Annotated in this window: 102 protein-coding genes (2 of these 102 cut by a window edge); 81 read left to right on the forward strand and 21 right to left on the reverse strand. The window is 31.2% G+C overall.

Annotated elements, in window-relative coordinates; translation table 11 throughout:
* A protein-coding gene (locus OCU55_RS16855) for a spore germination protein (protein WP_261853462.1) crosses the window boundary here: on the reverse strand, window positions 1-804 show its 5' portion. The gene continues 768 nt to the left of window position 1, outside the view; only the first 804 of its 1,572 coding nucleotides appear in the window; the start codon lies at window positions 802-804; its stop codon lies off the left edge, out of view.
* Window positions 805-1,038: 234 nt separating this feature from the next.
* Between OCU55_RS16855 and OCU55_RS16860 the strand changes: the two genes are divergently transcribed.
* From OCU55_RS16860 to OCU55_RS16880, 5 genes are all read left to right on the forward strand, one after another.
* A complete protein-coding gene (locus OCU55_RS16860; RefSeq protein WP_261853463.1) occupies window positions 1,039-1,674 on the forward strand; it encodes an accessory gene regulator B family protein in 636 nt (211 codons plus the stop codon).
* Window positions 1,646-1,801, forward strand: coding sequence for a cyclic lactone autoinducer peptide (locus tag OCU55_RS16865; protein ID WP_261853464.1), 156 nt, complete (start codon window positions 1,646-1,648; stop codon window positions 1,799-1,801). The genes OCU55_RS16860 and OCU55_RS16865 overlap by 29 nt, the downstream gene beginning before the upstream one ends.
* Window positions 1,802-1,982: 181 nt before the next feature.
* A complete protein-coding gene (locus OCU55_RS16870; protein WP_261853465.1) occupies window positions 1,983-3,287 on the forward strand; it encodes a sensor histidine kinase in 1,305 nt (434 codons plus the stop codon).
* A gap of 239 nt (window positions 3,288-3,526) precedes the next feature.
* On the forward strand, window positions 3,527-4,249 hold the full coding sequence (locus OCU55_RS16875; protein ID WP_261853466.1) for a LytR/AlgR family response regulator transcription factor: 723 nt from the start codon (window positions 3,527-3,529) through the stop codon (window positions 4,247-4,249).
* Between the two features lie 454 nt (window positions 4,250-4,703).
* A complete protein-coding gene (locus OCU55_RS16880; protein ID WP_261853467.1) occupies window positions 4,704-5,174 on the forward strand; it encodes a hypothetical protein in 471 nt (156 codons plus the stop codon).
* A 152-nt stretch (window positions 5,175-5,326) separates the two neighbouring features.
* Here the strand turns inward: OCU55_RS16880 and OCU55_RS16885 are convergent, their stop codons facing one another.
* The 3 genes from OCU55_RS16885 to OCU55_RS16895 all read right to left on the reverse strand — a co-directional run bounded on the left by OCU55_RS16885 (window position 5,327) and on the right by OCU55_RS16895 (window position 7,166).
* Entirely contained in the window at window positions 5,327-5,971 is a 645-nt protein-coding gene (locus tag OCU55_RS16885; RefSeq protein WP_261853468.1) for a DUF4829 domain-containing protein, read from the reverse strand.
* Between the two features lie 56 nt (window positions 5,972-6,027).
* Window positions 6,028-6,867, reverse strand: coding sequence for a sensor histidine kinase (locus OCU55_RS16890; protein ID WP_261853469.1), 840 nt, complete (start codon window positions 6,865-6,867; stop codon window positions 6,028-6,030).
* Between the two features lie 134 nt (window positions 6,868-7,001).
* Window positions 7,002-7,166, reverse strand: a complete 165-nt coding sequence (locus OCU55_RS16895; RefSeq protein WP_261853470.1) for a response regulator — start codon at window positions 7,164-7,166, stop codon at window positions 7,002-7,004.
* A gap of 401 nt (window positions 7,167-7,567) precedes the next feature.
* On the opposite strand from OCU55_RS16895, the gene OCU55_RS16900 reads away from it, so the two are divergent.
* The 12 genes from OCU55_RS16900 (at window position 7,568) to OCU55_RS16955 (ending at window position 20,457) form a co-directional block, all read left to right on the forward strand.
* Window positions 7,568-8,287 carry an SDR family oxidoreductase gene (locus tag OCU55_RS16900; protein ID WP_261853471.1) on the forward strand — a complete coding sequence of 240 codons (720 nt, stop codon included), beginning with the start codon at window positions 7,568-7,570 and terminating at the stop codon, window positions 8,285-8,287.
* 16 nt (window positions 8,288-8,303) lie between these two features.
* Entirely contained in the window at window positions 8,304-8,945 is a 642-nt protein-coding gene (locus OCU55_RS16905) for a ThuA domain-containing protein (protein ID WP_261853472.1), read from the forward strand.
* Between the two features lie 544 nt (window positions 8,946-9,489).
* Complete coding sequence (locus tag OCU55_RS16910; protein WP_261853473.1) at window positions 9,490-10,122, forward strand: nitroreductase family protein; 633 nt, start codon at window positions 9,490-9,492, stop codon at window positions 10,120-10,122.
* 565 nt (window positions 10,123-10,687) lie between these two features.
* The gene (locus tag OCU55_RS16915; protein ID WP_261853474.1) at window positions 10,688-13,453 is read left to right on the forward strand and encodes a sigma-54-dependent transcriptional regulator; all 2,766 of its coding nucleotides are present in this window, start codon (window positions 10,688-10,690) and stop codon (window positions 13,451-13,453) included.
* A gap of 642 nt (window positions 13,454-14,095) precedes the next feature.
* A complete protein-coding gene (locus tag OCU55_RS16920) occupies window positions 14,096-14,512 on the forward strand; it encodes a PTS sugar transporter subunit IIA (RefSeq protein WP_261853475.1) in 417 nt (138 codons plus the stop codon).
* Between the two features lies 1 nt (window position 14,513).
* Window positions 14,514-15,005, forward strand: coding sequence for a mannose/fructose/sorbose PTS transporter subunit IIB (locus OCU55_RS16925; protein WP_261853476.1), 492 nt, complete (start codon window positions 14,514-14,516; stop codon window positions 15,003-15,005).
* A 22-nt stretch (window positions 15,006-15,027) separates the two neighbouring features.
* On the forward strand, window positions 15,028-15,798 hold the full coding sequence (locus OCU55_RS16930; RefSeq protein ID WP_261853477.1) for a PTS mannose/fructose/sorbose transporter subunit IIC: 771 nt from the start codon (window positions 15,028-15,030) through the stop codon (window positions 15,796-15,798).
* 12 nt (window positions 15,799-15,810) lie between these two features.
* On the forward strand, window positions 15,811-16,632 hold the full coding sequence (gene manZ / locus OCU55_RS16935) for a PTS mannose transporter subunit IID (RefSeq protein WP_261853478.1): 822 nt from the start codon (window positions 15,811-15,813) through the stop codon (window positions 16,630-16,632).
* 638 nt (window positions 16,633-17,270) lie between these two features.
* A complete protein-coding gene (locus OCU55_RS16940; protein WP_261853479.1) occupies window positions 17,271-17,975 on the forward strand; it encodes a GDSL-type esterase/lipase family protein in 705 nt (234 codons plus the stop codon).
* 49 nt (window positions 17,976-18,024) lie between these two features.
* Window positions 18,025-18,558, forward strand: a complete 534-nt coding sequence (locus tag OCU55_RS16945) for a hypothetical protein (protein ID WP_261853480.1) — start codon at window positions 18,025-18,027, stop codon at window positions 18,556-18,558.
* Between the two features lie 107 nt (window positions 18,559-18,665).
* On the forward strand, window positions 18,666-20,111 hold the full coding sequence (locus OCU55_RS16950) for a leucine-rich repeat domain-containing protein (protein ID WP_261853481.1): 1,446 nt from the start codon (window positions 18,666-18,668) through the stop codon (window positions 20,109-20,111).
* 187 nt (window positions 20,112-20,298) lie between these two features.
* Window positions 20,299-20,457, forward strand: a complete 159-nt coding sequence (locus tag OCU55_RS16955; protein ID WP_261853482.1) for a hypothetical protein — start codon at window positions 20,299-20,301, stop codon at window positions 20,455-20,457.
* A gap of 268 nt (window positions 20,458-20,725) precedes the next feature.
* Here the strand turns inward: OCU55_RS16955 and OCU55_RS16960 are convergent, their stop codons facing one another.
* Window positions 20,726-21,367: an oxygen-binding di-iron domain-containing protein gene (locus OCU55_RS16960; protein ID WP_261853483.1), complete on the reverse strand. Its 642-nt coding sequence runs from the start codon at window positions 21,365-21,367 to the stop codon at window positions 20,726-20,728.
* A 333-nt stretch (window positions 21,368-21,700) separates the two neighbouring features.
* Here OCU55_RS16960 and OCU55_RS16965 point away from each other — a divergent pair, with 333 nt between their 5' ends.
* Together OCU55_RS16965 and OCU55_RS16970 are read left to right on the forward strand one after the other, a co-directional pair.
* Window positions 21,701-22,273 carry a methyltransferase family protein gene (locus OCU55_RS16965; RefSeq protein WP_261853484.1) on the forward strand — a complete coding sequence of 191 codons (573 nt, stop codon included), beginning with the start codon at window positions 21,701-21,703 and terminating at the stop codon, window positions 22,271-22,273.
* Between the two features lie 116 nt (window positions 22,274-22,389).
* Window positions 22,390-22,731, forward strand: coding sequence for a hypothetical protein (locus OCU55_RS16970; protein ID WP_261853485.1), 342 nt, complete (start codon window positions 22,390-22,392; stop codon window positions 22,729-22,731).
* 172 nt (window positions 22,732-22,903) lie between these two features.
* On the opposite strand, the gene OCU55_RS16975 is transcribed toward OCU55_RS16970, so the two are convergent.
* The gene (locus OCU55_RS16975) at window positions 22,904-23,569 is read right to left on the reverse strand and encodes a hypothetical protein (RefSeq protein ID WP_261853486.1); all 666 of its coding nucleotides are present in this window, start codon (window positions 23,567-23,569) and stop codon (window positions 22,904-22,906) included.
* Between the two features lie 138 nt (window positions 23,570-23,707).
* Window positions 23,708-24,133, reverse strand: coding sequence for a deoxycytidylate deaminase (locus OCU55_RS16980; protein ID WP_261853487.1), 426 nt, complete (start codon window positions 24,131-24,133; stop codon window positions 23,708-23,710).
* Window positions 24,134-24,770: 637 nt separating this feature from the next.
* Between OCU55_RS16980 and OCU55_RS16985 the strand changes: the two genes are divergently transcribed.
* From OCU55_RS16985 to OCU55_RS17020, 8 genes are all read left to right on the forward strand, one after another.
* Window positions 24,771-27,062: a formate C-acetyltransferase gene (locus OCU55_RS16985; protein ID WP_261853488.1), complete on the forward strand. Its 2,292-nt coding sequence runs from the start codon at window positions 24,771-24,773 to the stop codon at window positions 27,060-27,062.
* 11 nt (window positions 27,063-27,073) lie between these two features.
* Entirely contained in the window at window positions 27,074-27,916 is an 843-nt protein-coding gene (locus tag OCU55_RS16990) for a [formate-C-acetyltransferase]-activating enzyme (RefSeq protein WP_261853489.1), read from the forward strand.
* Between the two features lie 178 nt (window positions 27,917-28,094).
* The gene (locus OCU55_RS16995; protein WP_261853490.1) at window positions 28,095-28,961 is read left to right on the forward strand and encodes an SDR family oxidoreductase; all 867 of its coding nucleotides are present in this window, start codon (window positions 28,095-28,097) and stop codon (window positions 28,959-28,961) included.
* A gap of 244 nt (window positions 28,962-29,205) precedes the next feature.
* Window positions 29,206-29,544 carry a hypothetical protein gene (locus OCU55_RS17000; RefSeq protein ID WP_183276198.1) on the forward strand — a complete coding sequence of 113 codons (339 nt, stop codon included), beginning with the start codon at window positions 29,206-29,208 and terminating at the stop codon, window positions 29,542-29,544.
* Window positions 29,545-29,646: 102 nt separating this feature from the next.
* On the forward strand, window positions 29,647-29,964 hold the full coding sequence (locus OCU55_RS17005; protein WP_183276199.1) for a hypothetical protein: 318 nt from the start codon (window positions 29,647-29,649) through the stop codon (window positions 29,962-29,964).
* A gap of 123 nt (window positions 29,965-30,087) precedes the next feature.
* Window positions 30,088-30,354 (forward strand): hypothetical protein, encoded by a 267-nt coding sequence (locus tag OCU55_RS17010; RefSeq protein WP_261853491.1) that lies wholly within the window; start codon window positions 30,088-30,090, stop codon window positions 30,352-30,354.
* 15 nt (window positions 30,355-30,369) lie between these two features.
* Window positions 30,370-30,921: a sigma-70 family RNA polymerase sigma factor gene (locus OCU55_RS17015; protein WP_261853492.1), complete on the forward strand. Its 552-nt coding sequence runs from the start codon at window positions 30,370-30,372 to the stop codon at window positions 30,919-30,921.
* Window positions 30,922-30,923: 2 nt separating this feature from the next.
* On the forward strand, window positions 30,924-32,279 hold the full coding sequence (locus OCU55_RS17020; protein ID WP_261853493.1) for a DUF4179 domain-containing protein: 1,356 nt from the start codon (window positions 30,924-30,926) through the stop codon (window positions 32,277-32,279).
* A 180-nt stretch (window positions 32,280-32,459) separates the two neighbouring features.
* Here the strand turns inward: OCU55_RS17020 and OCU55_RS17025 are convergent, their stop codons facing one another.
* Window positions 32,460-33,707: a helix-turn-helix domain-containing protein gene (locus OCU55_RS17025; protein WP_261853494.1), complete on the reverse strand. Its 1,248-nt coding sequence runs from the start codon at window positions 33,705-33,707 to the stop codon at window positions 32,460-32,462.
* Window positions 33,708-33,873: 166 nt separating this feature from the next.
* Here OCU55_RS17025 and OCU55_RS17030 point away from each other — a divergent pair, with 166 nt between their 5' ends.
* The 5 genes from OCU55_RS17030 to OCU55_RS17050 all read left to right on the forward strand — a co-directional run bounded on the left by OCU55_RS17030 (window position 33,874) and on the right by OCU55_RS17050 (window position 41,221).
* Complete coding sequence (locus OCU55_RS17030) at window positions 33,874-34,713, forward strand: HAD family hydrolase (protein ID WP_261853495.1); 840 nt, start codon at window positions 33,874-33,876, stop codon at window positions 34,711-34,713.
* Between the two features lie 32 nt (window positions 34,714-34,745).
* A complete protein-coding gene (locus OCU55_RS17035; RefSeq protein WP_261853496.1) occupies window positions 34,746-36,449 on the forward strand; it encodes a glycoside hydrolase family 3 protein in 1,704 nt (567 codons plus the stop codon).
* A gap of 207 nt (window positions 36,450-36,656) precedes the next feature.
* Window positions 36,657-38,036 carry an MFS transporter gene (locus OCU55_RS17040; protein ID WP_261853497.1) on the forward strand — a complete coding sequence of 460 codons (1,380 nt, stop codon included), beginning with the start codon at window positions 36,657-36,659 and terminating at the stop codon, window positions 38,034-38,036.
* A gap of 263 nt (window positions 38,037-38,299) precedes the next feature.
* On the forward strand, window positions 38,300-38,752 hold the full coding sequence (locus tag OCU55_RS17045) for a NanQ anomerase/TabA/YiaL family protein (RefSeq protein WP_261853498.1): 453 nt from the start codon (window positions 38,300-38,302) through the stop codon (window positions 38,750-38,752).
* 471 nt (window positions 38,753-39,223) lie between these two features.
* Window positions 39,224-41,221: a fructose-1,6-bisphosphatase gene (locus OCU55_RS17050; RefSeq protein ID WP_261853499.1), complete on the forward strand. Its 1,998-nt coding sequence runs from the start codon at window positions 39,224-39,226 to the stop codon at window positions 41,219-41,221.
* 150 nt (window positions 41,222-41,371) lie between these two features.
* Here the strand turns inward: OCU55_RS17050 and OCU55_RS17055 are convergent, their stop codons facing one another.
* Genes OCU55_RS17055 through uxaC form a run of 4 tightly spaced genes read right to left on the reverse strand, consistent with a single transcriptional unit; the run spans window position 41,372 to window position 45,328 of the window.
* Window positions 41,372-42,013, reverse strand: coding sequence for a bifunctional 4-hydroxy-2-oxoglutarate aldolase/2-dehydro-3-deoxy-phosphogluconate aldolase (locus OCU55_RS17055; protein WP_261853500.1), 642 nt, complete (start codon window positions 42,011-42,013; stop codon window positions 41,372-41,374).
* Window position 42,014: 1 nt separating this feature from the next.
* A complete protein-coding gene (locus tag OCU55_RS17060; RefSeq protein WP_261853501.1) occupies window positions 42,015-42,872 on the reverse strand; it encodes an SDR family oxidoreductase in 858 nt (285 codons plus the stop codon).
* Window position 42,873: 1 nt separating this feature from the next.
* Entirely contained in the window at window positions 42,874-43,929 is a 1,056-nt protein-coding gene (gene uxuA / locus OCU55_RS17065; protein ID WP_261853502.1) for a mannonate dehydratase, read from the reverse strand.
* A gap of 4 nt (window positions 43,930-43,933) precedes the next feature.
* Window positions 43,934-45,328 (reverse strand): glucuronate isomerase, encoded by a 1,395-nt coding sequence (gene uxaC, locus OCU55_RS17070; RefSeq protein WP_261853503.1) that lies wholly within the window; start codon window positions 45,326-45,328, stop codon window positions 43,934-43,936.
* Between the two features lie 662 nt (window positions 45,329-45,990).
* On the opposite strand from uxaC, the gene OCU55_RS17075 reads away from it, so the two are divergent.
* The 7 genes from OCU55_RS17075 (at window position 45,991) to OCU55_RS17105 (ending at window position 55,209) form a co-directional block, all read left to right on the forward strand.
* Window positions 45,991-46,851, forward strand: a complete 861-nt coding sequence (locus OCU55_RS17075; RefSeq protein WP_261853504.1) for an AraC family transcriptional regulator — start codon at window positions 45,991-45,993, stop codon at window positions 46,849-46,851.
* Between the two features lie 24 nt (window positions 46,852-46,875).
* Window positions 46,876-49,566, forward strand: a complete 2,691-nt coding sequence (locus OCU55_RS17080) for a sigma-54-dependent transcriptional regulator (RefSeq protein ID WP_261853505.1) — start codon at window positions 46,876-46,878, stop codon at window positions 49,564-49,566.
* Between the two features lie 210 nt (window positions 49,567-49,776).
* On the forward strand, window positions 49,777-50,094 hold the full coding sequence (locus tag OCU55_RS17085) for a PTS sugar transporter subunit IIA (protein ID WP_183276214.1): 318 nt from the start codon (window positions 49,777-49,779) through the stop codon (window positions 50,092-50,094).
* An 87-nt stretch (window positions 50,095-50,181) separates the two neighbouring features.
* A complete protein-coding gene (locus tag OCU55_RS17090; RefSeq protein WP_183276215.1) occupies window positions 50,182-50,487 on the forward strand; it encodes a PTS sugar transporter subunit IIB in 306 nt (101 codons plus the stop codon).
* A gap of 48 nt (window positions 50,488-50,535) precedes the next feature.
* On the forward strand, window positions 50,536-51,825 hold the full coding sequence (locus OCU55_RS17095) for a PTS sugar transporter subunit IIC (protein ID WP_261853506.1): 1,290 nt from the start codon (window positions 50,536-50,538) through the stop codon (window positions 51,823-51,825).
* Window positions 51,826-51,897: 72 nt separating this feature from the next.
* Window positions 51,898-54,183, forward strand: a complete 2,286-nt coding sequence (locus OCU55_RS17100) for a glycoside hydrolase family 2 protein (protein WP_261853507.1) — start codon at window positions 51,898-51,900, stop codon at window positions 54,181-54,183.
* 306 nt (window positions 54,184-54,489) lie between these two features.
* The gene (locus OCU55_RS17105) at window positions 54,490-55,209 is read left to right on the forward strand and encodes an MBL fold metallo-hydrolase (RefSeq protein ID WP_261853508.1); all 720 of its coding nucleotides are present in this window, start codon (window positions 54,490-54,492) and stop codon (window positions 55,207-55,209) included.
* A gap of 113 nt (window positions 55,210-55,322) precedes the next feature.
* Here the strand turns inward: OCU55_RS17105 and OCU55_RS17110 are convergent, their stop codons facing one another.
* Both OCU55_RS17110 and OCU55_RS17115 read right to left on the reverse strand, forming a co-directional pair.
* Window positions 55,323-57,986 carry a carboxylesterase family protein gene (locus OCU55_RS17110; protein ID WP_261853509.1) on the reverse strand — a complete coding sequence of 888 codons (2,664 nt, stop codon included), beginning with the start codon at window positions 57,984-57,986 and terminating at the stop codon, window positions 55,323-55,325.
* Between the two features lie 550 nt (window positions 57,987-58,536).
* Entirely contained in the window at window positions 58,537-59,886 is a 1,350-nt protein-coding gene (locus tag OCU55_RS17115) for a sigma-54 interaction domain-containing protein (RefSeq protein ID WP_261853510.1), read from the reverse strand.
* Window positions 59,887-60,471: 585 nt separating this feature from the next.
* Here OCU55_RS17115 and OCU55_RS17120 point away from each other — a divergent pair.
* From OCU55_RS17120 to OCU55_RS17245, 26 genes are all read left to right on the forward strand, one after another.
* A complete protein-coding gene (locus OCU55_RS17120) occupies window positions 60,472-63,153 on the forward strand; it encodes a sigma-54-dependent transcriptional regulator (protein WP_261853511.1) in 2,682 nt (893 codons plus the stop codon).
* 131 nt (window positions 63,154-63,284) lie between these two features.
* Complete coding sequence (locus OCU55_RS17125) at window positions 63,285-63,602, forward strand: PTS sugar transporter subunit IIA (protein ID WP_183276222.1); 318 nt, start codon at window positions 63,285-63,287, stop codon at window positions 63,600-63,602.
* Window positions 63,603-63,763: 161 nt separating this feature from the next.
* Window positions 63,764-64,072 carry a PTS sugar transporter subunit IIB gene (locus OCU55_RS17130; protein ID WP_261853512.1) on the forward strand — a complete coding sequence of 103 codons (309 nt, stop codon included), beginning with the start codon at window positions 63,764-63,766 and terminating at the stop codon, window positions 64,070-64,072.
* Window positions 64,073-64,105: 33 nt separating this feature from the next.
* The gene (locus OCU55_RS17135; RefSeq protein WP_261853513.1) at window positions 64,106-65,383 is read left to right on the forward strand and encodes a PTS sugar transporter subunit IIC; all 1,278 of its coding nucleotides are present in this window, start codon (window positions 64,106-64,108) and stop codon (window positions 65,381-65,383) included.
* A gap of 79 nt (window positions 65,384-65,462) precedes the next feature.
* Window positions 65,463-67,667: a beta-glucosidase BglX gene (gene bglX, locus OCU55_RS17140; protein ID WP_261853514.1), complete on the forward strand. Its 2,205-nt coding sequence runs from the start codon at window positions 65,463-65,465 to the stop codon at window positions 67,665-67,667.
* A gap of 42 nt (window positions 67,668-67,709) precedes the next feature.
* Window positions 67,710-69,233: a glycoside hydrolase family 43 protein gene (locus OCU55_RS17145; RefSeq protein ID WP_261853515.1), complete on the forward strand. Its 1,524-nt coding sequence runs from the start codon at window positions 67,710-67,712 to the stop codon at window positions 69,231-69,233.
* A gap of 86 nt (window positions 69,234-69,319) precedes the next feature.
* Window positions 69,320-70,753: a 6-phospho-beta-glucosidase gene (locus OCU55_RS17150; protein ID WP_261853623.1), complete on the forward strand. Its 1,434-nt coding sequence runs from the start codon at window positions 69,320-69,322 to the stop codon at window positions 70,751-70,753.
* A gap of 277 nt (window positions 70,754-71,030) precedes the next feature.
* Window positions 71,031-71,864 (forward strand): alpha/beta hydrolase, encoded by an 834-nt coding sequence (locus tag OCU55_RS17155; protein WP_261853516.1) that lies wholly within the window; start codon window positions 71,031-71,033, stop codon window positions 71,862-71,864.
* A 482-nt stretch (window positions 71,865-72,346) separates the two neighbouring features.
* Window positions 72,347-73,312 (forward strand): alpha/beta fold hydrolase, encoded by a 966-nt coding sequence (locus tag OCU55_RS17160; protein ID WP_261853517.1) that lies wholly within the window; start codon window positions 72,347-72,349, stop codon window positions 73,310-73,312.
* Between the two features lie 558 nt (window positions 73,313-73,870).
* Entirely contained in the window at window positions 73,871-74,986 is a 1,116-nt protein-coding gene (locus tag OCU55_RS17165) for an alpha/beta hydrolase (protein ID WP_261853518.1), read from the forward strand.
* Between the two features lie 280 nt (window positions 74,987-75,266).
* On the forward strand, window positions 75,267-76,418 hold the full coding sequence (locus OCU55_RS17170; protein ID WP_261853519.1) for an AI-2E family transporter: 1,152 nt from the start codon (window positions 75,267-75,269) through the stop codon (window positions 76,416-76,418).
* Between the two features lie 28 nt (window positions 76,419-76,446).
* Window positions 76,447-77,937 (forward strand): BglG family transcription antiterminator, encoded by a 1,491-nt coding sequence (locus tag OCU55_RS17175; RefSeq protein WP_261853520.1) that lies wholly within the window; start codon window positions 76,447-76,449, stop codon window positions 77,935-77,937.
* Between the two features lie 398 nt (window positions 77,938-78,335).
* Window positions 78,336-79,352, forward strand: coding sequence for an oxidoreductase (locus OCU55_RS17180; RefSeq protein WP_261853521.1), 1,017 nt, complete (start codon window positions 78,336-78,338; stop codon window positions 79,350-79,352).
* A 5-nt stretch (window positions 79,353-79,357) separates the two neighbouring features.
* Window positions 79,358-80,047, forward strand: coding sequence for a ribose 5-phosphate isomerase A (gene rpiA, locus OCU55_RS17185; protein WP_261853522.1), 690 nt, complete (start codon window positions 79,358-79,360; stop codon window positions 80,045-80,047).
* A gap of 50 nt (window positions 80,048-80,097) precedes the next feature.
* The gene (locus tag OCU55_RS17190) at window positions 80,098-81,084 is read left to right on the forward strand and encodes a Gfo/Idh/MocA family protein (protein WP_261853523.1); all 987 of its coding nucleotides are present in this window, start codon (window positions 80,098-80,100) and stop codon (window positions 81,082-81,084) included.
* Between the two features lie 154 nt (window positions 81,085-81,238).
* A complete protein-coding gene (locus OCU55_RS17195) occupies window positions 81,239-81,928 on the forward strand; it encodes a PHP domain-containing protein (RefSeq protein ID WP_261853524.1) in 690 nt (229 codons plus the stop codon).
* A 322-nt stretch (window positions 81,929-82,250) separates the two neighbouring features.
* The gene (locus tag OCU55_RS17200) at window positions 82,251-82,502 is read left to right on the forward strand and encodes an acyl carrier protein (RefSeq protein ID WP_261853525.1); all 252 of its coding nucleotides are present in this window, start codon (window positions 82,251-82,253) and stop codon (window positions 82,500-82,502) included.
* A complete protein-coding gene (locus OCU55_RS17205; protein WP_261853526.1) occupies window positions 82,495-83,832 on the forward strand; it encodes a hypothetical protein in 1,338 nt (445 codons plus the stop codon). The genes OCU55_RS17200 and OCU55_RS17205 overlap by 8 nt, the downstream gene beginning before the upstream one ends.
* Window positions 83,833-83,866: 34 nt before the next feature.
* Window positions 83,867-84,979, forward strand: coding sequence for a glycosyltransferase family protein (locus OCU55_RS17210; RefSeq protein WP_261853527.1), 1,113 nt, complete (start codon window positions 83,867-83,869; stop codon window positions 84,977-84,979).
* A 4-nt stretch (window positions 84,980-84,983) separates the two neighbouring features.
* On the forward strand, window positions 84,984-86,150 hold the full coding sequence (locus tag OCU55_RS17215; protein WP_261853528.1) for a radical SAM protein: 1,167 nt from the start codon (window positions 84,984-84,986) through the stop codon (window positions 86,148-86,150).
* A 12-nt stretch (window positions 86,151-86,162) separates the two neighbouring features.
* On the forward strand, window positions 86,163-87,179 hold the full coding sequence (locus OCU55_RS17220) for a Gfo/Idh/MocA family protein (RefSeq protein WP_261853529.1): 1,017 nt from the start codon (window positions 86,163-86,165) through the stop codon (window positions 87,177-87,179).
* Window positions 87,172-88,158 (forward strand): hypothetical protein, encoded by a 987-nt coding sequence (locus OCU55_RS17225; RefSeq protein ID WP_261853530.1) that lies wholly within the window; start codon window positions 87,172-87,174, stop codon window positions 88,156-88,158. The genes OCU55_RS17220 and OCU55_RS17225 overlap by 8 nt, the downstream gene beginning before the upstream one ends.
* Window positions 88,159-88,963: 805 nt before the next feature.
* On the forward strand, window positions 88,964-89,701 hold the full coding sequence (chbG, locus tag OCU55_RS17230) for a chitin disaccharide deacetylase (protein WP_261853531.1): 738 nt from the start codon (window positions 88,964-88,966) through the stop codon (window positions 89,699-89,701).
* 73 nt (window positions 89,702-89,774) lie between these two features.
* The gene (locus tag OCU55_RS17235; protein WP_261853532.1) at window positions 89,775-90,566 is read left to right on the forward strand and encodes an HAD family hydrolase; all 792 of its coding nucleotides are present in this window, start codon (window positions 89,775-89,777) and stop codon (window positions 90,564-90,566) included.
* A gap of 294 nt (window positions 90,567-90,860) precedes the next feature.
* Window positions 90,861-92,132: an alpha/beta hydrolase-fold protein gene (locus OCU55_RS17240; protein WP_261853533.1), complete on the forward strand. Its 1,272-nt coding sequence runs from the start codon at window positions 90,861-90,863 to the stop codon at window positions 92,130-92,132.
* A gap of 275 nt (window positions 92,133-92,407) precedes the next feature.
* Window positions 92,408-93,232, forward strand: a complete 825-nt coding sequence (locus tag OCU55_RS17245; protein WP_261853534.1) for a helix-turn-helix domain-containing protein — start codon at window positions 92,408-92,410, stop codon at window positions 93,230-93,232.
* Window positions 93,233-93,239: 7 nt separating this feature from the next.
* On the opposite strand, the gene OCU55_RS17250 is transcribed toward OCU55_RS17245, so the two are convergent.
* From OCU55_RS17250 to OCU55_RS17260, 3 genes are all read right to left on the reverse strand, one after another.
* A complete protein-coding gene (locus OCU55_RS17250) occupies window positions 93,240-93,653 on the reverse strand; it encodes a hypothetical protein (protein WP_261853535.1) in 414 nt (137 codons plus the stop codon).
* 198 nt (window positions 93,654-93,851) lie between these two features.
* A complete protein-coding gene (locus OCU55_RS17255) occupies window positions 93,852-94,547 on the reverse strand; it encodes a permease prefix domain 1-containing protein (protein ID WP_261853536.1) in 696 nt (231 codons plus the stop codon).
* Window positions 94,535-94,870: a PadR family transcriptional regulator gene (locus OCU55_RS17260; protein WP_261853537.1), complete on the reverse strand. Its 336-nt coding sequence runs from the start codon at window positions 94,868-94,870 to the stop codon at window positions 94,535-94,537. The genes OCU55_RS17255 and OCU55_RS17260 overlap by 13 nt, the downstream gene beginning before the upstream one ends.
* A gap of 367 nt (window positions 94,871-95,237) precedes the next feature.
* Here OCU55_RS17260 and OCU55_RS17265 point away from each other — a divergent pair, with 367 nt between their 5' ends.
* Together OCU55_RS17265 and OCU55_RS17270 are read left to right on the forward strand one after the other, a co-directional pair.
* Entirely contained in the window at window positions 95,238-96,224 is a 987-nt protein-coding gene (locus OCU55_RS17265; RefSeq protein ID WP_261853538.1) for a MerR family transcriptional regulator, read from the forward strand.
* 21 nt (window positions 96,225-96,245) lie between these two features.
* Entirely contained in the window at window positions 96,246-96,803 is a 558-nt protein-coding gene (locus tag OCU55_RS17270) for a D-glycero-alpha-D-manno-heptose-1,7-bisphosphate 7-phosphatase (protein WP_261853539.1), read from the forward strand.
* A gap of 106 nt (window positions 96,804-96,909) precedes the next feature.
* Here OCU55_RS17270 and pcp read toward each other — a convergent pair whose 3' ends face one another.
* A complete protein-coding gene (pcp, locus tag OCU55_RS17275) occupies window positions 96,910-97,551 on the reverse strand; it encodes a pyroglutamyl-peptidase I (RefSeq protein WP_261853540.1) in 642 nt (213 codons plus the stop codon).
* A 435-nt stretch (window positions 97,552-97,986) separates the two neighbouring features.
* Between pcp and OCU55_RS17280 the strand changes: the two genes are divergently transcribed.
* From OCU55_RS17280 to OCU55_RS17290, 3 genes are read left to right on the forward strand one after another with little or no spacing between them, the layout of a single operon-like run.
* Window positions 97,987-98,319 carry a PadR family transcriptional regulator gene (locus tag OCU55_RS17280; RefSeq protein ID WP_261853541.1) on the forward strand — a complete coding sequence of 111 codons (333 nt, stop codon included), beginning with the start codon at window positions 97,987-97,989 and terminating at the stop codon, window positions 98,317-98,319.
* The gene (locus OCU55_RS17285) at window positions 98,312-99,511 is read left to right on the forward strand and encodes a DUF2812 domain-containing protein (RefSeq protein WP_261853542.1); all 1,200 of its coding nucleotides are present in this window, start codon (window positions 98,312-98,314) and stop codon (window positions 99,509-99,511) included. Before OCU55_RS17280 ends, OCU55_RS17285 begins: the two co-directional genes overlap by 8 nt.
* A complete protein-coding gene (locus OCU55_RS17290; protein WP_261853543.1) occupies window positions 99,508-99,693 on the forward strand; it encodes a transcription initiation factor TFIIIB in 186 nt (61 codons plus the stop codon). Before OCU55_RS17285 ends, OCU55_RS17290 begins: the two co-directional genes overlap by 4 nt.
* A 124-nt stretch (window positions 99,694-99,817) precedes the next feature.
* Here the strand turns inward: OCU55_RS17290 and OCU55_RS17295 are convergent, their stop codons facing one another.
* Both OCU55_RS17295 and OCU55_RS17300 read right to left on the reverse strand, forming a co-directional pair.
* Window positions 99,818-101,431 carry an alpha-amylase family glycosyl hydrolase gene (locus tag OCU55_RS17295; RefSeq protein ID WP_261853544.1) on the reverse strand — a complete coding sequence of 538 codons (1,614 nt, stop codon included), beginning with the start codon at window positions 101,429-101,431 and terminating at the stop codon, window positions 99,818-99,820.
* A 180-nt stretch (window positions 101,432-101,611) separates the two neighbouring features.
* The gene (locus tag OCU55_RS17300) at window positions 101,612-102,508 is read right to left on the reverse strand and encodes an AraC family transcriptional regulator (protein ID WP_261853545.1); all 897 of its coding nucleotides are present in this window, start codon (window positions 102,506-102,508) and stop codon (window positions 101,612-101,614) included.
* Between the two features lie 146 nt (window positions 102,509-102,654).
* Here OCU55_RS17300 and OCU55_RS17305 point away from each other — a divergent pair, with 146 nt between their 5' ends.
* From OCU55_RS17305 to OCU55_RS17355, 11 genes are all read left to right on the forward strand, one after another.
* The gene (locus OCU55_RS17305; RefSeq protein ID WP_261853546.1) at window positions 102,655-103,920 is read left to right on the forward strand and encodes a glycoside hydrolase family 27 protein; all 1,266 of its coding nucleotides are present in this window, start codon (window positions 102,655-102,657) and stop codon (window positions 103,918-103,920) included.
* A 343-nt stretch (window positions 103,921-104,263) separates the two neighbouring features.
* Window positions 104,264-105,211 carry an ABC transporter substrate-binding protein gene (locus OCU55_RS17310; RefSeq protein ID WP_261853547.1) on the forward strand — a complete coding sequence of 316 codons (948 nt, stop codon included), beginning with the start codon at window positions 104,264-104,266 and terminating at the stop codon, window positions 105,209-105,211.
* 524 nt (window positions 105,212-105,735) lie between these two features.
* Complete coding sequence (locus OCU55_RS17315; RefSeq protein ID WP_261853624.1) at window positions 105,736-106,746, forward strand: FecCD family ABC transporter permease; 1,011 nt, start codon at window positions 105,736-105,738, stop codon at window positions 106,744-106,746.
* The gene (locus OCU55_RS17320; RefSeq protein ID WP_261853625.1) at window positions 106,746-107,762 is read left to right on the forward strand and encodes a FecCD family ABC transporter permease; all 1,017 of its coding nucleotides are present in this window, start codon (window positions 106,746-106,748) and stop codon (window positions 107,760-107,762) included. The genes OCU55_RS17315 and OCU55_RS17320 overlap by 1 nt, the downstream gene beginning before the upstream one ends.
* A 185-nt stretch (window positions 107,763-107,947) precedes the next feature.
* Window positions 107,948-108,730 carry an ABC transporter ATP-binding protein gene (locus OCU55_RS17325; RefSeq protein ID WP_261853626.1) on the forward strand — a complete coding sequence of 261 codons (783 nt, stop codon included), beginning with the start codon at window positions 107,948-107,950 and terminating at the stop codon, window positions 108,728-108,730.
* Window positions 108,731-108,981: 251 nt separating this feature from the next.
* On the forward strand, window positions 108,982-109,419 hold the full coding sequence (locus OCU55_RS17330) for a LytTR family DNA-binding domain-containing protein (protein ID WP_261853548.1): 438 nt from the start codon (window positions 108,982-108,984) through the stop codon (window positions 109,417-109,419).
* Between the two features lie 12 nt (window positions 109,420-109,431).
* A complete protein-coding gene (locus OCU55_RS17335; RefSeq protein ID WP_261853549.1) occupies window positions 109,432-109,875 on the forward strand; it encodes a DUF3021 domain-containing protein in 444 nt (147 codons plus the stop codon).
* Window positions 109,876-110,247: 372 nt separating this feature from the next.
* A complete protein-coding gene (locus OCU55_RS17340) occupies window positions 110,248-111,048 on the forward strand; it encodes an SDR family NAD(P)-dependent oxidoreductase (protein WP_261853550.1) in 801 nt (266 codons plus the stop codon).
* A gap of 223 nt (window positions 111,049-111,271) precedes the next feature.
* Window positions 111,272-112,477 carry a sensor histidine kinase gene (locus OCU55_RS17345; protein ID WP_261853627.1) on the forward strand — a complete coding sequence of 402 codons (1,206 nt, stop codon included), beginning with the start codon at window positions 111,272-111,274 and terminating at the stop codon, window positions 112,475-112,477.
* Complete coding sequence (locus OCU55_RS17350) at window positions 112,464-113,117, forward strand: response regulator transcription factor (protein WP_280923808.1); 654 nt, start codon at window positions 112,464-112,466, stop codon at window positions 113,115-113,117. Before OCU55_RS17345 ends, OCU55_RS17350 begins: the two co-directional genes overlap by 14 nt.
* 349 nt (window positions 113,118-113,466) lie before the next feature.
* Window positions 113,467-114,291, forward strand: coding sequence for an SDR family oxidoreductase (locus OCU55_RS17355; RefSeq protein WP_261853551.1), 825 nt, complete (start codon window positions 113,467-113,469; stop codon window positions 114,289-114,291).
* Between the two features lie 525 nt (window positions 114,292-114,816).
* Here the strand turns inward: OCU55_RS17355 and OCU55_RS17360 are convergent.
* On the reverse strand, window positions 114,817-115,343 hold the 3' portion of the coding sequence (locus OCU55_RS17360; RefSeq protein ID WP_345795599.1) for a carboxylesterase family protein. The gene runs 460 nt beyond the window's last position; 527 of the gene's 987 nt are visible here — the last part of the coding sequence; its start codon lies off the right edge, out of view — the gene reads right to left on this strand; it ends in the stop codon at window positions 114,817-114,819.

Below are 115,343 nucleotides of genomic sequence, written 5' to 3' on the forward strand. Positions count from 1 at the left end.
TTCAGTGTATCCAAACTCAGAAAAAACTGAAAATTTGCTGGATTGAAGTAGTTCCTCTATATACCCGCTTTCTAGTATTGCGTCTATTTCAATTTTAGAGAGTTTGTTCATGATGTCATCAACTAAGGATTTCTCTGCAATTCCATCTAAATAGGTGATAGCAGTATCGGTTTGAGATAATCTGCCAATCTTAATATTTTTCACTTTTAATTTTGGCGTCTTTAGCCTTCTTCTGATCAAGGTAATGTTTGTTTCTATGTCTTCGGTGAAACCATCTCTAGGTCCTCTAATAACTGGTTCAATGACTGATTCAGCAATACCTCTCTTTGGAATATTTCTTAATTCTATCAATAGAGATTTTGATAAACCATCTATTATTAATGCAACTTTACCTGAAAGTATAGAATTTATTACTATATTCAATAAATCACTTTCTTCAATAGAAGGTAGAAAGATATTAGTTTTTATATAGTCATGTATATTTTCAATTCTAATGTTGTTAGCTGGAAGTTGATTTTTGTTAAGACGTATTAACGGCCTTATCAAATCTTCACTCACAAGTTCTTTATCAACAAAATTATTCAGAAATATTAAGGTAACTTCAATAGAATTATTTATCTTTAATTCTTTATAAGTTATATCTGATATATCTGAAAATGTATCTTTTATTAAAGTTAGATTTATCTTTAAACTGGTTGAAAGTTTATCATTGTTGGTAGTTGAATAAGCCTTATTATCTGAAGAAACATTAGAACTTTTACTTGTTGATTCAAATTTATCTAATAATCTTTTCCAAATATTCATAGTACAAAACTTCCCATATAATTATAGATTTATAACTATAGTGTCAACACTAAAGGATAAAATATTCTATTTTATAACGATATTAGGATTAAAAATACGGTTGTGGAAAAATATATAACGTATAATGCTGAAATTTGTTTTTGTTTATACGGTTATAGCTAAAAAACTACATTTTATGCTGCAAAATATTAAATTACTTGCAGTTTGTTATAATTTATGTAGAGGTGGTTGAAGATGGAAGAGAATCTACCTAACAATATGACCATACTGGAAAAGCTAGCTCATAATATTGCAATGAAAATTAATAAAGTAATTCAGAAGGACGGCATTGAATTACAAAAAGTTAAGTTAGGTATTGAAATATTTTTAATTAATATATCTAAGTTCATATTGATACTTTTGATTTCCATAAAGCTTCATTTGGTTATAGAAACAACAATAATTACCATAGCTTTAGGGGCCATACGTAGTAAGGCTTTTGGATTGCACGCAAAGAACAGTATTGTTTGCACAATAACTTCTTTGATGCTATATGTAATTGGTGGTTACGCAAGTAATTTAATACAACCTACTAAGTATATTATTTTCTGCATATTTATCATTATAAATATTGCATTATACATGTATGCACCAGCAGATACAGAATACCATCCTTTGATGGGACAAACTTTAAGGCAAAGTCTTAAGAAAAAAGCTGTTATTACAGGGATGATATTGATGACGTTGGCTTTAATAAGCACTAATTATGTTATAACTAATTTGATAACTTTAGCTTCGATTTTTGAGGTTTTAAGCATATTACCCATAACTTATAAAGTTTTAAACAGGAGGTATAATAATTATGAACAATATGAAAAATCAAATATTTGAAAAGTTAGCTAAGACAGTAGGAGAGGCATCAATAAAGATAAGTGATAAAGCTACTGGGAAATGCATGATAGGATACTTTTATGAACCCAAAGCTATGCTTGAAATAATAAAAGATAAAAATAAATAATACATAATAAACAATAGGACAGGCTTTTTTACAAGTATAAGTAAAAAGGCCTGTTTTTTTATTGTTACATTAAACAAAATATCAGGCTGATTTGAATTTAATTACAAAATTATACCTAATAAATGTAAGAAGTAAAAAATGTGATATAATTGGATATGATTATTTTTAAGGGGAGGAGTTTATGACAAATTTTTTAGATGTTTTAATAACCATTTTCTTGTTGTTCATAGCTATAATGAATCTAGCAACCGTAAAGTTTACTAAAAAAGAAATTGTTACTATAAGCATTGCGACTTTAATTATAGCAGTTCCTGTTGGGCTTTTTCTAAGTTATTTAAGCATAATCCCTATAGATGTTGCATTTATGTTTTTCATTTATAAAAAGCAAGGAAAAATAATTGTAAGTATTCTTCTTCCGCTATTGGCTACCATAATAAGTGTGGTATCAGATTATATAGTTAGCTGTTTTAATATTTATGTTTTTAAGATAGATATTAATAACTCCTATAATAACATAACATACATATTTTCTCTTATTGCAACTGTGATTGTTATATTGATTATCAGCAGAGTTGTAAGATGTTTTATAGATAAAAAGTTAAGAGCCATTAATTTTGAGTTAACAAAAAAGTTTAGTCTTATAATAATATTGAGTCTTATAGTGACCTTGGTGATATTTTACATAAACATAATATTAGGTGGAAAGTTAGGTTTTACAAATGAAATACTAAAATTAAATGGTATTATATTTTTTATCTATTGTATTTTCTTTTGTATTATAATGTATGTGCTTTTCAAGAGTATAACAAAAGAAATGGAGATTCAAAACAAGCAAGCGCATTTTGAAAGTCTACAGAAGTATACTGAGAATTTGGAAAATCTATATAGTGAAATGAGAGTATTTAAGCATGATTATGTAAATATAATATCCTCAATGATAGGGTACATGGATGATAATGATATGGAAGGTTTAAAAAATCACTTTACCAAAAATATAGTACCATTAAGTAATGAAATTGGAAGAAGTAAATCAAAAATAGATCTTCTTAAAAACATAAAGATTCCTGAGATAAAAGGGATTCTATCATCAAAATTGATAAGAGCGCAAGAAATAGGTATTGATGTTGATATAGATGTGGCAGAACCAATATTAAAAGTATCAATGGGGATTATAGATATAGTAAGAGCTTTGGGTATATTGTTGGATAATGCTATTGAGGCTGCTGAAAAGTGTCCAAGTCCTATGATAAAGGTGGGATTCATAAAAAAAGAATATTCTTTAGAAGTAATAATAATTAATAGCTGTTTAGATGATGTTCCTCCAATATACAAATTAAATAAAAAAGGATATTCAACTAAGGGAGAAAATAGAGGAGTAGGTTTAAGTAATTTAAAGTTAATTTTAGACAAGTACGACAATATCTTTTTAGATACAATAGTTGAGAATAATACATTCTTACAGAGAATGAATATAGAAAATATTTAATATATGTTTCAATTTTTAGAAGAAGATGCTGTTAAAGGTCTTGGGGGAAATTAAGTGGTTAGCAATCTGATGCATTACTTCATAACCAATTAATTTCAACAATACTCTTAAAAATAACCTGAAAATAAAAAAAAGGTTACTAATATATTTTTTTGGTGTTAATTTATGTATTTGTGATATAATTAGTGGTGACAACCTGTGCGTACATGAGTGGTGTTTATGGATCTGGGGGGATAGAGATGCTTAAGGTTTTTATTTGTGAAGATAATGATAAACAGAGGCAATATTATAAAAAAATAGTTGAAAATACCATAATTATTGAAAATCTTGATATGGAAATAGCTGTAGTTACCAACAAATCTAAGGAACTACTTGATTATATAAGTGGCAATGATGTATCAGGATTATATTTTCTAGATGTAGATTTAAAAGAAGAGGCTAGTGGAATTGCACTTGCTGCGGAAATTAGAAAAATAGATTCCAAAGGTTTTATAGTATTTGTTACCACTCATAGTGAGATGAGTTATTTAACTTTTACATATAAGATAGAAGCTATGGATTACATAATTAAAGATAAATATAATGAAGTGGAAAAAAGAATAAAAGACTGTATCTTAGAGGCTAATAACAGATATAGTAGTAAGAAAAATGATGATGAAATCTTTAGTGTTAAGTTGAACGAAAGAATAATAAATTTGGAATTAGATAAAATACTTTTTTTTGAAACATCTAAAACTGTTAGAAAAGTGATTGTCCATGCTACTGATAGACAAATAGAGTTTAATGGAAAGATTAGTGATATAGAAGAAAAGCTAGATTCTAGATTTTATAGATGTCATAAATCATATATTATAAATAAGAACAATATTAAAGAATTAGATATAAAGAACAGAATAGCATATATGATTAATGGAGAAGAGTGTATAATATCTAGTCGTTGTGCTAAAGGTCTTGTGAAATAGTTTTTATAGGGAGCTTTTAAGCTTCCTTATTTGCTATATAAAAAGCTATAAAATTTTTATGATTACTGAACCTAGAGGGTTCAAAGGTTTTACAAGCTTTTTATGAATATGCAATAAAAACAAATCTTGTTGGCTTGTAAGTTTCCCATATGAATTCGGAAAGGCAAATGTGTAAAAAAACTAACATAAATGAAACAAATTAAATTTAGAAGGATACGGTCATGATAAAAAATTAACAACTTACGTATAAGTTGATAAAAACTCATGTTTTAGTGATAGATTAGTAGTATAGAAACATATGTTGTTTAAAGAACTTGGCTTTATACTTTATTTTGTAAGTCAGGAAATTTGCTTTAGACTAACATAAATGAGATTTTAAAATTTATCATTAGAAAGGAGAAAGACAAATTTAGGTTATAAAACTATAGGAATAAAAAGGTTTGTCGTAAGAAACATGAGGAGTATAAATGTATATAAAGAAATAGTATTTAGCAATTTGATAAAGGTTTCATTAAAGGGATGCAAAGATGATATAATTCCAGAAGTTAAAAGTTTTTATAGCTGCCTTAAAGAAAAGGGCATAGATACCTATCCGCAAATAGCAACAAACAAGATGGTAAAGAATATAAATAACGTGAATGTGGAAGAAAGCGAAATTTATGTTATCTCATCTGAAGATGGTTTAAAGAAAGTGGAAGGTTTGTACAAAACATACGAAGAAATAATGTGGGAGAATGTTGTCATGCTAGAGTATAACGGAGTGCTTCTAGAGTTTCAAAATGCTGTTAAAGATTTAAAACAATATATAGAGAAAAATAATATGAAAACTAGTTCGGGTTTTTATACCTATATACCGCATGAAATAAAAGGTTCGGATATATTTTCAAGAAGAATTGATATGAATTGTTTTGTGAAAATTGAATAAGAGTAAGTATATAAAGATAAGTGTAAGTATTATAGATATAAGATTATTCTTAGACTATAAAATACTTGCACTTATTTTTTATTGTATACTTTATTTAATCAATAAAAATGCTTAGTGTAAATTAAGTTAACTACAGTCATAGGTTTAATACATTATTTGAGATTGCTCGTAAAGTCAAAATAAAAATCAAGTATCTTCCAAGAACTAGTGGAATTTTCTTTTATTAAGACATAAAAGTTCGTGTAGGATCCAGTGCCATATTGGGCTATTTTATCGTACTCAGGTGTAAGTTTTTTATAGCTTTCTACAGCAATTACCTTAACCTCTTTGTGTGGAGTATCATTTATTCTTTCAGGATAAAAGTAAAAGTAGGGATTCATATTGTATAAATTACCATCTGATAGTTTAACCATTTTTGGCTCTCTCCACTGTGCTTCAAGTAATTGCCACATCTTTAGAATCGTTAATTCTTCTGTTACATTTTCAAAATTTGTTCCGTTATCGTTAAAGTTACTTTCATTATGTGGTGCTGGATAAAAGATATCTTTTAGCTTTTTCCGATTCCCATTTGTCTCAGCAACTATATAAGATTCAATAAGTTTTTCTTCTTCAGTTTTGGCTTCTTGCTTAAAGGTAAGTTTAGTTTGAATTATTTTCTTCATATCTACATTTTTTTGGTTCAGTGCTGAATCCTTCATTACGTTTTCTGAAATGGTTATCTTTGATTCTAGGGGCGAAGAGCCACAACCTTGTAAAAGTATTAATGACGAACATAGTAAAATAATAAGTTTTTTCATATCCTAATCTCCTTTTCTTTGATTTAATAATAAGCTTTAGATATTTCAAAGTTATTTCAAAGACAAGGGATTTTTATATTTACTTCAAAGGTGTTTAAAGTATTATTAATTATAAGATTTCCGTTAAGCTTAGCTACTATGCTATCTACTATAAAAAGTCCAATGCCATTTCCGCTGCTAGTAGAAACATTGTTATTGGTTTTTGAGTTTTTAATATTTATATTACATAAGCTATCTTTTTCAAATATAGAGAGATAGACATTACTTTCATGTAAACTGTATTTAATAGAGTTATCTATTATATTTATAAGAAGTTGAACAATATGATTGGTATAGGCTCTTACATGAATGTCTGAAATATCATAAACAATCTTTATATTCTTTGCTGATGCTATAAGGCGCATATCGGCTACTATTGTTTCGGCAATAGGTTTTATATTTATTTCATTTAGATCTTCTTGAGATTCAGATAGCTTTCCTTTTGATACTTCAAGTAAATTTTCAACTAGAGAATATAATCTATTGCTTTCATTTTTAATTCTATCTGCAGCAGTAATAACTAGGTCAGTATCGTTATAGTTTTGCTCTAATAATTCAGAATAAAGCTTTATACCAGTAAGAGGTGTCTTTAGTTCATGAGTTACATTGTTAAAAAAGTCTCGTCTATAAAGTTCTAAGTTTTTTATTGTATCAAGGTTTTCTTTTATGTTATCTTGCATAACTTTAAATTTATCTGCCAGTATTCCAACCTCATCATTGCTTTCTATTTTAATTTCAGTATCGTAGGAACCTTTTGAGATTCGCTCAACAATGTTTATAAGCCTATATAAAGGGTTAGTAATCCTAGTTGTTAGATAAAATGTTATGACAGTAAATAATATAAATATAATGAGCATTATAACATTTAGATTGAAAATAATTTTATTTTTCTCCTCAAATAAATAGCTGTAATCAGTCTTAAAATTGATTATAGCTATGAGGTTATCGTTGAAATATAGTCCGTAGGAAAAGGAGGAGATATATTTATTGTTTATTTTGGTGATGGTAGTTGTTGCGTTATTATTCTGTTTGACACTTTTTCTAAAAAGTTATCTCCATCATAAAATCTATGACAGCCATATCCTTTCTTCTTTAACGCATAATTTATACCTTCTGATATAGTAATGTCATCTTCAACTAAGGCTATATTAAACAACGATAATCACCTCATAATAAATTTTGATTACAGAGTTTCACAAAGTAAACTATAGCATAATTATACATATATTTCTATTTTGATAATTGAAGATAGATATATAACTTTGTAATAAATTTTAAATGAAGATACTTACATTTATTTTTTTATTTAGTGAGATGTCAATTTGTTGCTCAAACTTCCTAAAAATAATCACCTAAATCTAAATAATGAGTACCTTACATAAATTATGATAAGTGTTACTATTAATATGAAGAGATAAGATGAAACACTTCAATTCTTACACTCTAAATAAAGATTTTGATGGTTCTACTAATCTTTATTTAGATAAGCTTCGATAGAAGTAGTTTATCTGTATAAATAAGAATACATCATAATTATGGGCATTGGGAGGAAATGAGATGAGTAGATTTGCGTTAGTTACAGGTGCAGACAGGGGACTTGGGTTAGAGCTGGTTAAGAAACTTTTAAGTAATGGGTATAATGTTTTTGCTGGTAGATACTTAACAAACTATAAAGAGTTAGGTAATTTAAAACAAGAAAATACTGATAACTTACATATTATAGATTTAGATATTTCAAACATTGAGAGTGTGAAGCAGGCTAGAAGTGTTGTAGAAAATGTAACAAATAAATTAGATTTGATTGTGAATAATGGAGCTATACTAGGAGATATTGAGAAAACCATAGAAGATGAACTGGATTTTGAGGAAATCGAGAAGGTTATAAGTGTAAATGCAGTGGGGCCGTTAAAGGTGATAAATGTATTTATGAAATTACTTACTAATGGTGATAAAAAGTTAATTGTAAATATATCCTCAGAAGCTGGTAGTATAAGCAATTCCAATAGAACAGGATGGTTTGCATATTGCATGTCAAAGGCTGCACTTAATATGGAATCAACTATAATAAATAATAGCTTTAAAGAAAAAGGTGGCCAGGTTTTAGCTATTCATCCTGGTTGGATGAGAACTTATATGAGGGATAAGCTTGATAGTGAAGCACCTTTAACTCCTGAATATTCAGCTGATCATATTTGTAACATAATACTTAATAGTGATAAATTTAAATCTGATAAAGCTGTATATATGGATTATGAAGAGAATTTAATGGAATGGTAATCGAGAGGTAATAATTATGAATCAACATAAAAAGATATTAATAATTGGAGAATATGAAAATGCAATGTATCATCCTCTTAGAGATGTTGAAAAAGAGCTTAGGAGCATAATAGGAGATGAGTTTCAAGTCATAGCTACCGACTATTTCAATAAGCTTAGTTATGAGGATATCAAGGAGTATAATCTAATAATATCTTATACGGATTGCTGGCAAGCTGAAGAAAATAAAAATCTTGCCTCAGCTATAGTAACTTTTGTTGCTCAAGGTGGTGCTTTTGTAGTAATTCATAATGGAATTTCACTACAAAATAATTATGAATTAGCAATGCTAATTGGAGCTAAGTTTACGATGCATCCAGAGGCAACTATGTTAGCTTACAAAAATTTTAATATAAATCATCCTATAATGGATGGATGTATAGAATTTCAAATGCACGAAGAACCCTATCAATTTGTATTCGATAATCTAGCTGATAAAGAAGTACTTTTTTATTATGAATACAATAACACTCTTTATGAAGCTGCTTGGTCATTAGAATACGGAAAAGGCAGAGTAGTATATTTATCACCAGGACACAGCAAAGAAAGCTTTGAAGTTGAAGGTTATAGAAATATAATAAAGAGAAGCATTTATTGGTCAATGAGAGAAGGATTATAGAAAAAATATAGCCTCCATGAATAAATTTATATATAGATATACCTCTTTGAGTTACAATTTAATTATCTGTAAAGATTATTTAAATTCACCTCCAAAGAGGTATATTTTTTACGGTATAGAAAAGTATATAATTTTATGCCTCCTAAGTCCAAGTGTTTTGATGACTTTAGAAGTTTTTTATAACTATACAGTAAAAAATAAAACTTATTTATATGTAAGTTTTCTCATATGAATTTTGAAAGGCAGATGTGCAAAAAAACTCATTGAAAAAGGTCATTTCAGCGAGAGGTTTATAAGTAGATGAAAAAATTTCTAAAAAATAGCTTGCATTGAAGAGTTACTTATTGTATTATACTTACATAAAGTAAGTTTGTTTAAATTTATGATTTAAGACTCATTAGTTGGACAGCTTTAGATATATAAATTCCCCGTTTATATAGAATAATTGTTTAAGTAAATAAAAAAGCAACAATTACTAGAAGATAAGATTGATACTTTGTGAATAGGATAATTGCTAGTAAGTGATAGAAGATTGAGGTGTAAAATGACTGATTTAAAAACATTAATTGAACAAAGACACTCTGCTAATAATTTTATAGAAGGAGTGAAAATACCTAAGGAAGATTTTGAGGCTATATTTGATTTATTAAAACTAGCACCATCTTGTTTTAATATTCAACATGCTAATTATCTAGTTATAACTGATGAAGAGAAAAAAGAGGCTTTAAGAGAAGCTGCATTTAATCAATATAAGATACATACTGCATCAGCAGCTGTGTTAGTTCTTGGTGATAAAGAAGCTTATAAGAAAGTGGATTCAATATATTCTGGAATGTTAAGCCTAAAGATGCTTTCAAAAATTGATTACGATAAGATGATGACTGATGTATTTAATTTATATGAAGGAAGAGGACAAGAGTTCCAAAGAGATGAAGCTATAAGAAATGCTTCTTTGTCAGCAATGATGTTTATGATGATTGCGAAGGACAAAGGCTGGGACACATGCCCAATGATAGGGTTTGATAATGAAAGAGTAAGTAAACTATTTAATATACCAGAAAATCTTGAACCTGTGCTTTTGATAACAATGGGAAAAGAAGATACCTCAAAGAGAAGAATGAGAGGTTACAGAAGACCTGTAGGTGAGTTCGTTACCTTTGAAACTTTTAATAAATAAAAAATTAAGTAGTAAAGATAGAGCAGATTATATATGTATGAATTCATATATAATCTGCTGTTTTTTTGAGCAAAAATAATATTTTGATTAAAATGAGCAAATATTCTTGAATATGTAAATGATATCATTTAAAATAAAGATAAATAATCAAAAATAAGCAAAAGTAATCATAAATGAGTATATAAATTATTTAATTCTATTGGCTTAATCATATATATAGATAATCTAGTTCTAGCTAATAAAACTAAGTGATGTTTCTGTTAACTATAATGGTAATAAGATTATCAAATATAGATTTCAATTGGAACTGGTTTATCTATGGCATCTTCTGTAGTTGAACCTAAATTTCAAGATAATCTTAGAAATAAACCAATTTTAAATATGAGTACTGTTAAAGCAACGTGTTTAAATATGTATTATAGAATGATACATAAGTTGGCATGATATTTGCTTAGTTATTAAGTATAGGATTCTTGTATGAAAACCTTCATACAAGTTATTTAAGGGGAGTTGAGGCGTTTCTATAAAGGACCCTTTAATTAGAAAGCCTATAAGGGGGGACAAGATGAAGAAAATAGATAAGATTTATTGTTACCTAGAAGAACATACAAAAAAGCTTTCTAAGGAAAATATATTAGACGATGTTGGGTTTACTTCAGTACAGATTGCAGAAGAACTTAATATGCTAAGAAATAATGTGAGTAGAGAGTTAAATGAGCTGTTAAGGCTAGGTAAGATTATTAAGATAAAGGAAAGACCAGTTAGATTTATCCATAGAGGAATTGTGGAAGAAGTTTTGAACATTGATTCATCTGACTCTATTGTAGAGGTTAGGAGCGTAAAGGAATTAATTTGTAGCAATACTGAAAAAGATCCATTTAAATTATTGATAGGATCGGAAAGAAGCTTGAAAAATCAAATAGAGCAAGCAAAGGCGGCTATATTGTATCCACCTTCAGGACTAAACACTTTAATTGTTGGGCCCACTGGAGTAGGAAAAACTTTATTTGCCAAGATAATGTATAACTACGGCAAGTTTGTTGGAAAGTTCTCGGACAAGTCCCCTTTTGTAGTTTTCAACTGCGCAGATTACTATAACAATTCTCAATTATTATTAGACCATATCTTTGGTCATATAAAAGGAGCTTACACTGGTGCAGATACTGAAAAGCAGGGATTAGTGGAAAAAGCCAATGGAGGAATTTTATTTTTAGATGAAATACATAGACTTCCTCCAGAAGGACAGGAAATGATATTTTACTTTATGGATACTGGTGAATATGGGAAACTAGGTGAAACAGAAAGAAACAGGAAATCCAATGTACTAATTGTCAGTGCTACCACAGAAGAATCTGATTCATATATGCTTAAGACCTTTATGAGAAGAATACCAATAACAATAACTATTCCATCATTACAAGAGAGAGATAATGAAGAAAAGGTTCAAATAATAAAGTATTTACTTTTAAATGAAGCTCACAGAGTAAATAAGCCTATAAAAGCATCTGTTGAAGTTGTAAAAGCATTAATTGGTAGTGCAACTTATGGAAATATAGGTCAATTAAAATCAAATATTCAGCTTACCTGCGCAAAGGGTTTTTTAGAATGCATTAATGATGAGAAAGAATATATAGAATTAGATTTCAAAACTCTTACTCCAAATATAAAGGATGGATTCTTTGAAATAGTAAGAGATAGAAGAGAATTTCAAAATTTAGATACAATAGTAGATGTACCAATTTTCATAAGTCCTGATGGATATAAAGGAGTAGTTGACTCTGGAGATTCCTATGAACCGCCTTTTAATCTATATAAGCTCATTGAAGATAAGCTTTCTTTATTAAAGGAAGAAGGAGTAGATGATGATTATATAAACAAGTTTATAACCACTGATGTAAATATTCATATAAAAAGTTTTTATAACAAATTCACTAAAAATAATGAAAGTAAAGATAGGATATTAAAGATTGTAGATAAAGATATATTAGATTTTGCAGAAGAAGTAAAATTTATAGCTGAAAAAGAATTAGGAAGAAAATATAGTGATAGATTTACTTATGCATTAAGTCTTCATATGAGTGCTTTCTTTAAGAGAATGAAAGATAAAAAGGACTATAGTAGAAAAAAATACAACACTGTAAGCATACACGATATAGAATATGAAGTTGCTCTTAAAATAAAAGAAATGATAAGTGAAAAGTTCAATTTATATGTGCCAGAAGTAGAAGTAACTTATATAGCAATTTTATTAAAATCCACAGAGGAAGAAAGCAAAGGTGATGTAGGAATCATAGTAGCAGCACATGGGAATTCTACAGCTAGCAGTATGGTGAATGTGGTAAAAGGATTGCTTGGAAATTCTAATATAAGTGCAGTGGATATGCCACTTGATGTAAGTCCAAAGAAAATTTTAGAAGTGGTAATAGACAGGGTTAAAGAGATGGACAATGGAAGAGGGGTACTGCTACTGGTAGATATGGGATCACTAATTAAGTTTGATACTACAATAACAGAAAGAACAGGGATTCAGGTTAGAAGTATAGATATGGTATCAACTCCATTAATATTAGAAGCTGTAAGAAAATCAAGCATTTTAGACATGGATCTTATAGATATATATAATTCATTGAAGGATTTCAAAGGCTATAATGATTACTCCAATGAGAAAGTTTATTTAGAGGATAAGGTTATTGTAACTGTGTGCAGTTCAGGAAAAGGCACTGCTGAGAAACTTAAAGAAATAGTAGAGAAAGTAGTTCTAAATTTAACTGGTGAAAACATGAAAATCATACCTGTTGGCATAAGAGATTTAGATAAAAAAATTAAAGAACTACAAAAACAACACACAATAGTAGCTGCAATAGGTGTGAAGAGGCCAAAGGAACAGTTACCATTTATATCTTTAGAGAAACTAATAGATGGAAATGGGGAAAGTATGTTAAGAGAACTTTTAAATAACAACAATCTAGCTGTAATTAATAATAATAAGGATGTTGTTATAAAGGATATCTGCGAAAATAGCTTAGAAGAATTTCTTACCTATTTAAATCCCAAAAAGATAATTGGTACCTTAATGGAGTTTGTAGGAAAGTTAGAAGAAAACTTAAATGTAGAGATAAACAATAATACTAAAATAAGCATTATCAGTCACGTCGCTATTGCATTAGAAAGAATGATAACTAACGAAGGATTAAAATATACCGATGACAAAGAATCTTTAGACACCAATATAGTAGAAGCAGTAAACAGCAGCTGTGAGATATTTAAAAGATATCTAAAGCTACAGCTTACTGAAGATGAAAAGTATTTTATTTGTCAAATGCTATTGTAGATTTCAAAAGATCATTTAATTCTAATAGCTAGCTAATATAGCATCTCCTGTATAACCAATTAATTTCAATATTATTCTTAAACATAGCATAAATGAGAAACCTGCTAGACATGAGCTAAATTAGTTCTGCCTAGCAGGTTTCTTTACTGTCTAGGAAATTATAAAATTTTTTGAAAGCTAAACCTAGCAATATCAAGAGTTTAGAATAGCTATTTAGGGTAAACAGTAAAAAATAAATCAATTCACCTGCCAGATTTTCCGCTGTCTTTTTGTATAAAACAATCTGTAAAATCACAATTTTGTGTAAGAAATATAGAAATTGAAGATAAAATCAGTGCAAAAAAGTTAGATGTATCAAATAATGAGCACAAATAGGCAAGTTGTATCAAATGATATTTGGTTTGTATCAAAAATGTAAAGTAAATATCAATTTAATATGTGCAGTATCAAAAACAAAGATATCTTAATGCATAAAAAACGTCTAGAACTAATTTTAGTTGATGATTTATAGCTCAAGAGGCTGAATATATGGGTGTTTTTATTTATGGTTAATATGAATAAAGCTAAAAAAGTCATTATACAAACTTTGGCACGACAATTGCTAATAATATAAACGTGAAGATAAAGCCGGGGGTGAATGTAATGGTAGCAGTAATAGTTGGTACACACGGAGAGTTTTCTAGAGAGATAGTTAATTCTTCTGAAATGATATTTGGTAAGCAAGATAATTTGAAATACATAACCTTTAATCCAGGGGAAGGTTCAGAAGATCTTGTGGCAAAATATGAAAAAGCTATTGAGGAATTAGATTGCGAAGATGGACTTTTAGTAATGGTAGATCTTTTTGGGGGAAGTCCTTATAACGCAGCAAGCAGAGTTGTAGTAAATAAAGATAAAGCAGATATAGTCACAGGAGTGAACTTGCCTATGCTTTTAGAGGTTTTTGCTCTTAGAGATTCTATGAGTGTTGAAGAACTAGTGAAGATTGCTGAAGAAGCAGGAAATACAGGAATAAAATCATTCAAATCAAATTTTTGTGATGTAGTGGAGGAACTATAATATGAATATCAATTTTGTAAGAATAGACGACAGATTAATACATGGACAAGTAGCTACAGTATGGGTAAAGGAATCAAAATGCAATAAGATAATAGCTTGCAGCGATGAGGTTGCAAAGGATGTACTAAGAAAAACATTATTATTGCAAGTAGCACCAGCAGATGTAAAAGCATATGTTTTGCCTATTGATAAGGCGATTGAAGCATATAAAAATCCCAAATACAACGATTTTAAGACAATGTTCTTATTTACCAATCCAACGGATGTTTTAAGAATGATTGAAGGAGGTGTTGATATCAAATCTGTAAACGTTGGAGGAATGTGTTATAAGGAGGGGAAAACTCAAGTTACAGGTGCAGTATCTGTGGATAAAAAAGATGTGGATGCTTTTAAGAAATTACATGACAAAGGAATTGAGCTTGAAGTAAGACAATTAGCAAGCAATCCTAAGGTAGACTTAATTGGTAAATTAAAGGCAAATGGGTTATTATAGTAAATTTTAGGGGGAAATAAAAATGAATAGTGTTCAAATGATATTAGTTGTACTTGTTGCGGCTATTTGTGGTATGGGAAGTGTTCTTGATGAAGGACAAACACATAGACCGTTAATTGCATGTACTTTAATTGGTTTAGTTTTAGGGGATTTAAAAACTGGAATTATATTAGGTGGTACTCTTGAAATGATGGCACTTGGATGGATGAACGTTGGAGCAGCCATGGCTCCAGATGCAGCTTTAGCTAGCGTTATTGCATCAATACTAGTAATCGTAGGAAAACAATCAATTGGAGCTGGTATCGCAGTAGCAATTCCAATAGCAGCTGCAGGTCAAGTTCTTACTATATTTGTTAGAACAATCACAGTATTCTTCCAACATGCTGCAGATAAATATGCAGATGATGCTAACTTTAGGGGAATTGAATTATGTCACTTCGTAGCACTATTATTGCAAGGTGTTCGTGTAGCTATACCAGCAGCATTAGTTGCAGCAGTAGCAGGAACTAGCATTGTAAACAGCATGCTTGCAGCAATTCCAGAGGTGGTAACAAGAGGTCTACAAATTTCTGGTGGATTCATAGTTGTAGTTGGTTACGCAATGGTAATAAATATGATGGAAGCAAAATACTTAATGCCTTTCTTCTTATTAGGTTTTGTAATAGCAGCGTTCTTAGGAATCAACTTAGTAGGCTTCGGTATAATGGGAACAATTTTTGCTATAATCTATATCCAATTAGATCCAAAATTCAATCAGAAACCACAATTGGTTGATGAACTAGACGAGCTATAGGAGGAAGAATAAATGGAAAAGAAATTAAGTAAAAAAGACATAACAAGCATGTTTGTACGTTCATGGTTCTTGCTTGGATCCTTCAACTTTGAAAGAATGCAATCAGTAGGATTCTGCGTAACTATGATTCCAGCTATAAAGAAATTATATGACAAAAAGGAAGATCAAAAAGCAGCTTTAAAGAGACACTTAGAATTCTTTAATACTCAACCCTTTATATCTGCACCTATAATGGGAGTAACTGCTGCAATGGAAGAACAAAAAGCTAATGGAGCTCCTATTGATGATGCATCAATCAGTGGTGTAAAGGTTGGACTTATGGGACCTCTAGCTGGAGTTGGGGATCCTGTATTCTGGGGAACATTAAGACCAGTAACTGCGGCATTAGGAGCGTCAATAGCTTTAAGCGGAAGCGTACTTGGACCGTTGCTATTCTTTGTTATCTTCAATGCTATAAGACTTGCAACAAAATGGTACGGATTAAAATACGGATATCAAAAGGGAACAGAAATAGTTTCAGATATGGCTGGTAACAGATTAAAGAAGTTAACAGTTGGAGCATCAATCCTTGGTCTATTCGTAATGGGAGCTCTTGTTTCTAAATGGACTAGCATAAATGTTCCATTAGTACTTTCAAAGTATCAAGGCCAAGACGGAAAGATGGTAACAACAACAGTTCAAAGTATATTAGATCAATTATTACCTGGCATGCTTCCACTATTATTAACTTTTGGATGTATGAAATTATTAAAGAAGAAAATAAATCCAATGCTAATAATATTCGGATTATTTGCAGTAGGTATCATAGGATATGCTTTAGGAGTATTGAAGTAAAAGTTTAATTAATCAGCTAAATTATAGTATAGTTTTATAATGGATTTATAGACTATGCAATAATTAATGATGTACAACTTCAATCTGAAAATATAGATTCTAAAATGAAGTGGTACCATCAATATAATATCCTCAGATAGAAACCCCACAGTTTCATGATCATTTATTAACTATAGTCTAAGAAAGAATTTTTTAGGGAAAAGATGAAAATATTTTCTTAGAGACACAATTAAAAGCCAAGTTTTCTACAGCGATTTAGAAAACTTGGCTTTTTGTTTTGTCTACGTATTACTTCAATTCATTAGGCTTAATAAATAAGTTTTAATGAAGAGTAAACTTTCAAATGTTTACTACTCAAGAGCTTCTCTTTTCAATATCAAAATCATTTTTCTCTAAAATTCTTTGATCACGTTGCTGTGAATATTATTTGATTTTATAACAAATTACAATATTCATTGATTTGTATTTTGTAACTTTAAGGATAGGTATATAATTACAGTATGTGGAAGCTTATACGGAAAAAAGCAATAAAATAATATAAACAGTAAAATCAAAGTAATTACAATTAGTAAAATAAATTTTTAAGGTTTCCTTTTATAAGAATTTTAAATTATATGTGTATAAAGTGGGGGAGAAAAATGGAATTACAAGAAATTATGCAAATGCCAGAAGTAAAAATAGCTCTAGATCATGTGTTTACAGGTTTTATGAATGATGAAAAGAAAACTAAATTAAAGAGATTTAAACATCTAAATAAATGTGCAAAAAAGGGACAGATTGTATTTGTAGGATCTTCATTAATGGAACAATTTCCTATTAATGAATTACAGCAAACCTTAGATAAAAACTATATTATTTATAATAGAGGGATCGGTGCATATGTGACAACTGAGTTGTTAGATTCTATGGAAGAATGTATTTTTGAGTTAGAACCCTCAAAAATATTCATAAATATAGGTACTAATGATATAAGTTTAGAAGATTATAAAAAAGAAAAGCTCATTGCTAACTACGATGAGATACTAACTTTGATAGGAGAAAGACTACCTAGCTGTAAGGTTTACGTAATGGCCTATTATCCTATAAATGCTAAAGCTGATTTTCCAGGAGTAGATAAAGAACAAAAAGAAATGATGTTTAAATATAGAACAAATGGAGCCATATTAGAAGCAAACGAAGCCGTTGAAGAATTAGCTAAAAAACATAACTATGAATTTATTAATGTAAATGAAGGTCTAACAGATGAAGAAGGAAATCTTAAAGAAAAGTTTTCTATAGAAGGACTTCATATGTGGTCCAATGCATATGAGATTATTCTTCAAAATCTGAAACAGTATTTATAAAAAGAGCTAATGCTATGCTTATTCTATATTTAATAATAGGAGGTTGATTGTGAAAAAAGTGCCTATAGATAAAAAGTTTTTGAACAAAATACTTTTTATAGTTGTAAGTGGTGCCTTAGTGATATATGGGTCAATAATACTATTTGGGTTCGTTAGATATATGTTTGTAGGAAACAGAGAAAATATAAATACTACAGAGACTAGAAAATTCATTAGTTCTACTATGAAATCAGATTCAAATATAGATAAGGGAAAAATATTTAGACAAAATGGTGCTTTGCAATTTGATTATACAGTAAAAAATGAACCTACTAAAGATGAACTGACTGCTATATTTGATTCTTCTTATAATTTTATGATTAACTATTATAAACTGAAAGATTCAGTCATAAAATCTTACGGAGCGGTTTGCTTCAATATACATTATAAAGCTGATAACTATATATATGAAGGAAGGAACTTCGTTTATGACAAGAGGGATAAAGAGGCGGGGTATACAAAAACTTACAATACATGGACGTTAACTAAGAATAATGTAAATATATATAGTTTTACGAAGGATTATCTTTTATGTGAAGAATAAAGATGTAACACTTCGATCCGAAATCTGAAAATCTCTCATTTAAAGCATAATTGTATATATTAAGCAAAGTCTATAGTATACAAATATTTTTAGGTGGAGGGATAGCCTTGAAGAAATATTATATGCTATTAGTTATAATGTTTATTTTTGTTAATATGGCCTTTCAAGGTAAAGAGGTACAGGGGCAAGAGAGTAGGAGCATACTACAAAGTGAAACGGTTTATTTTGAAGATAAAAATTTAGAATCAGGAATAAGAGAAAAATTAAATAAGCCTAAAGGAGAGATAGCTAAAGAGGATGTAAAGAAGATAGGGGAGTTAACTTTAAATAATAAAAATATTTCATCTTTAGAAGGAATTCAGTATTTAACTAATCTAAAGAAATTAGACTTAATGTTTAATAAGATTAGTGATATAAACCCATTGAGTTCCTTAACTAATTTAGTGAATTTGAATTTAGGCTACAATAATGTTAATGATATTAGTCTGCTAAGTAATTTAGTGGATTTAGAGGAATTGAGACTTCAGTATGATGGCATAGAAGATATTATCTCATTAGAAAAGCTTAATAAGCTGAAGGTATTAGATTTATCTTTTAACAAATTAAAAAAATTAGAGCCGCTTAGACATTTAATAAGCTTGAATGATTTGGATTTGTACGGTAATGAAATTGAAGATATAGAGGCGCTAAGCTCCTTAGTAAATTTGACTACTCTAACCTTAGGTGAAAATCAAATAACTGATATAAAGCATTTGAAAAACTTAAAAGCTTTAAAGGCACTACAATTAAGTGAAAATAAGATTACAGATATTAGTTCGCTAAGTAATTTGGTAGAACTCACTGACTTATACTTAAATGGAAATCAAATTAAAAATGTTAGTCCGTTAAAAGCTCTAAAAGGTTTAGTCCATTTATTTTTATCGGAAAATGAAATTACAGATATTAGTGCATTGGGGAACCTTGAGAATTTGAAAAACTTGAGTTTGGATAATAACAAGATTAAGGATATTAAAGAAATAGGCACCGCGAAAAGTTTGGAAAGCCTAAGATTGACATATAATGAAGTAACTTCATTAGAGGAATTAAGATCACTTAAAAACTTGTCTATTTTAAATTTGAGCAATAACAAAATAAGTAGTGTAAGTCCATTAAGCTCATTAGCTAATTTGAAATCCTTAGATATTTCCTATAATCAAACAAGTGATATAAGCCCACTTAGAAGTATGCCTGAATTAGCATTAACCAATATAGAGTTTAGCGGAAATCCTATACCTACTTACGTATTTAGTGACAAATATAGTCAAGAACTTGCTTTGAATACTCTCTCTCCATACATAGAGGAGGCAATAAAACAATATTATGGAGAATATAGACAGTATTGGAATCCAGGAATTTTAAATGCTGAAAAGAAAGATGGAAAGTATACATTTAAAGTTAGAGTTGAAACCTTTGTGGGAGCGCATAATCCGCCATATGGTATAGAAACCATGATTATTACAGATGGATATTCTGGAATAAAGGTTGAGGATTTTAAGCATGAAGATGAAAAATGAGTTTTTAGAAAGGGGCTATTGGAATTTCTAAGAAATAATTACCTTTATTACAGATAAATATGCATTAACAAAACATATACTAATCACAAATTATATCCCCTAAAATAGAAGAATTTATTAATTTGTGAACTTTTTACCCTCAAAAAAATAAATGATTTACGTATTTATATTTGAGGATGTGATGGAAATGAAGGTAAATATTATAACTAATACTAGCAAATATGAAGAACAAAGAGAATCTAGCAATAGAAATGATAAATATGTTCAAGCAAGTAAACAAATTAAAGACAGTAAAAACAATAACAATATATCATTTTACGAGATTCTTAAGAAAAAAATAAACTAAAACATAAAAATATAATATGTTTGCAAATTATAGGATGAAAAATTTTAAAAATTTTTCTTAAAATGGACTATATTACTTTGATAAATGTGAAAATATAGGCGAAGAATAAGATTCTAATCAATCTGATTAGGTAAAATAAATAATATATAAATAATAAGGCTGCTGAGAATTTTTCAGCAGCCTTATTATTTGCAGAGTTTAAATTTTATATTATAAAAGTTAAAGGGAGTTAGTGCTATATAAATTGAATGCTATAATACACAATAATTTATAGATTTATAAACGGACCATGACCACAAGCTATGTATTTAATATCTAAAGCTAAAAGTGTATTTTTAATAAATTCTAAAGCTTCTGGTGAAGGTATTTGTTGCAAGGTTATGTTATTTATTTCAGTTTTAATATCAGAGGTAATTTCTGTCTCTTTCATTGTATCCCAATGAATAAATAAGTCACTGCTAAATAGCAGTTTTCTCTTTGTATCTACCGCTAAAATACCTTCCCATAAATGCATCTCTGATGGATATTTAATAAACTTTAGTGATAAGTTTTCAGTTTCAAGAAATTCTTCAGGCTTTTTAACTAAAGTCTTAGCATTTAGATTAAATCCTTTGAATTGCATATCAGTAGTTTTTGAACAGATAACTTCTGCTTCAGGAAAAGCTTCTGTTAGGACATTTATACCTCCACATTCATCACTTTCAAAATGAGAGACAAAAATGTAGTCTAGTGAACCGCCATCTAGAAGTTCCTTTAGTTTTGGAACTAATGATTTAGCCATTACATAATTACCTGTATGAACAAGTAAGGATTTTTTTCCTACAACTAAGTATTGATTGAAATTTATCGTTACATTAGGTATACCATGATTAATTTTATATACATTTTCTAAAACTTGAGTAACTTCCATATTACACCCTCCTTGAAATTGCTTTATATAGAATTCCCACTTTGCCTATAAGCCTATGCATTATAGTATCTAGACTTATCTAGTGTGCATAAGTATAAATTCTATAGATAATATACTTTAGTAATAATTATAGCATACTAAATATTGCTGCAAAACAAAATATAATTAGTATTATGTAGCTCAATAATAGAGTGATATTAAAAAAGATTTATTTTCATAGGTATATGGAGATATATTCTGAATAATTGCAGTTCTCTCAGTATGAAATTCTAAAAAATATGATAAAATTACTTTAACGCTTTGTTTCACCACATTATATAGGAGTTGGTTATAATGAATAAATTTATTATTAATTATATTTGGGGATTATTTTGGGGGTATTGGATACTCTCTGCTATGTATACCCGATCAAAGATTAAAAAGTTATCAAGTGGGCAAAAAAGTACTCAAAGGATGCTTCATTTAATCTTGGTTATAGTAGCATTTTTCATTACATTATTTGAATTTAAAAATTTTATGTTTTGGAAAGAGATAATACCTGGTAATTTGATAGTTGAATATTTTGGGGTAATAATTTTAGTAATAGCTCTTTCTTTTGCGATTTGGGCAAGGATAACCTTAGGTAGGAATTGGAGTGGGGCTATACAAAGGGTAGAAGGACAAAGGCTTGTCAAAAATGGTCCGTATAGGTATGTTAGGAATCCAATTTATACAGGAATTGTTTGCGGCTTTTCTGGCACATTTATTACATTAGGAACTATCGCTTCATTAGTAGGATTTATTATTATATTATCAACTTACATAGTGAAAATACGCAAGGAACAGAGATATTTAGTAAAAGAGTTTGGAGAAGAATATAATAAATATATTTCTGAAAGCTGGGCGTTGATTCCATTTATATTCTAAATTATAGTAACTCCAGGAACTCATATTAATTAAGACATGCTAACTAAGCATAAATAGTTAAAGTTATAATTTGATAATGACATTGATAAATACGTATTAGAAAAGGATTTGATTAAATGAATAATAGTATAAATGTAGTAGAATTAGCTAGAAAATCAGGATTACATTTAAGGATAGTTACTTCGGTTAAGAGTTTTGATACATATAATAGCTTCTTTAATATATATGATTCCTTTGATGAGCCTTGCAGAAGAATAGTTGTATTAACTAAATATGAGGATTTAGAGGAAGTCTATGATGAAAATCCGGATGAACCAATAGTTGTAGGTAAATGTATAATGGGAAACTACTGGTTAAAGGATTATTCTTTAACTACTAATCCTGAGAGTATATACTTAGAAGAGATATTAATTTCTGAAGAAGTGGTGGATAGTATATTAAAAGAACTAAAAAATTAGAAGAACGAAATAAGAATAGTTCAATCAAGAGCTAATGATGAAGTGATAATAAATCAAGTTTTTTTGAGAACCTATCAATTGAGTTAAGAAGGATTTTTGAATAAGTTCTGTTGAAATAATCTTTGTAAAGAAAAAGCCACTAAAGAAAAATAACTTTAGCGGCTTTTTTATATTAAGCTTTTGTATTTTCTAAGTTTTTTCTTCTATTATCTAAAGGATTTAAGTTGATGTGATGAACCTTTTCACCTTCAGCAGGATTCATTATTAATTTGTCTAAATGAACTCTTCCTTCTGGAGTGTTTGCAATAACTGAAATATCATTAGCAACCTTATGGAATACCCAGCTATAAGCATCAGTTACAACTGCGCCTATATCATCTCTAGATATAAGAGCCTTTGAAATAACTTTTCCATACTTATCTTTTAATAGTATAGCAGCAGTATCTTCATCTACTATTTCGAATTCATTTTTAGTATTTCTTTCAACTATTTCAAGATTAGCTTTTGTGTTATCTAAAGTATCGCCATTTTTATGTTTTATTGGTGCCTTAGGATTAACATCTAGAACAACACTTTGTAGGCTTTGCTTTAATGGCTTAGCTTGTTTGTTCTTTTTTGTTGAGCTTATGTTTTCAACTATGTAATCATTAAAGTCTTTATTCCATTCAGCAAACCATACACCGCATTCTTTAACCTTATCTACATCAGAAGCATCTATTTTAGCTGAAAGCTTTTCGCCGTTCTTCTTCAATATTGAGATGGTAGCAACTTCACCATTAATTTCATATTCATTGTTAAAAGTTTTATAATTTGTATTTATAAGAAACACCTCTTTCATTTTCTTGGTACGACAACAAGTATAGCACTCATTATTGCAAAATGATACTATTGCAATTCAAAAATGCTCTATTATTTTTTATTATTCCCAACTATTGTACAAATGTATCATTTATATAAATAACTTTTGTTTATTGTTTTATACTTGCTCAAGCTCAATTCCACTTCTTTTAAATATCTCTAAGGAGTATTCATCCATACGATAAGCATTCCTATAATAAATTTTTTTGATTCCAGAAGCCGCCAATGCGAATGAACAGTTTAAGCATGGAAAATGTGTTACATAAGCTACACAATCTTTTAATGCAATACCTTCTTTAGCACAATAAGTTATAGCATTTACTTCAGCATGTACTGTTGCTATGCAATGTCCATCCCTCATAGTATGACCTACATCATTGCAATGAGGGTGCCCTGATAAAGAGGCGTTATACCCTGTAGAGCAAATACGTTTATCTTTATTAACTATAACACAACCTACATTAGCTCTATCACAAGTAGAACGGGTAGCTACTTTCTCTGCAATATCCATAAAATAATTATTCCAAGACTGTCTCTCTTCCAAAAAGATTACACCTCCGTTGTTTTTGTTAAATATATTGTAACATAATTCATAATTCATTTGATAATGAAGATTTTACATAACGATTTCTTGAGGTTATGTCTAATATGAAAGAAATCTTGGACTGGATAGCTTTTTATTTCTACTAAAATATAAATAAAATTTAGTGTTATATATAGAGTGGTATATTTTTAGGCGAATAAGTTAAGCAGATGAATTTACACAATAAAATATCATAACCCTATATCTAAATATCTGAACTGGGAGAAACAATAATATTGGTTGTGAAACATATCTAAAACTCTATAGTCTGTAAACTATAGTTAAAAACAAATATTGATTGAGTTTAGACTTACTGAAATCAGGTTTGAAAACTATAAAACAATAAAATAATAATAGGTAATTAGGAAAAGTGATACTGTTTGTTATTGAATATTGAGAATAAATGATATATAATGATACTAAACAATAATAAATAATAAAAATAAAGACAAAGTAATAAAGGTTAATAATATTTTGGTTTTGGTTAAGATTACTATTGAAATTAAATGGGTTCGTAAGCTCATTAAAGCATCGGATGAATAAACATTTAATTTCAATACAGTGCTTTAACAGCGCCAATATTTTAGGGGAGGATAAAATGCTTAGTGATAGAATTCAGTTTTTAAAAGACGAGCTTTTTAGAGAAAAGAGACAAGTTTCCTTGGAAAGGGCTAAACTTTATACAGAAAGCTTCAAAGCCACTGAAGGATTACCAGTAGTTATTAGAAGAGCTAAAGCTTTAGCAAATACATTAAACAAGGTAGAGATCGAGATAAAAAAAGGTGAGCTTATTGTTGGAGATAGAACTGTAAAACCAAGAGCAGGAGTCGTATCCCCTGAAATGTCACCATATTGGATTTTAGAAGAGCTTGATGAATTTCCTACAAGAGCTCAAGATAAATTTGAAATTAGTGAACAAGATAAGGAATATTTCAAAAACGAACTTTACCCATATTGGAAAGGCAAATCCTTAAAGGATTACTGCGAAGAAACTATTCCAGAGAATATAAAAGAAACTACAAAAACTAAGATAGTAGCACTTAACCAAACAGATAAGGGACAAGGTCATATCATACCTGACTATGAAGTTGTTTTGGAAAAAGGCTTAGGATATATGATTAGACAGATAGAAGAAAAGGTGCAACAGTATCCTGAAAATAACTTCTACAAAGCATCATTCATATCTTTAAGCTCAACTAGTGATTATATATTACGTCATGCTGAACTTGCTGAAAATATGGCTAAGAAAGAACAAGATCTACAAAGAAAAAGAGAGCTCAATGAAATAGCAAGAATATCAAAAAAAGTAGCTTTTGAAAAACCGGATAGCTTTTATGAAGCAGTTCAATTATTTTGGTTTATAAGTGTAGTGTTCCAACATGAATCAAACGCAAGCTCAATCTCTCCAGGTAGATTTGATCAATATATGTATCCATATTATAAAAAGTCTTTAGAGGCTGGAGAAGATAAGGAATTCTTAAAAGAAATTTTAAGAGCACTTTATATAAAATTTAATACCATAGTTGCATTAAGAAGTACAGAAAGTGCAAGGTACTTTGCAGGTTTCCCTATTGGATACACCATAGTTCTTGGAGGACTAGATGAAAAGGGTGTTGATGTAACTAATGAATTGTCTCATCTTATGCTTGAGATAATGGGGGATATAAGATTACCTCAGCCAAACTTAAGCATCCGTGTAGGAGAAAAGTCTCCAAGGGATTTTCTAATGAAATCCGCAGAAGCTATAAGAATCGGTACCGGAATGCCACAGGTATTTAACGATGAAGCAAATATACTAGCTTATGTAAATAGAGGTGTAAGTCTAAAGGATGCAAGAGACTACGCAGTGGTAGGCTGTGTCGAGCTTTCTATTCCAAAGAAGACCTATGGACTTCATGATATAGCATTATTCAATCTGTTAAAAACTATGGAAGTTACTTTAAAGGAAAATAGAAGAGGCTTTGAGTGTTTTGAAGATTTGATGACTGCAGTTAAGAATAACATCTCAAAATATGTTAAGGACATGGTGGAAGGTTCAAACATTGTTGATAAAGCTCATAGAGAATGTGCACCTACACCATTTTTATCAAACTTTATCTGTGGATGTTTAGAAAGTGGAAAAGACATAACTGAAGGTGGAGCTATCTATAACTTCTCAGGAGTTCAAGGAATCGGTGGACCAAATTTAAGTGATTCCTTATTTACAATAAAGAAACTAGTTTTTGAAGATAAAGAAATAACTCTAGATGAACTTGTGACAATCCTTGAAAATAACTGGGAAAATAACGAGATACTAAGACAAACAATTATAAACAGATATTCTAAGTATGGCAATGATGTTGATGAAGTGGATCTATTAGGTTCAGAAATACTTTCTTACTACTGTGAGGAGGTAGAAAAGTATGAAAATATCAGAGGTGGAATGTTCCAGCCTGGTTCCTACACAGTTTCTGCACATATTCCTCTAGGTGAAGCAGTTGGAGCAACACCAGACGGAAGAATGGCGAGAGAACAGCTTGCAGATGGAGGTTTATCTCCAATGGTAGGAAGAGATAAAAATGGACCTACAGCAAGTCTTAAGAGTGTAAGTAAGCTTGATAATTACCTAACTTCAAATGGAAGCTTACTAAATGTTAAGTTCTCACCAGCGGTTTTAGAAGGAACAGAAGGCTTAAGAAAATTGGTAGCGTATATTCAGGCTTTTAGCAGATTAAAAATACAACATGTTCAGTTTAATGTAGTATCAGCAGATACCTTAAAAGATGCACAAAAACATCCAGAGAAATATCAAAACTTAGTAGTAAGAGTAGCTGGGTATAGTGCAATCTTCGTAGAGCTTGATACTGGAATACAAAATGACATCATCAATAGAACAGAGCATGTATTATAGGAGTGGTTACTTTGGAAAAAGCCATAATTTTTAATATACAAAGGTATAGCTTGCATGATGGTGGAGGAATAAGAACAGTTGTATTCTTTAAAGGCTGTCCTTTAAAATGTCCTTGGTGCTCTAATCCAGAATCTCAGAAGTTTAAATTAGAGATAATGAGGAAACCTAATCTATGTATAAAGTGCAGTAGTGAAAGCTGTGCTAAGTGTACCATGAGTCCAGACAAATGCCCAACTGGAGCTTTGGACTATATAGGAAGAGAGTATACCGTAGAAGAAGTAGTTAATGAAGTAAAAAAAGACATAGTGTTCTATGATACTTCTGAAGGTGGAGTTACTTTATCCGGTGGTGAAGTTTTAGCCCAACCAATGTTTGCTTTAGACTTGCTTAAAAGATTGAGGGAATTCTCCATAAACACAGCAATAGAAACTTCAGGGCAGGGAGATACTGAAAAACTTTTAGAGCTAGCAAAATATTTAGATTTAATTCTTTTTGATCTTAAAATAATGGATAAAGAAAAAGCAAAAGATATATTAGGAGCAGATATAAATCTTATTAAAAACAATATGAAAGAACTTGTTTTAAATAATCATAAGGTTATACCAAGAATACCTTTGATTCCTGGATATACTATGGAGGATGAAAATATATCTGAGATTATAGCCTTTGTTAAAGAGTTAGGTTTAAAAGAAATTCATATACTTCCCTTCCATCAATACGGAAGCAAGAAATATGAGTATTTAGGTAAAGACTATAGCTTACTAGATATAAAACCTCCATCAGAGGAAGAGGTAAATGCCATAAAACTTAAGATGGAGCAAGAAGGACTTACAGTGTTTATTGGTGGAAGATAGAGCAATAAAGTGTTATCTTCAAAACAATTAATATCTTATTGAAAATATAAACTACTTCAAGCATTAAATTAAAACAGAGCTTTAGTAGTTTAAAAATAGAAAATTTATAAATATACAAATATATAACTATATAAAAATTTAAAATTATAACATTAAGAGAGTAAACGGAGGAATTGAAATGAAGAAGATTTTATTAACTGGTGGAAACGGATTTTTTGGAACAAGACTTGCAGATTTTTATAGAGGAAAGTATGAAGTGATAGTAACCGATAAAGATGATTTAGATATAGTTAATGAAGAAGAAGTTGTAAATGCTTTTAAGGAAATGAAGCCTGACTTTGTAATTCACGCTGCTGCTATTGCTGTTACTGATTTCTGCAACAAGCATCCAGAACTTGCTTATAAGATCAATGTTCAAGGAGCTATAAATGTAGCTAAAGCTTGCAAAGAAGTTGGTGCTAAAATGGTATTCATAAGCTCAGAGCAAGTGTTCAACGGAAATGACAACAGAGGTCCTTTCAACGAAGAAAGCACTCCAGTACCTAATACAGTTTATGGTGAAAATAAACTAGAAGCTGAAAAGCTTATTAAAGAAATACTCGATGAAGTATGGGTATTAAGATTTACATGGCAGTTTGGTCTTCCTCAAAGAGGCTTCAATATGGCATCAAATATCCTATGGGATACAATGACAGCTATAATGAAGGGTGAAAAAATAATAGCTCCAACAAATGAATTCAGAGGAATGACTTATGTTTACGAACTAATAGAGCAATTTGATAAGATCTTTGAAATTCCTTACGACACTTATCATGTTGGAAGTGTAAATAATCTAAGCAGATACGACGTTGTTAAGTTTATCATAAAGCAATTAGGACTTGAACATAGAACAGAAGAAATTCTTGAAGCTGATACAGAAAAGTACAGTGACAATCCAAGAGATGTAAGACTAGATACAAGCAAGCTTGCTAAGTTTGGAATAAAGTTTGGTACTACTGAAGAAGGCATTGTTAGATGCTTGAATGAGTTTAAAATTAAGTTGTAGGATGAGTTTATAAGTTTGAAATTTATGTATTCTCACTCATATACCTGATGGACTTCGCAAAGAATCAAATTAGCTAAAATCGCATATATAAATACGTTTGAACAAAAACTCGTTGAAGAATATGGCTTCAGCGAGTTTTTATATAATGTTATTGTAGTATAATGGAATTAATGTTAATATTTAGATGGGAATTTATAAATATGGTTACTCTAAATAATAATTATAAATATGGGGGGAAGAATTTATGTTAATATGGAAAGGATATGGTTTTTTAGCTTTTTTAGTTTTTTTGATGAGTTTTTTAGTAGTTGAGCTTGCTGTTGGAGAAGCATTTTATAGAACACATAGATGGGTAGATTTTTTTGGATTTGTTATTTCTGCACTATTTTGTTATTTTGTCGGAAAAAAATTGAACAATAATAAAGGGAAAGTATACATAGATAAGAAAACAGGAGAAGAGGTGTTGATAAAGAAAACTCATTCACTTTTCTTTATCAAAATGGAGTATTGGGGAATTATATTTTTAGTAATAGGATGTATATATTTGTTTCTCTATATTCAAGTTGTGAAGGCGTTTTACTAGAGAAATGTAAAGAAAGATTATTTTAGTCGAATAATCATAAAAATTTAAAAGAATTTGACAAGTTATGGATATCTTGAATGAGAAGTATGGAGGGAAGAATTCATGTTAATTTGGAGAGGATATGGTTTTTTAACAATTATATTAGCGGGAATAAGCTTTGTATTAGTTGAGCTTGTTGTAGGTAAAGAATTTTATAATACTCATAATTGGGTTCATATGGTTGGGTATATTATTGCTGGAGTACTATGCTATTTTGTAGGAAAAGATTTAAACAAGAATAAAGATAAAATATACGTTGACAAGGAAAGTGGCAAAGAAGTCATAGTTAGAAACTCACATTCCTTTATATTTATAAAAATGGAATATTGGGGATTTATTTTTCCGATAGTGGGGATAATTAATTTATTCATGGGTAAGTAGATGTCATAGATCTATGGCTTGAATTTGACAATTATTTTATATATAGAAGATATTAGGTTAGCGCTTAAAAGCATTAACCTTTTTTGATATATAGAAAAATATAATAGGAGGCAGATTCAACAAGTGTTTAAATTAGGAGTAATTAACAAAATAATTATTTCTTCAAGTGCACTTGAGGGTGTTGCTAAAATCAAATTTGAAGATCGGATAGGGTTAATATTTTGTTATATACTTCTTATAAAATATTACGAACCTGGGGAGCGACCTCAAATGGTTGAGGTTAAGGATGTAAAAAGGTGGATTGTTTTTAGTAAGAGCAATAAAAATTATTATATCCTCCATGGAACAAATCAAAAGTTCAGTGAATCTAATAAGTGTTCTACTAATTAAAGGAAGGAATGATTAGTGTTGCTGAATTCATCGAGGCTTAATAAAGCCTTAGAAATAACTGATGATGTAAGGCTTGCGAAAAAAGGCAATAAAGAAGCTTTTTGCAGAATAATTGAAAGTAATAAAAATCAGCTTTATAGAATTGCCAAAGGCATAGTACACTTTGAAGCTGATATTGAAGATGTATTGCAGGAGGTTACCTTAAAAGCATGGCTTCAAATAAAAAAATTAAAGAAGGACGAGTATTTTAAGACTTGGTTAATTAGAATACTTATTAATGAATGCAATACCATTTTACGTAAGAGAAAGAGTGTTATTACATTAGAGGAAGTAAGCTTTACTGAGAGTGAGGAGTTTAATATAAATGAAAAGCTGGATTTGTGGAATGCTTTAAATTCCCTAAGTTATGAGTTAAGAACTGTGGTTGTATTATTTTACTATGAAGATCTGCCTTACAAGGACATAGCAGCAATCTTAAGAATCTCTGAAGGTACTGTAAAATCAAGGTCATCTAGGGCTAAGGTGAAACTAGAAGAAATTTTGAATTTTGCTGTGAAGGGGGAGTAATCATGGAAGAATACTTAAAAAGTCAAAAAAATAAATATAACAATACCAAAATATCAACTGAAGCAGATAAAAAGATAAAAGTGACTTTGGAAAACTTACCAGAGCGTAAGAAAACTAAAAGGTTTAATATTGTTGCGGCAGCTATTGTTTTTGTTTGTATTAGCGCATTACTTTCTACAAATGTGTCCCAAGTAAAGGCAGATTCTATAATCAAATCCATATTAGGATATTTCGTAAAAGATAATAATCTAAATGATAACTATGGTAAGTATGCAAATGCTGTGAATAAAACTACTACTAATAATGGAGTTGAGATAACCATAGATAGCATAGCTTCAGATTCACTGGGAGTTACTTTAGGATATTCCTTAAAAACTGATAAGGCTATAAAAGGAGCGGATTTAGGTGTCACTAAACTTTTAATTAATGGAAAAGAGACTAGCTTTGAAAATACCACAAATTATTATAAGGAAATAGGTAATTTGCAATACGTAGGATATGAGTCCTTTAAAGTAAAAGATTTACCTAAGAACTTTAAATTTGAGATAGTTGTAAACAGTGTAGGAGATATTTCAGGACAATGGTCATTTAAACTAAATGCTTCAAATGAAGATATTAATGAAAATACGTTTGTATCAAACACAAGCTTTCAAAAGGTATCGGAAGATGGAATCCTAAATATTTCTAAAATAATATCAACTCCATTAAATACTTATATTCAGTTGACCTACAAAAGTAATAATCCAATAAAAAGTGAGGATAAAATACCTTATTCCACTGTGTTTTTAATGGATGAAAATAATAGGATGGTAACTATTGAAGATGTGAAAAGCACCATAGTTGATGAGTATACCTATAAAACTGAATTTTATATTAAAGAGTATAAAGGAAAGCTTAATAAATTGACCATTATTCCATACAAAGCACCTGAGATTTCAAAAGAACCTAGAAGGCTAGAAGACGATAATGAATTTTATAATCTAAAAACAAAAACGCCTTTTGTTATAAATGCAGGAGATATGGGGGAGATTAAGGTGAATTCAATGGTGGAGACAAGAGATAAGGTTACCATGAATTGTTCCATAGAAAGTATTTATGGAGATTTGTTAGTTAATGCCCTAGGATTAGGTTACGATATTAAACTGAATGCTGACCCTGCAATTAATAATTTTAATCCTATCGGTTTTAACAAAAATACTATGGATAAAATAAAGACTTTGACTAACTTAAATAATGTTGTACTGGAGTTTGATAAGGATTCTACCTTGAAAGATGATAAGTACGTGTTAGTATTTCAGAAGTATATTAAGGAAATTAAAGTCTACCCTGAGCTAAAAATTACTGTTCCTATAGATTAGAGTGAAAATGAAAATGTAAATAATTTAAGCAAATGCAAAGCTGCTCATATAGTATTTTCAGCAGTAACAACTAAGTTCCATGAAGAGAAAAACACATAAATTAATAGTACTATATTTATGTAAAAAGGCTACTCTAAGTAATTAACTTGGAGCAGCCTTTTTAGCTTTCATGATATATAATTATTTATTGTTCAACGAACTTTTCTTTAAATACTCTTTTGGGGTTAGTGATGTAAGCTTTTTAAAGACCTTGCAAAAATAAGTATGATTATCAAAGCCTACCATAAGTGCAATATCCGTGATGGAATTATTATTTTGCTCGATAAGGTATTTAGCTTCTTTAACTCTTTTTGTGTTTATAAAGTCTGTGATAGTCATTTCTGTTTCTTTCTTAAACTGTCTAGAAAGATGAGAGGGATTTATATCAATACTGCTTGCAACAGAATTTAAGGAAATTGGATCTTGATAGTTTAAGTTAATATAATTTATTGCTTTCTTGATTATACTGCTATATCCTGCAGTAGAGTACTTGGTTACCAGATCACAATATTCAGCTACCATGGCATCACCCAGTGTATCAAGTTGTCTTATGGTAGATATATTTTCTATCAAGGTGGCAAACTTGTCAGAAAGAGGGCTGATATAGATTGGAGATACTCCACCACGTTCACAGGCAATTCTAAGTAAAGTATTAAAGCTAAAGGTAAGATTTTTATAAGCTCTTAAAGGATCGTTTGGAGCTCTATGTGTTGCTTTAAAACGAAATAGTTTCTTAAACTCTAAAGCTTCAGCTTTGGAACCTTTCTCCACTGCGTTCAATATTTCCTTTTCTACCTTATATCTTAACTCAATATCAGATATTAGATTTCCTTCATTAATAGATTCACTTTCTTTTTCATTAATTATAGCGGATTCATTGGAGACATATATTATGTCCTTTGAAATAAATGTATTTGAAGCTAGATTAATCATTAATAAACCAACATTCTTAATATCGTTAAAATCATATATAGGAATGCTCTTGTAGTATTCTCTCAGTTGTAATCTATGTACTAGAGGTAAATTGTTTTTTTCTAGCACTTTAGACACAAATGCATCATCAGGAACAGCTGAAAGAAATGGACCGAGGATAACAGATCCTTTAAATTTTGACTTCTCAAAGAAACCTACAGCTAAATAACTAAGTTGGAGGTTGTCTGTAAAATGCATGATGTCATTACCTATATTATTTTGTAAACTACAGTCAATATACTTAAGAGTTCTGGATATAGAATCTGATAATACATCTGGTATTTTAGAATTAACTAACTGAAAGGAAGCACTTGTATCATCAATATCTATGAATTCCAAGTTTAGCTTACATATACCATGAATAACGGAACAGATGTTATAAATTAGCTCATCTACAGTACCTTCTTTTACTTTCATGAATCCTCCTAAAAACAAATTCCATAAGTTTTAAACATAATAACAGAAATTTATTATGAAAGCAATAATTTTACACAAAGAGTCAAAATAGTTGAAGTTGTTTTTTTTATAACAATATAAAATGTACTCATAGCTTGAAAATGATTTCACGAGAGGAGCAAAGTTAATGAAAATTACTATAGCTGATTTTAATAAAGATAAAGAATTTTTAGTGTGTGTAGATTCAGACGGATGCGCTATGGATACCATGGAAGTAAAACATAGGAAGTGCTTTGCACCTAAAGCGATAGAAGTATGGGGATTGCAACATATTGAAAATAAGTTTCTTGAAGTTTGGAATAATGTAAATCTGTATTCTAAAACAAGAGGCATAAATAGATTTAAGGGGCTCGTAAGAACTTTTGAATTGCTAAAAGAAGAAGGAATATCTATGCCAGAATTCTCTTCAATAAAGCAGTGGACAGAAACTACACTAGAACTTTCAAATCCTGCCTTACAAAAAGCAATTGAAGAGACCAATGATGAACAGCTTATTAAAACTATGGAATGGAGTAAGGAAGTCAATAAGGCTATAAGTGAACTACATAATGAGGACAAACCTTTTACTGGGGTTAAAGAAGCCTTAGAAAGTATTAGCAAGGTTGTAGATATTGCAATTGTCTCCTCAGCAAATGGAGGAGCGGTAATTGATGAATGGACAAGACACGGACTTGCAGTTAGTGTAAAAGTAATGCTTGGACAGGAAGCTGGAACAAAGGCTGCTTGTATTTCTGGGCTAAAAGAAAGGAATTTTCCTAATGATAAGGTATTAATGGTTGGAGATGCACCGGGAGATTTAGATGCTGCTTTAAAGAATGGCGTTCTATACTACCCAATACTTGTAGGAAAAGAAGAACTTTCGTGGAAGAGGCTGGCTACTGAGGCTATGTCAAAATTTTTAGATGGAAGTTATAGTGGAGAATATCAACAAACACTTATTGAGGAGTTTAATCAGTCATTGAAGTAAAAGAAGTTTAATTAATAGGAGGAGAAATAAATATGGCTTTAGTAGATTTAAGAGCAAAACCATACTATTTGAGTGAAGAAGACATCACCTGGGTGGAAGATACAATAAAGGGAATGACATTGGAAGAAAAGATAGGGCAGCTATTTATAAACTTATTCTTAAGCTTAGATACTTCAAAAATAAAAGAATTTGTTAGCAAGTACCCTATTGGAGGGGCAAGATACCTTGGAGGAAGTTCTGAAAAGGTATATGAATTTATTTCAGACCTTCAAAGATCAAGTAAGATACCAGTACTTGTTGCCTGCAATTGTGATTCTGGTGGGGATGGAGCTGTTAGTGATGGAACATACATTGCTTCAGCAGCACAATGCGAAGCATCAGGCAATGAAAAACTAGCATATAATGCAGGATATGTCAGCGGTCGTGAAGCTACTGCAATAGGATGTAATTGGAACTTTGATCCCTGTGCAGATATATTGTATAACTGGAGAAATACAATTGTTAATACTAGGGCGTATGGCACCAACCCAGATTCAGTTATAAAGTATACAAGCGCATATATAAAGGGTTTAAGACAAAGTAATATTGCCTCTTGTGCTAAGCACTTTCCAGGGGATGGTACTGAGGAACGTGACCAACATTTAGTCCTAGGAGTAAATGAGCTTAGTGTTGAAGAATGGGATAAAAGCTTTGGGAAGGTTTATAAGCATCTAATCGATGAAGGACTAATGACTATAATGGCTGGACATATTGCCTTACCTGAATATCAATATAAATTAAATCCAAACTTAAAATACGAAGATATATTACCAGCAACCCTATCACCTGAGCTTATAACTGGTTTATTAAAAGAAAAATTAGGCTTTAATGGGTTAGTTACAACTGATGCATCCCATATGATAGGTATGGCAGCGGCTATGAAACGTAAGGATTATGTACCTGCTGCAATTGCTGCTGGTTGTGATATGTTCTTATTCTTTAACGACCCAGAAGAAGATTTTAACTTTATGTTAGAGGGTTATAAGAATGGCGTAATCACTGATGAGCGTCTACATGATGCTTTAAGAAGAGTTTTGGGATTAAAGGCTTCCTTAAAACTACATGTTAAACAAAAGGAAGGTACTTTGATAGCGCCTAAAGAAGGTCTTGTGGTTATTGGATGTAAGGAACATTTATATATGGCTGCAGAAGCTGCTGATCTTGGAATTTCTTTAGTAAAGGATACCTGGAGTCAGTTGCCAATAAAACCAAGCACACATAAGAGAATAAGACTTCACACACTGTTTGGTGAAATCGGAGGCCTTACCCATGGATCAAATGATGCTAAAAAGATAATAATAGAAGAGCTTGAAAGGGCAGGTTTTGAGGTTGCTTTGAATGATGGCAATAGCAGAGATAAAGGAAAAACTGCTGAGCTATCTCAAAACTTCGACGCTGCGCTAGTGTTCGCAGATATTGTAGGATACGCAGCTGAAAATAACTATCGTATAAGATGGAAATGTCCTATGTCAACTGATATTCCTTGGTACATCCATGAAATACCTACTGTATTTGTTTCTTTAAATTTCACAACTCACTTAACAGATGTTCCTATGATGAAAACTTATATAAATGCTTATAAAGATACTAGAGAAGTTATTCGTCAAACAATCCAAAAAATAATGGGAGAGTCAGAGTTTAAAGGAACAGAATTTAACGATAATGTATGGTGTGATAAATGGGAAACTAGAAGATAATTAGATATTGGCGGTCAGAATTGGCCGCCTAATAATCAACATTCAATTAATAAAAACTTTGAAATCGGATTAAAAAGCAGGACTATTTAAATCAAACTATATAAATATTTTTAAAACTTCTGTAAACGTTTTTTAAAGGTGCGATGAATAAGTCACCAATTAAGGCTGCATTAGCGGCTATTTAAATAAAACAAGGGGGAATCTTATATGATTAATAATATTGAGGGGAAAAATTCTACTAGAAACTTTGGGCTGAGAGATAAGATTGGCTATATGTTTGGAGATTTCGGAAATGATTTCTTTTTCATCTTTGCCAGTGCATTCTTAATGGTATTTTACACAGATGTATTTGGCATCAGTCCAGCAATTACAGGTATGGTGTTCATGATTGCAAGACTTTGGGATGCATTTATGGATGTTGCTGTAGGACGATTCATAGATTCACGACCAGCAACTAAAAATGGCAAGTTCAAGCCATGGATTTTGCGCTTTGCGCCAATTCTATTAGTATTTGGTGTGATGATGTTTATAAAAATACCTGGTATGTCAAATCAGTTTTATCTTGTGTATGCATTTGCAACCTATATTATATGGGGATCACTATATAGTGCAGTAAATATACCATATGGTTCAATGGCATCGGTTATTTCAAGTGATCCAGTGGAGCGTGCATCTCTTTCAACTTTTAGAAGTATTGGGGCTTCTTTAGCGGCAATGGTTATAACAACAGTTGTACCTATGGTGGTTTTTGTAGGTAACAAAGCGAATTCAAGTAGATTCTTTATAGTAGCAGTTATAATGGCTGTACTTGCGATGATTTGTTACACACTTTGCTATATGCTATCAACAGAACGTGTAGTTGCAACAACGCAGAAAAAAGGAAATTTGCTTGTTTCGATAAAAGGACTCTTGAAAAATAAGCCATTTATTACAATAGTTTGTGCATCACTTGTTCTTGTTATAGCAATGCTTCTTACAAACAGTTTGAATACTTATCTATATAAGGATTATTTCAAAGATACAAAGGCATTATCTTTATCTGGTCTTATTACTATTCTTAACTTATTAATAGTTGCACCAATGATTACACCTCTTTCAAAGAAATTTGGTAAAAAAGAATCAGCTTCTGCAGCTCTATTATTCTCGGCAATATCATATTTTCTACTTTTCCTTATTCCAACTAAGAATGCATACTTATTCGTAGTACTAAGCTTTCTTGGAAACTGGGGATACAATTACTTCAATTTTATGATTTGGGCATTTGTCACAGACACAATAGATTACCAAGAATATAGAACAGAAATAAGAGAAGATGGTACAGTTTATTCAGTATTTTCATTTATGAGAAAGATTGGCCAAGCAATAGCTGGAGCAATGGGAGGGATAGCCCTTAGTATGGCAGGGTATGTTGCTAAAGCACCTCAGCAAACAGCAGAAGTAGCAGCTAATATTAGAAAATATGCTACACTAACTCCAGCAGTTACGTACTTTATAGTATTTTTAATAATATTCTTCTTATATCCGATGACTAAAGAAGCTCTTACAGAAATTCAGGCTGAATTGGAAAGAAGAAGAGCTGCAAGATAACCATTAAAAAACTATTATTGAATGTTCATATTAAATAAAAAATACAAGGATACCAAAGATATTGGTGTCCTTGTATTAATATAGAGGAGTATCTATTTTATAGGAAATTAAAGTGCTCATCTATGAATTAAATGGCTGAAACGATATTATCGGAGGCAAAGTGGACAATTTTTGCAAAGTTAATAGCAAGAATAGCATGTTTTAAAAATTAAGTTTCATTTATAATTAAGACATACTTTTTATAATTTATGAGGTGAATAGAAATGATTATTGATAAATTAGATAATGGAACAGAGTATTATGGACTTGGGGGAAGAATAAAGAAAGCTCTTGAGTACTTAAAAAGTACAGATTTAGCTGAATTAGAGCCAGGAAAATATCAAATTGAAAATGATGAGATTTATGCCATGGTTTCTGAATATGACACTAAGTCAGTAGAAGAAGTGTTATGGGAGGCTCATAAGAGCTATATAGATATTCAATACATGATTAATGGATCAGAAAAGATGGGATATACAAATGCAGAAAATATAAAGGTTACCACTGAGTATGATTCAGAAAAGGATATTTTGTTTGGAACTGCAGATGGAGACTTTGTTACAGTGGAAGAGGGAATGTTTATTATATTTAAGCCCCAAGATGGGCACATGCCTTCTATAAGAATTGATGATTCAGAAAGAGTAAAGAAGGTAGTTGTTAAGGTTCTTGCTGAGTAGAAAAATCAGAGCAAGAATCTTCCGTTCAATGAAGATAGCTACATGTTTGTATTTCAAGATCATATTAGAGTATATCTAGAATTTAAAATTACAGAGCCTATAGATACTAAAACGAACAGAAGAAGACACCAAGTTTATGGTGTCTTTCTTACTGTATAAGAAAACATAAACTCTTTAGGCTAGTTAAAGCTAAATGGTTTAAAGATTTTAGCAGTCTTTTAGGTCTATACAGTAAGATATAAAACTTGTTCGCCTGCCAGATTTTCCTCATATGTATTCGGAAAGGCAGATGGGTAAAAAACTTACTGAAGAAAGTCGCTTCAGTAAGTTTTATATATGCTATACTACTTGCTGAAAAATACACTATATTGCTATGCTAATAGAAATATAGTATACTCTGTATATTGAGGAAATATTTGATGACTATTAATATAAGAATAAAATTAGCCAATGATTTTAGGGGGAAATGCAATGCTTTATATTGAAGAAGACTCTAGTCAAGAATTCCAAGATAAACTTAAATATCTAAAACTACTATCTAATAACTATCCAACAATAGCTGATGCTTGTACGGAAATAATTAATCTACAAGCTATTTTAAATCTTCCCAAAGGAACTGAACATTTTTTATCTGATATCCATGGAGAGTATGAACCTTTTATTCATGTGTTGAATAACGCTTCTGGGGTTATAAAACGTAAGATTAATGATGTTTTTGGCAATATACTTAGTCAAAAGGAGATGAAAAGTCTTGCAACGCTAATATATTACCCAGAGCAAAAGATAGAACTAGAACTTAAAGATCAGTCTAATATAGAGGATTGGTATAAGATAACCTTATATAGGCTTATTGATATGTGCAGATATGCATCTTCAAAATATACCCGTTCAAAGGTAAGAAAGGCTTTGCCAAAGGATTTTGCTTATATTATAGAAGAGCTTTTACATGAACAGCCTGACAGACTTGATAAGGAAAAATACTACGAAGAAATAGTAAAAACCATAATTAGAGTGGGACGAGCTAAAGAGTTTATAGTTGCTCTATCTAAGCTGATCCAAAGACTAGTAATAGATAGACTTCATATTATAGGAGATATATTTGATAGGGGACCAGGCCCTGATATCATAATGGATACACTTATAGATTATCATTGTATTGATATTCAGTGGGGAAATCACGATATAGTTTGGATGGGGGCAGCAGCAGGTAGTGAAGCATGTATTGCAACAGTCCTTAGAACCAGTGCTAGATATGGCAATTTAAGTACTATAGAAGATGGATATGGAATAAATCTATTGCCTTTAGCTACCTTTGCTATGGAATTTTATAAAGATGATGATTGCGAAATATTTAAGCCTAAGCTTGAAAATGATAGAGCTTGTAGTGAAAAAGATGTGGAGCTTATAGCTAAGATGCATAAAGCAATAACAGTAATGCAGTTTAAGCTAGAAGGAGAAGTAATTAAAAGACGTCCTTACTTCGGAATGGATGATAGATTGCTATTAGATAAAATAAATTATGAGCAAGGTACTATTGAGCTTGATGGACAAATATATAAATTGAAAGACTGCCATTTTCCAACTATAAATCCTAATGATCCATATGAGCTGATTCCAGAAGAAAAAGAGCTTATAGAGAAACTAAAATCTTCATTTTTAAATAGTGAAAAGCTTCAAAAGCATGTTAGATTTCTTTTCGCAAAGGGAAGCATGTATTTAAAATATAATTCTAATTTGTTATTTCATGGATGCATTCCACTAAGTGAAGATGGAAGTTTTAGAAAAGTTAGTGTAGGAGCTTCAGGCAAAAAATACAGTGGAAAAGCTTATTTAGATAGGTTAGAGATTTTAGTTAGAGAAGGCTATTTTTATAAGAATAATCCTGAGGCTAAACTCTATGGCATAGATATAATCTGGTATCTGTGGAATGGTAAGGCTTCACCGCTTTTTGGCAAGGATAAGATGACGACCTTCGAAAGATATTTTATTGAAGATAAAGAAACTCATATTGAGAAGAAAAATTACTACTTTGAGCAAGAAGATGATGAAAAAGCTTGCAATATGATCTTTGAGGAATTTGGGTTAGATCCAAAGGTATCTCATATAATTAATGGACATGTACCTGTAAAGATAAAAAAAGGCGAGAGTCCAATAAAAGCAAATGGAAAGCTTCTTGTTATAGATGGAGGCTTCTCAAGAGCTTATCAGCCTGAGACAGGTATAGCAGGCTATACCTTAATATATAATTCCTATGGGCTTTTATTGGTATCCCATGAACCTTTTGAATCTACTCAAAAGGCCATAGAAGAAGAAAAAGATATCCTTTCAACTACAATAGTGCTAGAACAGGAAGTGGATAGGAAGAGAGTTGGAGATACGGATATTGGGGAGGAGCTGAAAATTCAGATTCAGGATTTGGAGTGGCTTCTGGATGCCTATAGGAAGGGAGTAATAAAGGAGCAAAGATAGTAAAAATAAAAAGGTGCATAATTAACTTTCAAGTTAACTATGCACCTTTAATATGTGGATTTCTATCTAAATAATGTGGGTTATTATTAAAATAGAGTGAGTAAATATTTGGTATTTGTGGATAACTTTTGAGTTTTGGGATGTATTAAACTATCTAGCTGTCCTAACAGCTTCAACAAATTTAGCTGCAGTTTCTGTAACTAAGTCATAATTTCCAGTACTTGCGCCTTTAGTTAAATCACTGCCAGTACCAACTGCAACAGCACCGGCTTTAATCCAGTCCTTTACATTGTCAAGATTTACTCCGCCAGTTGGCATGAAGTTACCTTGAGGAAGAGGTCCTTTGAATGAGCTGATTATAGATGGGCCAAAGGCATTACCTGGGAAGACTTTTAGGATCTCAACACCTAATTCAAGAGCTTCTACAGCTTCTTTTACTGTCATGATGCCAGTCATTATAGCAATTCTATATCTGTTACAAAGCTTCACTGTTTCAGGATTTAAACTAGGGCTTACTATATATTTAGCTCCTGCTAAAATACAAGCTCTTGCAGTTTCAGGATCAAGCACAGTTCCAGCTCCTATAAGGATTTCTTTATCATCTTTATAAATGTCAGATAACTCTTTTATAATATCTAAAGCACCAGGAACTGTCATAGTGATTTCCAAAGCCTTAATTCCGCCTTTTTTAACCGCTTCAACAATCTTTATGCCTTCTTCTTTAGAATTAGCTCTTATAACAGCAACAAGTCCATATTCACTTAACTTTTTTATAGTTTCTAATCTTTGCATTTTACACCCCCGAGTAAGCGGAGAAGCCGCCATCTATTGGGATAACTATACCATTTACAAAGCTTGAAGCGTCTTCATTTACTAAGAATAAAAGTGCACCTATAAGCTCTTCAGCTTCTCCAAATCTGCCCATTGGAGTACTGTTTAGTATCTTGTGAGAACGTTCAGTGTAGCTTCCATCAGGATTCTTAAGTAGTGCTTCATTTTGTTTAGTTACAAAGAAGCCTGGTGCTATAGCATTTACTCTTATGCCAACCTTTGAAAAATGAACTGAAAGCCATTGAGTAAAGTTTGATATAGCAGCTTTTGCACCTGAATATGCAGGGATTTTTGTAAGTGGAGTAAAGGCATTCATTGATGAAATATTTATTATGCTGCAGCCTTTTCTTCCTATCATATCTTTTGAGAATTCTTGAGTTGGAAGAAGTGTTCCAAGGAAGTTTAGATCAAATACAAATCTTACTCCATTTTCATCAAGATCGAAGAAGGTTATAAGGTCTTCATTGCCTTCTTTTAAATCTTCTTCATATAAGTATTCCTTTGTTGTTGTGCCTTTTGGATTGTTTCCGCCAGCACCATTTATAAGAATGTCACAAGGACCAAATTTTTCAAGTACTATTTCATGAGCTTTTTTAAGGCTGGCTTTATTAAGTACATTAGCCTCAACCCCTATAGCTATTTTTCCATTTGCTACAACTTCAGCTGCTTTCTTTTCAGCATTTTCTAAACTTAAATCAAGTATTGCAACCTTTGCACCACATTCAGCAAGGGCATCTGTCCAAGAGCTTCCAAGTACTCCAGCTCCACCAGTTATTACTACAACTTTGTCTTTTAAATCTATATTAAAAGGTAATTTCATCTTATTTATCTCCTTTGCTTGTTTTTTCAAGAGTTTCCCATATACCAGTTATATACATAGCGCCTAAGGCACGGTCATATAAACCATAGCCTGGTCTGCCAGTTTCACCCCAGATCATTCTTCCGTGGTCAGGACGAAGGTAGCCATCAAAATTATTTTTATGAAGTACTTTCATGATTTCAACTATATCTAAAGAACCGCAAGGGGAGTAGTGAGCACTTTCTTCAAAGCTTCCATCTTCAAGAAGCTTTACATTTCTAACATGCATGAAGTGGATACGCCCTTGGCTTGCATATTTATCTACCATTTTTACTATATCATTGAAGCTTGCTGATCCAAGAGAACCTGTACAGAAAGTAAGTCCATTATATTTGCTGTCTACAAGCTTTAAGAATCTATCTAGGTTTTTCTCATTAGTTATAATTCTTGGAAGACCAAAAATATTGTATGGAGGATCATCTGGATGAATAGCCATCTTTATATCACATTGCTCTGCAACAGGGATGATTTGCTTTAAGAAATATTCTAAGTTGCTCCATAAAGCTTCTTCATCAACCTTTGAGTATTTTTCAAATAAGTCTGCCATTTGATCTTTTGTGTAGCTTGAATCCCAACCTGGAAGTGATAGTTCACCAGTAAGAGGATCCATTTTTTCTAATTGATCCTTATAGTAAACAAGTGCAGTTGATCCATCATCTAAAACCTTATCAAGCTGAGTTCTTGTCCAGTCAAATACAGGCATGAAATTATAGCAGATTACCTTAACTCCAGCTTTTGCAAGGCTTCTTATATTTTCTTTATAGTTTTCAATATATCTATCTCTACTTGGAAGACCAAGTTTTATATCTTCATGAACTGGAACACTTTCTATAACATCAAACTTTAAGTTAGAAGCTTCTACATCAGCTTTTAATTTAAGAATGCTTTCCATGCTCCATTTTTCTCCTACAGGAACATCGTAAATTGCAGTTACAATACTGTACATGCTTGGAATTTGTCTAATATATTGAAGCGTAACAGCATCGTCGGCTCCATACCATCTAAATGATAATTTCATAATATTAATCCTCCAGTTTTAAATAGTTTTTTATATTTTTAAAGCAGATGCCTTCAATAATTTCTTTTAGTAGTTCAGTATCATTTTCAAATTCTTCATCATCTACTAGAGTTCCTATAAAGGTACACAAGATTCTTCTAAAATAATCATGTCGTGCGTAGGATAAAAAGCTTCTTGAATCTGTAAGCATACCAACAAAGTAGGCTAAAGTGCCTTGACTTGCCAAAGCTTTTAAGTGTTCATTAATTCCTTCTTTATGATCGTTAAACCACCAAGCAGCACCAAATTGAACCTTTCCTTTTATTCCATCTTGTCCAAAGCAGTGAGGAAGTGCAGATAGTACAAGGTTATCCTTTGGGTTTAAGGTATATATTATTGTTTTAGGAAGAGCAGAGTCCTTATCCATTGAAGCTATCAGTCTTGATATGTGAGGTGCTATATTGAAATCATTCATGATATCAAAACCAGCATCGGGACCAAGCTTCTTAAACATTATTTCATTGTTATTTCTCATTGCTCCTAAATGAAGTTGCATTGTCCAACTATGTTTATTATACTCTTCTGCTAGTATTTTAAGAGTAAAGCACCTGAATTTTTCAGTCTCTTCAAAGGATAAATTATTTTCAAATAATCTTTTCTTAAAGATTGCGGCTACCTCGGTTTCATCAGTGTCGAAATAATACAGGCTTTCAAGAGAATGATCAGAAAGCTTGCAACCAGCTTTATCAAAGTATTCTATACGCTTTTTTAATGCAGCTATTAAACTTTGATAGTTATAGATTTCTATAGAAGAACTTTTAGATAAAGCCTTCAAGTAATCGAAGTAATCATCCTTTGTTATATTAAGAGCCTTATCTGGTCTGAAGGTTGGTAGTACCTTAAAGTCTAGTTCTTTTTCTCTTAGCAGCTTGTGATATTCTAAGTTATCAGTAGGATCATCTGTGGTACAGATAAGTTTTACCTTGGAGCTCGTTATAAACTTTACAGGAGACAAAGTTTCTTCTGAAATCTTCTTATTGCAGTATTCATATATCTTTTCAGCATTGCTTTCCTTTAATATTTCATTTACACCAAAGAAATTCTTAAGCTCCATATTAGTCCAGTGGTATAAAGGACTTCCAATTAATCTTTCACAGGTTCTCGCCCACATTTTAAATTTATCAAAATCATTTGCATCACCAGTTATATAAGCTTCAGGCACCCCTGCATATCTCATAGCTCTCCACTTATAGTGATCAAATTCAAGAAAAATCTTAGAGATATTACTGAATACCTTATCTTCATATATTTCTTTTGCTGATAGGTGACAGTGATAGTCATATATTGGAGCATTTTTTGCAATATCATTGTAAAGTAGTTTTGCTGTTTTTCCTTTTAACATAAAATCATTATCTAACAAGTAATCACCTCATTTTTCCACTTTTAATTAACTTTACATATAATTAAAATGCGATTGAAAACAAATACATTTAACTTGTCTTTATTATAACCTTTATAGATTAAATGCAATATGTTATTATTGCTATATAACTTGCAAAAATTGCTCTTATGAAATAATATAATTCTTAGTTAGATTTATTTAACGGATAAAAATTAAGTGATTATGCAGGAAATGCTATATGAGCAAGCTATTAGAATTAAATGATTTTTTCAGATGGAATGGCTCTAAAAAATCGATAATCGGTCTTCATTAGTGATTTTTTTACGCATCTGCCTTTTCTGAACGTATGTGAAGAAATTCTGGCAGGCGACATATTTTGGCTTTTTACTTTTTAATCATATAGCCTTTTTATTTTCTTAAATTTAGGATATCAAATCCTTATAAAAAGTATTGATTATTAAAAAGTAAAACTGTACTGTTCGAACGAAGTGAGTTTACAGTTTTAGCCATGGAATATGACAAAATTATATTAATTCTTTGCGAAGTCTCATTAAAGCATTGGAGGCATAACCACTTAATTTCAACAATATATGAATACAAGTTCAAACTAAGCATATTTTGCAAATACAAATTGAAGTGAGAGACTGTACATATTAAGATAAATTAAGAGGTGGGATTTAGTGAAGAAGAGAACTCATGAGTACCAAACTCGTCAATATATGTTATCCAGTGATTATGAGATATATCATTATTTGAATAGTGATATAAGAAGTATAAATATACACCACCATGATTTTTATGAGTTTTATTTCTTTATCTCAGGAGATGTAACTTATCTAATTGAAGGAAAATCATATAAATTAGAACCTGGTAATATAGTTTTGATTAACTCAAAAGAGCTGCATCAAGCAGTGATAAATTCTGAGGAAGCATACTATGAAAGAATTGTTCTTTGGATAAATAAAGCTTTCTTAAAGAAACTTTCTAATGATGAAACAGATCTTTCACTTTGTTTTGAAGGTTTTAATAAGAAGAATGTGATGAGTACGGATATTGAGCAGCAAAAAAATATTAGGTTCATTCTTAATAAATTAGTTGATTTAGAAAATTATCAAGGAATAGGCTATGAATTGCTTTATAAAGCTTATATCACAGAGCTTATGGTACATATAAATAATCTTGCTTTTAATGAAAGTGCAGAGCTAAGCGTAGATATGAAAAAAAGCAATCTTATTGATGGAATAATTGAGTACATCAATAATCATATAGAAGAAGATATAACCGTTGACCAAATAGCAGAACAGTTTTATCTCAGCAAGTTTCATTTGTCTAGAGAGTTTAAAAAATACACAGGGACTACAATTCATAGATATATAGTTCAGAAGAAACTGATAGAGGCTAAGGAGCTAATATTAAAAGAAGTTCCAATTATCGATGTTTATAAACAATGCGGTTTTGGGGACTATTCTAACTTCTTTAGAGCTTTTAAAAATGAGTATGGAATTACACCGAAGCAGTATTATGAGGCAATGGTAAAGTGAAAGTAAAGTGAGGTGAGTTAATAGATGAAAAGAATTGATTTGATTCTTAATAAACTTAAGGAAATAAAATCTTCAAAGCCCGATGGAGTATCTGCTTCAGAGCTTGCTGAAGAATTAGATCTCATGAGAGGAAATGTAAGTAATGATTTAAATAAATTAGTTGCTGAAGGAAAGGCAGTTAAGATAAAGGGTAAGCCAACATTATTTATAGCTGTGGATGAGGAAGCTAAGGTGTCTGATATATCAGTAATAAACAAGTTTTCAGAAACTAATCCTAGTTTATATACTGCTTTAGAGCAAGCTAAGGCAGCTATATTGTACCCTCCTAATGGAATGAACATATTGCTACTTGGAGAGACTGGTGTAGGTAAGTCAACTTTTGCAAGTCTTATCTATAAATATGCTACAGAGATGATGGTAAGGTCTAAAGAAAGTCCTTTTATAACCTTTAACTGTGCAGACTATGCAAATAATCCTCAGTTACTGCTTGGTCAGCTTTTTGGAGTGAAAAAGGGTGCATATACAGGTGCAGATTTTGATAAAGCTGGACTTTTAGAAAAAGCAGATGGTGGAATTTTGTTTTTAGATGAAGTACATAGATTGCCGGCGGAAGGGCAAGAAATGTTCTTTACTTTTATGGATAGAGGTGTATATAGAAGACTTGGTGAGACAGAAAGTGAAAGAAGTGCTAAGGTGCTCATAATTGCTGCAACTACTGAAAATCCAGATACTACTTTGCTTCAGACCTTTACAAGAAGAATCCCTATGGTAATAACAATACCTGCTCTAAGAAACAGAGGAGTAGAAGAGCGATTTAATCTTATAAAGCAGTTTATGATAGAAGAGTCTGGGAGACTTGGTAGGAGTATCAAGGTGTCTATAAACTCAATAAAAGCATTTTTATTTTATGACTGTAAGAGTAATGTAGGACAGCTTAAATCAGATATTCAACTTGCTTGTGCTAGAGCTTATGCGGATTTTTTATCAAATAGAAAAAAAGAAATCAGTATAAGTAGTTTAGATTTACCTACATACATTAGAGAAGGGTTATATAAGGAAATAGAACATAGACAACTGTGGAACAAGTTAGTTGACATAAATAAGAGATATTGTATCTTTGATAAAGATGAAGAAAAGATGATATTCGAAGAAAACAGTTATGACGAAAATATCTATGAAATGCTTGAGATGAAGACTAGAGACCTTAAAGCAAAAGGAATAAAAGGTACAGAATTCGAAAAAGAAATGGAAAACAACATAGAGGATTACTTTAAAAAGTATATTACCAAATTTAATTACAAAGTAGATACTGCCAACCTAGAGACTATAGTAGAACCTCATATAATGAAGGTAGTTGAAAAGGTAATTAATTTCTGTGAAGAAGAATTAAAGAGAAAGTTAGATAAGCATATATACTATGGGTTAGCAGTTCACATAAATAATGCAGTAGATAGAATAAGAAGGAATAAAAAGATTGAAAACTTAGAGCTAAATAACATAAGAAAACAACATAGCAGAGAGTTTAATATAGCTATAGATGTTCTAAAAATACTTGAACAATCACTAGATATACAAATACCTGTGGATGAAGCTGGCTTTATCACTATGTTTTTAATATATCATAATGAGGCGCTTAAAAAGACTTATAATAATGTAAAGGTGATTATTATAGCTCATGGAGAAACTACAGCTACCTCTATGGCTGATGCAGTAAATGGACTTTTAGGCTCAGATTATTCAAGAGGGATAAATGCGCCAATAGATGAAAAGCCTCAAATAACTTTAGAAAAGATTAAAGAATATATTAGAAAAAATAATATTGATTCAGAAATATTATTTCTAGTGGATATGGGATCCCTTGCTACCTTTGGAAGAGAGATAGAAAAAGAATTTAAGATAAAAACGAGAACTATTCCTCTAGTTAGTACACTGCATTGCATTGAAGCTACTAGAAAAGCAATGCTCGGTTATTCTTTAGATGACATATATAGAGAGACTTTAGAAGTCAATAATTTATATGATAATAATTCACTTGATTACATACCGGAGACTAGTGAAGAAAAGAGGCTTGCTATAGTAACAATTTGTACTACAGGAGAAGGCAGCGCTAAAGCTATGAAAGGAATACTTGAGAGAACCCTTAAGTTTGAAAGTAGTCTGCTTGATATAGTTCCTGTGAATTTTATAGGGAAAGAAAATATATATGATAGATTAGAAAAACTATCAAATAAATATGAGATATTATGCATAATTAGTCCTTTTGATCTTGAGGCTGATTACATACAGTTTAAATTAGATCATATTATAGCTGGCAATGCCTCAGAAAATATTCAAGATTTAATAGATAGAGAAAAAGTTTATATAAAGATGGAAGAAACTTTGGAACATCAATTGAGGAATATTGATGGAAAAGCTATTGTTAAGGATATAAAAAGATTTTGCAGAAATGTTACAAAGGCAATGAATATAAAGCTTACCTCAAATGCACTGATAGGAATAACTCTTCATATGGCAGTAATGGTAGATAGATTAAGTGGAAATGAAGTTATTGAAACTTATAGAAATAAAGAAAGCTATATAAGAGAAAACTTAGAATTGTATAGATTAATAAAAAGTGAATGTGCATTGCTTAACACCAAATATACAATTCTTATTTCTGAAGATGAGATCTGTTACCTTATGAACCTATTTACTATGAAAAATAGGGTAAAATAAAGCACATCAGCAATGTGCTTTGAAAAGTTTTCGAAAAGTAAAGCACATTAATACTTTTTGAAAGCTTTTTTATTTTGCCTTCAAATGTTGATAAACAGGCACTTATAAAGTGAAATTTAAATAAATAATTATGATTTCTGCTTTGGCACGGGTCTTGCTTTATATATAGGCGTAAGGCAAATAAAAAAATGTTGATTAGAAGGTGAAGCAATGGAAACAGTAGATAAAGAACAAATAGTTATGGAACTTATAGTAAATGGCGGTGATGCAAGAAGTAAAGCAATGCATGCGATAAAGCTAGCTAAAAAAGGTGAGCTTCAGGCTGCGAAGGATAAAATAAAGGAAGCAAATGAAGCATTAAATAAAGCTCACAACTTCCAAACTAGCTTAATACAAGGTGAATCAGCTGGTGACAAGGTTGAAATAAGCTTACTTATGATTCACGCACAGGACCACTTAATGAATGCAATCACTGTACGTGATTTAGCACAAGAAATGATTTCAATGTATGAAGAGTTTAGAAAATAAAACTATTAATATGTATTAGTTAACAAAACAAGCTTGTTTAAAAATAGATTCAAAACAAAATAATAGAAGTTTTAGGAGGAAGAAATTATGAAATATATTACATTAGTTTGTGCAGCAGGAATGTCAACAAGTATTTTAATGGCTAAGATGCAAGAGAGTGCAAAGAAAAAAGGAATTGAAGCAAAGATAATAGCTATGTCAGAGTCTAAGTTTGAAGAATATGAAGAACCAACAGAAGTTTTACTTTTAGGACCTCAAATAGCTTACTTAGAAGACGAAATAAGAGAAAAATACGAACCTAAGGGAATAAAGGTTGCAGTAATAGATATGATGGACTACGGTACTTTAAATGGTGAAAACGTATTAAATGATGCACTTGCATTATTAGGTTAATTATATAAAGAAACATATCAAAGGTTAAATACTAAAGGGGGATTAATAATGTCTAAATTAGATTCAAAAGCTATTAATAAAAAACTTGCTCCGACATTAAATAAAATTCAAAAAAGTAAATTGGCAAACGGAATCACTGGGGGAATGATGGTAGCAATGCCAGTGACACTTTTAGGTGCATTTGCTTCACTATTCTTAAATCTACAAATTCCTGCATATAAAAGCTTTATTGCTAGCTCAGGAATAGCTGCGGTTTTAAATACATCTATTCAATTTTCAACTAACTTTTTAGCAGTGGTGTTTTTAATTACTATTGCAGGTAGTTATGCAAAACAGTATAAAGAAGATCCAATTTTACCATCTTTATTAGCAGCGGTGTGTTTCTTTGTGGTGACACCACTTTCTGTAACTAAAGTAAACAATGCTACTATTACGTCAATACCAATGGATTGGCTAGGCGCAAAGGGAATATTCTCAGCAATGATCATAAGTTTAGTAGCAACAAGACTATATATTATTGTTAAACAAAAAGGTTGGACTATCAAGATGCCAGCTAGTGTACCACCAGTAGTATCTAGTAGTTTTAGTAGTTTAATACCAGGATTCGCAGTTGTAATATTGTTCTTAGCTATCTCAGGAATTTTTGCAGCAACTCCGTATAAGACTATGCATGCATTTATATATGCTTTTATTCAAACTCCGCTTCAAGGTGTTGGTGGAAACATAGTATCAGTTATACTTTTATGGACATTTGCTCAAGTGTTATGGTTCTTTGGTATACATGGAACCTTGGTTATTTACTCAGTAGTTGCTCCAATATTTGCAGCAATGGATGCGGCACAATTAACTGCTTATTCAGCAGGCCAAGCACTTCCAAATATAACAGGACGTGCATTTGTTAGTACTTATACTATGAGTGCAAGTGCAATTGGGTTTGCCTTACTTATGTTATTATTCGCAAAGAGTAAGCAATACAAAACCTTAGGTAAATTAGCAACATTACCATCACTTTTTGGTATAAGTGAACCATTAGTTTTCGGTACACCATTAGTATTCAATGTAAGATTTGTGGTACCATTTGTATTTATGAATGCAATCAATATAACTATTGCTTATGCCTTGACTGCTATAGGTATAGTTCCAAGAGTAGCTGGAATGGCTCCAATGACTGGTATGCCAATAGTATTCAGTGGACTTATGGAAGGAAGCTGGAAGATAGCTGTTCTTCAAGTGTTACTTGTTGTTTTAGAAATGGCAGTTTGGTATCCTTTCTTTAGAAAAGCAGATAAAGAAGCTTACGCTCAAGAACAAGAAATAGCAGTAGAAGAAGTAAAATAATACAGGTTTAAGTTCACCTTATCTATAGGGTGAACTTATATTTTAAATCAATATAAAAGCAGGTGAAAATAATTGAGGATAATAGATTTAAATGACAAATGGACATTTATGAAGAAAAATAATGAAGTTTATATAGAGAAGGAAATAGTAGAAGCAGAACAGGTAACATTGCCTCATTGTTTCAATGCAGTTGATGGACAAAGCGGAGAAGGAATGTTTAAAGGAGAATGCATTTATCAAAGAAAGTTAAATGTTAGTGATGAAGAGTTGAATAAGTATATATTCCTAGAAATAGGTGCAGCTTCTCTTGTTTCTAAGGTTTATGTTAATGGTCAGTTAGCTGGTGGCAGCAGATGTGGCTTTTCAATGTATAGAGTATTTATGACTCCTTTTTTGAAGGCAGGAGAAAACCTAATCTCTATAATAGTAGACAATAGTAGTCATAAAGATGTGTATCCTCTAATGGCTGATTTCTCTTTTTATGGAGGAATATACAGAGAAGTGAAATTAATTATTTCAGAAGCACTTCACTTTGATTTGATGGACAACGGAAGAGATGGCATATACTTAACTCAAAGAAATATAGTTGATGATATCTTTGAAATGGAGATAAGGGGAACTGTTGTAAATGAACTAACTGAAGCTAAGGCTAGTAAATTACAGTTCAGACTCTTAGATAAAGATGATAATGTAGTATTTGATAAGAGCATTGATACTGAGATTGAAAAGGAATTGAAATTTGATTTAGCTGAAAGAATTAATAATCCAGTGCTTTGGCAAGGAATAGAGAATCCTTATCTTTATAAGCTAGAAACAGAGCTTTACTCAGAAAATGTTTTATGTGATAAAAGAACTATAGAAATTGGCTTTAGAACCATAGAGATAACACCAGACAAAGGTGTATTTTTAAATGGTAAAGCTATTAAATTAAATGGAGTTAGCAGGCATCAAGACTTTGTGGGCATAGGTAATGCTTTAACAAAAGAACATATGGATTTAGACATGTCAATCATAAAGGAAATAGGAGCAAACAGTATTAGACTTTCTCACTATCAACATGATGACTATTTCTACACACTTTGTGATCGTGCAGGACTATTAGTTTGGGCTGAGATTCCGTTTATAAGCATACCAACTACTGTTGATAAGGAAAATAAGAATGCTAAAGAACAACTAGGGTGCTTAATTAAGCAAGCTTATAACCATACTTCAATTTACTGCTGGGGAGTTCAAAATGAAATAACAATTGCTGTAGAAAATGAAAATACCTATAAGATGGTTGAAGAACTTGTTTCTACTGCTAGAAAATTAGATTCAGCTAGATTTATTGCTCAAGCTAACATTCATACAGTGGCTAATGAAAGTCCACTAAATGATTTAACAGACTTTGTTGGATACAATCTATATTATGGCTGGTATTACAAGGAAATTAAAGATTTAGGAATAAGACTAGATGACTTCCATGCCGCAAGACCTAATAAACCGGTTATGGTAACTGAATATGGAGTAGATACTAACCCAAGACTTCATTCTTATGAACCAACTGTAAAAGACTATACTGAAGAATACCAACTATTGTTCCAAGATAATGCACTTAGAACCTTTAAGGAAAAAGAATTTGTTCTAGGTGGATATGTATGGGCTATGTTTGATTTTGGTAGTGAGATTAGAAATGAAGGTGGAGAAAAAGGTAGAAATCAAAAGGGCTTAGTTACCATAGATAGAAAAGTGAAGAAAGATGCTTTTTATCTATGTAAGGCTTACTGGTCGAAAGAATCTTTTATAAAGCTAGCTGGTAGCAGATTTGTCAACAGACATAAAGAACTTAATGATATAGTAGTTCTATCTAATTTATCTAAAATAAAGCTATATGTAAATAATAACTTTGTAGCTGAAGTAAATAATAGTGAACCAATGAAGGTGTTTAAAAATGTCGATTTAGAGATTGGACAAAACACTTTAAAGGTTGAAGCTTATGATGGAAATAACAATATTTACACAGATGAAATACTTTTAAACAGAGTAAGTGAAATAGATGCAAGCTATATACTTCCAAAGCAAGAAGAAACAAAACACGTAACTAACTGGTTTGAAAAGTTTGATCTATCTGAGGATAAAGAGATAGTTGTTAAAGAAGGATACTATTCCATATACGACTCGGTAGAAAAGCTTTATGAAAATGAAAAGGCAAAGGCGGTGTTTAAAAAATTCTTTGGAGAAACTGCTGAAGAACCTAGATTTAAGGTTATGATGGGGCTTATATCCATAGAGGGTATGTCTAAAAGATCAATGTTTAGAATACCAAAAGAGCTTTTAGGGGTTATCAACAATGAGCTTAATGTGATTCCTAAGGAATAAACAGGTTCTATGAGAAAGCTATGATTTAATTCAATTTCATTTTGAACTAAGAAGTAATATAGAGCGAAAATATAACATCAACAAAAAGGGCTTAGATAAATTATATCTAAGTCCTTTTATTGATGTTTATAAATACTATGGTAAAATTATGGTAGATTATAGATGAACCGCTTAATATCTAAATCTATATCTTCAAATTCTCATCTCAAAAATCAGCGGAGTTTTGAAAATAGATTTCGAATTGAAGTGTTTCACATTTAGATAGTGTAAATAATAGTTCAAAATATAGATATGGAGGAATTTAAAATGAACATTGCTGAAGGACTAAGTGTACTTGAACTCGGAAGTACTGAACACCAAATGCATCCTACACTTATATTTGATGAGGATGATGTAGTTTTAATAGATGCAGGTTTACCAGGACAGTTTGAAAATATTTCTGAGGAAATAGATAAGGCTGGTGTGTCTGTTGATAGAATTAATAAGATAATCATAACTCATCACGATATAGATCATATTGGTGGTTTAGTTAGTGTTATTAAAAACTCTAAGACTGGAGTAGAAGTTTTATCTCATGCTGGTGAAAAGCCTTATATTGAAGGAGATAAAATGCCAATTAAGATGACACCAGAACGTCTTAACTCTATGCCAGAGGATAAGAGAAATGAAACCTTAGAGATGCTTAAAAAATTAAAAGTTAAGGTTAGTAGAACCATCGAAGACGGGGAAGTACTTCCTTATTGTGGAGGAATAGAAGTCATATACACTCCAGGACATACACCAGGTCATACCTGTCTTTATTTAAAAAAATATAAAACCTTAGTAACTGGAGATGCACTGAATGTTTTTGATGGAAAGCTTACTGGACCTAATCCTGTGTTTACCTTTGATATGAAGCAGGCTACAGAATCCTTAAAGAAACTTTCTAAGTATGATATTCAAACAGTAATTTGCTATCATGGAGGCGTATTTACGGATAATCCAAGTGAAAGAATTGCTGAGATAGCTAATATAGAAATAATATAATTTAACTATTTAAAAAGACCCTATAAAATAGAATCAGCAACTAGTATTTCGTACGTTGTTTTCTGCTGCCTATTTTATAGGGTATATTTATTTTAATAAAACTAAACTTTCTGTTAGTTTGTTGCCTTTCTTCTTAATAGTACAAATCCTAAAGCAACTAATGCTGATGAAATGAGCATCATTAATGAGAAATCAACTACGGATCCTGTCTTTGGAAGAGTAGATGATGAGCTACTATTTGTTGATGTTTGAGCTGTTGTAGTTGTTGAAGTACTGTTATTTCCTGATTGAGGAGTAGTTACTGTTGTTCCGTTGTTATTCCCTGTTTGAGGAGTAGTACCAGTTGTTCCATTGGTATTTCCTGTTTGAGGAGTAGTTGTTGAACCGTTATTGTTTCCTGTTTGTGCAGGAGCTTTTGTTTGATCAAATAACCAATTAATCATCTCTGTATTGTTAAGTGCTGGTACCCATGACCAATGTCTAAGTCCTCCATATAATTTCTGAGAGTTCATAAAGGCATCATCGTAAATAGTTAGTTTTACCTTTGTGTCTCCAAGCTTCTGTAATGCTTCATAAGCATACTTACTTGTTCTACTATCACAGGTTGGATCGTTTTCAGCATGAACTATCCATAGTGGAATATCTGTTATTCCTTTAAGTTTGTCCATAAAATCTCCAACTGCAACAGCTTCTGGTTGACTATAGTCACCAATTGTATCTTTAGCAGCAATTGCTATAGCACCTGCAAATAACTTTGGATACTGCATAAGGAATCTAAAGGTTCCACCACCACCACTTGATGGTCCTACTAGATAAATACGGTTTTTATCTACTTTTCCACTTTCTATTAACTTCTGGATTAGTTCATACTGTACATCATTATATTTTTCCATTAGTGGTAATTCTGTTGGGTTTTTATAAATAGCCCAACCGTAGTTTGCTGGAAATTGAACACTTAGTACTGATGTATCTTTTCCGGCTTCAATCCAAGTTGTTGCACCTCTATTTGCAGTGATATTTACATCATTGTCTGAACCTACTTCTCCACCCCCGTGAAGCCAAACTACTAATGGTTGTGGAGTAGTGGATTTACTAGTATATAATCTGTAGTTAAGTGAAGTTCCATTGCTTCCTGTAAACTTTGCAGATGCAAAATCATCTGCAGTTTTTGTATTAACCTTAGTTATATTTGATTGATCAAAGGACAATTCAGGATATTTTACGCAGTTAACTGCACCTGGAGTTATATAACCTCCAAAATACTTGAATGGGTTGACCTCTATTTTTATGGTGTTACCAGTGATAGTTAATTTTATACCATCATCTGTATAGTTGTTTTGTGCTAACTTTCCATCTGGGCTCAATGGATATCCATCGTAATTGCCGGTGATATCAAAATCAGATGCCTTTATATCCTTAACCTTGTTTATATCATCTACAGTTATTTCAAAAGAACTAACCATTCTGCCAGCATCACCAACATAGGTATTTGCAGTAATACCTTTTATTTGTGCAATTGGAGTTGTTCTCTTAGTCTGTTGGAATAACCAGTCCATCATTCCAGTGTTTGATACACTTGTATCGGCGTAGTTATTGTATACTGGAACCCAAGCCCAATGTAGTAGGAAGCCGCCAAGTCCTAAGGTAGCCATATAGTCATCACTTAGAAGTGTTAAGTTTACTTTTGTGTCACCTAAAGATTTTAAGGCATCATAGGCATATTTACTTTCGTTACTGTTGCATATTAAATCATTCTTTGAAGCTACTATCCAAAGAGGAATATTTGTTATTCCTTTTAGCTTTTCCTTAAAATCTGGTAGTGCTATATCTTCTGGTTGGCTATAGTCGCCAATTGTATCCTTAGTTGATATTGCTATAGCTCCGGCGAATAGGTCAGGATATTGCATAAGAAATCTGAAAACGCCGCCACCACCACTTGATGCGCCTACCAAATAAATTTTATCTTTATCTACCTTTCCAGTCTGTACTAAGTTATCGATTAATTCTTTGTAGGTAACAAACATATCCTGCATTTTCTTTAATTGATCTGGTATACTATAAATTTTATAGCTATAGTTTTCTGGAAATTGAACACTTAGTACTGAGTTACTTCTACCATCTTCTATAGTAGACACAGCTGCTCTATTTGCAGTAAGTTGGCTTATATTATCAGTGCCAACCTCATCATTTCCGCCACCATGAAGGTAAACCATTAATGGTTGTGGGCCAGGCTTTTTAGATGTATACATTCTATACTGAAGTGTAATTCCATTGCTTCCTGTAAACTTTCCTGCTGTAAAATCATCTACAGTTCTTGTAGTCATCTTTGTTACTTTCGATGCATCAAAAGTAAGTTGCGAATATTTGCTGCAAGTTACAGCAAAATTATTCTTTGTAGTTCCACCAAAAGAAATAGCACCTTGATATTTGAATGGTTTAACATTCATAGTAATTATATTACCGGAAGTAGTTAATGAGATGCCATCATCAGTATAATCAGGCGTAACTGTACTGGATAATGTTAAAGGAATACCGTTGTAGTTCCCAGTAATATCAAAATCTGAAGCTTTTAGATCTGAGACTTTACTGATATCGTCCACGGTTATCTGGAATGAACTTACCATCCTGCCGGCATCTCCAATATAGGTATTTGCAACAATACCAGTTACGTTTGGAGCAGTGGTGGCAGCACTAACTTTTACTGTAGGCAACATAAAGCTAGCTGTGGTACAAGCTAATGCCAATGACATAAGAACTTTCTTTAAGCTGTTTTTCATTTTATTTCCCCCTTAAAATTTTAGTTTTTTATAAATAAAAAACCTAAATTGTCATCGAACACTATATAAGGCTACACTAAGTTAATTTAAATCTCTAAAACTTAGTGTATATAGCGTTAATAAACAATTTAGGTTTTGCCTGCTAAAACAGTTACAATCCATAATTATTTTCTGAAATGTAATAATATATTTAGTTATAATTTTTAGTATTAAATGAGAAAAAGCATTTAATAAAAAGGTCACAACTATGATTAGAGCAATAATCATGCCAATATGTAAATGTTTGTTAATTTATGATATGTTTATTTATAAAGAAGTAGTAAATTTATTGGTTTTAGCTTGAAAATACACCATTTATGAGGGAAGAAAATATTTATTTATCTTGATACAATTCTACAAACGATTACAATTTCATAATAGCTAATTCTAGATAAATTTCTAAGGATTTAGAAATTATTATAGCTTAATATATGCTGTATGTGTTCAATAACAATAAATTAAGATTTCTAATTTTTTAGAATTCGATTTCTGAAAAATTAGAAATTATTTTTTACTTAGCTGTGTTGAGTTTATTATAGAGTGAAGCAAGCGAAATCCCTAGTGCCTTTGCAACCTTTTTCTTGCCTTCTACGGTATTGCCATATTGTGATATAGCTTTCTTTATTTCATTTGCCTCTGCATCTTTTACAATTCTATCTAAAGTTTTTATTTCTATGCTTTCTTTCTTTAATCCTGAATCAAGTATTCTCTTAGGTAAAGTATCACTAGTTATTATAGAGTTATCTGACATCATTAAGGCATACTCAATGGTGTTTTTTAGTTCTCTTACATTTCCGGGCCAATCATAATTATATAAAACTTCTATGACATCATTAGATAATATTACTTCTTTACCAAGAGTAGGTTGTGCTTCTGATAAATAATTCTGTACTAGTGGGATAATATCATCTCGTCTTTCTCTTAAAGGGCATAAATCTATTGTGAAAACTGCAATTCTAAAATAAAGATCTTGTCTGAACTTATTTTCCAATATCATTGTTTCTAGACTTTTGTTAGTGGCAGCAATAATTCTAACATCGACAGTGGTTTCTAAAAGGCCTCCTACAGGTCTTATTACTTTCTCTTGTATTGCTCTTAATAATTTTGCTTGAAGTCTATAGTCCATTTCAGAAATCTCATCTAAAAATATGGTACCTCCATCTGCTTCTCGAAACAGCCCAGGCTTTCCTCCTTTTATTGCACCAGTGAAGGCTCCTTCTTCATATCCAAATAGCTCGCTTTCTAGCAAATTGTTATCTAAAGCAGCGCAGTTAATGGCTACAAAAGCTCTATCGCTTCTTGAACTGGCGTTGTGGATAGATTGAGCAAACAACTCTTTACCAGTTCCACTTTCTCCTGTTATAAGTACGTTGGAATCTTTCTTTGCGATCTTTAATGCAAGGTTCTTTGTATTTTGAGATTTATAGTCAATACCTATAATATCATCTATCGTATATTTGGTATTATGTAGCTGAGTAACACGTTTTCTTAAGTTACCTATTATTTTGTTTGACTTAGTAAGTCGCCTTATTAAGGTATATACATCATTTATCTCATTTACAATAGATATACCTCCAACAATTTCATTGTTTTCAATAATTGGAACCATGTTGACCACGTATTCTTTGTCATCAACTTTTCTAGGTATCCCAATAAGCTTTTGTCCGCTATTAATAACCTCAGGAAGTTTACTTCCTTCCCTTACAGTATGTAGAGGTTGTCCAATGATGATGTCAGGGTTTACTCCTGTAATTCTAGTATAAGATGGATTTATATAAATAATAGTGCAATTCTTATCTGCAATTAGAACTCCATCATGAAGAGAGTCTAATATATTTTTTTGTAGTTCATCAATTTTCATAATTATCACCTTAATGTATTTTTACAAACGTTTAGAATTTAGAAAATTTAAGGGTGTATATGCTTAAATTCTAACACGTTATAATAAATTATCAAATAAGTATTGATAGCTATTATTTATAATAGTTCTAGAAAGTAGAGCGTTAAGTTGATTTACATTGTAAAAAGCCTTTTATAGAAGATGGATATTTTTAATCGCTTTGATATCACTTGTTATGAAGCCAATGAAGATACAAATAAAATGATTATCTCTTATGGAAATGTAGCAAGGAAGATTGTAAAAATCAACTTGCTCCTTCGATATTTAAATAGTGTAAAAAATACAGAAACTTTTAAGGAAAGTCAGAAGTGACTTTCTTTAATTGTTTTTTAAATATTTTTGTTTATATCCAATTTGTTTAGTTTTACATAAAATATAATTTTCGTATTTGTACTATGTCTCTATAATAGGGAAAATTATTATGAATAAAAATTTAATCTGTTACTTTAAATTTGATAAATTAACTGTAAATGTATATAATAAATTTCAATAATAATTTAAAGCATAAATAATTATGATATATACCTGAATAGAGGTGAGTATAGAGTGAAAAGAATAGATGAAGTTTATAAAAAGCTTATTGAACTTTATAATGGTGAAGGTATTAGTGCAGGAGAAATAGCAACATCACTAGGGTTAGATAGAGCAAATGTAAGTGCTGATTTAAATAAATTGAGTGAAGCTGGAAAAGTTTCAAAGATTAAAGGTAAGCCAGTACTATTTGTACCCCAGGAAATTAAGCTTGAGGAAAACATTCTGGAAAAGTTTGTAAAGAAGAATGCGAGCCTTTTTTCAGCGGTAGAGCAGGCTAAGGCTGCAATATTATATCCGCCTAAAGGGATGAATATGCTGATCTTAGGGGATACAGGTGTTGGTAAATCAATGTTTGCAACACTTGTACATAGATATGCCATTGAGATGGAAGTAATGCCAGAGGAAGCACCTTTCATAACCTTCAACTGTGCTGATTATGCCAATAATCCTCAATTACTACTTGGACAACTATTCGGAAGTGTAAGAGGGGCTTATACTGGTGCAGATGCTGATAAGCCTGGGCTAATTGAAAAGGCAAATGGAGGTATTCTTTTTTTAGATGAAGTTCATAGACTTCCTCCAGAAGGTCAGGAAATTTTCTTTACTTTTATGGATAAAGGAACCTTTAGAAGGTTAGGTGAAACTGATAATGAAAGATCTTCAAAAGTATTAATAGTTTCTGCAACTACGGAAAATCCAGACTCAACGCTTTTAAAAACCTTTACGAGAAGAATACCAATGATTATAAGAATTCCAAGTCTTAATGAAAGAACTTTGGAAGAAAGATTTAATTTAGTAAGCGATTTTATGAGAGAAGAGTCTGCAAGACTTAGAAAGTCAATAAAAGTTTCTGTAAACACAATGAGATCTCTTTTAAGCTATAGCTGTCCAAACAATGTGGGTCAACTTAGAACAGATATTCAGTTACTATGTGCAAAGGCTTATGCGGATTTTATAGCTCATAGAAAAGAAGAAATAGTTATAAGTAGCTTAGATATACCGCCTTATATAAGAGAAGGATTATATATGGGAACTGAGCATCGCCAGATATGGAATAAGTTAATCGGTATAAATAACAGATATTGCATCTTTGATACCAGTGAAGAAAATATGCTCTTTGAGGAATATAATAATAACGAAAGTATTTATGAGATGATAGACATAAGGTTTCATGAGTTAAAAACCAAAGGTGTGTCTGACGAAGAATTAGATAAAGAAATGGAAAAAGACATAGAAGACTATTTTGATAACTACATTCACGACGTAAGTAGTAAAGTGGATATGTCTAAGCTGGAAAATATAATTGAACCGAAAGTTATAAGAGTTGTTGAGGAATTAATAAGTTTAAGTGAAGAAAGACTTGGTAGAAAGTTAAGCAAAAAGGTTTATTATGGAATGGCTGTGCATATATCAAACTCTATAGAGAGAGTAAGAAAAAATAGAAAAATAGTAAATCCGCAGTTAAATTCTATTAGAACTCAATATAAAGAAGAGTTTAACTTGGCATTAGACTTTTTAAAAATAATAGATAGGACATTAGATATATCAATGCCTATTGATGAAGCTGGATTTTTATCACTTTTCTTAATTTATGATTATAGAGTTGTTGAAGAACACAATAAAGATGTAAAAGTCATTGTTATAGCGCATGGGCCTGCAACAGCAAGTTCGATGGTTGAAACAGCTAACAAACTTTTAGGCGTAAATTATGCAATAGGTATAAATGCACCTATAGAAGAAAAACCTAAAACTATACTTTCTAATATAAAAAATTATATTAAAGAAGCAAAATTAGATTTGGATGTATTATTTCTTGTAGACATGGGATCATTTACAACCTTTGGTGCAGAGCTTCAAAAAGAATTTGGAATAAGGACAAAAACAATACCTCTGGTAAGTACTCTTCACGTTTTAGAAGCAACAAGAAAAGCTATGATGGGATATACTCTTGAAGAAGTATATAAAGACACCTTAAGTGTTAATGTTTTGATGGAAGCTAATGAAGAAGAACTTATAGAAGAAGATGAGATAGGAGAAAAACTAGCTATTATAACTATTTGTACTACAGGAGAAGGTAGTGCAATAACAGTTAAGAATATGCTCCACAGAGAGCTTGATTTTGATAGCAATCTTTTAGCGGTTATACCTATAAATCTTGTTGGGAAAGGCAGTGTATATAAAAGGATAAAGGAAATAGAAAAAGATCATACTGTTGTATGCCTAGTAAGTTCTTTTAGCCTAGATACTAAAATTCCTCAATTTGGACTGGAAGATATGTTTAATCCTGATGCTATAAAATTAATGCAAAGGTACATTGATCTACAGACGGCTTACCTTAAAATGGGAGATACACTGGAGATGCAGCTTAAAAATATAAGTGGTAAAGCAGCATTGATTGATATAAGAAGGTTTAACAGTATGGTAGAAGAGGCTCTTAATATAAAGCTAGACACTAACTTTCTAATTGGTATATCTTTTCATATGGCTAGTATGATAGATAGGCTTAAAGAAGGAAAGTATATTGATGAATTTGAGAATAAAGAGAAGTATATTAGAGAAAGTCCAGAATTGTATAATGTAGTTAAAGGTACTACGGATTTTTTAAATAAAAAGTACCAAATAGAAATTACTGAAGATGAGATATGTTATATAATGAGATTTTTTGATTACAGGAATTATATAAAAAAAGCGTAAGCTTTAATCCTACAATTCATTAAAATATGGGTTGTAGGATTTGTTTTTGTTTGATGTGTGTTGGCATGAAAATTGCTTGTATTATTAGTATAACAAACATAACACTTTAAACGTAGAGAGGATGTTGCATTATGGAAGAAATGATATTTGGAATAATAGTTAATGGCGGAGATGCAAGAAGTAGAGCAATGAATGCTATAAGAGAAGCCAAAAAGGGAAATATAGATAAAGCTAAAGAACTAATCGAAGAAGCCAATGTTTTTTTAGGAAAAGCCCACGATGTTCAAACAGAATTAATTCAAAATGAGGCTGCAGGGAATAAGACTGAGATGTCTCTACTTATGGTTCACGCTCAGGATCATCTTATGAATGCAATGACAGTAAAAGATATGGCGATAGAATTCATTGATATGTACTGTGAGATGCTAGAGCTAAAGAATAATAAATAAAACACAGATATAACACAGATTAAACACACTTTAACACACATTTAACATTAAGTACAAGATAATAGTTTATAAGTAAAGTAATGTGTGTTGGCATGGAAGTTGCTTTATAAATAAGCATGAATAACAAATTATAAATTAAACCATCTGAGGAGGAATTATAAATGTTACAAATTACTTTAATATGTGCTGGTGGAATGTCAACAAGTATGCTAGTAGCAAAAATGCAAAAGTCAGCAAAGGATAAAGGTATAGAAGCAGAAATAAGAGCTACTGCTGAAGGAAAGTTCAAAAAAGAATATAGTGATAAAACAGATGTATTGCTATTAGGACCACAAGTAGGTTTTATGCTTAATGATTTCAAGAAGGAATATGAACCAAAAGGAATTAAGGTTGATGTAATCGATAGTATTGATTACGGAATGATGAATGGTGAAAAAGTTTTAAATAAAGCTTTAAGTCTAAAGAAATAAGATACTTTAAAAAGGATATGAGGGGGATAAAAAATGAGTATAAATGTTCAAGGAATACAACGAAAGGTTCAGCCTGGTATTAATAAATTATCTAGTAATAGATATTTAAAAGCAATAATGGGGGGAATGATGACTGCGTTTCCAGCTACAATGGTTGGTGCATTAGCTTCACTTCTGAAATCATTTCCAGTTGCTCCGTATCAAGATTTCATAACTTCACATGGAATAAGTAAATTTTTACAATTACCAATTACCTTTACCACAAACTTTTTAGCGGTAATATTTGTTTATTGTATTGCAAATAGCCTTGCAGAAACCTTTGATGAAAAGGGTACTATTCCAGGAGTATTAGCACTAATTTCTTTCTTCATGATTACTCCAACTCAAGCAACTAAATCTATAATGGGAGAAGCTCAGATAATTCCTATGGACTGGTTAGGTGCAACAGGAATATTCTCGGCGATAATTGTTGCTTTAGTTACAGCAAGATTATATGTATTTGTTGTTAAAAAAGGATGGACAATTAAGATGCCTGATTCTGTGCCTCCTTTTATAAAAGAATCTTTTGCTAGTTTAGTTCCAGGACTAATAATAGTTCCTATATTTATAATTGTAGCAGCAATATTCTCTAATACACCTTATGGAAGTGTTCATCAATTTATTTATTCCTTCTTACAGACTCCACTACAACATTTAGGTGGAAATATTGGAGCTTTGATAACGGTAGCAATAATATCACAGCTATTATGGGCTTTTGGTATACATGGTACTATGGTAGCTTTTTCAGTGATGATGCCTATATGGTCTGCCCTAGATGCAGCTCAACTTAGTGCATATTCTGCAGGGAAACCATTACCTAATATAGTTGGACTTTCATTCTTTATGGTTTATACCTTTGGTGGAACAGCGTTAGGGTTAAATATATTGATGCTTAAGGCTAAGAGCCAAAGATTTAAGACTCTTGGAAAGCTTTCAATAGTTCCTGGTATATTTGGTATAACTGAGCCAATTATATTTGGTACTCCACTAGTTCTAAATCCAGTATTCGCAATCCCATTTGTTTTTGGTAATGTAATTTCGCTAATAGTTGGGTATATTGCAACAGTGGTGCATCTCGTTCCAGCACCTGCTGGTGTAGGTGTTATGGGGATGCCTATATTTGTCCAAGGACTTTTACAAGGAAGCTGGAGAATTGGAGTACTACAATTAGCACTAGTTCTTTTATGGATAGTTATATGGTATCCATTCTTCAGAATGGCTGATAATAAGGCTTTTGAAGAAGAATCAGGAGTTGTACAGCAAACAGTATAGCGAATAGTAATAGTCTCTCTATTTAATTAAGAGAGACTATTTATCTAAATAAAAACAGCTTAAAATAATGGAGGATATTATGGAAAAAAGTAAGGTTTTGGAATTGCTTAATTCATTAACAATAGAAGAAAAGATATATCAACTTGTTCAGCTTGACGGGTCACTTTATAGTGAAAATGCTGCTGTTACTGGACCGAAGGCTAAACTTGGAATAAGTGATGACGTGATAAATAATATAGGATCAGTATACAACGTTTTTGGAGCAGAGAGATTAAAAAAAATACAAGACGATTATTTAAGTAAGAGCAGACATAAGATTCCTCTTCTATTTTGTGCAGATGTAATCTACGGATATAAAACAGTGCTGCCAATACCACTAGCTTTTGCATGCTCATGGAACCCAGACAAAGTTAAAGAGGCAATGGAGATGGTAGCAAAGGAAACTGCAGTCACTGGCATCCATGGAGTTTTTTCACCAATGGTAGATTTAGTACGTGACCCAAGATGGGGACGTGTTATGGAATCAACTGGAGAAGATACGTATCTTAATAGTATTTATGCTAAGGCTGAAGTAGAAGGCTTTCAAGGTAATCTAGATAATAGCCATGTTGCTTCTTGTGTTAAGCACTTTGCAGCTTATGGAGCTCCTGAAGCTGGAAGAGAGTATAATACCGTTGATATGTCAGAAAGAAAACTTAGACAAGCTTATCTTCCATCTTATAAGGCGGCGGTTGATGCTGGTTGCAAGATGGTTATGACATCTTTTAATACGGTAGATGGAGTACCTGCATCAGGAAATAAGTGGCTGATGAGAGATGTGCTAAGAAAAGAATGGGGATTTGATGGAGTAGTAGTGTCTGATTATGCTGCTATTAAAGAATTAATATATCATGGAGCTGCAGAAGATGAGCACGAGGCTGCAAAGCTAGGTATTGAAGCTGGTGTAGATTTTGATATGAAAACTCCAATCTATGCTAATCATCTTAAGGAATTAGTGGAAAGTGAAGAAGTTGATATAAACCTCATCGACGAAGCTGTTTTAAGAATATTAAATTTAAAAAATCAGTTAGGATTGTTTGAAAATCCATATAGAGGAGCAGATGTCAGCCTTGAAAAAGAAGTTTTAAATTGTGAAGAAAATAAGGAGTTATCACGTTCACTAGCTGAAGAATCAATAGTACTTTTAAAGAATGATAATAATGTATTACCTTTGGATAAGAAGAAAAAGATTGCATTAGTTGGCCCTTATGCAAATGAAAAGTCACTACTAGGAGCATGGTCTTTCTTTGCAGACCAAGATAAGATAACCACTTTAAAAGAAGCTATGGAAAAGAAAATAGGTAAAAATCTATCCTATGCTTATGGCTGTGATGTAGTTGATGATTTTTCCCTTTTAGGTGAATTTGGATTTATGGTTCAAAAAAAGGTAGAAAAACGAGATGTAAAAAAAGATTTAGAAGAAGTGTTAAAAGTTGCAGCTGATGCGGATACGATTGTATTAGCATTAGGTGAACATATTCTACAAAGTGGAGAAGCCTCAAGTCGTACAGATTTATCATTAAATAAGTTACAAGTAGAACTACTAGAAAAGTTGCATCAGTTAAATAAACCAATAGTAGCGGTTTTATTTAATGGAAGACCACTAGTATTAGATAGCATAGTAGATAAAGTTGATGGATTAGTAGAGGTTTGGTTCCCAGGATCTGAGGGGGCTTTAGCATTGACAGACATACTCTTTGGTGATGTAAATCCTTCTGGTAAGCTAACTATGAGTTTCCCAGTAAATGTTGGCCAGATCCCTGTTTACTACAACGAGTTTAAAACAGGTAGGCCACTAGTAGGTTCAGGACATGTTGGTAAATTTGTCTCTAAGTATCTAGACTGCCCTAATGAACCAGCTTATCCATTTGGCTACGGTCTATCCTATACTGAATTTGAATATGGGGATATCAAATTAGATAAGAGTACTTTAAATGATACAGAAGAAATAAAAGCAACTATTATTGTTAAAAACATAGGAAATGTAAAAGGAAAAGAAACTGTTCAGATGTACATTCAAGATATCACTGGAAGTGTAGTAAGACCTATTAAAGAATTAAAAGGCTTTAAGAAAGTTGAAATTGAACCTAATGAAAGTATAGAAGTGGAATTTATAATTTCAGAAAATGATTTGAAGTTCTTTACTAGAGATATAAAGTTTGAGGCTGAGAAGGGTAAGTTTAGATTATTTATCGGAGCAAATAGTAGAGATTTAAAAGAGGCCTTATTTGAATATGTAGAATAAAGTTCCGGTGAATTAGTATCTTTATAAATGGAGGTGTTTGATATGAAATATAAAAATCCAATTATTAGAGGCTTTCACCCAGACCCATCAGTCTGTAAAGCTGAGGAAGGTTATTTCTTAGTAACTTCAAGCTTTGAATACTTACCAGGAGTACCATTATTCCACAGTAAGGATTTAATAAATTGGAAGCAGATTGGACACTGTTTGACTAGACCATCCCAAATTGATTTAAAGAATTCTAAGTGTTCAGGTGGTATTTTTGCACCGACTATCCGTTATCATGAAGGGACCTTCTATATGATTACTACAAATATCGCAAAGGGGAACTTCCTTGTAACTACAAAGGATCCTTTTGGACAGTGGTCAGATCCTATTTGGATTAATAGAATGGGGATTGATCCATCCTTATACTGGGAAGATGGAAAAACTTATATGCAGCTTGCCACTAGAGATGAAGAAGGACTCAATGCTATTGAACAGTTTGAGATAGATGTTGCCACTGGAGAAATTGTTGGAGAATGTAATATTATTAGTAGAGGCTGCGGTGGAAGAGATGTAGAAGGACCTCATATGTATAAGATAAATAATACTTATTATCTTATGGTTGCAGAAGGGGGAACTAGAGAAGGTCATATGGTAACCGTTATGAAAAGTAATTCTCTATGGGGACCTTTTGAACCTTGTCCTTACAATCCTATTTTATCCAATCGTGATTATGGGCGTGAAGCTTTGCAATCCGTAGGGCATGGGGATTTGATTGAGGATAATAGTGGCAATTGGTGGATGGTTGCTTTAGCTACAAGGCCAGTAAAGCATAAACATGTTCTTGGAAGAGAAACTATTCTAATGCCAGTTATATGGACAGAAGATGGATGGCCAATGGTAAAGGATAGATGTGCATTATCTGAGGTTGAAGTAGAAGAATTAAATGGTGAGATTTCTGAAACAGATAATTGTGTGAAAGATGATTTTGAAGTTACTTCATTAGCTCCATGCTATAGTATGATGAGAGAGTTTATAAATGATAAATACTCACTAACAGAAAGAAAAGGCTGGCTTTGTTTAAATGGTGATAAATATACCTTAAATGATTTAGAAGCAAGTGCCTTTATAGGAAGAAGACAAGAAGAATATGACTTTGTTGCAGAGACTAAGATTGATTTTAAGCCAACAGCTCCAAATGAAGAAGCTGGTTTAGTTATTTATTTAGATAATGAGCATCATATGGAGTTCGTTCTTACAATTAGAAGTGGCGAAAAAGCTGTAATACTCCGTAAAAATGTAGCTGATATAAAGATAGAAACTGAGTGGGTGAAATTAGATAAGGAAGCAGAAGAAATCTATCTTTGCATTAAAGGGGATAAAAGGGAATATCACTTCTATTGTGGAACAACTAAAGAGAATATGAAGTTAGTTGGCAGTACAATGGTCAAGCATTTGGCTATAGAAGGAGCTAATTCAGCTTTCACAGGAACATTTATTGGAATGTATGCTAGCGGAAATGGCAAAGATATGCACACAAAGGCGTATTTTGATTACTTAGGAATAGAAAATAAACATATTTAGATATTTAGAATAGTAATTAGCTGGTATTATTTCAGTGCATAAAAGTACTGTAAAAAAGCGAGAAACTATATTCAATAGGAGGAAGAATAGTGAATAATAGATTACCAGAAGGATTTTTATGGGGAGGAGCTACTGCTGCGAATCAGTGTGAAGGAGCGTACTTGGAAGGGAAAAAAGGGTTGTCAACAGTGGATGTAATACCAGCAGGTAAAGATCGCTTTCCAATTATGTTTGGAAAGATGAAGATGTTTGAATGCGACAAAGAATACTTTTATCCAAGCCATGAGGCTATAGATTTTTATCATCATTACAAAGAGGATATAGCACTATTTGCTGAGATGGGCTTTAAGTGTTTCAGGATGTCTTTAGCATGGACTAGGATATTCCCAAATGGAGATGATATAGAACCAAATGAAGAAGGATTAAAATTCTATGATGAAGTCTTCGATGAATGTTTGAAATATGGAATGGAGCCATTAGTCACAATAACCCACTTTGATGTACCAATGAACTTGGTAAAAACAATTGGATCATGGAGAAGCCGAAAGATGGTGGACTACTATGAAAGGCTTTGTAAAGTTATTTTCAGTAGATATAAAGATAAGGTGAAATATTGGCTTACTTTCAATGAAATAAACATGGTGCTACATATACCATTCGTAGGAGCTGGTTTAACCTTTGAACAAGGAGAGAATGAAGAGGCTGCAAAGTACCAAGCAGCGCATCATCAATTAGTTGCAAGTGCAAAAGCAACAAAGATAGCTCATGAAATAAATCCAGAGTTTAAGATAGGGTGTATGCTAGCAGCTGGAAATACCTATGCTAATACTAGTGCTCCGGAGGATGTATGGAAGTCTATGGAGAAGGATAGAGAAAATTATTTCTTTATAGATGTTCAATCAAGAGGAGAATACCCAAATTACGCAAAAAAGTTTTTTGGAAGAAATAATATTACAGTAAAAATGGAAGAGGAAGATGAAGAGCTTTTAAAGAATAACACTGTTGATTTTATTTCTTTTAGCTATTACTCATCGAGATTAACCAGTGCAGATCCAGAGGTAAATAAAGAGACGGCAGGAAATGCCTTCGCAACATTGAGAAACCCATATCTTAAGGCAAGTGAATGGGGATGGCAGATTGATTCACTAGGACTTAGAATAACAATGAACTCCATATATGATCGTTATCAAAAGCCAATATTTATTGTGGAAAATGGTTTAGGTGCTGTGGATACTCCAAATGAGGAGGGCTATGTTGAAGATGATTATCGTATAGAGTATCTAAGAAAACATGTAAAAGCTATGATAGATGCAGTCAATCAAGATGGAGTAGAACTTATGGGATACACTCCTTGGGGGTGCATAGATTTAGTCAGTGCATCTACTGGTGAAATGAAAAAGAGATACGGATTTATTTATGTAGATAAAGATAACGAAGGCAATGGAACTCTAAAGCGTTCTAAGAAGAAGAGCTTTTACTGGTATAAGAAGGTTATAGAGAGCAATGGAGAAAAGCTATAGAATTTATAAGATAAAAGCTTCAATGGATAAAGTAATATTTTATGAAATAGGTAAAGGCTATAGATAGACCAGTTCCAACTAAAAATCAAAAAAGATTTTAGTAAACTTCCATTAATGGAACTGGGACATCTATTCATCTGAAAAGATAAACAACTTCAAACCTTAAACTCAAAATAATGCTTTTGATGATTCTACGAGGTATTATTTTGATTAATTGCATTATGAAGTAGAAAAAGTTAATAATTAAAGTTAAAACTGACAAGAAGGAGTATGGGACATGGCACTTATTCAAGCAAATTTTATGTCAAAAACATTATTTAGAAATGTTACTATGAATGTAATATTACCAGTGGATAAGATAGCCCTTCCAGGTAGGGCTGTAAGAGAAAATAAACCATATAAAACATTATATCTTCTTCATGGGGTCTTTGGAAATTACACTGATTGGGTATCAGGAACCAATATTCAAAGATGGGCAGAGAAAAATGATCTTGTAGTAGTAATGCCATCTGGGGATAATTCATTTTATGTAGATAATACAGAAGCTCAAAATAACTATGGAGAGTTTATAGGAAAAGAATTGGTGGAAATTACAAGAAAGATGTTTCCTTTATCTCATAAGAGGGAAGATACTTATATAGCAGGACTTTCAATGGGTGGATATGGAGCAATTAGAAATGGTTTAAAATATAGTGATACCTTTGGATATGTGGCAGGGCTCTCTTCTGCTTTAATAACTGATAACATTAATAAAAGAACTAACGACGTAGGATTTTTCTTAGAAAGTCGTAGGTTTGCTGAAGCTTGTTTTGGAGATCTTTCTAAAGTGGCCGAAAGCGATAAAAATCCAAAATGGCTTATAAAAAAGTTAGTTGAAGAAAAGAGTGATATTCCTCAGATTTATATAGCTTGCGGAGATAAGGATAATTTACTACAAGAAAATATAGGTTTCAAGGAGTATACGGAAAACTTAGGTGTTAAAGTTACATTTGAAGTGGGTTCTGGAGGACATGATTGGGACTTTTGGAATAGATATATTGCTAGAGTACTAGAATGGCTGCCTTTAGAAAACAGTGATTCGGGTATCAATAGTGGGAATGTAGGGATCTAATATCGCTTTATTAATATTATTTTATTACAAGACTTAGCTGCAGTATAAGGAAATTAGTATATAGCATAAAGACTATTAGAAAAATAAAGAAGTTGCAAAATTCATAGAAGCTCATTACAAAAATAAAGCCGTGCTTAGAAGGTTAATAAAAATCCTTTTATGCATGGCTTTTATTCCGTAAGGATTAATAAATGTCCGTTTTAAAACAGTTACTCATCTTCAGATCTTTCTGAAATATATAAATTTTACTTAAATTTAATATAGTTGTAATTTAAATAAAGTATTACTAATTAAATGTATAGTTGATATAGAACATATAGTTGTTTTTTAACAATGAAATTATGTATTGGTATTAAGTTTTTGTTATTTGTTTAGATAAAATTGTAAATTATACTAGAACTTAGTGTTAAAATTATATATTATAGTTATGTAGTAAAAATATTACAACTAATTAAACATATGGGAAAACGGGAGGTTTTACATTGAAAAGAATATCTATAAAAAAATTATTCTCAGCTCTATTAGTGACAGTATTGGCATCATCATTATCTACAGTGAATGTAATGGCTAAGGAAAGTATTAAATCAAAAGAGGGTTTAGTAAACATAGGTGGTAAGAAGCTAAATGCAAAGATAATGGGCCATGGAAACGTATCTGTTGTATTTGATTCCGGCTACGGTGATGGGCTGTATACCTACTCAGAAGACCCAACTTTTGAAACTTGGGGAACTGTCCAAGCTGAAATAGCTAAAAAGGCTAAAACAATCGCTTATGACAGAGCAGGTTTAGGATTGAGTGATGCAGGGCAGAACAGACCATCTTTAAGCGATGCAGACATTAAAACTTTCGTAAATGGGGGAAACATACCATTTGATAGTTCTATATTTAATAAAGGTACAGGCAAAACAGCAATTGATAGGGCGAGAGACCTTCATGCGCTTTTAGATAATGCAAAAATAAAAGCTCCGTATATATTAGTGGTTCATTCTATATCAATGTTAGAGGCTGTTGAATTTGCAAAGCTTTATCCTAGAGATGTTGCTGGAATAGTAAGTGTAGATGGTTCATGGGATAGTGTTATGGAAGATGCTGTTGCATGGGCTAAGGTTGAAATGCCAGAGATGATAGATCTATTCTTAGGACAATTTACTTCTGCAGATGGTACTATAAGTGAAGAGATACAAAGTGAACTTCAAGTTAGACATGCAGGGGATGTATTAAGAAATATTCCATTTACAATACTTCACCCAATAGATGAAGGCATGGGGGACAGTTATCAAAAGATGACTGATGAAAAAATTGCAGAGTGGAAAAAATGGTCTAATTATTCAAAGGAAATATTAGTTCCAAATACAAGTCATTATATAATGAAGGATAATCCTCAGTATGTAATCAATGCTGTAAATGATATGATAAAGACAGTTGAAAATAGAGGCAAATGTAAATAGGTTATAGAAATATAGAGAAGGGCAGTAAAAAATTACTGTCCTTTTTATTTAAAGAGATTATAGATTATCTTAATTCAAAAGCTAATAAGAAGTATAAACATACTAATGCTGGAATGTACAGGCTGCTTGGTTAGTGATGAGTCTAAAATATAAATTATACTATGAAATTGTGTATTTTAAGGCTACATTATAAATACAGTAAAGTTAGCTGCAAATGGGATGTTTCCTATATATTTATATAATTATTTGTTTTTATAAAGTTATAATTATATGTTTTTGTAATTATTTAATTATAACAATTTTTATATATAAAAATATAACAATTTGTATCTTTATATTCTAACGTTATATAATGAACAAGTTTTGGTATGAAATTTGTACAATCTTATAAAAAACTATTACAGCATTTATTTAATAAATTCTTTGTGATAACATTTACAATAGAAGGTGCAACATAAGTAACAATAGGATAAACATTAGCTCAAGGAACTATTTATAGAGGATGGTTGATGGTTATTTTATAGGGAGAATTATATTAAAATAAAGGGTGAGAATGATATGAGAAAATATGATAACAGTGCAATTGAAAAACTTCAAAATGAAACTAAAGTTATTGATAATAATGGCTTGAAGGTTATTCTAAAGCCAATTCCAGGAGAAGATAGGCCAGGCTATTTGGATCCAGTAGAACTAGGAATTATGATGAAGCAAGCAGAAAATAATTCTAACCAAGAGATGCCTGAAACAATGCCACCAATAGAAGTTATGATACCGATTATAAGGGATTCCATGGGATTTCCAAATTACAATCTAAATACAGTTGAGATTCATACAAAATATGAGGAGCTAACAGGAAGTGGTAATACAGTAGGCTTATGGCGCTACTATCCAAGAAAATCTGAGAAAACTAAAAATAAGCCAGCTCTAGTATTTTTCCACGGAGGTGGATGGATTGGTGGAAGTGTATACACCGTAGAAAATTTCTGTAAGCTTATAGCTGAATTAGCAGATGCAGTAGTATTCAATGTTGATTATTCATTAGCGCCAGAAAAACCATATCCAAATGGATTGAACGATAATTACAATGCTGTTAAACATATATATGATAATGCTGAGGATTACGGAATTGATCCAAATAAAATTTCTGTTGGAGGGGATAGTGCTGGTGGTAACTATGCAGCAGCAGTTTCTTTAAAGTCAAGAGATCTAGGAGATACAAAAATAGCAATGCAGGTACTTATATATCCAGCTGTTACTCTTGGAGATGCTAAAGCAGAGGGGTATGAATGGAATGAGGATTACTTTGAAGTATCAGAAGAACATGGAGAAATCATCAAAAAGGGATGTCTTGGACTAGGAAGACCAGGAAGAGTTGAAGATGATTTGATGGCAGGATTATATATTAGTAATGCTGAATATATCTACAATCCTTATATAAGCCCAATGGTTGCAAATTCACATGAGAAACTACCAAAAACAGTAGTAGCAGTAGCAGAATTTGATGGTCTAAGACTTCAAGGTGAGTTCTATGCAAAACAGCTTAAGGAAGCAGGAGTAGATACAACTTGCTATCGTTATAAAGGAATGACTCATGCATTTATTGATAAATTAGGACATGTTGCTCAGGCAGAGGATTTATGTATTGAGATAGCTAAATCTATGAGAGAATTGTAGATATCAAAATAGAATATGAAAGATAAAGTAAGACAAAGTTCTTAATGCTGATAAAAGCTCAGACTATCTGATCTCAATTTTTGATTAGATAGTCTGAGTTTTAATTTATTCAAATATTTCAATAAAATAATTTATATGCTAAAAAGTAGAAATTATACTATTAAATTTTAATACTATCCGCTATAATAGAATAAAATTTTTATTTATATATTATAAAAGTAGGATGAGTATGAATATAGAATCTAAAAAATAAAAGTTTAAAGAAAGAAGTGATATTACATTGGAATTAGAAAAGAAGCTTAGAGGGAAGATTACTGTGTTACTTGTTCTAGCATTTGCACTATATATTGTACTTAACCATTGGGATAATGTAATGGGAATGCTTAACAATGTATATGGATTGTTCTTCCCATTTATTTTAGGTGGATGTATTGCCTTTATTGTAAATATACCAGTTACATTTATATCTAAGAAATTATTAAAACTTAAAAGAAAAGGCCCAGGTAAAGTAATTAGAAAGTATAGTAGAGCCATCAGTATAGTGCTTTCCTGTTTTCTTATACTAGGAGTTTTAGCAGCAATATCATCCATAATTATACCAAATATTATTGATACAGTTAAAATACTGCCATCAGCCTTTGATAGTTCTACGATAGCGTTTCAAAAGTGGCTTGATAGTAATACATGGTTGTCTAATAATGTGATGAACCTGGTTAATAACATGGGAATAGATTGGCAAAATATTTTTAACACTGTAAAATCTACTGCTTTTAATAGTGCCAGCACGGCTGTGCTTTCAACATTACAGGCAGCTACAACCTTTGCAAGTGCCACTGTAGAATTTATATTAGCCTTTATTTTTGCTATATACATATTGGCTCAAAAAGAGAAATTAGGTATCCATTTTAAAAAATTATTATATGCCTTCATGAAAAAGGAACATGTAGATTCAATATTAGAAGTATTAAACCTAACCAGTGAGACTTTCTCAAATTTCATCACTGGACAAATTACTGTATCTGCAATTCTTGGGGTTTTGTTTTTTGTAGCTTTAATGCTTTTTAAATTACCATACGCTCTTGTAGTTAGTATACTTATTGGATCTTTTTCAATTATCCCAGTTTTAGGTTCAGCAATCGGATGCATTTTAGGTGCATTTTTGATTTTAATGGTTTCTCCTATAAAAGCGGGAGTTTTCTTAGTTATTTTTATAGCAATTAAGCAATTAGAAGATAATTTGATTTATCCAAAGGTTGTGGGAAATTCAATTGGACTACCTTCTATTTGGGTGCTATTTGCAATAACTTTAGGAGGAAAAACTTTCGGAGTTCCAGGTATGATAATATTCATTCCTTTATGTTCAGTGGCTTATGTTCTGCTTCGTAAAGAAGTTAATCTTAGATTGGAGAAGAAAGCTTTGAAGATAGAATAGAGTATTTATTAGGCAGGTGACCATAAATTTGAATCGAAGACATCGAGATATTTTAAATATAATCTTAAACACAGATGAATCAATAACTGGAAACGAATTAGCTAGACTTTGTAATGTTACAATTCGAACAATAAGAAATGATATTAAAGAAATCAATGATTTACTCAAAGAATATGATGTGAAGGTTGAAGCTAGTATAAAAAAGGGTTATTCCCTTAGTAAAGCCAATAAAGATATTGTGAAGAAAAATAATATCATTAGAAAAGTATTAGATTATGAATACATAATTGAAACCCCAAGTTTACCTATAGATAGACAAATGTACATATTACTAAAATTGACCATAAAAAAGAATATTTCAATAGAAGAAATATCAGAAGCCTTAAGTGTATCAGATGCTACTGTAAATAATGATATTACGTTTATAAATAAATGGTTAAAGAAAAACTTAAAATTAAGAATAAGCTATTCTTTAAATGAAGGAATTACACTTAATGCAACAGAAAAAGAAAAAAGAAATATTATAAGCTGGGTTCTAGCAATAAGGATTAATTTAAGTACTGTTTCAAAGTATTGGAGTTACTTATTTGAAGAAAATGATGCTGTTACAGCGGTTAAAGATATTTACTACATAGTAAGCGAGGAAAGTAGAAGATATAAATATTTTCTATCAGGACACAGCTATCAACTTCTATGCTATGAAATATTGGTTGCAATCAAGCGTAATAAATTAGGCTTTGATTTAAATGGTTTTGACGAAGCAGAAGGTGAGTTAATGGATATAATCTCTGCAATACGTGAAAAAATAGAAAATCAACAAGAAGTTAAGCTATCAAAAGCAGAATGGCTTAATTTGCAGGAGTATTTTAGGTCGAAGCAATTTATTAGTGGAACTGAACTTAAAGATATAGAAACAGAAGAAGCTATTTCAATAGTAGAGGAATATTTGATAGTTTTATATGAAAAATTCAAGGTAGACCTAAAAAATAATTCGGATTATAAATATAAGTTGATTTTATATGTAGCTCCAATGATAAGTCGCTTGAAATATAAACACTGTATATCAAATAAAATAGATGAAAAAGTTGTTAAAACCTATAGGGCAGAATTTAAGATGGCTAGTGAAATTGCACCGATTATTAAGAAAAGATTGAATTTGGATGTATCACTTATTGACTTAGCTTACATAACTCTTCATTTGGTATCCATGTGCGGAATGTGGAAATATAAATTGAATACTGTAATTGTTTGTGATTATGATGAGTCAATATTAAGCCTTATTAAGGATAAAATTCAAAATTGCTTTGGAGAGAGAATAGAGGTTTGTGGGTTTTATGGTTATCAAGAATTTATGTATGAAGATAAGGAAAATCTAAAAGGTGTAGATTTAATAATAACAACTTCAACAATAGCTGATATTACCAATATTCCTTTTATTAGAATAAAACCTGAAATTGATCAAAATGACATAGACATGATATCAGAATATGTTAATAACCATAAAAATAGGCGCTGTTAAAGCACTGTTGTGAAATCCATCTGAAAAAATCATTTAATTCTAATAGCTCGCTCATATAGCGTCTCCTGTTTAACCAATTAATTTCAGTAATTTTCTTAAGTATGGTCTAAAAACAAATTACATTGAATTAATCCTATAGTCAAAAGTATAGACAACTTCTATATGTTAGACTATAGGATTAATTGCGTTTTAAAGCATTTAAAGTATTTCACCATTTTAGGTGAAATACTTTAGTTTGTATAGATACTAGTGTAGTTATTATAATAAAGCTAAAGAGAGATGTAACAATTCAATCTGAATGTAAATTTTATTATGAAGTGGTACATACATAAGGATATCAATAAAGAAAAGTTCAGCTTAAAAAATATATAGGGAAAAGTTATTTTAAGGAGGCTATTATGCTTAAAATTGGTTATATTGGAAATGGCAAAAGCACAAACAGATATCATCTTCCATTTGTTTTGCAAAGAGAAAATATAAAGGTAAAAACAATCTATCAAAGAAATCCTAAAAATGAAAAATGGGATAGAATTGAGGGCGTTAACTATACTTCTAATTTAGATGAATTGTTAAATGACCCAGAAATACAAATGATTGTAATTTGCACAATGCATAACAGTCACTATGACTATGCAAAAATGGTATTAGAGCATAATAAGCATTGTTTGGTTGAAAAACCGTTTATGGAAACATCAGAAGAGGCAAAAGAGATATTTGCTTTAGCAAAAGAAAAAAACTTGATTGTGCAAGCTTATCAAAACAGAAGATTTGATAGTGACTTCTTAACGGTTCAAAAGGTTATAGAAGAAGGAAAGCTAGGCGAGTTAATAGAGTTGGAAATGCATTTTGATTATTATAGACCAGAGGTGCCTGAAGCTGTTAAAGAATTTAAACCTTCTTTATCATATTTATATGGTCATGGTTGTCATACTTTAGATCAAGTAATTAGTTATTTTGGTAAACCAGATGATATTCATTATGATGTAAGACAATTACTTGGTTCAGGCAGGATGAATGATTATTTTGATTTGGATTTATATTATGGAAGTTTAAAGGTTTCTGTGAAATCTAGTTACTTTAGAGTGAAGGAAAGACCAAGTTTTGTTGTGTATGGGAAAAAAGGTTGCTTTGTAAAACAAACAAAGGATCGTCAAGAAGAGCATTTAAAACTATTTTATATGCCAGAAAATAAGGATTTTGGTGTAGATACCTTTGAACATTATGGTGTACTTACATATGTTGATGACAATGGTGATATACACGAGGAAAAAGTAAAATCAGTAAATGGTGATTATGGCAGAGTATATGATGATTTGTATGAAGCAATCATAAATGGAAAAGCTAAAACCATAACTGATGAACAAACTTTATTGCAAATGGAAATATTAGAAACTGGAGTAAAGGATTTAAGGTGATTAATATGAATGAAGAAAATTTAAGAAAATTAAGTGCTGAAAAAGCCATGGAATATATAAAAAACAATAGTGTAATTGGACTAGGTGCAGGAAGAACTATTTCTTGTTTAATTGAGCTGTTAAGTAAAGCTATAGATGAAAATAATCTCAAAGTTAAAGTAGTAACACCATCTGATAATACAAAGAGTATGTGCATCAAAAATGGCATAGAAGTACTGCCAACCTGCTTTGTAGAAGAAGTAGATGTTGCCTTTGATGGTTGTGGTGAGGTTGATGAAAACTTTTATGCTTCCAAAGGTGGTGGAGGTGTTTTCGTAAAAGAAAAGTTAATTGCCTCAATGGCAAAGGATTATATTCTACTTATAGATGAACAAAAATATAAAAAACAATTAAGTGTAGGATATCCTATTTCCTTAGAAGTGGTTAAAGATTCCTTAAGTTATGTAAGCAAAAGGGTTAAAAACTTAGGTGGTGAGCCTTTAGTTAGAACCACTAATAGTAAGGATGGGTACTTAGTAACTGATGATAACAACTTTATACTAGATATAAAGTTCGATACTGTAGATGATTTTAAAGAATTAAATGATAAGTTATATGATATTGTAGGCGTAGTTGGAACCTCTATATTTACTAGAGAAGTTACCAAGTTAATAATGGCTACAGAAAATGGGGTAAGAGTTATTTCAAAGAATTAGTATTCTTAACTAAATTTGCTTTGTTTTTCATAAGATGAGGAGGAAATAATATGAGATTAGGTATTGTTGGATCGGGAATGATAGTAAGAGACTTATTATCAACAAGTTCAAATTTAAAAGACATAGAGTTTGTAGCTATATGTGGAACTGAAAGAAGTAAAGAGGCGATGAATCAACTCAAGAATGAATATGGTATTCAGGAGATCTTCTATAATTATGATGAATTATTAAGCATGGACTTAGATGCAATTTATATTGCATTACCTAATAATCTACATTTTGAATTTGCTAAAAGAGCATTAGAAGCAAATAAAAATGTTATCGTTGAAAAACCATTTACATCAACATATAAACAAGCGGTAATTTTAAGTGATTTGGCTAGAGAAAAACAATTATTTATTTTTGAAGCAATTACTACTCAATATCTTCCTAATTATAAAAAAATTAAAAAGCTAATTCCAACCTTAGGAGATATTAAAATTGTTCAATGCAACTACTCTCAATATTCTAGTAGATATGATAGCTTTAAAGAAGGAAATATATTACCTGCTTTTAACCCTAAGTCTTCTGGTGGAGCATTAATGGACTTGAATATATATAACATTCATTATGTAGTGGGGGTATTTGGAAGACCTGAGGGTATTGAGTACTATCCAAATGTTGAGAGAGGAATAGATACATCAGGAATATTAATGTTAGACTATGGAAAATTTAAATGCGTTTGTGTTGGAGCGAAAGATTGCAAAGCACCTATTGCAAACAACATCCAAGGTAATAAAGGATGCATATATCAAGATACTCCAGCTAATGTTTGTGAGAGGTTTGAGTTATTAATGAATGATGGGACTAGTTCAAAAATCAATGAAAACAACTATGAACACAGAATGGTTAATGAATTTATTGAATTTGCTAGTATGATTAAAAATAATGATTTAGAAAGCTGCTACAAGATGCTAGATCATAGTTTGATTGTTAGTGAAGTGCAGACCATTGCAAGAAATAAAGGTGGAATTGTATTCCCAGAAGATAATTATTAAAAAGTTATAAATTAAGACCAAGACTTTCTAACATAACTGTGAAAGTCTTGGTCTTTTATGATTTAATTAATAAATTGATAATAAATCTTAATTGGTAACTAATAGTTAATGTTTGGATATTATATATAAGGATTAATTTGCAAGGAAGAGAGAGATGTATACTAAAGGTGATTTTCACATGCATAGTGTTGCGTCAGATGGGGATAGCACCCCTTATGAAATCATAGTTATGGCAAAAGAAAAGGGCTTAGACATAATTGCAATAACAGATCATAATTCAACTGACAGCGTTGAAGAAGCAAAAAAGATTGGAGATATGTTAGGAGTTAAGGTTGTAGCTGGTTTAGAATTATCAACAAGGTACAAAGGAAAAAAAGTACATGTTTTAAGTTATTTTATGAATGACAAATATAAGGATAAAACATTCCAGAAGGCATTAAAACATATTAGAAACCATGAGATAGAGGAACTCAAGTCGCTTATAGGCTCTGAGATAGAGATAACAAGAGATGGAGTAAAGAATAGAATTGATACTAGAACAGGTATAGATATTTTGAGATATTTCGGTGGCTCTGTAGTGTTAGCTCATCCCGTAAAAGTTAAAAAGGAAATTATAGAAGATATTTTGCAGTTAGATTTTGACGGAATAGAGGCTATATATTCTAAAAATACTAATGAGGATACCAAGTACTTTAAAGCTATAGCTGAGGCAAAAGGCTGGTTCTATACTGCAGGCTCAGACTTTCATACTGATAAAAGACGAGACAATAGGCATGGACAAATTGGACAGGTGTTTTTAAATGAGAAAGAGCTTGATGTATTTATTCGCAACTTAGGAAAGTAAAATATTATAATCCTCCACAGTAATATTTTAAAATAAGGGTGCTGAGCTATATCAATAGCAGCACCTTTATTTGTATTTTACTAAGTAATTTTTTAAAATTATTAAAATTCACATAAATTTAAAATATAACATCAAAAGTCAATAAAGATAAAGAACAGTAGAAAGATTCTTTCTAAAGAATCGTATTTTTGTTTATTAATAAGAGGATTTAGTAACAAAAGTAAAGTTTGGAATTATTGACAAAACAAGGTGGTGTGATATATTAATATTATAATAACAATGTTTAAAGAAAAACGTTTATAAAAATTGGAGGAAGAAACTTATGAATGATAAAATAGTGAAAATAATATGTGAAGTAAAGGAAGATGAGTCATTAGAGGAAAAAATACTTAATTCTACTGATTTGTTAAACGATTTAGGTATCGATTCTCTTCAACTCATAAATATTATATTAAGAATAGAAGATGAGTTTGATATTCAAATAGACTTTGATGAATTTGATATGGATTGCCTAAGATCAGTAGATACTTTTGGAGAATATATAGAGATGCAAAAAGGCGCAATATATGAGTAAACGCATCTATTATGGAGAGTTTAATGCTGAAAAGTATTGGAGAGAAGAAAATTTAGCGAAGCTACCTGAAATACCAGATAAACAATCTGAAAATATAGTAAAGGCTATGGATGAACTACTTTTTATTCTTTGCGATAAAGAAGATGCAGTTCTTACAAGATATAAGCTTGATGATGATCAGCTTGAGTATTTAAAAGAATTAGGTCTTGAGTTTAAATACAATAGTACAAGCCTTACTGAAGACAAATCTAAAGAAGAGAAAAACAAAAACATATGTGAATTATTAATAACCAATGACAATTCTGAAATAAAGGAACTTTTATCTGAAGAAACACATCTAGAAACCTTTGCAGTGCTACCAGAAGCTTATAAACTAAGCAATTTATATCATAAGCACTTTGATTATCCAACAATAGACGTTATAAAAAAAGTAAATTCAAAAATGTATTCATCTAAGCTTAACCTTGAACTAGATATAAATAATAAAATTAAATTGATTTATTCGTCAAAAGAACTGTATGAAGAAGGAATGAAGTATCTCAGTAAAGGGAGCATAATAATAAAAGATTCTTTTGGTGTGTCTGGAAAAGGTAATTTAATAATTTCAAACGAAAGCATACTTAAGAGGATAGTATCATATGTAGATATGCAAGAGAAAAAGGGGAAAAGGGTGGAATTCATTCTTGAACCTTTGCTAGAAAAGTCTAAGGATTTTTCATGTCAGTTCAAAATTCATAAAGATGGAAGCTTTGAAATCATATCTGTACAGGAAGTAAGAAATACAGGACTATCCTATCTTGGATCATATACTCCTGACAAAGAATTTATGGAGTTTATCAAGAAACAATCCTATTTTGAAATAATGGAGAAAACAGCTAAAAGGCTTTATGAAGATGGCTACTATGGGGATGTCTGTATAGATTCGATGATTTTAAAAGATCGATCAATATGTCCAGTAGTAGAGATAAATGCAAGAAAATCCATGAGTCTTATTAAACATGAGCTTGATAATTATGCTCATAACCTTGGGTTAAAATGTGGATTTACTTTTCTAAATGTATCCTTCAATAACAATATAGATTATTCTGAGATTCTTAAGGTGCTGTCAAAAAATAATATACTTTTTAAACCTTCCTTTAACAAAGGTATAATGCCTTTAAGTAGCAATACTATATTCATAAATAGGCAATTGGATACTAATAAAACCTTAAATAACTATAAAGGCAGGTTCTATTTTGCCATATTATATAAAGATATGGATATAGTTGAAGAACTAACAAACAGCCTCATAAGTTCATTAAAAGAGATAGGAATAAATAGCTCTAATTAAGAAATTAAATATTCAAAACGAGAAGGTGTAAAAAATGAACAGTAAAGTGGTTATATTATGCTCTGGCTTTGGGCTGGGGTTTTATGTTCCAGGTCTGTTAATTAGCAATAGTTTTACAAAGAAAGATATAGAATCAGAAGTTGTGGTATTTGAAGATTATGTTGTTAAAGAAAAGAGAGACAATATATTAGTGAATAAGACAGCTTATCATGATAATTTTAAAGCTGCACTTTTGGCACAAAGAATGCCTTGGGATATAAGACAAAGCTTTGATACGAAAAAAGTGGACATGCTATTAAATTCATGGAAGGAAAATGAGATTGAAAACTTTATAGTGTTATCAGGTCATTGGGTATTCCTACTTGAGGAGTATAAGAAAAGATTCAACCTTGAAAAGATAAATGCTCAAATAATCTATATAGATTGCAAGCCATCTCCTTCTTGGAAGTCCTTAAATAAATATATACAAAATTACTCTGATGGATACGCTGAAACTTTTCTCTTTGATTATGATAACAATGAAGTAAAGTACACAATTGGAATTGAAGAGGATGATGTTATCATTTTTGAAGAAAGAGAAAATAGATTTATGATTCACGGCGGTGGATGGGGGATGGGAACTTATAAAGATAAGATTCCTGAACTTGAAGAACAAGGATTTGGGTTAGACATCATAGCTTATAAAATAGAAGAAGCAAGTCAGCAAAAAGCGAAGAATAGATATTTTATGATGGACCCACAATGGACAGCCTGGGGACACGAGAAACATAACAAAGCTGTTTTTCCTCCTTTTGCAGAAATTATAGCTGATAAAGAGACTAAATTTATCACAAAGGATGAATATCATCCATCTTTTGATCTAGCAAAAAGTTGCAAAGCAATGATAAGTAAGCCAGGTGGAGGAACGCTTATTGATTCCTTAAATGCATGCACTCCTATAATTCTATTAGATCCATTTGGGGATCATGAAAAAAAGAATGCTGAGCTTTGGAAGAGCTTAGGCTTTGGTATAAGCTATGACAAGTGGAAAGAAGCAGGTTTTGATATGGAAATATTAAATAAGCTACACCGCAATCTCCTAAAGCAGAAAAAAATAAGTAAGGATTATACTACAGAGTATATAAAATTAAAGGTTGAAAGAAGGTAAAATAATGCAGCCTAAAACAAAAGTTCATTATGATGAGAAGTCCTTAGAAGTACTGAAGAGGACTATTAAAAATATATCAGATCCTTTAAGAAATAGAAAAAACAATCCCTGTTATGCAACGGAGCTTCCGGAGGTAGTAGGTATAAAGCTGACTAATAGATGTAATTTAAGATGTAAGCACTGCTATGAATGGAACGAAAAAGGCTTTCATAGAAATATGGATAAGCAAGAGCAACAGACAGATATAGCATTGGATACCTTAAAAAAGGTACTTGAGGAAACTAAAAAAGTGAAATCGAGGTTATATCTGTGGGGTGGTGAACCGTTAGTATATAAGCATTTTGAAGAGCTAACAGATTTGCTTTTAAATGATCCTAGAGAAGTAGCTATGTGTACAAACGCACTACTTATACCTGAAAAGCTTGATTCCATAATCAAACTGTCAGATAATCTAGAACTTTTAGTTCCAGTAGAAGGCTTTGAAGAAGATAATGATCTAATTAGAGGTGAGGGCAACTTCAAGAAGACTATGGAGAGCTTAAATATCTTATTAGATTTAAAGAAAAAATGTATTTATAAAGGAAAGATATCTATTCACACTGTCATCAACGATAGCGTCATACCTAAACTATATGATTTGGTAGAGTTCTTTGAAAAAATGGGAGTAGATATGCTGATGCTTTGTTATCCATGGTATATTGCTGAAGAAACTGCTTGCAATATGGATAACTATTTTAATGAAAATTTCTCATGGATAGAAGAAAATAAGAAAGATAAAAGCTGGCATTCCTTTACATATAAGGTTTCACCAGAAAGCATAGAGATTCTTAAGCAGCAGATAGAAAAGATAAACAGCAAAGTTTGGGATATAAGAGTAAGATTCCAACCTGATTTAGATATGAAAGATGTGGATGATTTTATATTAGGAACAGAAGTGGAGAATCTTCAAAAGAGAAGCTGTCTTGCAGTATCTACTAGAATGGATATTTACCCTGATGGAGCTGTTTCTTCTTGTAAGTTTTTCTCAGAGTTTACCATAGGAAATTTAAATAATGCAAGTGTATCTGAAATATGGCACAGTGAAGAATACAATAAGGTAAGAGAAATTATAAGCAGTAAGCTTACTCCTGTTTGTTCAAAATGTAACCTTCTTCACTTACATGGAAATTAAGAAGGTGATTTTGTGATAAAACTTGGAATTATAGGATGTTCCAGTATAGTATCTAGGGCCATAATAACTCCAGCAAAAGAAGTAAAAGGTCTTAGGGTCTATGGAATTGCAAGCAGAAACCCAGAGAACGCAAGAAGGTATGCTAAGGAGTATGGTATAGAAAAGGCCTTTGAAAGTTACGAAGAACTTCTTGACTGTGAAGCTATAAATTGTGTTTATATAGCTCTTCCAAATGATCTTCATAAAGAGTGGATAATAAAGGCTATTAAAGCAGGAAAGCACATACTAGTAGAAAAGCCTATATGTTTAAGTAAAGCTGAGTTTGATGAGATATTAAGTGAGATATCAAAAAAGAATATCAAGCTTTTAGAAGGTGTTATGATAAAACATCATCCCTGGCAAGCTGCAATAAAAGAGATGATTACCTCTGAAAAGTATGGAAAGCTTGAAATTATAAATACCTATGCATGCATAGTGCCAAAAGGTAACAATGTAAATAGCTATAGGAACTTTCCTGAAAGAGGAGGAGGAGCTTTTTATGACTTAAGCTGTTATTGGCTTCAATTTTTACAAGAAGTAAAAGGACTTAACCCAATTTATTATAAAGGTAGCTCCAGTTTTAATGGTCCTAATGGCATTGACTCTACCTTTTCTACAAGGATGAGATATGAAAACGACTTTGAAACAGGATTTATAGCTTCTTTTGAACTTCCATATAAAGTAGAACACCATTTAGGATTTGAAAAGGCAAGAGTAGTAGTAAAAGATTTTTTTAGAGCGTGCCTTGGTAACTTCAAGATTAATGTTTTAATAGAGGAAAAAGCTACAGGAAATAAAGAGAGATTACAGTTTGATGCTGCCAATTACTATACAAACCAGCTTGAGTTTTTAGTGGATGTAGTGGAAGGCAGAAAAGAGAGTATACCAATACATGAATCTTACGAGAGAATAAAGTTAATGGAAGATATATATAATTCAGCAAAATCATCAATAAAAAATTATGAAGGATCAGAGGTGTATAATGGCTAAGATTTTATATTCAGATTATTATATTCCTGAGAATATAGTTTCATCAGAGGAAATACTTTTTAAATCTAATCAATTTAGACAAGCAAGTAATGATGATGACATATATGAAAGTATTGAAAAATATGTTAAGGAAACAGATTTACACAGTATAGCAGTTGGAAGAAAGGATGAAATTGTTGAGGTTTTATCTAAGCTTGTCGCAAAAATGCTTGATAAACTTGAAATAGATAAATCTAAGATAAAAAACATCTTCTATACAAGCTATGAAGAATATATCTATGGTGGAAATATAAGTGTACCACATTACCTTCAAGAAAAGTTTCAATTAAATGATGCAACAGTAGTGATACTTAACCAAGATTGTTCAAGTACAATTCAGGCTATAAAAATGGCAAATTCACTTAATGTAATAGAAGGCGAATTTTCACTTATAATTTCACCATATTTTTTGAGTGATGATGAAGAGCGATTTATTGAATTTACCATATTAGGAGATGGAGCAGGGATAATGCTAATTGGAGATGATATAAATCAAAAAGGTTTTAATATAGTGGGCTCAACCTCAGCTTCTAATGGTCGCATGAGCGTTGCTGCATATAATTTTGATAAAAGTTCACAGTTAGTTGATCCATATTATAATTATTTAAAGAACAAAATGGGAACCTTTGAGGCTATGAGAAGAGTATTTGCTAAATTAGTAGTTTCAAATGAAGAAAAGTTTAAGGATGCAAATAAAATCATAATTCAAAATATAGCTGATAATTTCTTTAATACTTATTATAAGTTATATAAGGTTCCTGATGATAGCTTTTATAATAACTATCATGGTGGACATATTGGAGATGTTGATATAATAAGAAACTTTAAAGATTTCACAGAGGAAAATGATTTTAAAATAGGAGATGAAATTATTTTACTTGCTATTGGTTCTGATTTTATGGGAATGAATAGTGGAGCAGTATTTTTAAAGTATTTCTAGTTATAATTCTAGTTATTTGATTTGACCTTTTTAAAACAGCGGATATTTATCAATAGACCCATAACCACCAATATTCCAGATATAACATATATTAAGCTATTTGTTTTACTCCATAAAAAGAAAGTGCCTAATATTACAATTGCTAACAGGATCCATAAAGAGTAAATTATTATGGTACAAATTTTAGTGTTTAATGAATTTTCATTATGATTAGTTTTCATAAGATAAACCTCTCTTAGATATAAAAAATAAATTAAATCAGTATGAATTTATAATGTTTACTTTATTATACAACTATAGATAATAAAGTAAAGGGTGCTTGTAGAGTTTATGTTTTTAATTTTATATGAGAATTATAGCAAAAATTAAAGTCGCTGAATAAGTTAATTTCAGCGACTATTCTAATGTAAAGAAAACTATAACCTCTTGAGGCCTTTTATAAATATAAAGAATATTATAAGTATAAATTAATAGCTGAGCTAGGAGCTCTATAATATAGGACTACTGATGTTTTCAAAATCTGAAAATTATAATTATTTAACATACTTAGGTTGAATGGAAAGGTTTACTTATCTATAATTATATAGGTGGACAACTTGTAGTTGAGTTTATATTTTATAAGCTTTTTACTAAAAGGTGAGAGAGTTTCAGGAATACAATCAGCATTTAATTAATACATCTTTAAAGAGTTCATATAACTTAGTAGTTGAGTTATGAACTCTTTAAAAATGTAGGTTTATACAATAAAAATATTTCAATTAATAACAGTGACTATAATATAAAAACAATAAAGGAGAGTTTTATTATGAAACTAATTATAAATGCAGATGATTTTGGTTTTACAAGAGGTGTCAATCTAGGGATATTAGAAGCTTTTAAAGAAGGTATTGTAACCTCGACTTCAATGCTTACAAATGCACCTGGTTTTGAACACGGAATAGAATTGATGAGACAAAACAAAAATTTAAAAGTAGGTATACATTTAGTATTAACAGCTGGTAAACCTCTAACTAGCGGATTAAAAACTTTAGTAAATGAAAAAGGCTTTTTTGAACATAATTTTGAAAAGATAGAAGCTGCTGATGAACAGGAAATAAGAAAAGAATACAAAGCTCAAATAGATAAGTTCTTAAGTACAGGTTTTAAACCTACACATATAGATTTTCATCACGGAGCAACAACTAAAAACTTTGCAATTGCTGTACAGTTTGCTAAAGAGTTAGGTGTTCCGATGAGAGGACTTACTAGCGAAGCTGAGAAGTACATGGATTCAAAAGGTGTAATACATTCTCACAATTTCTGTGAAAAGTTCTATGGTCAAGAAAATATAAGTGAAGAGGCATTAATTGAAGTCTTAGAAGAAAGCAAATATTTAAGTGAAATGGAATTAATGACTCATCCAGCTTATATAGATAAGGATCTTTTAACTTTGAGCAGCTATAATACTCAAAGAGCATATGAACTTGTAACTCTTAAAAGTGAAAAGGTAGTTAAATATATAGAAGCTAATAATATAAAGCTAATTGATTTTACAGATATATAAATATATAGATTTACCAATGCTTTAGCACAAAATGTAAGTAGATAAGTGTAAGTTATAAGATGGGGTGAAGAACGTGGAGAGGAAAATAGCTTTTTTTGATATAGATGGAACATTAATTAGTTCTAATGGCAATGAGGTTATAATGCCAGAAAGTACTAAGGTAGCTATAAAAGAGTTTAGAAAAAGAGGACACTTAGCTTTTGTATGTAGCGGAAGACCTATAAGATTTATAATACAGCAGTTCGGAGAGGACATGTTTGATGGGTATATAGCTGGCAATGGCACGCATATATCCTATGAAGGGAAAGATGTTTATCATAGAATAATTGAAAAAGATACTATAAAGAAACTTCAAAAGTCTTTTGATGAATTGGAAATAAGCTGCTGTTTTAATAGCTTTCATGAAGGGTATGCCTATAACATGCCTCAATGGAGAGTTGATGAATACAATGATATGTTTGAAGGTGATCCATACTTAATAAGAGAATGGGATATTAATAAAATAGAGGTTAATACCTTAGACATATTTTATTCCAATGAAGAGAGTTTGAAAAAATGTATTGAGTACTTTCGAGACAAGCTTGTTTTTAACTCTCACGGTCCACATATGTCTGCAGATGTTTCTTTTAAAGATTGGGGAAAGTCTCATGCTATAGAACATTTTATAAAAATGTCAGGTATGAATATGGAGGACACTTTTGCATTTGGAGATGGTTATAATGATATAGAGATGATTAAAACAGTAAAGACAGGAATTGCTATGGGAAATGCAGTAGAAGCTTTAAAGAAAGAAGCAAACTATGTGACTTCGAGTATCCTTGAAGATGGAATCTATAATGCAATGAAGGAGTTTGGACTTATATAGATATTTTAACTTAAGGACAGGATAGATACTAACTAAATTATTAACTTATACATGCCCGATAATCGCTAGATGACGTGATTATTGGGCATGTATGGATTTAACCTTCATAAACTCCTTATATATAGATAAAAAATGAACACCTACCTAAAGAACACAATCTTTACCAGTAAAATCCAGGGTGATATGATGAATTTAAGAAAACGATTTCGAAATCGAATGATATATGTGTAAGTGGCATGCAGAAGTTTACACATTATCTATCACCTGAGTTTTAAAATTGAAAGGGGTTAGAAAATGAAAAGAAAGAATGGGAGATTTGGGGTTATTAATTTTGTTCTTAGCTTAGTATTTTTGATGGCAGCCTTTGCCTTTCCTGTAAGAGCACAACAAATTGGAGTGAAAACTGATACTGGAATAAAAAAAGAAGGTGTCACTGTTAGACCAGATAATAATTCACCTACTGGATATACAGCTACTTTTGTTTACAAGAATTCAACAGCAACTAAGGTAGAATTTTACGGTCAATTCACCTTTGCAAGGACTGGACAGGACTATCCTAATACAGCCTTAACTACTTATACACCATATCAATGGACAAAAGATATGTTTCCTCTTACTAGTTCAGTATATCAGGAGGCTATGACAAAAGTTAAAGGCACTGATTTCTGGACAATAAGTATGCCTCTTCCAAGTGGAGGATATCCATATTCATATGTTGTTGATGGTACAAAGGTAGCTGATCCTGCAAATATGCCTATTACTAATGTTAATGGAGGAAAACAGACTCTTAGCATGGCTTATATACCATTTGATAAACAAAAGCAAGTGACAGATTATTCATATGTTTTACCGAAAGAAGGAGCAAAAACTGGCAAGGTTTCCTTTGTAAAGTATTCAACCAAAGGATTACTTACAGCTGATCTACAACCACTTGGTATTTACCTCCCATTCGGATATGATTCAAATAGGACTGAACCTTACAAAGTAATATACCTTTCACATGGCGGTGGAGGTAATGAGTCAGACTGGTTTAATACTGGAAGTGCAGCTAACATAATGGATAATTTAATTGCTGAAAAGAAAACTGAGCCAGCAATTGTAGTAACAATGGATAATAGTGCATTTGGATGGAATTTCGTTAATATAAATAAAAATATAATGGAAAATATAATTCCTTATATGGAATCACATTATAATGTTTCTGAGAATGTTAAAGATCGTGCCTTTGCAGGTTTATCAATGGGTGCTTTGACAACTTCTAATTTATATTATGCACATCCAACTGACTTTGGATATTTTGGAATATTCAGCGGTGCTAACGCTGCTCTTGATTTAACTAAGAACACTGATGCTTTGCGTACACCAAAACTTTTTGTAGGGGCTGGGTGCTATGATATGGCATATTATAACTTAGGATTCAATTCAGATAAATACACCATAAAGTTTTTAGAGATGTTAGATGCAAATAGCATACCATATGAGTTCCAATTGGCAAATGGAGCACATGATTGGTTTACATGGCCTCAACTCTTTTACACATTTGCAAAGGATATCGTATGGAAATAATATAATAATTTTTAATCACTAAGAATAAATTAGGACATATGTAAAGATGAACCACTTCAATCCGAAATCTATTTTTAAAACTCTCATGGGTTCTGGTGAGAGAATTTTAAAATATAAATTCTATTACGAAGTGGTTCATCTATAGCTATATGAAAAATGCTATGTATGCCCAATGTCATATGTAAATCAATCAGTCTTGCTAGAAAGGTACTACTAAAATAATAATCCTGTTAATTATAATGATGCCACTATGTGGAGGCGAGGGAGTCTTTTATATGAAATCGGATATTTGTTATGATGAAAAACTTTATACTATGTTTGGAATTAATAAGGCAAAAGATGAGAGTAGCGTAGAGATAAAAATCACATCATTTGAGAATAACGAAAAGGGCTTAAGTGAATATATATCAACAGACAAAGTAGACATTGAGAGTTTTAATAAAGAAAGGACTATTAAACAATTTAAACTAGTAAAAGAACTTTACAGAGAAGATATCGAAAGTGCAGGTGTAACTCTGAATGAAATAACTAAGATGCTGGTAAAAAGTGCTCTGCCAGATCATATAAACAAGATGTTAATTTATGGACTTATTGATATTTTTTTAATGTTTGGTGAGTATATGAACGCTAAGAGGGATGGATTCAAAAGTGGTGATATTCTGAGCACTGATGATATACATAAAATATTAGCTTGTTCAGATGTTAATGAGGTACAGGCTTACTTTTTAGAAATTTATGAAAGAATAAGAATCTTAGATAATAGCATAAAAAATAAGAGTAAGATGAAAGTGGTTTATAATTATATACTAAAGCACTTTAAAGATCCTCAAATTTCTCTAAGCAGCATATCTGAGAAATTCAATTTGAGCAACACTTATATTTCTCATATGTTTAAAAAAGAATTCGGATATAATGTTTTGGATTTAATTCATAGAAGGAGAATCGAAGAAGCTAAGGAATTGCTCGAAAATACAGGGTTAACAGTACTTGAAATATCAGAAAGAGTTGGATATTATAATCATGGAACTTTAGCTAAAATATTTAAGCGGATAGAAGGAATAAAACCATCAGAGTTTAGAGAACTAAAAAGAAATTTGTGAGTTATAGCTACATTGAAGTAATAGCGTGCATTAGCAAATATAGCCCAAGTGAATAAATTCCCATTATTGCTGATATTACTGGTAATATAGAAAGTTTATTATTTTTGCAGGTATAAAAGTGTAAGGTAAATGCCAGGATAATTATAGTAAATGCAATAATCCATCTCCTAAAAAGTAAAAATGGGAACATAACTATTCCAAGTGATGAAACGATTGATACTGTTACCAATGGTAGTTTTACTTGCTTATTTACTATAAAAAATGAAACTCCAAATAAAATAGATGATAAAGATATGCAGATCCAAGTTATCTCCACTAAGTTATTTGGATACAGTGAAAGTTTATCACTAAAAAACAAACATAAAACAATAGACTGTAAAAGTATCAGCATAAGAATAATGCCTAGAAAAAGTTTGCGCATATAATATATCCTCCATAACCACATATAACAATTTGTTTCCAGTGTATGGTATAAGTATATACTATTATTTATTGTTTATCAATAATTTTATATCAAAAATCGATATGAAATTTTATTCTAAGATAATATTGGTGTGAAAAATATCCAGCCTTGATTAAATAACAAAGCTGGATACTTATTCTGCATATAACTCAACATCTAATTAACTTGCTTTTTATTATTACTAAAAGATAACAAAATAAATAATAAGCATAATGTGACAGTCCAAATCAATCCGGAATATTCATGTCCTACTGATATATAACCATACTGAGACATTCCGACATTCCTCATTATAGGAAGATTTATAAATGAAAAACCTATAGTATTCATAAAGATAAATATAATAAATACTACAACTAGTAGCCATTTCTTATATACAAGCAGGTAGTTAAACTTAGATTGAAAGTATGCAATTCCTCTAATTCTAGGTAGAAATAAAATACATAATATCACTATTGATAAAAGAAGATTAACAGCAAAACTTATGTAGGTAAGTTCATGCGCATGTAGTTCAATTCTTTTAAAGAAGGTAGTAGTAATAAAGATAGATAAGGTTGTTATAAGCTTTTCAGAAAAGCTTATTATTAGATATCCACTAAGTAGCCAGAGAAATTTTTTTATCCATAAAAAATTTGAATTAACTATACTATACTCACTTGTAAGCAAATCTACTGAGCCTATTCTACTGCAAGCAACATAAAATGCTTCTTCTTCAGTTAGTGTCTTTTTCTTAAGAGCGTCTATTTCATCTAGTAGATGACTTTCTAGTTCTTCAATATCAGAGTTGGTTAGTGAATTACTAGCAGACAGTTTTTTCTTCCAATCCATTAATGATTTTTCTAATTGAAACATATAGAATTCCCCCACATATTATTTAAAGTATCATTGACTATTTGCCATTGAAGCTTTTCGCTTTCCAAGGTTTCTAATCCAGCTTTTGTTATTCTATAATATTTTCTTTTTCTTCCGTCTACAGTTTTCCATTCAGATTCAACAAAACCGCTCTCACATAACTTTTTTAAAACAGGATAAAGAGTTCCATCCTTCCAGATTATTTCATTGTTTGATAATTCCTGAATATTTTTTATAATCTCGTACCCATAACTTTCTTGCTTAGCTAGAAATGAAAGTATAAGAGGTCTTGTTGATGCTGCGGTTAAATCTTTTGATAGCAAAAGTGCACCTCCTTACATAGAAGTTCTATGTATGTAGTTTACCTAGAACTTCTATGTAAGTCAAGAATGTTTTTACTTAATTAACAAATTGTTCTAATTTGCAGAGGTAATGATTTTAAATAAAACTTTATGGATATTTAAAATGTTTTCTAGTGCACTTTAAGTTTATTGAATGTTATACATTTATATAAAGTAGGATGATTGAATTCTATATTAAATTGAAGGAAATTGGAAGCTTCTTGTATAATATTACTTAGAGCTAGTATGTTTGAGAAAAGTGAGAACTAATTTGGAAAACTAATATTGGAATATATTGACTTTGACGTCGTGTCGTACTTTATCATTAAGGTAGAAAGGAGCTGAAGGAATGAACTTATTGACAATTAGTGAGGTATCAAAGAATTTTAATATCTCAACAAGAACTCTTAGGTATTATGAACAAATAGGAATTTTGCAAAGTAAAAAGAAAGAGGATTATGCGTATCGTACTTATGACCAAGTTGATGTAAGAAGATTGCAACAGATAATAGTTTTGAGAAAGTTACGGATTTCGCTAAAGCAGATAAAAGCTATTTTTCAAAATACTGAGCAAACACGTATAGTTGAAATATTCTTAGAGAATATTTCAGGGATTGATAATGAGATAGCAGCTTTATCTACAATTAAGAACATCTTAAATAGTTTAATTGAACGATTAAGTGAGAGCACAAAAATTGGTATCAATTTGGATTTACTTCAAGACTATGATATTTTAAAAGTTGTTGAAACTTTAGGCCTTTCTAAAATTAATCTTAAAGGAGAAAAGTCAATGGAAGAATTAAATAAGGCCAATGAAAATTTAAGCAAATTACAAGATAAGGATGTAAGAATCATATATCTACCTCCTGCTACAGTGGCAAGTGTTCATTGTATAGGTGGATTACCAGAAATCGAAACAGGAAATCTTCTAAATAAATTCATTATAGAATCAAAGCTCTATGATGTTAAGCCAGATTTTAGACATTACGGATTCAATAATCCTAATGGAAATATTCCAGATGGAAGTGATCACGGCTATGAAAGGTGGATTACTATACCAGAAGGATTTGAAGTGAAGGCACCTTCTACTAAGAAGTATTTTCAAGGTGGGTTGTACTGCGCTTATATGATTTCTATGGGAGCCTTTGACGAATGGTCTAGATTATACAATTGGGCACAAAATAATGATAAATATGAGTTGAATTATAAAGAAGAAATGATAGAACCACAGTGTATGGAAGAGCATCTTAATTATATAAACAAATATATGCTATCTCCAGAGGATAGCACCATTCAAATAGATTTACTTTTGCCAGTAAAGGAGAAAGTTTTTTAATTAAAGTTTGGAGGAGTAACTATGTCTAAAGGCAAGATTGCAGCATTTATAGATTTGCAAGGAACCCTTGGCGGGACAGGTATAGATGATATCACTGATTTTGAGTTTTATCCATTCTCAATTGAAGCAGTAAAACTATTAAATGAAAATGGTATATTAGCTATTGTAATTACAAATCAAAGTAATATATCTAGGGGAATAATTTCTCAAAGGGATTTTGATTACAAAATTAATATGTTGAGCAACCAACTAGCTGATAGAGGGGCATATTTTGATGAAGTTTACTGCTGTTCACATACTAGAGAAGACTGTTGTTCTTGTAAGAAACCATTGCCAGGATTAATCGAAGATGCAGTTAAAAAACATGATATAGATCTAAAAAATAGCTATGTAATAGGGGATATGGGAATGAATGATATTGTTTTAGCTAGAAATGCTGGAACAAAAGGCATATTAGTTATGACTGGAGTAGGTAAAGGAAGTCTATCAGAGTATAGGCATACTTGGCAGGAATATGACGCTGATTATATTGCTGAGGATGTACTAGAAGCAGTAAAATGGATTCTAGACATTAAATAATAATTTAATTAAGTAATTTATTGAAATAATAAAATTTAAAAATAAATCAATAAATGAAAGAGAAAGTTAGGCACATACCGTATTTTCTCTTTCATTTATCTAAGAACTAACAAATGCTTCCTAGTGCAGCCTTTATATCACCTCTATTTCCAATAGCAGCTTCTATAGCTAACCCCAGTGCTTTTGAGATCATGCTCAACTCCATGGAAGGAGCATTATATTTATCAACTACCTGCTGAGGTATAAATGGAACATGTATAAAAGTTCCTCTTACCTTTGAATATTTCTTATCTATAAGATACATTAAACCATACATAATATGATTGCATACGAAGGTTCCAGCTGAATTTGAAACCGAAGCTGGAATACCTGATTCTCTTATCTTTTCAACCATTGACTTTATAGGAACATTAGCAAAGTAAGCTGGCTGTCCATCAGAAAATATAGGCTCATCAATAGGCTGATTTCCTTTGTTGTCTTCAATTCTTGCATCGTCTATATTGATTGCAACTCTCTCAACGGTTATATCGAACCTTCCACCTGCTTGTCCTACACAAATAACTATGTCGGGCTTATTTATTTCAATTGCTTTATCTAAGATTTCTATTGATTCATGGAACACTGTAGGTATTTCAAGAGTTATGATATTAGCTTGAGCAATTTTATCTGACAAAGCCTGTACTGCTTCAAAGGATGGATTTATAGCTTCTACTCCAAAAGGGGTAAAGCCTGTTACTAGTACTTTCAAAAGAGCACCTCCAATTTCTATAACTTTTTAACTTTATATAAATTTAAATTTTTTTAATTATAACTTTTTAAAATTAAAACTTTTTAAAAAGTTACTTACAAAATGCTGGTTTGAAGGGGATTTGGTAAAGATGTTTAGCTGATTCTAAATCTACTTTCATAATCTATAAATATAATATCACTTGATGTATTAATTGTCTAAACTTAACATTCATTGAATATATGGAAAATAATGTTTACATATATGTCACAGCGTGATATAGTATGATTATAATATGTCACGCTGTGACATACATGCTTTTGATTATTAATTAAAGATGAAGCACTTAGAGAGTGAATTTATTTTTAAAGCTCTCACAAGTTCTGATGGGATAAGTTAAAAATCTAAAATTAATTATAGGTGATACATCAATAAAAATGATGCTTAGAGGATTATATGGAAAAAGAAAAAGTTATAAGAAAGTATATGCCAATGACTGAAACAGCCTTCTATATATTATTATCTTTATACGAGCCAAAGCATGGGTATGGAATAATAAAAGAGGTTGACAATCTAACTAAAGGTAGGATAGTTCTTGGATCAGGCACGGTATATGGAACACTAAGTAAGATGGAAAAGGATGAAATAGTTATGGTTTATTCTAATGAAGACAGAAAGACCATATATGAAATAACGGAACTGGGAAAGTTGCTCTTAAAGTTGGAAATTAATCGGTTAGAAGAGCTTAATAATAATGCAAGGCAGTTAGGGGGGAGATTTGATGTATAAGAAATTAGTAAGACTCTTTTGGAGTTATGATATTAAGAAAACAGAAGAATGGTTACGGGATATGAGTTTAAGAGGCTATAAGTTAGAGTCTGTAGACTTTGGTTTTAGAATATTTAAATTCATAAAGGCTGAAAAGAATAAAGTTTTTTATAGAATCATATATGATAATAATCAAAGTAATTCACTGCCTAAAAGCTTAGATAACAGTGGATGGAGGATAATATCACAGCATAATCAATGGAAGATATTAATAAATGAGTCTGAAAATATAACTATAATACCAAGCAGAAATTCTATTATTGAAAGAAATAATAAGATTGTAAACTACTCTGGCACAGCGCTTGGACTTCTAATATTACTTCCACTAATTGCAGGGTTTTTTACTAGATCAATTTTACGGCTAATGCATGTACAAGTAGAATACAGTGAAACTCTCGAGATACTAGGAATATTATATTCAGTAGTTCAATTAAGCGTATTTACTTTTTTAGCATATACTCATTTTAGAATGAAAGCTTCAACTAAGAGGATAGAGTATGCTGACGGAATTGAACTTGCGTATAACTATGATATTTTTAAAAATATTGATGATGAAATATATATTGGCAAAAAGAAGGGTATAGTTAGAATAAAACTAGCATGGTTCTCATATCCGGATAAACTAGAATTGTGGCTTGAAAAGATGGAAAGAAAAGGCTTTAACTTATATAAGATAAGTAAAAATGGTGTAAAATTTTATTTTGTTAAAGGAAATAAGGAAAATAAGAAGTTTTCAGTAGACTTTAAAAAACAAGTGACTAAAGAATACTTTGAAATAAATAAAGAAGCTGGATGGAAATTATACTTTATTTCAAATTCAAGTACTAACAAATGGAATATATGGGCTATGGATTATGACAAAAATGGGGAACCACCAAATATGTACAGTGATATAACTGATAAAATAAACCATGCAAAAAAGGTAGCTACCTATTATTGTATATTGTATGTTCCTTTTATAATAATGTATACAATAGTAAATGTGTTTTGGATGTATATAATGGTGAAAGAAAAAAGAAGTTTGGATGAGATATTTATAATGGATATGATATTATTTGGTTTTGTCACAATAGAATATACTATCTTCACTATAAATAGCATTTTATATTATTTAAGAATTAAGAAAGGATGTATAGGAGGAGGTTCTCTATGAGTGAAAAATTATGTCCCGTATGCGGAAGCAATAAAATTGGTCTGGGAAAACATACAGCACAAGGAAGAATGTACCCAATTGATAAAGTCTTTTCATCAGGATCTGAGGTTATAGCAGAAATTTGTACGGAATGTGGTCATATCTTATCAATGAAAGTAAAGCAACCGGAAAAGTTTAGGTGAAAATAGGATAGAGCTCAAAAAGAAGCTCTATCCTATTTTTATTAGCTTGAATTACATTTATTCTTGGCCAAGTATACCAGTGAATTGATAGATAATTCAATTTTTATCTAAAAGAACTATATAGCTATTTAACATTCTTAATTATTAAAATTTCACCTTTTTTTAGCTTTAGTTCTTTAGATATATCAACATTACCTGATGAGCCTTGTGAAGAATAAAGTATCTCACCTTTAATAGGAGAAAGGCTTATGGTTTGATCTTCATCATTGCCATTGATAAATACACTTATATTTTCATCTTTATAGCTTCTAGTGAAAGTAAATACCTTAGAATTACCAGTATTTAAAGCTTCAAAGCTACCATATCTTAAGGTAGGATTATCATTTCTAAGTTTAATGAGACCTTTATAGAAGTTCAAAAGTGAATCCTTATTTTTTTCTTCAAGTTTTACAGCTATGGATTTGTTATCATTACTTACCGCAGTCCAGCTTGTATTTTTTGATTTATCCTTGTTATCCCATATGAAAGGTTCTCTTATCTTTTCGTCCGGTTTTACTCCAGTCATTCCTGTCTCTTCACCATAATAGATGTAAGGAGTACCTGGAAGTGTAAGCAATATAGCTGCAGCAGTTTTACATTTGTCCACTGAACCTAAGGTACTCATGATTCGATTCATATCATGATTACCTAAGAAAGTACTGTCTAGATAATCTTTGTTTTTTGATTGAGCAACCGATTGCATAGAAAAATATGAGGAAGCTAAATCTTTAAAGTTATTATCCTTAACTGAATTGACGATATCAGTACTTAAATCAAAATTAAAACAAGAATCCAGTGCTGTTAAGTAATCAGAAACCACTTCTGTTTTATCCCAAACTTCACCTACTAGTAAAGCATTTTTGTTTACACTCTTTACATAGCTGTTAAACTCTTTCCACCACTTAAGATTTTTATCCAGCTCGCCATCATATATATGCCTTGCTGCATCTAAACGGAAGCCGTCCATACCCATATCAAGATAGTATTTAGCAATATCTTTCACTTCTTTTCTAACATCAGGATTATCGTAGTTTAAGTCAGGCATGTCTTCTGCAAATATTCCATAGTATATGTTATCCTTGCTAGCAACTCTCCAAGGCATAGTATTTATACTAGAATATTCATTTAGCTTATTGGAGTATTGGGTCCAAAGATAATAATCTCTGTATTTGCTATCTTTGTTATTTAATGATTCCATAAACCATGGATTTTTAGTGCTGGTGTGGTTTATTACTAAATCCATATATACTGCAATGTCTCTTTTATGAGCTTCGTTTATAAGACTATATAAATCATCCATTGTGCCGTATTTCTTTCTAACATTGTAATAGTCAGATACATCATAACCGTGATAGCTTGGACTTTCGTTTATAGGCATAAGCCATATGCCTGAGATGCCTAAATCCTTTAGATAATCTAATTTTTGCTCTACACCTTTTAAATCACCGAGGCCATCACCATTACTGTCATTAAAGGATGCTACAAAGATTTCATAAAAAGTTCTATCTTTATAACTCTTATTTGTAGGATAGCTTACTTGAGTATAACTTTTATGAGTTGCATTTAATAGTTTTTCATTTGCTTCTTTATCATATTTAGTTTTAGTACTTCTAGGTAAGAATAAAAATACAATTAAACCGATTACAATAGCTGCAAAGATATAGATGGATATTGTTCGTAAAGTTAGTTTTTTCCTCATTGACATTCCCCCTTTTACTTTTAAAATATATAATAATTATAATTCACAGTAATTGGGTATTCAATTGTGATAACTTATAGAAAAAGTTGAAACACTTCAATCCCAAATCTATTGTTCAAAACTCCTCTGGGTTCTGAGAGGAGAATTTGAAAATATAAGTTTAAGTATGAAGTGATTCATCTAAAGCTTAAGTAAGTAGCTATTTACCTCGAAATGTTCTTCCCTAAATCTTCCTGGTGAAATACCAAGATATTTTCGGAATACTTTACTAAAGTAGTTCTCGCCAGAAAAACCAACTTTTTTGGCAATGATGTCAATAGACATAGTATCTTTAAGCAGTAATTCAACTGCTTTTTCAAGCCTTATTTTAGTTAGATAATTCCAAGGGGGAGTACCAACTATATTGTTAAAAGTTCTATTAAAGTGAAATTTAGACATACTTGAGACTTTTGCTAGATCATCTAAAGTAAGTTCTGTAGAAAAATTATGCTCAATAAAATTTATTACATTCTCAATACTTGAGCTATATTTGCTATTAATAGTAGTTTCTAAAGCAGCCTTACTTCTATGTAATTCCATTATGAAATTGTATGCAAAGGAAGAAGTTTGATAACCATCTTCTATATTGTTGTTTACTGCATCCCAATAAACCTTCCAAAGGTAAGTCATAACTGGAGAATCAGATGATAGTTTAAATACATTTCCATAGGAACTTAATAGATCAGTGCAGTGATCAATAGAGCCTTTTCCATATAAATGTATATAGATAAACTCCCATTTGTCACTGTCTTCAGGTAAGTAATAATGATGATTATCTGGGATTTTTACTAAGAAGGCGTCACCTTTCTTTAGGGCATATACTTTATCACTTATGCGAATTTCACCAGAGCCTGATAAAGTATATTGAAAGATGCAGTGTTCATTGTCATCTTTTCGTTTCATACCATCCCAGCTATAACTTTTTGAGGTGCGTATCTCCCAGCCTATTGATTTTAATTGATAAGGAGAATTTTTAGGTGAATTTAGAAAATGAAAACCAAAAGAATTTAGGTATTTTGTAGAATTATCATTAAGCAATATTTTACCCTCCAAAAGCATTATATTACAATTGTCCAATACATACACAGGTGATAACATAAACTTGTAATTATATTTTAAGCAATATTGTACTGTTAATCAATGTTTATAGATCTAAGAACATATATAAAAGGGAGAGAATTTAAATGAGTAAAAGTATAGCGTTAACACCTCCAATGGGATGGAACAGTTGGGATTGCTATGGTGCAAGTGTAAGGGAAAATGAAGTTAGAGGCAATGCAGATTATATGGAAAAACATCTAAAGAAATATGGGTGGGAGTATGTAGTTGTAGACATACAATGGTATGAGCCTACAGCAGATTCAACTGAATATCATCCATATGCACCTCTTGATATGGATCAGTATGGAAGACTTATACCTTCAGTAAATAGATTTCCTAGTGCTAAAGATGGTAATGGATTTAAAGCTTTAGGTGAGTATATTCATAGCAAGGGACTTAAGTTTGGTATCCATATTCTCAGAGGAATACCAAAGCAGGCGGTAAAGGCAAATACTCCAATACTAGGTACTGATAAGTTTGCTAAAGACATTGCAGATACTAACTCAATATGCCCATGGAACACTGATATGTATGGTATTGATGCTACAAAGGAAGGCGCACAAGAGTACTATAATTCAATAATAAATATGTATGCAGAGTGGGGATTTGATTTTATAAAGGTAGATGACTTATCTTTTCCTTATGCAAAAGGGGAAATTGAACTTATAAAGAATGCCTTAGATAACTGTGGAAGAGATGTGGTATTTAGTTTATCCCCAGGATCAGCACCTTTGGAGGAAGCAGAACATTTAAAGGTACATGCAAATATGTGGAGAATCTCCGGAGACTTCTGGGACAATTGGGAGCAGCTTTATAAACAATTTGAGCTTTTAGGAAATTGGAATGAACATATGGGAGCATCACATTGGCCAGATGCAGACATGCTTCCTTTTGGTCATATTTGCCTTAGAGAACATCAATTTGAAGGCAAAGGAAAATGGACTAACTTTACTAGAAGAGAGCAAAGAACACTTATGACCTTATGGTGTATTGCACGTTCACCGCTTATGTTTGGTGGAGTGATGACTGACAATGATCAGTGGACCTTAGAGCTTATAACCAATGAAGAGGTTCTTAATGTATTAAAATATTCTAATTCAAACAAACAGTTTTATAAAGATGAAGATAAAGCTATATGGACAGCCAAAGGCAAAGACGGAGAAAATTATGTAGCTTTGTTCAATATATCTGACATAGATAGTCAAGTGGAGTTAGATTTAAGAGAAGTAGGAATTGAAAAAGTAGATACAATCAGAGATCTATGGCAACATGAAGACTTTAAAGTTTCAAGTGGAATATTAAGCAATAAAATAAAAGCACATGAAGCTAAGTTTTATAAGATAAAGTAGATCAATATTTATCAAGGTAAATTAAAGTTATACTGTTATATTATTCAATAACAATGTTAAAAATTAAACTTAATAAATTTTGGAGAAAAGGTAATTGATGCTATAAAAATTATATAGCTCAGTTATCTTTTTTTTATTTACCTCTTTTTATTCTATTGAAAAATAATAGGTTAGAAGCGGTAGGTATAAAATTTTATTAATCTTAGGAAGATAATTACATTGACATAAAAACCAATTTTGGTATAATGATTCTTGGTAACAGATGAAAATGATTATCAATACAATATAGTTTGATAATAATCAAACAAAATATGTTTAAGGTAAAATTGTAGGAGGAATAGTAATGAAAAAAAAGAGTGTTTTAGGTTTATTATTAGCTACAGTACTTTCAATAGGAGTATTGGCTGGATGTTCATCGACAAAGAAGGAAGAAACTAAAAAAGAAAGCGATACAAAGGTAGTAAGCACTGTAAAGGGCGATGTTACTATACCAACAAATCCAAAAAGAATAGTTGATGTTTCAGGGTCAAGTGAAGCACTTGCAATACTTGGAGATATTCCAGTAGCAACTGCTAATGTTGATTCATACAAGACAACAGAAGTTCCAGAATACGTTAAAGATAAGCTAGGAAATGCTAAGGTAGTAGGACATTCAATGACAGATACTATGGATGTAGAAGCTATCATTGCTACTAATCCAGATTTAATTATAATGAGTGAAAGACAAAATAAGATATACGATCAATTAAAGGCAGTTGCTCCAGTAGTTGTACTTAAGGATTACCAAAATGATTGGAGAACAAATATTACTGATGTAGCAAAGATATTAGGAAAAGAAACAGAAGCTCAAAATTGGTTGAAAGATTATGATACTAAGGCACAAGCAGTTGGAAAAGCTATAGCTGAAAAGAATGGCGATAAAACTACATACTTAACAGTACTTGCAAGTGCAGGAAAGTTCTATGTTTTAACAGGTGCTGGAATAGGTTCAATGTTATATGATGATATGAAATTAGCTAAGCCTACAAATCTTCCACCACAAGAAGGAATAAGCTTACCAGTTGTAACTATGGAAGGTTTAGCGCAAATACAATCAGATTATCTAATCGTAATAGCAACTGATGCAGATTGGAATGACTTACAAAACAGTGCAGTATACAAGAATCTAAAGGCTGTTAAGGATGGAAAAGTTACTAAGCTAGAAAGTGCTCCTTACTTCGTACAAGGATATCAACCAATAGGAAAAGAAAAACTTCTTGATGGCATCAAAGAAAAATTAGCAGGTAAGTAATTTGATGCGTTGAAATTAATGTATCACTCTTCCGATACTTGGATGAGCTACGCAAAGAATTTATATTATTTTTCTTCAATGAAGTGCCTAAAACTGTAAACTCACTTCGTTCGAACAGTATAGTTTTTTAACGGCACTTCATCTCTAAAAATTATTAAATTCTAGTTGCTTGCTCATATAGTATCTCCATAGTAATACTTTAATTTCAATAACAAATTGCATGTAACATTATAAAATATAAAAAAATTAGGATGACTAGAAATAGGATGTGAACTTATATGTAATCTGTTTTTAAAATTCCGAAGGTTGTGAACGGAAATTTTGAAGATATAGACTAATTAATAAAGTTATGCATCTGTATAAATAAGGTCATCCTAAATTGCATTTATAACATTTTGCCCAAATGTGTTTTGAGTAGAAATTGAGATTTATAAAGCTGAAGAGATCATAATTTCTATGAACAAAATACGTTATCTTTGTTTTAGAGGAGGATAAGCACATCAATGATTTTAGCTGAAAAAGGTATGAATGAGGAAAATAAGAAATCTAGGATTGTAGCAGCATCACTAATTATAGTTATTGGAGCTGCTGTTTTATTATTTGGAATAGGGTTATCTATGTCTCTTGGAGCAAAGCATATTAGTTTGGATACAGTTTTCAATAGTATTTTTTTCTCTAAAGACAATGTTGATAATCAAATAATTAGAGATTTAAGAATGCCAAGAGCCATTGCAGCTGCATTAGTTGGAGGTTTTTTAGCTGTTTCAGGAGCTGTAATGCAAGGGATTACAAGAAATCCTATAGCAGAGCCCTCAATTATGGGAATAACTCAAGGAGCTACATTTACAATCGCAATTGCATTTTCTATGCAGCTAAATATTGGAGGATTTGGACTTATGATATTTGCTTTTGCAGGAGCAAGTATAAGTGGCATATTGGTGTATTTTCTAAGTTCAAAATCAATTAAAGGAACCGATCCAGTAAAGCTTGCATTAGCAGGAACTGCAATAGGAACTCTTCTCATATCTTTAGCAACTGCTATTGCCATGTATTTTAATTTATCACAGCAGTTGAGCTTTTGGATTGCAGGCGGACTTACAACAGCTAAATGGCAAGGAGTAAAGCTTCTTGGAATGGTAGGCTTAATAGGTGTTGTGATGGCAATTATAGTATCACCAAAAATAACTATTTTAAGTTTAGGTGAAGAAATAGCTATAGGCCTCGGACAAAAGATAAATTTAATAAGACTTATAGGTATTGTTATAGTCATTATGCTTTGTGGTGCTTCCGTATCAGTTGCTGGTAATGTGGCTTTTGTAGGACTTATAGTTCCACAGATAGTGAAAGGATTAGTTGGCCCAGACTATAGATATATAATTCCATGTTCGCTTATAGTAGGCGCTGCACTTGTGGTCTACTGTGATATTGCTGCAAGGATGATTAATCAGCCTTACGAAACTCCCATAGGTTCCTTGATAGCACTAATAGGTGTACCGTTCTTTATATACCTTGTAAGAAAGGGGGATAAAATTTGATGAACATATTAAGTGGAAATAAAAGATTTAGAAATATATCAATTTTATTAACTGCACTTATAGTAATTAGTTTTATAGTAAGTCTTAATATGGGTTCTTTATCTATAAAACCAATTGATGTTCTGAAAACCCTTATAGGAAAAGGAACACGAAAAGATGAATTGGTACTATTTACTCTCAGATTACCTAGAATAATAATTGCAGTTTTAGTTGCTATAGGCTTATCAACTTCAGGAACCATATTACAAGGGATAACTAAAAATGATTTGGCTGATCCAGGAATATTAGGAATCGGTTCAGGTGCTTCACTTGCAGTTGTAGTGTACATATATTTTACCAGTGGAAATACATATGCTGTTATAAGTGACATAACTATATATACAATGCCAATTTTGGCTCTTACTGGAGCTTTTATTGCTGCAGCTTTGATATATTCCTTGGCATGGAAAAAGGGAATAAATCCATCTAGGCTTATATTAGTTGGAATTGGCATAAATTCTGCGTTTACTGCAATGCTTATAATATTCCAACTTAAGTTTACTACTCAAGAGTTTAATAGAGTTATGGTATGGATCTCTGGAAGCATATGGGGAGCAAATTGGAAATACGTAATTGCAACACTTCCATGGATAGTTATATTTTTAGTACTTACATTATATAAAGCAAGATATCTTGATGTACTCAATTTAGGTGATGAGCTATCAACTGGACTTGGAGTAAAAGTAGAAAAAGAAAGAAGAAAATTGCTATTTTTTGCTGTAGCTTTAGCTGGAGCAGCCACTGCAGTTTCAGGTACAATTTCTTTCTTAGGTTTAGTTGCACCACATATTGGAAGAAGATTAGTTGGTCCCAAACACAAGGTTTTGATACCAACCTCAGCTCTTATAAGTATTTTTCTATTTTTAGTTTCGGATATAATAGCTAAAAACTTACTAGCACCAGCGGAGATACCTGTTGGAATAGTGTTATCAATTATAGGAGTTCCTTATTTCGTATACCTAATGCTTAAGCAATAGGTGTTATTAAAGTATCTTGTTGAAATTAAGTGGTCACACATACGATGCTTTAATGAGCTTAAGCAAAGAATTAATTTTAAAAATATCGTTAAACATGGACTATAAAAAGTTATTTGAATTTTAATGAGATAGACGCTAAAAGTTAATGTATATATTGCTGGAGGTAAATCATGAGTAACATAAATATGAATATTATAAATACAGAAAATCTAGATATATCTTATGGTAATTTAGATATAGTTAAAGGATTAAATCTAAATATACCTAAAGGAAAGATAACAACTATAATAGGAGCAAACGGTTGTGGGAAATCCACTATTTTAAAAACCTTAGCCAGAATCTTAGAACCTAAAAGTGGTGCTATTTATATAGATGGAAAAGATATAAAAAAGCAGGATTCTAAAGAAATTGCAAAGGTTATGGCTGTGCTTCCACAAAGTCCTCAAGCACCAAATGGGCTGCTTGTAGAAGAACTTGTTGCTTACGGAAGATTTCCTCATCAAAGTGGTTTTGGAAAGCTTCAAAAGGAAGATAGAGAAATAATAAATTGGGCTTTGGAAGTTACAGGAATGAAAGAATTTAAATCTAGACCAATAGAAGCTTTATCAGGAGGGCAAAGACAAAGAGTGTGGATCTCAATGGCTTTGGCTCAGCAAACAGACATATTATTACTAGATGAACCTACAACTTACTTGGATTTAGCTCATCAGTTGGAGATATTAGAACTTTTAAAGGATTTAAATGAAAAACAAAATAGAACAATAGTAATGGTAATCCATGAGCTTAACAATGCAGCTCGATTTGCTGATTATATGGTTGGAGTAAAAGAAGGAAACATCGTTTGTGATGGAAGCCCAGATGAGGTCATGACTAAAGAGAACCTTAAAGTACTATTTAATATTGATGCAGAGATTGTAAAAGATCCTAGAGAAAATAAACCAGTATGTATAACCTATGATTTGCTTTAAAATCATAGGTTATTTTAATGTAAATTACTATTTTTCATTATTTCATTATTTCATTATAAATTTGTTCGAGTTTAGTATTATCATAAAAAACTTAATCATTTGCATGACAAAATGTATGTTAATATGCAGCATATACTTACAACAAAACAACTTACCTCTCAAAAAATGTAGCTTACTATATAGGTGGTTGAATGTAGAGAGTTACTAACATATACTGAAAACATAGAAAGAGAAGTGAGGGGGGAAGCCAATTGAAAGTAACTATTGAAAATATCCCTGACGGAAGTGAACCTGAAATAATAGTAAGATGCAATGAACTTGATGAATCGTTATTACAGATGATTCATTATATTAAAGCCTCTTCTAAAAAGATTATTGGGCTTACAGGATTACAAATGCATGTTATCAATCCTAAAGATGTATTTTATTTCGAATCAGTAGACAATAAAGTATTTATTTACTGTAAAGAAAAGGTTTTCGAATCTAAGCTTAGACTTTATGAAATTGAGACAGAATATGTGAATCTTGGCTTTTTTAGAGCATCGAAATCTACTATCCTTAATATTTCCAAAATAGAATCTGTAAGTCCGATTTTTTATGGCAGATTTGAAGCTTTGTTGCAAAATGGAGAAAAGGTATTTATTTCAAGACAGTATGTTCCAATATTAAAAAAAGAATTAGGTTTATAAGGAGGCTGCGCTATGAAAATTAATGAGTATTTGAAATTTATGTTGAAAGATTTTTTAAAAGCTTTTGGGTTCTTGATGATCATTGTCACAATATACTTCAGTAGTAACTCTATAACAGTAATCGAAACTTCACTACTTTGGCAAATTATATTAGTGAGTTCAGCATATGTATTTTTCAAGTTTGCCTTTGTAAATAAATATGATTTAGATAAAAAGACTCAAAATATTAACCTGTTTGTCTGCTCTACACTTGCAGATGTTGCTATATTAGCTTGGTTATGGCTATTTAGTCCAAATAGAGCCGTTGATAGTAATACTATGATATTATATGCAATCATAATTTTTTCTGTTAAAGTATTAGTTTTTTCGATGATGCATATAGACGGCCAGTCACAGGCAAAGCAACTCAATGAAAAATTGAATGAATATAAAAAAGAGTCAGCAAGTAAGCTTTAATGAATTCTTAAATATATCACTCCACTAAAGAACGGATAAAATGTGAGAAGCAAAGATTCTTTGAAAAAGAAGCTTTGCTTCTTTTTCGCATTTATATTACATTGCCTTAAAGTACATTAACCTATGCCCTAAAGTACAATTGTTCAAGTTATTCATTGGTTATATGATAAAACTATAGTTTTTATAGATAGACCAGTTCCAAATAAAATTTATAAGTCAGGTAGTTTATCTATATAAAGATGAAACACTTCGATCTGAAATCTATTTGAAAAACTCTTCTGGATTCTGAGAGAAGAATTTGAAAATATAAATTTAAATATGAAGCGGTTCATATATAGGAGTATAAAAAATAGGTAATTGGAGGGTAATATAATGAAAGTAGTAAATAAAAATATAGTGATTACTGGTGGGGGAAATGGAGTAGGAAGAGAATTAGTTCTTAATTTATTATCAAAAGGAGCAACAGTAATAGCAGTTGATATAAATCAAGCTGGACTTCAAGAAACCTTCAGAATTTCAGGTGATAATGAAAGATTATTAACTAGGATTGTGGACATAACAGATAAAGAAGCTGTAGCTAGCTTTGCAGAAGATATCATTTCGAAACTTGGACATGTTGATGGAGTGATTAATAATGCAGGGATTATTCAACCTTTTATACAGTTAAAGGATTTAAAACTAGAACAGATTGATAAAGTAATGAGTGTTAATTTTTACGGAACATTATATATGACAAAAGTATTTTTAAACCACTTATTGACTAGACCAGAGGGGCATATTGTAAACATTGCAAGTATGGGAGGATTTCTTCCTGTTCCTGGGCAAAGTTCCTATGGTTCTTCAAAAGCAGCGGTAAAGTTAATGACAGAGGGCTTGTATTCAGAACTATTAGATACCAATGTACACGTAACTCTTGTATTTCCAGGAGCAATGGCAACAGATATAAAGAAGAATTCAAAGCTTACTGATAAAGGTGTCACTGAGGAAGAAAAGAATTCTAAGATGCTACTTAAACCAGACACTGCGGCAGAATTAATTATCAAAGGTATGGAAAAGAATAAGTATAGTTTCTGTATTGGTAAGGATGCTAAAGCTATGAATTTCCTTTATAGTATGAATCCAGGCTTTGCAACTCGATTAATTAAACGTGTGATGGGATCAAAGGAACACTAAGAATACATCCTATGGCAAGGCTGATTTTAATAATAGAAAATATATAGGTGACAGCTAGCTTTATAGTTAGTTGGCACTATTGTTTTGCATAAAATGAAGAAGTAATATGCCCAAAGGTACAATTGTTATGCCTACGAATTTATTATAATATAAAATATAGATATTCATATAAAAATATACGTATAATAACCTTATTTAAAGGAAGGTGCTAGATTTGCGCAATATGTTTAAATCAACCTTTACGCCAGATTCGGATGAAACTATTTTTCCAAAGACCCCGATAGTAGTGGGTATTATTTTAATTTATCTGTCTACAGTTTTTGTTCCAAACTCACATAATTTACATTTAAATGAAGTTATAGGAATTACCATAGTAATGATGATTCAATTGTTTGTATTTTGGTTTTCTAGTAATATATTTAAAAATAAATATTGGCTTTACTTTGTTATACAAGGGATAATAACTTTTGACTACGCAATTATAGCACCAGAAGCTTATAAAACTATAGTTCTTGGGTTAACACCACTTTTTATTATTCAAAGTATGATAGTTTATACAAATGCTATTAAAGTGGTTGGTATAGCTATTTCTTTTTATAGTATATTTAGCTGCACAATTATAATACTTAATGGAGTTAGAGAGTTAGTTCAATCTTTTCCTTTACTTATAGTAATCACAATAGCTATGCGTGCATATTCGATCATATTTTTTAATCAAGTAAAATTAAGAATTCAGAGTCAAAAAGTCTCACAAGAGTTAGCGTTGGCCTATGAGAAGGTGGAGGAATTAACCTTAATTAATGAAAGACAGAGAGTTGCTAGAGATTTGCATGATACATTATCTCAAGGTATTGCAGGAACTATAATGCAATTGGATGCAGTAAATGCCAATTTAAATAACAATAACGTAAAACGTGCTCAAGAAATAGTTCAAAAAGCAATGGAACATGCCAGAAAAACATTGGCAGATTCAAGACTTGTTATTGATGATTTGAGAGCTCAAACTAATAAGAAAATGGGTCTTAAAGAAGCATTAGAAAAAGAAATTTCTAGTTTTAAGGGCATGTCTAGTACTTCAATAACATCAAGTTTTATATTAGATTATGATATATCTGAAAATATTTCAAAACATATTTTATATGTTGTAAGAGAAGGTTTAAATAATATTGCTAGGCATGCAGAGGCTGAAAATGCTGTAATTGAGGTAAGAGAAAATGAGCATCAAATAAACATAAGCATCAGTGATGATGGAATAGGTTTCGATGTTAAGCTTTTGGATAGGCTGTTTGGGCATTATGGAATAATAGGAATGACTGAGCGTGTAAAAGCAATTAAAGGAAAGATTAAAATAAAGAGTAGAAGAAAAGCTGGCACAAATATAAACATCATTATACCAATTGAGAAAGGAATTACTGATGAAAATGAATAAGAGAAGGATATTGGTAGTAGATGATCATTTGATAGTTAGAGAAGGGCTAAAGCTTATTTTTGAAACAGAAGAAAACTACGAAGTTGTTGGAGAAGCTGAAAATGGAGACAAAGCATTGATACTAATTGAGGAGTTAAAACCTGATGTGGTTTTAATGGATTTAAATATGCCGAAAAGAAGTGGGCTGGAAGTGATAAAAATATTAAAGGAAAAAAACAATACGGTCCCTATAATTATTCTAACAACCTTTAATGATGATAAATTAATAAGAGATGGACTTTTCTTAGGTGCAAAAGGTTATTTGTTAAAAGATAGTACCCGTGAAGAGCTTATTAGAACAGTTGAATCTGCAATAAGGGGAGAAGTATTGCTTCAACCTGAAATTAGTAAGAGTATTTTCGGTACAAAAAATGAAACAGGGCAAAAAAATAATACTATTAATAACTCAATAACAGAAAGAGAAATGTTTGTTTTAAGAGCTGTTGCAAGAGGATGTACGAGCAAGGAAATAGCCTTTGATATGGGGATATCAGAAAGAACAGTTAAAGCTCATCTAACCAATATTTATAGTAAGCTTAATGTTGAGTCAAGGTCAGAAGCAGTTGCAGTTGCCATAGAAAATGGAATTATCCGAATGTAAAAATAAAACTAATAGCGAGTCTAAGTCCCATAAGATTGCGAAGCAAGTTGCGTAATTTTGTGGGATTTTTCACCAGAAAGAAAATTATAAAATTTTCAAGATAGCTAAACCAAAGATCACAATCCTTTTAGAAGTTTTTTATTTAGATGCATTACGTTAATATAATGACATCTTTCCTAAAAGTACAATATATTTTGCCCTAAGGTACAATAGTTCAGCCTTATAAATTGATATAAGATAAATTTATAAAATGCATACAGAAAGTAATCTAATAGGTAGAGAAAAATAATTAAAGTAAAAAACTTTATGGTATAGCCTGAATTTAGAAAAATACAAGGAGTGTTGTTATATGAAAAAAGTATGTGTAATCACAGGCGGCGGCAGTGGAATGGGCCTTGCTACTGCTAAGATAATTGGTAAAGAGAATTACATTATCATTGTAGGGAGATCAATTAAAAAGCTGGAAGGTGCATTAGCTGAGTTAAGAGCTGAAGGAATTGAAGCAGAATCCTTTGCCTGTGATATTTCTGATAGAGCTGCAGTTGATATACTAGCAACATATGCAAAAGAAAAAGGAAAAATTTCATCTGTAATTCATGCTGCAGGTATGTCCCCACATATGGGAGAAGCAAAGAAGATAATGGAGGCAAATGCTCTAGGTACAATTAACATAAATGAAGCTTTTTATAATGTGATAGAAGAAGGTTCCTGTATTATAGATGTATCATCAATGTCAGCTCATCTTACTCCTAAAATTATTATGCCTGAGCGTAGTTATAAATATAGTAGAATTGATAAAGTACTTTTTATGAGAAAAATGATGGCGAGAGTGAATCTTTTTCCAAAGAAACTTAGATCAAGCGTGGCATATGGTATTTCTAAGCATTTTGTTATTTGGTATGCAAAAACTGATGCTGCTAAATTCGGGAAGAAAGGAATTAGATTAATTTCTATATCTCCTGGTAACTTTGAGACTCCTATGGGAGATCTAGAAAAGGAAAGTGCTTCAGAGTATACAGAATATTGCGCAATAAAACGCTTTGGATATGTTGACGAAATTGCAAATCTATTTTCCTTCTGTGCCAGTGATAAATGCGGCTATTTAACTGGAGTGGATATACTTTGCGATGGCGGATGTGTGGCTTCAGGCTGTAATCCTTTGAAGATGAGGTAATTAAGTAGAAAATAGAAGGTAAACAACTCTATTATATGATTTGTTTTTAATACAAAATATTGAAATTTAAAGTTTAGATTTCAATATATAGGTACTAAATATCAAAATGAATAACTTGTATTGTAAGAAATAGTCTTCATAATATCTACATAATTTTGGATTATAAATAAAATATAACTTGTAGGAGGTGTTGAAATGATAGGACAAACTTTGGCTGAATGCATTCATATGTGTGGTATGCATGGACAAGATTTAGCAAATTGTATTTTGACAATGTTAGGTATAAAATAAGACACTTTATATTTCCATTAGTAAGACTGGTGATTTAGATTTCTCGCTAGTCTTTTACTTTGTGATGGCGAATGCGTTGCATCAGGATTTAATCCAATTAATACGAGATAATCCAGATGTATTAAAAATACCGTATTATTCACCAAAAATAATACGGTAATGAATCTTGCGTGACTATTTGCTTAATGAGGCTATTTTTGTGTACTTAGAATTTGACTTTTTTAAAGTTTAATATTAAATACCAAGAAGATTTCCGTAGTAATCTTTCCAGAACTTATTCTTTGCTTCGCTAAATTTTGTATTATATACAGTGTCACCAAAATTTATAAAGGAAGTATTTCCGTTATAAGCAGCCCAGTTAGGGAGGCCTTTACCATTTGGATTTCCTGTTTTTGCGAAGTTAACTAGATAAGAAGACATCTTATCTCCAAGATTAAAGTCTGTCTCAGTCCAGTATGAATTTCTTTCTGATGAAAAATGATTTAGAAAGTATGGAACATCTGCAGTGTGGAATACACCAAACACTTCTGACTGTACACCTGGCATTACATGAGTGAACTCATAAATATATGTTGGATTAGTATATTTTAAAGTTCTCGCTTTAGCTAGAGCAGTCTGCAGTGCCATCATTCCGTCTTGATTTATTGCATTAAATTCATTAATAGCTTCATCATTATTTATAGGATAAGCAGCAAGGCATTCATCGGCATATGCTCCAAAAGTACTTTTAATAGTTGAGAGTAGCTCATCTTTTTTCATAG

This window comes from Clostridium folliculivorans (genome assembly GCF_024341905.1).
In the GTDB taxonomy this organism is placed as follows: Bacteria; Bacillota; Clostridia; order Clostridiales; family Clostridiaceae; genus Clostridium_AR; species Clostridium_AR folliculivorans.

Coding starts and splice junctions, on each gene's coding strand:
- OCU55_RS16860 (WP_261853463.1), top strand. CDS start 1,039: ATGGAAGAGAATCTACCTAACAATATGACCATACTGGAAAAGCTAGCT.
- OCU55_RS16865 (WP_261853464.1), top strand. CDS start 1,646: ATGAACAATATGAAAAATCAAATATTTGAAAAGTTAGCTAAGACAGTA.
- OCU55_RS16870 (WP_261853465.1), top strand. CDS start 1,983: ATGACAAATTTTTTAGATGTTTTAATAACCATTTTCTTGTTGTTCATA.
- OCU55_RS16875 (WP_261853466.1), top strand. CDS start 3,527: ATGCTTAAGGTTTTTATTTGTGAAGATAATGATAAACAGAGGCAATAT.
- OCU55_RS16880 (WP_261853467.1), top strand. CDS start 4,704: ATGAGGAGTATAAATGTATATAAAGAAATAGTATTTAGCAATTTGATA.
- OCU55_RS16885 (WP_261853468.1), bottom strand. CDS start 5,971: ATGAAAAAACTTATTATTTTACTATGTTCGTCATTAATACTTTTACAA.
- OCU55_RS16890 (WP_261853469.1), bottom strand. CDS start 6,867: ATGCTCATTATATTTATATTATTTACTGTCATAACATTTTATCTAACA.
- OCU55_RS16900 (WP_261853471.1), top strand. CDS start 7,568: ATGAGTAGATTTGCGTTAGTTACAGGTGCAGACAGGGGACTTGGGTTA.
- OCU55_RS16905 (WP_261853472.1), top strand. CDS start 8,304: ATGAATCAACATAAAAAGATATTAATAATTGGAGAATATGAAAATGCA.
- OCU55_RS16910 (WP_261853473.1), top strand. CDS start 9,490: ATGACTGATTTAAAAACATTAATTGAACAAAGACACTCTGCTAATAAT.
- OCU55_RS16915 (WP_261853474.1), top strand. CDS start 10,688: ATGAAGAAAATAGATAAGATTTATTGTTACCTAGAAGAACATACAAAA.
- OCU55_RS16920 (WP_261853475.1), top strand. CDS start 14,096: ATGGTAGCAGTAATAGTTGGTACACACGGAGAGTTTTCTAGAGAGATA.
- OCU55_RS16925 (WP_261853476.1), top strand. CDS start 14,514: ATGAATATCAATTTTGTAAGAATAGACGACAGATTAATACATGGACAA.
- OCU55_RS16930 (WP_261853477.1), top strand. CDS start 15,028: ATGAATAGTGTTCAAATGATATTAGTTGTACTTGTTGCGGCTATTTGT.
- manZ (WP_261853478.1), top strand. CDS start 15,811: ATGGAAAAGAAATTAAGTAAAAAAGACATAACAAGCATGTTTGTACGT.
- OCU55_RS16940 (WP_261853479.1), top strand. CDS start 17,271: ATGGAATTACAAGAAATTATGCAAATGCCAGAAGTAAAAATAGCTCTA.
- OCU55_RS16955 (WP_261853482.1), top strand. CDS start 20,299: ATGAAGGTAAATATTATAACTAATACTAGCAAATATGAAGAACAAAGA.
- OCU55_RS16960 (WP_261853483.1), bottom strand. CDS start 21,367: ATGGAAGTTACTCAAGTTTTAGAAAATGTATATAAAATTAATCATGGT.
- OCU55_RS16965 (WP_261853484.1), top strand. CDS start 21,701: ATGAATAAATTTATTATTAATTATATTTGGGGATTATTTTGGGGGTAT.
- OCU55_RS16970 (WP_261853485.1), top strand. CDS start 22,390: ATGAATAATAGTATAAATGTAGTAGAATTAGCTAGAAAATCAGGATTA.
- OCU55_RS16975 (WP_261853486.1), bottom strand. CDS start 23,569: ATGAAAGAGGTGTTTCTTATAAATACAAATTATAAAACTTTTAACAAT.
- OCU55_RS16985 (WP_261853488.1), top strand. CDS start 24,771: ATGCTTAGTGATAGAATTCAGTTTTTAAAAGACGAGCTTTTTAGAGAA.
- OCU55_RS16995 (WP_261853490.1), top strand. CDS start 28,095: ATGAAGAAGATTTTATTAACTGGTGGAAACGGATTTTTTGGAACAAGA.
- OCU55_RS17000 (WP_183276198.1), top strand. CDS start 29,206: ATGTTAATATGGAAAGGATATGGTTTTTTAGCTTTTTTAGTTTTTTTG.
- OCU55_RS17005 (WP_183276199.1), top strand. CDS start 29,647: ATGTTAATTTGGAGAGGATATGGTTTTTTAACAATTATATTAGCGGGA.
- OCU55_RS17020 (WP_261853493.1), top strand. CDS start 30,924: ATGGAAGAATACTTAAAAAGTCAAAAAAATAAATATAACAATACCAAA.
- OCU55_RS17025 (WP_261853494.1), bottom strand. CDS start 33,707: ATGAAAGTAAAAGAAGGTACTGTAGATGAGCTAATTTATAACATCTGT.
- OCU55_RS17030 (WP_261853495.1), top strand. CDS start 33,874: ATGAAAATTACTATAGCTGATTTTAATAAAGATAAAGAATTTTTAGTG.
- OCU55_RS17035 (WP_261853496.1), top strand. CDS start 34,746: ATGGCTTTAGTAGATTTAAGAGCAAAACCATACTATTTGAGTGAAGAA.
- OCU55_RS17040 (WP_261853497.1), top strand. CDS start 36,657: ATGATTAATAATATTGAGGGGAAAAATTCTACTAGAAACTTTGGGCTG.
- OCU55_RS17045 (WP_261853498.1), top strand. CDS start 38,300: ATGATTATTGATAAATTAGATAATGGAACAGAGTATTATGGACTTGGG.
- OCU55_RS17050 (WP_261853499.1), top strand. CDS start 39,224: ATGCTTTATATTGAAGAAGACTCTAGTCAAGAATTCCAAGATAAACTT.
- OCU55_RS17055 (WP_261853500.1), bottom strand. CDS start 42,013: ATGCAAAGATTAGAAACTATAAAAAAGTTAAGTGAATATGGACTTGTT.
- OCU55_RS17060 (WP_261853501.1), bottom strand. CDS start 42,872: ATGAAATTACCTTTTAATATAGATTTAAAAGACAAAGTTGTAGTAATA.
- uxuA (WP_261853502.1), bottom strand. CDS start 43,929: ATGAAATTATCATTTAGATGGTATGGAGCCGACGATGCTGTTACGCTT.
- OCU55_RS17080 (WP_261853505.1), top strand. CDS start 46,876: ATGAAAAGAATTGATTTGATTCTTAATAAACTTAAGGAAATAAAATCT.
- OCU55_RS17085 (WP_183276214.1), top strand. CDS start 49,777: ATGGAAACAGTAGATAAAGAACAAATAGTTATGGAACTTATAGTAAAT.
- OCU55_RS17090 (WP_183276215.1), top strand. CDS start 50,182: ATGAAATATATTACATTAGTTTGTGCAGCAGGAATGTCAACAAGTATT.
- OCU55_RS17095 (WP_261853506.1), top strand. CDS start 50,536: ATGTCTAAATTAGATTCAAAAGCTATTAATAAAAAACTTGCTCCGACA.
- OCU55_RS17105 (WP_261853508.1), top strand. CDS start 54,490: ATGAACATTGCTGAAGGACTAAGTGTACTTGAACTCGGAAGTACTGAA.
- OCU55_RS17110 (WP_261853509.1), bottom strand. CDS start 57,986: ATGAAAAACAGCTTAAAGAAAGTTCTTATGTCATTGGCATTAGCTTGT.
- OCU55_RS17115 (WP_261853510.1), bottom strand. CDS start 59,886: ATGAAAATTGATGAACTACAAAAAAATATATTAGACTCTCTTCATGAT.
- OCU55_RS17125 (WP_183276222.1), top strand. CDS start 63,285: ATGGAAGAAATGATATTTGGAATAATAGTTAATGGCGGAGATGCAAGA.
- OCU55_RS17130 (WP_261853512.1), top strand. CDS start 63,764: ATGTTACAAATTACTTTAATATGTGCTGGTGGAATGTCAACAAGTATG.
- OCU55_RS17135 (WP_261853513.1), top strand. CDS start 64,106: ATGAGTATAAATGTTCAAGGAATACAACGAAAGGTTCAGCCTGGTATT.
- bglX (WP_261853514.1), top strand. CDS start 65,463: ATGGAAAAAAGTAAGGTTTTGGAATTGCTTAATTCATTAACAATAGAA.
- OCU55_RS17145 (WP_261853515.1), top strand. CDS start 67,710: ATGAAATATAAAAATCCAATTATTAGAGGCTTTCACCCAGACCCATCA.
- OCU55_RS17155 (WP_261853516.1), top strand. CDS start 71,031: ATGGCACTTATTCAAGCAAATTTTATGTCAAAAACATTATTTAGAAAT.
- OCU55_RS17165 (WP_261853518.1), top strand. CDS start 73,871: ATGAGAAAATATGATAACAGTGCAATTGAAAAACTTCAAAATGAAACT.
- OCU55_RS17180 (WP_261853521.1), top strand. CDS start 78,336: ATGCTTAAAATTGGTTATATTGGAAATGGCAAAAGCACAAACAGATAT.
- rpiA (WP_261853522.1), top strand. CDS start 79,358: ATGAATGAAGAAAATTTAAGAAAATTAAGTGCTGAAAAAGCCATGGAA.
- OCU55_RS17190 (WP_261853523.1), top strand. CDS start 80,098: ATGAGATTAGGTATTGTTGGATCGGGAATGATAGTAAGAGACTTATTA.
- OCU55_RS17195 (WP_261853524.1), top strand. CDS start 81,239: ATGTATACTAAAGGTGATTTTCACATGCATAGTGTTGCGTCAGATGGG.
- OCU55_RS17200 (WP_261853525.1), top strand. CDS start 82,251: ATGAATGATAAAATAGTGAAAATAATATGTGAAGTAAAGGAAGATGAG.
- OCU55_RS17205 (WP_261853526.1), top strand. CDS start 82,495: ATGAGTAAACGCATCTATTATGGAGAGTTTAATGCTGAAAAGTATTGG.
- OCU55_RS17210 (WP_261853527.1), top strand. CDS start 83,867: ATGAACAGTAAAGTGGTTATATTATGCTCTGGCTTTGGGCTGGGGTTT.
- OCU55_RS17215 (WP_261853528.1), top strand. CDS start 84,984: ATGCAGCCTAAAACAAAAGTTCATTATGATGAGAAGTCCTTAGAAGTA.
- OCU55_RS17225 (WP_261853530.1), top strand. CDS start 87,172: ATGGCTAAGATTTTATATTCAGATTATTATATTCCTGAGAATATAGTT.
- chbG (WP_261853531.1), top strand. CDS start 88,964: ATGAAACTAATTATAAATGCAGATGATTTTGGTTTTACAAGAGGTGTC.
- OCU55_RS17240 (WP_261853533.1), top strand. CDS start 90,861: ATGAAAAGAAAGAATGGGAGATTTGGGGTTATTAATTTTGTTCTTAGC.
- OCU55_RS17245 (WP_261853534.1), top strand. CDS start 92,408: ATGAAATCGGATATTTGTTATGATGAAAAACTTTATACTATGTTTGGA.
- OCU55_RS17250 (WP_261853535.1), bottom strand. CDS start 93,653: ATGCGCAAACTTTTTCTAGGCATTATTCTTATGCTGATACTTTTACAG.
- OCU55_RS17255 (WP_261853536.1), bottom strand. CDS start 94,547: ATGTTTCAATTAGAAAAATCATTAATGGATTGGAAGAAAAAACTGTCT.
- OCU55_RS17265 (WP_261853538.1), top strand. CDS start 95,238: ATGAACTTATTGACAATTAGTGAGGTATCAAAGAATTTTAATATCTCA.
- OCU55_RS17270 (WP_261853539.1), top strand. CDS start 96,246: ATGTCTAAAGGCAAGATTGCAGCATTTATAGATTTGCAAGGAACCCTT.
- OCU55_RS17280 (WP_261853541.1), top strand. CDS start 97,987: ATGGAAAAAGAAAAAGTTATAAGAAAGTATATGCCAATGACTGAAACA.
- OCU55_RS17285 (WP_261853542.1), top strand. CDS start 98,312: ATGTATAAGAAATTAGTAAGACTCTTTTGGAGTTATGATATTAAGAAA.
- OCU55_RS17290 (WP_261853543.1), top strand. CDS start 99,508: ATGAGTGAAAAATTATGTCCCGTATGCGGAAGCAATAAAATTGGTCTG.
- OCU55_RS17295 (WP_261853544.1), bottom strand. CDS start 101,431: ATGAGGAAAAAACTAACTTTACGAACAATATCCATCTATATCTTTGCA.
- OCU55_RS17305 (WP_261853546.1), top strand. CDS start 102,655: ATGAGTAAAAGTATAGCGTTAACACCTCCAATGGGATGGAACAGTTGG.
- OCU55_RS17310 (WP_261853547.1), top strand. CDS start 104,264: ATGAAAAAAAAGAGTGTTTTAGGTTTATTATTAGCTACAGTACTTTCA.
- OCU55_RS17315 (WP_261853624.1), top strand. CDS start 105,736: ATGAATGAGGAAAATAAGAAATCTAGGATTGTAGCAGCATCACTAATT.
- OCU55_RS17320 (WP_261853625.1), top strand. CDS start 106,746: ATGAACATATTAAGTGGAAATAAAAGATTTAGAAATATATCAATTTTA.
- OCU55_RS17325 (WP_261853626.1), top strand. CDS start 107,948: ATGAATATTATAAATACAGAAAATCTAGATATATCTTATGGTAATTTA.
- OCU55_RS17335 (WP_261853549.1), top strand. CDS start 109,432: ATGAAAATTAATGAGTATTTGAAATTTATGTTGAAAGATTTTTTAAAA.
- OCU55_RS17340 (WP_261853550.1), top strand. CDS start 110,248: ATGAAAGTAGTAAATAAAAATATAGTGATTACTGGTGGGGGAAATGGA.
- OCU55_RS17345 (WP_261853627.1), top strand. CDS start 111,272: ATGTTTAAATCAACCTTTACGCCAGATTCGGATGAAACTATTTTTCCA.
- OCU55_RS17350 (WP_280923808.1), top strand. CDS start 112,464: ATGAAAATGAATAAGAGAAGGATATTGGTAGTAGATGATCATTTGATA.
- OCU55_RS17355 (WP_261853551.1), top strand. CDS start 113,467: ATGAAAAAAGTATGTGTAATCACAGGCGGCGGCAGTGGAATGGGCCTT.